Raw genomic sequence first — 114,256 nt, 5'->3', positions numbered from 1 at the left:
GGTTCCCCGGCGAGACCGATGCCGAGTTCGAGAAGACCATGAAGCTGATCGAAGACGTGGGCTTCGACCAGAGCTTCTCCTTCATCTATTCGCGCCGCCCGGGCACCCCCGCCGCCGATCTGGAAGACACCACCACCGATGCTGAGAAGCACGCGCGCCTCTCGCGCCTGCAGGCCCGGATCAACGAGCAGGCCGCGGCCATCTCCGAAAAGATGGTCGGTACCGTGCAGACCGTGCTGGTGGAAGGCCCCTCCAAGCGCAACCCGAACGAGCTGACCGGCAAGAGCGAGAACATGCGTTCGGTCAACTTCCCGGGGCACCCGCGCCTGGTTGGCCAGTTCGTCGATGTGGTCATCACCGAGGCCTACAGCAATTCGCTGCGCGCGCGGATGGTGACGGCGTAACGGAGTGCAGGCCGATTGAGGGGATGCCGGCCGTTGGTCGGCCTTCGCTAATCCAGCCGCTTGCGGAAGCGCAGGATCGCCAGGGTCATCATCACCGCGATGAAGGCCAGCAGTGCCAGCACCTCCGGCCACAGCTCCCACCAGCGCGCGCCGCGCAGCATGATGCCGCGGATCAACCGCAGGAAATGGGTCAGCGGCAGTACCTCCGCCAGCCACTGCACCGGCCGCGGCATGCCGGCGAAGGGGAACATGAAGCCGGACAGCAGGATCGAGGGCAGGAACACGAACATCGTCATCTGCATCGCCTGGAACTGGGATTGCGCCTTGGTCGAGATCAGCAGGCCCAGGGCCAGATTGGCGGTGATCAACAGCATCGTGGCCAGATACACATCCATGACGCTGCCGCGCACCGGCACGTCGAACAGCCACAAGCCCAGCAACAGCACCAGGCTGGTCTGCAGCAGGCCGATCGCCGCATAGGGCAGCACCTTGCCGACCATCAGCTCGCTGCGGGTCAATGGCGTGGCGATCAGCAGTTCCATGTTGCCGCGCTCGCGTTCGCGCACGATCGCCACGGCGGTGAACATCACCATGGTCATGGTCAGGATGATGCCGATCAATCCGGGCACGATGTTGATCGCCGAACGCCGCTGTGGGTTGTAGAACGCGACGACGCTGATCTGGCCGGCGGCACTCACGGCGCCCGCGCGCAGTGGTCGATCGTTGCGGACCGGCGTGCTGTCCAGCGGCACCTGCGCCAACTGCATGGCAGCGCTTTGGACGACGGTATCACTGCCGTCGACCAGCACCTGTACCGCCTCGCGCCCCTCGAAGCGGCGCCGTTCGAAGTCTGCCGGAATCACGACCCCGATGCTGATCTGGCCACGGCGCAGCGACTCCATCAACTGCGCCGGCGTATCCACGCGCCGTGTGGGCGTAATCACGCCGGTGGCGACCATGTCCATGACCAGCGCGCGCGAGGCCGCGGTATCGGCCTGGTCGGCGATGCCTGTATCGAGGTGGCGCAGATTGAGGTTGATCGCGTAGCCGAACAGCACCAGCTGCATGACCGGGATCCCCACGATCATGGCCAGGGTGATGCGGTCGCGGCGCATCTGGCGCAGCTCCTTGAGCACGATCGCCCACAGCCGGCGCAGGTTCATGGCGCGGGTCCGGCCACCGGCTCACGCCTGCGCGTGGCAGACACGAACACATCTTCGAGATTCGATGGCGCGGCGGCGACCTCCGCTGACTGCCCACCAGCCCGCAGCACCTCCTGCAGCCGCTCGGGGCCATCGCCATCGTGGGCCAGCAGCACCCGCAGTGTGTTGCCGATCTGGGCCACGCTCAGCACGCCGGGCGCGGCGGCCAGCAGCCGCTGAGCCTTGCGTGGCTGCGCGGCATGCACCTCCAGCGTTCGCCCTCGCAGTGCCTCGGTCAGTTCGCTCGGGCTGCCATCGGCGACCAGCACGCCCTGGTCGAGGATGGCCAGCCGGTGGCAGCGCTCGGCCTCGTCCATGTAATGGGTGGAGACCAGCAGCGTGGTGCCGGCGTCCGCCAGATCGAACAATTTCTCCCAGAAGTCGCGGCGCGATTCCGGATCGACCGCGCTGGTCGGCTCATCCAGGAAAAGCAGTTCGGGCTTCTGGATCACCGCACCGGCAAGCGCCAAGCGCTGCTTCTGCCCACCGCTCAGCGTCCCGGCCAGTTGCTTCTGGCGGTCCTGGAAACGATAGCCCTCCACAAGCTCATCGATCCGCTGCCGCGCCGCGGCGCGCGGGATGTCCTGCACGGCCGCGAGGAATTCCAGGTTCTCGCGCACCGTCAGGTCATCGAACAAGGAGAAGCGCTGGGTCATGTAGCCGATCCGGCAGCGGAGCGCTTCAGCCTGTTCGGGGATGCGCAGGCCGAGCACGTCGATCTCGCCTTCGCTCGGCGTCAGCAGTCCACACAGCATGCGGATGGTCGTGGATTTGCCCGAGCCGTTGGGGCCAAGGAAGCCGTAGACGTTCGCGCGCGGCACGCTGAGGTCAACATGGTCGACAGCGGTCAGCGCACCGAAACGCTTGGTGAGCCCGCGCGCGCGGATCGCCAGTGCATTGCCGCCCTCGCCCGGGGGCGCATTTGGCGACGCCGGTGCCACCTTGTCGCTCAAAACGCAACCTGCACCGGCACGCCGGCCGGCAACTGCGCCAACGCCGCTGCATCGTTGTCGGCAGTGAGCTCGATCTCGGCCAGCCAGCTCAGCCGCGCTGCATCCGCGCCGCTGAGCGCGTAGTACGGGGTGAAGACCGGGTCGCTGCGGATGCTTCGCACGCGCCCGGCGAGTGTCTGCGCGCGACCCTGCAATGCAATCGTGGCGGCCTGCCCCACCCGGACCCGCACCCGCAGCGGTTCGGGCAGATATACCCGTGCGTACGGCCGGTTGCCGACCAGCAGCACCGCCAGCGGCGCGCCTACCGGGGCCTGGTCGCCCAACCGGTAGGGCAGCGCATCCACCCGGCCCGCCCGCGGAGCCAACAGATCCAGCTTGCGCAGCGTCTCGGCCTGGGCCTGCGCCGCCTGCAGGGCCGACTCGCCCTGCGCGATCTCCTCCACCCGGGTGCCATGCTCGAGAGCCAGCAACGCCTGTTCGGAGGCGCGTACCACCCCCTGGGCGTTGCCTGCTGCTGCGCGCGCGCGATCAACATCGGCAGCGGCCACCAGCTGCTGCCGACCCAGTGGCTGCAGCCGCCGGTAGTACGCGGCGGCATCCTCGGCCTGTGCGCGCACCGCCGCAAGGTTCGCACGCGCCTGTGCGATGTCTTCCTCGCGCGGTCCCTGCCGCAGTTCGTCCAAGGCCTGCCCGGCCCGCGTCGCATCGGCCTGGAGCGCCTGCAGTTGGGCAACCGTGCGGGTGGGTTCGAGTTGCAGCAGCGACATGCCCGCCTGCACCTGCTGGCCCTCCCGCACATGCACCGCCACGATGGTTTCCGCCGCCGGCGCGGGCACGGTGATGCGATCCCATTCAAGCGTGCCCAGCGCCACTGCGTCGGTCTGGCCGCAACCAGGCAGCAGCAGCCATACCCAGCACACCCACCATGAGCGGGACGCGGATACCGATGCAGGCATGGGACCGACCTCCGCGGGGAGCACGTGGAACGACGCGATCCTCACCTTGCGCACCCTGCCGTGAAGAACAGGTCACGCCGCAGCGCACCTGCTGGTCAGGAAATGATCAGCTGTTCGAAGCCGTTGCGCGCGTTGGGGCGAAGCGGTTTATCCACACCTTTCCCGCGCGACCACCCACAGGCGCTGTGGATGACCCCGGTAGCGACGTGCCGAACAGTGATGCTTTTTTGATCACGCCATCGAACCCATTGCCGCACTAGGGCTGGCCGCGGCTATCCACAGCTTGCTGCACCGGCACTGCACAGGCGGTGTGGAAAAGTAGCGGCGGCCGGGCGCCCGCGCTACCCTGTTCTCCCTTTCCCAGCTTGCGGCCCGGTCGGCTGGACCGGCGGCCGCCGGACGCAATGACCGCACTCGCACAACGCGACTTCACCCTCACCCCGGAAGACAACGAGCGCCTGGCCAACATGGCCGGCCCGTTCGACGAACATCTCCGCCAGGTGGAACTCAAACTCGGCGTGGAAATCGCCAACCGTGGGCACGTGTTCCGCGTGACCGGCCCCAAGGCCGTCGTCGCCGATGCGCAGGCGCTGATCGAAGCGCTGTACGCCGAAGCCGGCGACGTGGTGTTCGACAGCCATGCCATCCACCTGCGCCTGAACCAGGCCAACGTGGAGCATGTGGTCGAGCGCGCCTACGAGGCGCAGGAGGTGGCGATCAAGGTCAAGCGCGGCACCGTGCGCGGCCGCGGCGCCAACCAGGCGCGCTACCTGCACCAGATCACCACCCACGACATCAACTTCGGCATCGGCCCGGCCGGTACCGGCAAGACCTTCCTCGCCGTGGCCAGTGCGGTGGAAGCGCTCAACGAAGCGCGCGTGCAGCGCCTGATCCTGGTCCGCCCGGCGGTGGAGGCCGGCGAGAAGCTCGGCTTCCTGCCCGGCGATCTGAGCCAGAAGGTCGACCCGTACCTGCGCCCGCTGTACGACGCGCTGTATGAAATGCTTGGCGTGGAAAAGGTGATCAAGCTGCTCGAGAAGAACGTCATCGAGATCGCACCGTTGGCCTACATGCGTGGGCGCACGCTCAACGATGCATACGTGATCCTGGATGAAGCGCAGAACACCACGGTCGAGCAGATGAAGATGTTCCTGACCCGCCTGGGCTTCGGCTCCACTGCGGTGGTCACCGGCGACCTCACCCAGACCGACCTGCCCAAGCATGTCAAATCCGGCCTGCGCGACGCGATCGACGTGCTGCGCGATGTCGAGGGCGTGAGCTTCACCTTCTTCGAAGCCCGCGACGTGGTCCGTCATCCACTGGTGGCACGCATCGTCAGCGCTTACGATCGCCGTGATCTGCAGCAGGTCCAACCCGGAGCGAACCCATGACCCGCGGTCCCGTACGCCTGGACGTCGCCATCAGCTACGCCCTGCCCCGCGCCGGGCTGCCATCGGCCGTGAGCTTCCGCAAGTGGGTCGCCGCCGCCCTGAAGGGCCGTATCCGCGAGGCCGATCTGGCGATCCGCCTGGTCGATGCCAAGGAGGGCCAGGCCCTGAACCGCCATTACCGCGGCAAGGACTACGCGACCAACGTGCTCAGCTTCCCGGCCGAACTGCCCGAGGGCCTGCCCAAGGGCGTGAAGTTCCCGTTGCTGGGCGATCTGGTGATCTGCGCCCCGGTGGTCGCCCGCGAAGCGGACGAACAGGGCAAGGCCCTCAATGCCCACTACGCCCACCTCACCGTGCACGGCGTGCTGCACCTGCTCGGCTGGGACCATGAGGACGAGAAGGAAGCCGATGCCATGGAACAGCTCGAGCGCGACATCCTGGCCGAGCTCGGCATCGCCGACCCCTACGCTGGCGAGCGCTGAGCAGCCTTCCGCCCGCCCGTGATCGCTCTGCCATACAAGGATGTATGCCGCCATGCCGATGCCTGATCGCCGCTCCATCCTCGGCCCGGTCCTGCTCGCAGTGGCGCTGGCCGGGCTGCTGTACTCGCTCATCGGTGCGCCCGGCCTTCCCGCGTTGACCCCGGCCGGCCGCGATCCCGTCGCGCTGCGCTGGGGCCTGCTGGCCCTGTCGGCGGTCATCGCCCTGCTGTCGCTGGCGCCCGCCCGCAGCTGGTGGGCGGCGCGAAGGCAGCGCTCGCCGCTGGCCGCGCGCTGGAGCGGCTGGCTTGCCGGTCTGTCGGCGGCGGTATTCGTCGGCGGCACCCTGGTCTGTCTGGTTGCAGGTCTGATCCTGCCCCACGTGCTGGCCGGCCCGGGTGGCGCGACCCTGGGCTTCACCGGCTTGACCGTGGTGGGCTGGTCGGGCCTGGCGGCCGCACTGGCGGCGCCAATGGGCTGGCGGACGCTGTATCGCTGGTTCCGCCGGGATGGCGCCCACCCCGCGCAGTCATCGACCTTCCGCGCCCGTCCGGTCCAGGTCGCCGTGCTGTTCGTGCTGGCCGCGGCCTTCGCGCTGGTGTTCGGGCATGGGCTGATCGTGATCACCGCGGGTGGCCCGCAGCTGGTCCACCTGGGCGCGACGGCGCTGGTGCTGTGCGCGGCCGGTATCGCGGTGGTCACCTGCACCGCCACCGTGCGCTGGCTGCTGCGCCGTCGTTGACGGCCTGCACGGCAGGCCAGCCCCCGCTATGATCGACGCCGCGTCCGTGCGCTGCACGCCTTGGTTGATGGACCTGTTCCGATGATCCCGTTGCGACTTGCCTGCCTGGGCCTGCTGGCCGTGCTTTGCCCCCCGGCCTTCGCCGAGGTGCCACCGCTGGACCTGCCCGCCCTGATCGAATGCCGCCAGAGCGTTGGCGATTACGACGCGGTCGCCCCGATCGTGGCCGACCCGCTCAAGGCGGTCGCCCAAGGCCTGCAGCCACTGCCGCAGACCAACCAGTTCATGGCTGAATTCCGCCTTGCCACCCCGATCATGGTGTTCGGCGAACGTGCCGAGTACATCACGGTCGCGGGGGCGAGCATCATGGCCATCCTGGACCTGGCCGATCCGCGCCCGCTGGCCAAGCGGCTGGCCCTGGAAGACGGCGTGGACACCCCTGAAAAGTTCATGGCCGGCCGCGAGCTGGTCAGCCGCGACGTCACCGACCCGCGTACCGGCGAGGCCTTGATCGAATCGGTGATCCTGAGCCTGTCCACGGTCAAGTCCCACCCCGGCAAGACCCTGGCCGGCTGCACCTACAGCCTGGACCTGCCGCCGGAGGAGGAAACCCCGCCCCCGGGACCCGTCCCGGCTCCCTCGCCGAGCGTGAATCCCGCCCCGGCAGGGCGCTGACAGGCCCGCGCATCCTGATAGACTAAATCCAACGCCCGGCACGCCGGGTGCCTTTTTTCCAGAGATGTCTGAAGACGACAGTAGTAGCTCCGCGCAGGAGCACAATGAAAAGAAGCGCAGCTGGCTCGAACGCCTGACCTCTGCCTTCTCCGGCGAACCCCACACCCGCGACGAGCTGGTGGCGGTACTGCACACCGCGCACGAAGACGGCCTCATCGCCGCCGATACGCTGCGGATGATGGAAGGCGCGATCGCGGTGGCCGAGCTCACCGTGGGCGACGTGATGATCTCGCGCTCGCAGATGGTCTCCCTGCCGGTCGAAGCCCCCTTCCTTGAGCTGATGAAGCAGGTGGTCGAATCCGGCCATTCGCGCTTCCCGGTGCATGGCGACAACAAGGACGACATCCTCGGCATCCTGTTGGCCAAGGACCTGCTGCGCGGCGTGGTCGCCGACAACGGGCCGGCCAACATCCGCGAGCTGCTGCGCCCGGCGGTGCTGATTCCCGAAGCCAAGAAACTCAACGTGCTGCTCAAGGAATTCCGGCTGTCCCGCAACCACATGGCCATCGTGGTGGATGAGTACGGCGGTGTCGCCGGGCTGGTCACCATCGAGGACGTGCTGGAGCAGATCGTCGGCGAGATCGACGACGAGCACGACGAGGCCGAGGACCACACCTCGCAGATCGCGATCCAGGCCGACGGCCAGTACGTGGTCGACGCGTTGACCGCGATCGAGGATTTCAACGAGCGCTTCGGTGCCAGCTTCCCCGACGATGACTACGACACCATCGGTGGCCTGGTCACCGAAGCGATCGGGCACCTGCCGGAAACCGGTGACGAGCTCACCCTGGACCGTTTCGTGTTCCGGGTCGCGCGTGCCGATGCCCGCCGCGTGCAGGCGTTCCACGTGACCGTGCTGCCGCCCGACACCCACAACGAGGATTGACCCACGCCATGCGGCTCCCTTTGAATCGGTGGTCGCTGTGCCGCCTGTTGTTCGTGTTGTCGCTGCTTGCGATGGCCAGCCTGCCCTTCGGGGCACTGGCCGCGCAGGCTGCCGCGCCCGCCACGGCCGCCCCGGCCCCCACCAACGAGGCGCCGCGCATCGGCGTGGTCACCATGCAGCCGGGCGAGATCTTCTTCGAGCGCTTCGGGCATGACGCGCTGGTCGTGGTCGATCCGGTCACCGGCGAGGCGACCTCGTACAACTTCGGCTACTTCGACCCTGGCGAGTCCGACTTCATCGGCAACTTCGTCCGCGGCGACATGATGTACTACCTGGTCGCGCTGCCGCTGGGCCAGGATCTTTCCTATTACCAGGAGAGCGGTCGCGGCGCGAGCGTGCAGTGGCTGGACCTGACCCCCGTGCAGGCACGTACATTGGCAGCATCGCTGGCCGAGCGCGCCAAACCCGAAAACGCGCGCTACCACTACGATTACTACACCGCCAACTGCGCCATCATGGTCCGCGATGCGATCGATGGCGCCCTCGGCGGCGGGCTGCATTCGCAGCTGTCCGGTCGCTCGCGCGGCAACACCTACCGCAGTGAATCGGTGCGCCTGGCCTCGCCCTCGCTGTGGATGTGGCTGGGCTTCGATATCGGCCTGGGCCCGTTCGCCGACCAGCCGTTGTCGCGCTGGCAGGAAGCGTTCGTGCCGATGCGCCTGGCCGATGCGCTGCGCCAGGTCCGCAACAGCGAAGGTCGCCCGCTGGTACAGGCCGAACAGGAACTGCTGCCGCACCGGATCGCGCCGGAACCGACCGAGTCGCCGCGCCGCTGGTGGCCGTGGCTGCTGTGCGGTCTGATCGCCGCCGCAGGGGTGGCCGCACTGCGCCGCCGGCGTCGTCTGCTCGGGGGTCTTGCCTTGCCGTTCTGGCTGTTCTGCGGGATCGGTGGCGTGCTGCTGACCTATCTGTGGGGCTTCAGCGCGCACCAGGCCGCCTGGGCCAACCGCAACCTGCTGCAGCTCTCGCCGCTGTGCCTGCTGCTCGTTCCCGCTGCGATCACCCTGTTGCGCGGCCGCGCGCCGCGCGCAGGGTTCCGCATCGCGCTGTGGGCCGTCGCCGGCATGTCGCTGCTCGGGCTGGTGCTGCATTGGCTCACGCTGCAGGCGCAGTACAACCTGCAGTGGATCGTGCTGTTGCTGCCGATCCACGTGGCGCTGGCGTGGGCGCTGGGCCGCCGTGACCTGCCCGTCACGGGCCGCTGACGCACGATGCCCGCCATGGATACCGTCACACCCGATAACCCCGCCTGCGTCATCAACTGCGTTCATTACGATGACCAGGGCAAGCGCCACGACATCAGCCTGGATGCCATCAGCGACGTGATCGCCAGCGACAACGGCTTCGTCTGGGTCGGCCTGTACGAACCCGACGACAGCGTGCTGCTGAAACTGCAGGAAGAATTCGGCCTGCACTCGCTGGCCATCGAGGATGCCCGCAACGCGCATCAGCGGCCCAAGGTCGAGGCCTACGGCACTTCGCTGTTCGTGGTGGTGACCACCGCGCAGATGGTGGACGAGCGGATCCGCTACGGCGAGACGCATGCCTTCCTCGGGCCCCGCTTCCTGGTCACGGTGCGCCACGGCGCGTCGCTGTCCTATGCCGCCCCGCGCGCCCGCGTGGAACGCGAGCCGGAGCTGCTGCGCACCATGGGGCCCTCGTACTGTCTGTACGCGGTGCTGGATTTCGTGGTCGACAATTACCTGCCGATCACCCAGCGCTACCGTGACACGCTGGAACTGCTGGAGAAGGACATCTTCTCCGACAACTACAAGCGCCAGACGGTGGTGCGCCTGTACGAGCTCAAGCGCGAGCTCAACAAGATGCGCATGGCCGTCGCACCGCTGCAGGACATGCTCTCGCAGATCAAGCGCTACCAGGGTGAGCTGGTGCCGGACGAAGTGAAGCTGTACCTACGCGACGTGCACGACCACGCGGTGCGGATCAGCGATGTGATCGATACCCTGCGCGAAATGCTGGGCACCGCCCTGAGTGTGAACCTGTCGCTGGTGACCCTGGCCCAGGGCGAGACGGTCAAGCGCCTGGGTGCCTGGGCCGCGCTGCTGGCTGCCCCGACCTTGATCACCAGCTGGTACGGCATGAACTTCACGAACATGCCCGAGCTGGACAAGCCGTGGGCCTATCCGGCGATGATCATCGGCGTGGGTGCGGTGTGCGTGGGCCTGTACCGGTTGTTCAAGCGCGCACGCTGGCTGTAGGTAGCGACCGTTGGTCGCTACGGCGGCGACGGTGGAGCGCCATGGCCGCGACGAGGAATCCCTACGGTGTCGAGCCGACCAACGGTCGGCTCCACACCCTGCGCGGCATCAGGCGACGTAAACGGTCTTGATGTTCATGAACTCATGGATGCCATGCTCTGCGAGTTCGCGGCCGAAGCCGGAGCGCTTGCTGCCGCCGAAGGGGAGGCGCACGTCGCTCTTGACGATGGCGTTGACGAAGGCAGCGCCACATTCCAGCTGTTGGGCGATGGCTTCGCCACGGGCCGCATCGGCGGTCCACACGCTGCCGCCCAGGCCGAAGGTGGTGTCATTGGCCACGCGCAGTGCTTCGGCGTCATCGCTGACCCGCAGGATCGCGGCGGCCGGGCCGAACAGTTCTTCGTCATATGCCGGCATGCCGGCGCTCACGTTGTCCAGGATGGTCGCCGGATAGCCGGCATGCGTACCGGCCACCGGCTCGCCGCCCAGCAGCAGCTTGGCGCCCTTGGCGATGCTGTCCTGCACCTGCTTGTGCAGTTCGTCGCGCAGGTCCGCTCGCGCCATCGGGGCCAGCGTGGTCTTCTCGTCCTGCGGATCACCGTAGACGCGCTTGCCTGCAGCGGCGACGAACTTCTCCACGAACGCATCGGCGATCGCATCGACCACGATGAAACGCTTGGCCGCGATGCAGGTCTGGCCGCTGTTGTCGAAGCGTGATTTCACCGCGGCGGCCACCGTCTTCTCCAGGTCTGCATCCTCCAACACCACGAAGGCATCACTGCCACCCAGTTCCATCACGCACTTCTTGAGCTGGTCGCCGGCATTGGCCGCGATGGACCGCCCTGCCCGCTCGCTGCCGGTCAGTGTCACCGCCTTGACCCGCTTGTCGCGCAGCACTTCGGCGGCCTGGTCGTTGTCGATGTGCAGCACGTCGAACACGCCCTCGGGCAGGCCGCCATCACGGCACACCGTCAGGATCAGGTCGGCGCATTGCGGCACGTTGCTGGCGTGCTTGAGCAGGGCCACGTTGCCGGCCATGAACGCAGGCGCGAGGAAGCGGAACACCTGCCAGATCGGGAAGTTCCACGGCATCACCGCGAATACGCAGCCGATCGGCTCATAGCGCACATAGCTGCGCTGGGCTTCGGTATCGATCAGCTGCGGCTTGAGGTAGTCCGCGGCGTGGTCGGCGTAGAATTCACAGGCCTCGGCGCATTTCTCGATCTCACCCAGCGCCTCCAGCTTGAGCTTGCCCATCTCGGTGGTCATCGCGTGCTGGATGTCGCCCTTGCGCTGGCGCAACTGGGCGGCGATGGCGCGCAGGATCGCCCCGCGCTCCTGCAGCGAACGCGCCGCCCACGCCGGGAATGCCGCGGCAGCCGCAGCCAGGCGCTGCTCGACCTCCCTGGCGGTGAGCAGTTCATGTCGATACGTGACCTGGCCGGTCGCGGGATTGATGATGTCAGCGGTCATCGCGGGTCTCCGAAAGTCAGACCCGCATTGTGCGCCCAGCCCCGTGAGCCGGATGTTGCCGGATCAGGGTGAACGCCGCGACACAGCGTCGCAGCAGCGCCCTGCCCCGGCACCGTTCAGCTGGGGTCCTGCAGCGCCATCTGCATGTCACGCTGGCGACGCTTCTCGGTGCGTGCAGTGATGTACCAGCCGATCACCGCCGCGATCGACACCGCCAGCACCATCAAGGTAGCCAGCGCGTTGATCTCCGGCTTGATGCCCATCCGCACCGAGGAGAACACCTTCATCGGCAGCGTGGTGGAGTTGGGGCCGGCCACGAAGCTGGCAATCACCACGTCATCGAGCGAGAGCGTGAAGGCCAGCAGCCAGCCGGCCACCAGCGCCGGGGCGATGATCGGCAGGGTGATCTGGAAGAATACCTTGAGCCGGCTCGCGCCGAGATCCATCGCGGCCTCCTCCAGCGAGCGGTCCAGCTCCTGCAGGCGCGAAGACACCACCACCGTCACGAAGGACAGGGTGAAGGTGACATGCGCGATCCAGATGCTGGTGACGCCACGGCTGGGGAAGCCGGGAATCCCGCCCATCGCCACCAGCAGGGTCATCAGCGAGAAGCCCAGGATCACTTCCGGCATCACCAGCGGTGCGGTGATCAACGCGCCGAACAGGGTCTTGCCCGGGAAGCGGCGCATGCGGGTCATCACCATCGCCGCCATGGTGCCGAGCACGGTGGCCGCGCAGGCGGTCCAGAACGCGACCTTGAGGCTGATCCACAGCGCGTCCAGGATCTGCCGGTTGTTGAACAGCTCACCGTACCAGCGCGTGGAGAAGCCCGACCACACCGTGGCCAGCTTGGAGGCGTTGAACGAGTACACCATCAACAACAGGATCGGCAGGTACAGGAAGGCGAAGCCCAGCCCGAGCAGGCTCCAGCCCAGCCAGCGGTTGCTGCGCACCATGCTCATGCCAGCTTTCCTTCCAGCTCGCGCTGCTGCATGCGGTTGAACAACAGGATCGGCACCAGCAGCAGGGCCAGCATCACGATCGCCACCGCCGAGGCGGTCGGCCAGTCGCGGTTGTTGAAGAACTCGCCCCACAGCACGCGGCCGATCATCAGCGTGTCCGGCCCGCCCAGCATTTCCGGAATCACGAACTCACCCACGGCAGGAATCATCACCAGCATGCAGCCGGCGATGATGCCGGTGCGCGACAGCGGCAGCGTGATCCGCAGGAACGCCTGCCACGGCTTGGCACCAAGATCGTAGGCGGCCTCGAGCAGCCGGTTGTCCAGCTTGACCAGGTTGGCGTACAGCGGCAGCACCATGAACGGCAGGTAGCAGTACACGATGCCGATGTAGGCTGCGGTCGGGGTATACAGGATCTGCAACGGCGCGTCGATCACGCCGATCTTGAGCAGCAGCTGGTTGAGCAGCCCGTTGCGGTCGAGGATGCCGATCCAGGCATACACGCGGATCAGGAACGAGGTCCACGAAGGCAGCACCACCAACATCATCGCCACGTTGCGCGCGGCCGGGCTCATCCGCGAGATCACGTAGGCCATCGGGTACCCGATCAGCAGCGTGAGCAGGGTCGAGATGACCGCGATCTTGATCGAGCTCAGGTAGGCCAGCAGGTACTGGTTGTCCTTGATCAGGGCCGCGTAGCTGCCCAGGTTGAGCTTGAGCGAGAACGCGCCGTCCACGTACTCCAGCAGCCAGGTATACGGCGGCGAGCCGACCTGGGTGCGCGCGAAGGAGATCATCAGGATGATCACGAACGGCACCGCGAAAAACAGCAGCAGCCACAGGTAGGGCGCGGCGATCACGCCGGCGCGCGTACCCGGGAGCCAGCGCTTCCAGCCGGTCGCGGTCATGAGGTCAGCACCACGCCGTCGTTGTCGCGCCAGTGCACCCAGACGGTGTCGCCCCAGGTCAGGCCGTCGCTGGCCCAGCGCTGCGAGTTGGCGAAGTTGGACAGCACCTTGGCCCCGCTCGGCAGGCGCACATGGAACACCGAGTGGCTGCCGAAGTACGCGATTTCCTCGATCACGCCCTGCGCCTTGTTGGTGTCACCGGCCGGTTCGTCCTTGCCGATCATCACCTTCTCCGGGCGCAGCGCGAAGGCCACCGGCTGGCCCTCGTAGCCGGTGATGCCGTGGGCGACGTAGATCGGCGCGGGGAACAGCGGCGTGCGCACGGTGACGTACTCGGGAAGGTCTTCATCCAGCACGCCGTCGAACAGGTTCACCGAGCCGATGAACTCGGCCACGAAGCGGTTGGCCGGCTGCTCGTAGATTTCATCCGGCTTGCCGACCTGCTGGATCCAGCCGGCGTCCATCACCGCGATCCGGGTAGCCATGGTCATGGCTTCTTCCTGATCGTGGGTGACCATCACGCAGGTCACCCCGGTGGTCTCGATGATGTTGACCAGCTCCAGCTGCATCTGCGAGCGCAGCTTCTTGTCCAGCGCGCCCATCGGCTCATCCAGCAACAGCAGCTTCGGCCCCTTGGCCAGCGACCGTGCCAGCGCCACGCGCTGCTGCTGGCCGCCGGACAGCTGATGGGGCTTGCGCTTGGCCAGCTTGCCCAGCTGCACCAGTTCCAGCATCTCGCCGACCCGGCGGTTGATCGCATCACGCGCCATGCCGTCCTGCTTCAGGCCGAAGGCGATGTTCTGCTCCACCGTCATGTGCGGGAACAGCGCGTAGGACTGGAACATCATGTTGATCGGGCGCTGGTACGGCGGCAGCGCGTTGATGCGCTGGCCGTCCAGGTCGATGGTGCCCTGGGTGGGGGTCTCGAAGCCGCCCAGGCAGCGCAGCAGGGTCGACTTGCCGCTGCCCGAGCCACCCAGCAGCGCGAAGATCTCGCCCTTGCGCACGTCCAGGGTGACGTCATCGAGCGCGACGAAGCCGTCGAACTCCTTGCGCAGCGCGCGGATGGACAGGTAACCCGGTTCCAGGACCGGGAGGACCGCGCCTTCCGGCTTGGCTTCAAATGGCATGGGGAGCGGCTCCAGGAGCGGCGGCAGGACGGGGGGAGCATCCCATTTTACCGGTGGTGGCGGCGTCATGTCCTACCCCCTGAAACGACGACGCCGGCCCGGGGCCGGCGTCGTGGGGGCGGTCAGCGCCCGGTTTTCACCTCGGTCCACAAGCGGGTGTAGAGCTTGTCCACTTCCGGCGTGTTGATCGAGTAGGTGAACATCTTCGCCGCGACATCGGCCGGCGGGTAGATGGTCGGGTCGGTGCGGATCGATTCGTCCACCAGCGGCGTGGCCGCGGTCACCGGGTTGGCGTAATGGATGAAGTTGGTGTTGGCCGCGGCGACCTTGGGCTCCAGCAGGTAGTTGATGAAGGCGTAGGCCGCCTCCGGGTGCTTGGCATCCTTGGGAATGGCCAGCATGTCGAACCACTGCGGACCACCTTCGCGCGGGATCGAGTAGGCCACGGTCACGCCGTTGGCGGCTTCGGCCGCCCGGTCGCGGGCCTGGATGATGTCACCGGACCAGCCCACCACCAGGCAGGTGCCGCCGTTGGCCAGCGAACCCACGTACTGCGAGGAATGGAAGTTCTGCACGTACGGCCGGATGCTCTTGAGCAACGCGGCGGCCTTCTCCAGCGTGGCCGGGTCCTGGCTGTGCGGATCTTCACCCAGGTAGTGCAGCGCGATCGGGATCATGTCCGACGGCGTATCCAGGATGGTGATCCCGCAGTCCTTCATCTTGGCGATGTTTTCGGGCTTGAAGATCAGGTCCCAGCTGTTGGCGATGTCGGTGCTGCCACCGAAGCGCTGCTTGAGCAGTTCCACGTTGTAGCCGATGCCGGTGGTGCCGATCATGTACGGCACGCCGTACTCGTTGCCCGGGTCCTGCTGGGCGATGCGCTTCATCACCTCCGGGTCGAGGTTGACCAGGTTCGGGATCTTGCTCTTGTCCAGGGGCAGGAACACGCCGGCCTTGATCTGACGGCCGAAGAAGTTCAGCGTCGGCACGACCACGTCGTACCCGCTGTTGCCGGCCAGCAGCTTGGTTTCCACCATCTCATCGCTGTCGAACACGTCATAGGTCACCTTGGTGCCGGTGGCCTTCTCGAAGTTCGGGAGGGTGTCTTCAGCGATGTAATCGCTGTAGTTGTAGACGTTCAGCACCTTGGCGTCGTCCTGCTTGCCACCGCCGCCACAGGCGGTCAGCACGGAAACGGCAATGCCGAGGGTGAGGATTCGCAGCTTCATCGGACTCTCCACAGGTCAGGTGCGAGTTGAGGGGACCGGCCGGACCGGCGCAACGGGTGCCAGCCTACCGGGCATGCCCCAATTTTCCCAGCACATGGCCCTCACGGCCATGCCGGATGTGGTGCCTCGAGTCAGACGTTGAGCAGCAGGAACTCGCGCTCCCAGGAGCTGATCACCCGGAAGAAGGTCTCGTATTCCTTGCGCTTGACCGACACATAGGCACGGCAGAAGCGCTCGCCCAGCATCTCGCGCAGCTCGGGGCAGCTTTCCAGCCCATCCAGCGCTTCGCCCAGCGAGCGTGGCAGGTCGTAACCCAGCTCCTTGGCGCTGCCGCTGATCGGGGCGGTCGGCGAGCCCTGCTCGCGGATGCCCAGCAGCCCGGCGGCCAGGGTCGCGGCGATGGCCAGGTAAGGGTTGGCGTCCGAACCGGCGAAGCGGCTTTCCACCCGCATGTTCTCCGGCGTATCCAGCGGCACCCGCAGCCCGCAGGTGCGGTTGTCGAAGCCCCAGTGTACGTTGCTCGGGGAGACCTCGCCGAACATCAGCCGGCGGTAGGAATTCACGTTCGGCGCGAAGAACGCCATGGCCGCCGGCACGTACTTCTGCAGGCCGGCCAGGTAATGGCCGAACAGCGGACTGAAATCCTCACCGCCGTGCTCACCGCTGAACACATTGCTGCCATCGCTGATCCGCAGCAGGCTCTGGTGGATGTGCATCGCACTGCCCGGCTCGTTCTCCATCGGCTTGGCCAGGAAGGTGGCATAGATGCCGTGGCGCATCGCCGACTCGCGCATGGTGCGCTTGAACAGGAACACCTGGTCGGCCAGGTCCATCGCATTGGCGTGGGTGAAGTTGACCTCCAGCTGCGCGGCACCGGATTCGTGGATGAGCGTGTCCACGTCCAGCTTCATCGCGTCGCAGTAGTCGTACATCAGATCGAGGATCGGATCGAACTCGTTGACCGCGTCGATCGAGTAGGACTGGCGCGCCGTCTCCGGGCGCCCGGAACGGCCGGCCGGCGGCAATAGTGGGAAATCCGGGTCGGTGTTTTTCTGGACCAGGAAGAACTCCAGCTCCGGGGCCACCACCGGGCGCAGGCCGAGTTCGGCATAGGCGTTGAGCACACGCCGCAGCACGTTGCGTGGGGCCAGTTCGTGCGGCTCGCCGGTCTTGGTGAAACAGTCGTGGATGACCTGCGCGGTGGGATCGGTCGCCCACGGCACCATGCGGACGGTGTCGGCATCCGGGCGCAGGATCATGTCCGAGTCCGAGGGCGAGGTCAGTTCGTAGTAGTCGTCCGGGAATTCGCCGGTGACGGTGGTGGCGAAGATGCCCTCCGGCAGGCGCGTGCCGTAATCGTGCGAGAACTTGTCGGCCGGAATGATCTTGCCGCGCGCGTTGCCGGTGATGTCCGGCACCAGGCACTCCACCTCGGTGATGCGCCGATCCTTGAGCCAGCGCAGCAGCGTGCTCTCCTGCGGAACAGGCTTGGGGGCGGCGGCTTTGCGCGAACGCGTTCGGGTGGTCATGACCGGTCTGCTGTTTGAGAGTTGCGGCGACAAGCATCGCCGAACGCGTGGAAAATACTGTGATAGAACCGATTGTCGGCTACCCGCCACTCCGGATGCCACTGCACCCCGAGCACGAAACGGTGCGCGGTGCTGCGTGCGGCTTCGATCAGCCCATCCTCGGCGATGGCCTCGATCCGCAGCCCGTCAGCCAAGCGATCGATGCCCTGCCCATGCACCGAATTGACCCTTGCCGAGGGCGCGCCGGCCCAGCCGGCCAGCCAACCGCCCTCGGACAGCTGCACTGCATGTGCGGGGCCATACTGCACCTCGACCGGCGCCTGCGGGTCTTCGCGATGATCGCCCAGGCCCGGCACCTCATGCACGCGCGGATGCAGACTGCCGCCAAGGGCGACGTTCAATTCCTGGAAACCGCGACAGATCGCCAGCACCGGCAGGTCGCGAACAAGCGCTTCGTGCAGCAGCGACAGCGCCGTCGCATCACGCGCCGGATCATGCCGGTTGCCCGGCCAGCTCGGCGGCCCGGCATACAGATGCGGCTCGATATTGCTCACCGCACCGGTCAGCAGCAGGCCCTGCAGCCGGTCCAGCCAATGCGCGGCCGGCAACGGCGGTTGCAGGCTGGGCAACAGCACCGGGGTGACACCGGCCGCGTCGACCAGCGCGCGGACGTACTTTTCACCCGCCGCGGCGAAGCGGTGATGGCCCAGCGTGGTGCTGTCGGTGGGCAGGCCGACCCAAGGGGGCGAGACCATGCGTCATGCTCGGATGACCTGCAGCCACGTTACCCCTGCGCGCGGACCCTGCGCAACACGCGGCCACGCTGGTGCGGCGCGATCCGTCACATGCCGGCGGCAAGGGCTGCGACAGACTGCCTGCTGTTCCGCGCGCCGGTTGCTGTCATCCTTTGTCCATGAGCGTTGAAGTGTCCATCACCCGCCGGTGCCCGGCATGACCACTGCCGGCGAGGCGCACGCGCCCAGCTGGTACGCCGACAGCGTGCCTGCCGCGCCACTGCGCGAACCACTGGCCGGTGATCTGGACGCCGATGTCTGCGTGCTCGGCGCCGGTTATACCGGGCTGTCCGCCGCGCTTACCCTCGCTGAACGTGGGTACCGCGTGGTGCTGCTGGAGGCGCACCGCGTCGGCTGGGGGGCGTCCGGGCGCAACGGCGGCCAGGCCATCGTCGGCTACGGCTGCGAAGTGGACACGCTCGAGCACCTCGTCGGCGCCGAGGACGCGCGGGCGCTGTTCGAGTTCTCGCGCGACGGCATGCGCCTGCTGCGTGATCGCATCAGCCGCCATCGGATCGACTGCGACTGGCGCGACGGCCACGCCAGCGTGCCGATCAAACCGCGCCAGGAACGCATGCTGCGCGCGGGGCTGATCGATCTGGCCCAGCGCTACGACTACCCGCTGCAATGGTGGGACCGGACCCAGCTGCGCGGTCAACTGGACAGCCCGCGTTATCGCGGTGCCATGTTCGATCCCCATAGCGGGCACCTGCATCCCCTGGCCTACGCGCAGGGCCTGGCCCGTGCCGCGGAGGCGGCCGGGGCGGTGATCCACGAGCAGTCGCCGGTCCTGCAGCTGATCCGCGGGGCCCGGCCGCAACTGCGTACCGCGCACGGCACGGTCAGCGCCGACCACGTGGTGATCGCCGGCAACGCCTGGCTCGAAGGCATCGCACCGGAGCTGGAATCGCGGATCATGCCGGTCGGCACCTACATCGGCGCCAGTGCTGTCCTTGGGCAGGCGCGGGCGCAGGCACTGATCCACAACGACATGGCGGTGGCCGATGTCAGTTGGGCGCTGGACTATTTCCGGCTGAGCCGCGACCACCGCCTGCTGTTCGGCGGCCAGGCCAGCTACTCCGCGCTGCCCCCGCCCGGCCTGCGCGGGGTGATGACCCGGCGCATGCGTGCGGTGTTCCCGCAACTGGCCGACGTGGAGCTGGAGTACGTCTGGGGCGGCTATGTCGACATCACCCGCAACCGGGCACCGCACTGGGGCCGGCTGACCCCGAATGTCTATTTCGCGCAGGGCTTCTCGGGCCATGGCGTGGCCGCGGCGGGACTGGCCGGCCAGGTGCTGGCCGAGGCGATCGCCGGGCAGGCGGAGCGGTTGGACGTATTCGAGCGCATTCCGCACCGGCCCTTCCCCGGCGGTCGCATGCTGCGGACCCCGCTGCTGGTCGCGGCGATGTCCTGGTACAAGCTGCGGGATGCGTTGTGGTGAGGGCTGGCGACGGCCGAGCCCGCTAAAGTTGCGCGTGAAACCGCCGCTATCTGTCCCGACCCACTCGGAATCGAGCGTACGCCTCATGCCGGCACTGTTGCAGGGCGCTGTCCTCAGCGACCCCGGTGATGCCCTGCCCCAGCGGATCCTGCTGGTGGAGAACTCGCGGACGTTCACCAGCATGCTGCGCGAGGCGATCGAACAGCGCCTGGAGCTGCCGGTGTCGGTGGCCACCAGCCTGGCCGACGCGGGGCGGTTGCTCGATGAAGAACGGGGCTGGTTCCTGGTCCTGACCGGGTTGGTGCTGGCCGACGGCGACCGCGACACCGTGGTCGACTACTTCCTGTCACGCGGATTGCCCACGGTGGTGGTCAGCGGCGTCTACGACGAAGATCTGCGCAAGCGCGTACTGCAGCAGCAGATCATCGATTACGTGCTGAAGAACACGCCGGGCAGCATCGATTACCTGGTGTGGCTGGTGCAGCGGCTCGAGCGCAACCGGCGCATCGCCGCGCTGGTGGTGGATGATTCGATGTCGGCACGGATGTACGCCGCCTCGCTGCTGCGCATGTACGGGCACGATGTGTACGAGGCCGCCGACGGTGCCGAAGGACTCAAGGCGATCGAGGCGCATCCGGCGATCCGGCTGGCCGTGGTCGACCAGGAGATGCCGGGCATGGAGGGGGTGGAGTTCACCCGCCGCCTGCGCACGATGCGTTCGCGCGACAAACTGGCCGTGATCGGTATTTCCGGCAACACCGACCCCTCGTTGATCCCGCGCTTCCTGAAGAACGGTGCCAACGACTTCCTGCGCAAGCCGTTCTCGCGCGAGGAATTCTTCTGCCGCGTGTCGCAGAACGTGGACCAGCTGGAGCTGATCGGCACCCTGCAGGACCTGGCCACCCGCGATTTCCTGACCGGCCTGCCGAATCGCCGCTGCTTCCTGGAACAGAGCCAGCGCCAGCTGCCGCAGCTGCATCTGGATGGCGAACAGGTGGCGGTGGCGATGATCGACATCGATCACTTCAAGCACATCAACGATACCCACGGCCACGAAGCCGGCGACGATGCGCTGCGCGCGGTGGCCGCCGCGGTCGCCCAGCATGCGCGCCAGGAAGATCTGATCGCGCGCTTCGGTGGCGAGGAATTCTGCCTGCTGGTACCCGGCATGGATGAAGAGCAGGCCGTGCACTATTTCGACGAACTGCGCCAAGCCATCGCGGCGCTGGAGGTCGACCTGGGCCACACCACCCTGCGCATGACGGTCAGCATCGGACTGTGCTGCCTGCGACCACAGCGCGATTCACTGCACCGGCTGATCTCCGAAGCCGATCGGCAGCTGTACCTGGCCAAGGCCGGGGGCCGCAACCGCGTCCACTGCGCCACCGTGGCCACCGGCGCGCGCCAGCGCGAGCCTGCCCTGGTGCCTTGATCGAGATCAACGCGGCGGCCGCCGTGACTGCCTAGAGTCGCCCCCAGTTGAACAGCGCGGGGAACGCACCATGGCACTTCTGGTCTGGCAGGACGATCTGAACATCGGCATCGATGTCATCGATCACCAGCACATGCGCATCGTGGAGATGCTCAACCACCTGCACGTCGCCCAGAAGAGCCTGGAGCGGCTGGCCGTGGCCGAGGTCATCGACGAACTGGTGGACTACACGATGTCCCACTTCGCCTTCGAAGAAGAGCTCATGGAGGAAGCCGGCTATCCATTCTGCGCGGCGCACAAGCGTGTGCATGAAATCTTCGGCAAGCGTGTGGGCGAGTACCGGCTGCGTTTCCAGGCCGGCGAGGATGTCACCGAAGAGCTGCGCACGATGCTGTCGCGCTGGCTGTTCAACCACATCCGGGGGGATGACAAGGCCTATGCGCCGCAGGTCAAGCAGCACCTCAACCAGTTCGCCCGCGAGCACCAGCAAGGCAGCTGGCTGGGCCGCACGCTCAAGCGTTTCTTCCGCTGATCAGCGCCCCCGCCGGCCCATCGCCAGCAGTGCCACGATGGTGATCAGGGCGGTCACGCACAGGTAGTAGCCAACTGCGACCAGGCCGTAGCGCTCGGCCAGCCAGGTGGCCACGTAGGGCGCCGGTGCCGCACCGAGGATGCCGGCCAGGTTGAACGAGAGCGAGGCACCGGTATAGCGCACCTGGACCGGATAGATCTCGGCCAGGAAGGTGCCGCAGGGGCCGTAGGTCAGGCCCATCAGGAACAGGCCCAGCGCCAGGAAGCCGAGCACCAGCCACGGGCTGCCGGCCTGGAACAGCGGCGCGAACACCACGCCGAAGGCGAGGATCAGGCCACTGGCCACGATCATGGTGCGGCGCGGGCCCCAACGGTCGCCATACCGCGCGGAGATCGGGATGCCCGCGGCGAAGAACAGGATGCCGACCATCTGCAGCAGCAGGAACTGCTCGCGCGAGTAGCCCAGCACGGTGGTGCCATGGCCGAGGGTGAACACCGTCATCAGATAGAACAGCACGAAGGTGGCGAACGCCCCCAGGGTGCCCAGCACCAGTGTCACCGGGTGGTCGCGCAGCACGCTCCACATCGGCAGCTTGACCCGCTCGTTGCGGTCCAGCGCGGCCTGGAACTGCGGGGTTTCGTGGATGTTCAAGCGCACCCACAGGCCGATGCCGACCAGCAGCGAACTGGCCAGGAACGGCACGCGCCAGCCCCACTGCAGGAAATCGGCCTCGCTCATCGCGCGGCCCAGCAACAGGAAGATGCCCGCCGAGAGCAGGAAACCCAACGGGGCCCCCAGCTGGGGGAACATGCCGTACCAGGCGCGCTTGCCGGGCGGTGCATTCTCGGTGGCCAGCAGCACGGCGCCGCCCCACTCCCCGCCCAGCCCCAGGCCCTGGCCGAAGCGGCACAGCGCCAGCAGCGCCGGTGCCACCAGCCCGATGCTGGCATGGGTAGGCAACAGGCCGATCGCCACCGTGGAAATACCCATCGTCAGCAAGGCCGCCACCAGCGTCGCCTTGCGCCCGATGCGGTCGCCGTAATGGCCGAACACCGCCGAGCCGACCGGCCGGGCGATGAAGGCGACCGCGAAGGTCGCCAGCGACTGCAGCATCGCCGCGCCATCGCTGCTCTCCGGGAAGAACAGGTGCGGGAACACCAGCACCGCCGCCGTGGCGTAGATGTAGAAATCGAAGAACTCGATGGTGGTGCCGATCAGGCTCGCCAGCAGGACGCGGCGGGGGGAGTTCACGACGGGAGCGACAACGGGTGTGGACATCGGGTACGCAGAAAAGGGGCAGCTGCCGGATTCTGCCACGGCCTTCCCGCGCCTGCCGGGATGGTTGCAGACGAGACTGTCAGCCTGTGACCCGGTACGCGACGCGCGTGTCGGGCAGGAACTTCCTCCCGGCCCCAGGGTCTGATTGCCGTCAACCCGCCAGGATGGTTCCGGATGTCAGGCTCAAGGAAGAGTACCGCCCGCTCGCGCTGGACCCAGCCGACCGCCATCGCCGTGGTGATCGCCGTGCATGGGCTGATGCTGGGGGTGCTGCTGCGTTCACCCGCCCCGGGCAATACCGGCGAGGAGGCACGTCTGCAGGTGTACTGGCTGCCGCGCCCGTTGCCGGCCCCGGCTCCTCCCCCCTCGAGTGCGCCGACGCCCCCGGCACTGCCGGTCTCCGGCTCGCGGCGCCTGCCTGCGCCCCTCGTGGTGGTGCCGGTCGCCACGGCGGACGCCGCACCTGATCGGCCGGACGTGAGCGCCCCGCTCGACCTCAGCGTGCCATCGTCGTTGATCGGCAGCGGCATCGAAGCCGGCTCGCTGGCACCACGCATCCTGGGCGCCCGCGACGTGCACGCGGCCTTCCAGCCCAAACCCAAGCGCTTCCGCATGAAGGCCGGCATGACCCCGGAGCAGATCGTGCAGGGCATCTTTCAGTTGATCGGCGCCTGGCCACCGGGCTACATGGTGGACCAGTGCCGCCTGACCCGGCAGCAGATCGACTACCTGCGCAACGCCGTGGATGAGATGGATCGCGACCTGCTGCGCGAGTCCCTGATCCGCCACAGCCAGGACTGCTGAACGTCGTCAGCCGCCCAGGTGGATCCAGGTCGCCTTGAGTTCGGTGTACTTGTCGAAGGCATGCAGGGATTTGTCGCGGCCGATGCCGGACTGCTTGTAGCCACCGAACGGGGCGGTCATGTCGCCGCCGTCCCACTGGTTGACCCACACACTGCCGGCACGCAGCCCGCGTGCCACCCGGTGCGCGCGGCCCAGGTCGCGCGTCCAGACGCCCGCGGCCAGCCCGTAGATCGAATCATTGGCCATGCGCAGGGCGTCCGCCTCGTGATCGAAGGTCAGCACCGACAGCACCGGCCCGAAGATTTCCTCGCGGGCGATCGTGTGCTGCGGATCAACCTCATCGAACACGGTCGGCTCGACATAGCTGCCCCCCGGTACCACCTGCAACCGCTTGCCACCCAGCAGCAGGCGCGCGCCATCGGCCTCGCCGTGCGCCACGTAGTCCAGCACGCGCCCGGCATGCGCGTCGTCGACCAGCGCCCCCATCGCCGCGTCCGGCTCGAACGGGTGCTGGGGCTGCATGTGCCGCCCATGCGCCAGCACCCGCGCCACGAAGGCGTCCTTGATCGAGCGCTGGACCAGCAACCGCGAGCCGGCGGTGCACACCTCGCCCTGGTTGTAGAAGATGGCGGTGGCAGCGGCCTGCGCAGCCTTGTCCAGATCCGGCGCATCGGCGAACACCAGGTTCGGGCTCTTGCCACCGCACTCGAGCCAGGTGCGCTTGAGATTCGATCTGCCCGCGCATTGCAGCAGCCGGCGACCGACGGCCGTCGATCCGGTGAACGCCAGCGCGTCCACGTCCATGTGCAGCGCCAGCGGTTCGCCGGTGCGCTCGCCATGGCCCGGCACCACGTTGAACACGCCGTCGGGCACACCGGCTTCGGCCACCAGCGCGGCCAGCCGGATCGCGCTCAGCGGCGAGCGTTCGGACGGCTTGAGCACCACCGAATTGCCCGCCGCCAGGGCCGGGGCGATCTTCCACGACGCCATCAGCAGCGGGAAATTCCACGGCACGATCACCGCCACCACACCCACCGGCTCGCGGGTGATCAGGCCCAGCGTATCCAGCGCGGTGGGGGCGACCTCGCCGTACACCTTGTCCACTGCTTCTGCGGTCCAGCGCAGGCAACGCAATACACCCGCCAGATCGCCTTCGCGCGCATCGCGCACCGGCTTGCCCATGTCCAGGGTTTCCAGCAACGCGAGCTCATCGGCGTGCTGCTCGACCAGATCGGCCAACCGCAACAGCACCTGCTTGCGGTGTGACGGCGCGGCCCGTGACCAGTCGCCCGCATCGAAACTGCGCCGCGCCGCTGCGACCGCGCGGTCGACATCGGTCGTGTCGGCGTCGGCCACCTGCACCAGCACACGGCCATCGATCGGACTGATGCAGTCGTAGCGCGCGCCACTGGCCGCGTCGACGTAGCGCCCATCGATGAAGGCCTGCCCCTGGAAGGTCAATGCATCGGCCTGGCGTTGCCAGTCGTCACGGGTGCGTGCAGCAGTCATCGGCGGCGTCCTCGTTCACTGATCCGGGTAAGGCGGTTATACCCGCGGCCGTCACGGGAAGACGTGATGCGGGTGCGATAAAGTCGTGACCATCGCGCCCCTGCGGAGTGCCTCATGCCTCGTCCCGAATCGTCGTTGTCGACCCTGGCCGGCCAGGCCCCGCCGGCGCTGGACGCGTACTGGATGCCGTTCACCGCCAACCGGCAGTTCAAGGCCGCCCCGCGCCTGCTGGTGCGCGCCGAGGGCATGTACTACCACGACGTTGACGACCGCCCGATCCTGGATGGCGCGGCCGGGCTGTGGTGCTGCAATGCGGGCCATGCGCGGCCGCGGATCGTGCAGGCGATCCAGCAGCAGGCTTCCACGCTGGATTTCGCGCCACCGTTCCAGATGGGTTCGCCCCTGCCGTTCGTGCTGGCCCAGCGCCTGGCCGCGCTGGCACCGGCGGGGTTGAACCATGCATTCTTCACCAACTCCGGCTCCGAGGCCGTCGACACCGCGATGAAGATCGTGCTGGCCTACCATCGTCTGCGCGGCGAAGGCCAACGCACCCGCTTCATCGGCCGCGAAAAGGCCTATCACGGGGTCGGCTTCGGCGGCATGTCGATCGGCGGCCTGCCCAACAACCGCAAGACGTTTGGTCCGTTGTTGGCTGGCAGCGATTTCCTGCGCCATACGCTGGATCTGGAGCGCAATGCCTTCAGCCCCGGGCTGCCCCGCCATGGCGCCGAACTGGCCGAGGACCTGGAGCGGTTGATCGCGCTGCACGACGCCTCCACCATCGCCGCGGTGTTCGTCGAGCCGATCGCCGGCTCGGCCGGGGTCATCCTGCCCGCGCCGGGCTACCTGCAGCGACTGCGCGAGATCTGTGACCAGCACGGCATCCTGCTGGTGTTCGACGAGGTGATCACCGGTTTCGGGCGGGTCGGCAATGCCTTCGCCGCACAGCGCTTCGGCGTGACCCCGGACCTGCTGACCCTGGCCAAGGGCCTGACCAACGGCGCGGTACCGATGGGCGCGGTGCTGGCCAGCGATACGATCCACGGCGCCTTCATGCAGGGCCCGCCGGCGGCGATCGAGTTCTTCCACGGCTATACCTATTCCGGCCACCCGTTGGCCTGTGCAGCCGCCTTGGCCGCCCTGGATACCTACGCCGAGGAGCACCTGTTCGAGCGCGCCCTCGAGCTGGGCGACTACTGGCAGGAACGACTGCACAGCCTGCGTGGGCTGCCGCATGTGGTGGACATCCGCACCTTCGGGCTGATCGGTGCGATCGAGCTGTTGCCCCGCAAGGACGCACCCGGCGCCCGCGGCTACGAGGTGTTCAAGCGCTGCTTCCGCGACGGCCAGCTGTTGGTGCGCTGTACCGGCGATGTGATCGCGCTGTCCCCCCCGTTGATCCTGGAACGCAGCCACATCGACCGGATCGTGGAGGTGCTGGGCGAGATGATCCGCGCCACCGGCTGAGCCTGAATCCACCGGCGACGACGGCGACCGCCGCGATCCTTACAATGGGTGGTCACGTTTCGCTCGCGTACCGGATTGCATGGACATTGTCGTCAAAGAAGAACTGAAGGCCTACATCGACCCGCTGACCGCGGACGAGCACGACGCCCTGGAGCGCAGCATCCTCGCCGAAGGCTGCCGCGATGCGCTGGTGCTGTGGGGCGAGGTGCTGGTCGATGGCCACAACCGCTACGGCATCTGCCAGAAGCACGGGCTGCCGTTCCAGACGATCCAGAACACGCGGTTCCAGTCGATGGAGGACGTCCATCTGTGGATGATCGAGCAGCACCTGGGCCGTCGCAGCGTCTCCGACTTCCAGCGTGGCGTGCTGGCGCTGCGCAAGCGCGACATCCTGGCCGAGCGCCACCGCGCCGAGCAGGCCCAGCTGCAGAAGGAAAGCGACGGCGAGCTCAGTGGACCGGCCGATGCCGCTGACGAAGACAGCCCGCCGTGGGCGGCCGCGCCGAAGGTCAGCCGCGCGGACATGGCCCGCGAAGCACGCCTGAGCAGCAGCCAGGTGACGATGATCGAGCGCATCCACAAGCAGGCCGCGCCGGAGCTGGTGGAAGCGGTCAAGACCGGGGTGATCTCGATCAGTGCCGCGGCCGCCGTGGCCGATCTGCCCGCGGAAGAACAGCGCGCCGCGGCCGCCGCCGGCAAGGACGAGCTGAAGCAGGCCGCCAAGCGCGTGCGCGAGTCCAAGCGCAAGCCGCGCAAGCCCGCCCGGGACGTGCTGCACAGTGCCGATGGCGACGCCGAGGTCGATCCCAGCCGCGCGGCCGAGATCGCCGAGGCGCTGAACGCGCTGGGGGAAGGCCCCGCCGAGCTGCGCCAGCGCGTGATCGCGCTGACCCTGGAGAACGACACCCTGCGCCAGCAGTTGGCAGCGCTGCGCAGGCAGGTGCAGGACAGCGAGCTGGCCGACGCCTGATCGCTGTCCTGTGGTCTACCGTTTGCTCATGCGAGGGTGGGTAGACTCCCGCGATGGATTCAGTGACTTCCCCTCCCGACCCGCGCCGCGCCCAGCTGCGCCGGCTCAAGCTGATCGCGCTGGCCATGCTGGTGGCGATGCTGGCTGGCTTCGCAGTCAGCCACTGGCACGGCGAACGCGGCATCTGGGCCTGGGTCTCGGCCTTCTGCGAGGCGGCCGCGGTCGGCGCGCTGGCCGACTGGTTTGCGGTGGTCGCCCTGTTCCGGCGGCCGCTTGGCCTGCCGATCCCGCATACCGCCATCATCCCGCGCAGCAAGGACCGAATCGCCGACAGCCTGGCGCTGTTCGTCCGCGATCAGTTCCTGGAACCGCAGGCGCTGCTGGCCCGGCTGCAGGTGTTCGATCCGGCCAGCCGCCTGGGCAGCTGGCTGGCCGAACCGGCACGGGCCCGCATGCTGGCCGACATGGCACGTGGCTGGGCCCTGCAGGCGCTCGACTTCCTTGATGAGGCGGCCGTCCGGCGCAGCATCCAGGGGTTTGTGATCCAGCAGTTGCGCCAGTGGAACGCGGCCGCCACCGCCGGGGAACTGCTCGGCCTGCTCACGGCCGACAACCGCCACCAGCGCGTGCTGGATGAAGGCCTGACCCGCATCAGCGAGTGGCTGGGCAACGAAAAGGTCAAGGACCGCGCGTCCACGCTGATCGTGGGTTACATCCAGCGTGAGTGGCCCAAGCTGGCCAGCACGGTCAACTGGGTCAAGCCGATCGATGAGATCGGTGACACCCTCGCCGAGCGCCTGGCACACGCGGTGCTGGAAGAACTGCAGCAGATCCTGGCCCAGCCCGAACATCCGCTGCGGCGCGATTACGAAACCTGGCTGAGCGACTACATCCAGCGGCTGCGCGAAGATCCGGCCCTGGCCGAGAAGGTCGAGCAGCTCAAGCAGCAGGTGATCGATCACCCTGCCGTGCAGGAGTACGTGCAGGGCCTGTGGGCGCGGATCCATGCCAGCCTGCGTGCCGACCTGGCCAGTGAGGAGTCCGCGCTGGCCGGCCATCTGCGCCGCAGCCTGGCCTCGGTGGGTGAGGCGCTGCAGGCCGACCCGTCGCTGCGCGAGGCGCTCAACCAGCACCTGATGGACGGCGCGGAGCGCCTGACCACGCGCCTGCGCAGCGGCGTGACCGAGCATATCGCGCAGACCGTCAAAGGCTGGGACGAACGCCATCTGGTGGAACAGCTGGAGCTGAGCGTCGGCCGCGACCTGCAGTTCATCCGCTTCAACGGCACCCTGGTGGGCGGCCTGATCGGCGTGATCCTGCACGCACTGACGGTGTGGTTCCACTGGTAACGCGCTGACCGCTGACGCCGCCCGGCAACGCTGGCGGGAAGATCGCCAGCGTCGTGGGGTTGCTCAGCTGGCGACCGCCCGCACCGCCGCCACCAAGGCGTCCATCTGCGCCGGTGTGCTGAAGATGCCCGGTGTCACGCGCAGGCAGGCGCCTGAGGCCAGCCCTTCGCGTGGCACCACGAACACCCCCGATTGCTTCACCATCCGCTGCGAAGTCGCCGTGTTGTCACGCATCGTGGTCTGCCCGCGCAGCCGGAACGAGGTGATCGCACTGGACAGCCGCGGGTCGGGTGAACCCAGCAACTGGATGCGCTCGTCGCCGCGCAACGCATCCATCCACTGGCTGCGCAGACGCAGCAACCGCGCACGCTTGTTGGCGACACCGATGCGCTCGTGCAGGTCCAGCGCGACCGGCAGCGCCATGTACGCCGCGAAGTTGACCGTGCCGGTGTGCACGCGGGTGCGGATGTCGTCATGGTCCTGCTCGCCCATGTACGGATCCAGATCGCGGACCCGGCCGCGGCGGACATACACCGCCCCGATGCCGACCGGCGCACCGATCCACTTGTGCAGGTTGATGCCGATGAAATCCACGCCCAGCGCGCGCAGCGGCGTGTCTACCTGGCCGATGCCGTGGGCGGCGTCGAGCACCACCTCCACCCCCGCCGCCCGGGCCAGCGCGGCGATCTCGGCCACCGGCAGCAGCATGCCGTTGCGGTGGTTGACGTGGGTCAGCAGCAGCAGGCGCACGCGCGGGTTGGCGGCCAGCGCGCGGCGGTAGGTCTCCACGATGCTGTCATGGTCGAACGGCTCGGGCAGCGTGATCGCCACCGGCTGCACACCGCGCCGCGCCTGCAGCCACTGCATCGCGCTGATCATGCTGTCGTAGTCGGTGTCGGCGTACATCACCGCATCGCCCGGCGACAGACCGCGGTAGCCGCCGATCAGCACCTGCATCGCCTCGGTGGCGCCACGGGTGAGCACGATCTCGTCGGTCTCCACCCCCAGCACCTGTGCCAGGCGCACGCGGGCCTGTTCGAACAGCGGTGGAAACGCCAGCCGCCCGAACCAGGCGTTGCCGGCGTTCACCGCGGCGGTGGCCTGCTGGTAGGCCTGCAGCACCGGGCGCGCCATCGCGCCCCAGTAACCGTTGTCCAGCATCACGACCTCGTCGGTGAGGTCGTACAGCGCGCGGACCTGCTCCCACCAGTGTTCATCGCCGGCGAGCTCGGCCGGCGTGCGCGTGCCCACCGCCGGCAGCGCCATCGGCTCAGTGTCCATGGCGGTCGCGGCGGACAGCACCGTGGCGAGTGGCAAGGCCAGCGCGCCACGCAGCAGATGTCGTCGTTGCCGGTCCATCAGTAACGGATCCGGTATTCGGCGTAGAGGTTGCGGCCGTCGGTGTCATACGGCGCATTCCGCGAGTAGATCAGGCCACGGCTGGCCTGGAAGCTGGCCTCGTCCGGGTAGCGGTTGAACAGATTGTCCGCGCCGATCCGCAGCGTCTGCTGCTCGGTGACGTTCCAGCTCACCGCCAGATCGACGAAGCTCATCGCCCCGAAGCGCTGGAAGATATCGCCCGTGGCATTGCCCGAAGAGTCTGTCCATGCCCCGTAGTATCGCAGCTTGCCGAGCACGCTGAAGCGGCCCCACGCATAGGTGCTGCTGAGCGTGGCCTTCTGCCGCGGCAGGCGCTCTTCGAAGATGCGGCGCTGGCTTTCATTGGTAGCCACGCCAGTGGCACCGCTGTCCACCTGGGTCTGGTTGTAGTTGTAGCCCAGCGTGGTGCTCAAGCGGCCCGCGCCGAGTGCGGTGGTATGGCTGGCGACCACGTCGACCCCGCGCGTGGTGGTGTCGAAATCGTTGGTGTAGAAGCTCACCGAGGTATACGCCAGCGGATTGGGCACGCCGGCCGGCACCGCGAACGAGGCCGACTGGCTGAAGCGATCGGTCACCTTGATGTCGTACAGGTCGACGGAGCCGGAGAAGCCCAGGTCGTTCTTCCAGGTCAGCCCGAGCGAGGCGGTGCGCGATTGCTCCGGCTTGAGCGGCTTGGCGCCGAGCTGGATCGCCAGCGGATCGCTGGGCGACAGGCGGCCGGTGGTGAAGACCTGCAAGGTCACGGTATCCAGGCCCTGCTGCGTGCTCTGCGTGTAGAGCTGGCCGGGCGTGGGCGCGCGGAAACCGGTGGAGACCGAACCACGCACGGCCAGGTCCGGGGTGAACTCGAAGCGGCTGGAGAGCTTGCCGTCCACGCTTTCACCGAAGGCCGAGAAATGCTCGTAGCGGGTCGCCGCGCCGCCGGTCCAGCGTGCGGTCAACGGCGCTTCGACATCGATGTACGCCGCGCGACTGCGCTGGCTCCAGCGCCCGGCATTGGCCGCGCTGAAACCCGGGGCACCGTTGGCACCGCCGGCCAGGCCGGTCACCGCCCCGGGACCGATCGCATACGACGCCGGATCACCGGCATCCACGCCGTAGGTTTCCTCGCGCGTCTCCGCGCCGAAGGCGATGTTGATCGGCGCGGCCAGCGCGCTGACCGGCAACGAGTAGACGATATCCGCGTTGAGGTTCTTCTCTTCCTGCGAGAGGCGGCCAAGGTAGAAGGAGGTGGGGCTGTCCGGGCCGAGCGAGGCATTGATCGAGTTGCCCAGCGTGTAGTCGATGCGGTTGCGCCCGTAGGAGCCGCTCACATCCCAGCGCCAGCGCTCGCCCCAGTAACCGCGCAGACCGAGCACGCCCTGCAGATCGTCCTGCTCGCTGCCGTACTTCGGGCTGAACCCGGTCGGGTACAGGCTGCGTGCGTCCCAACCGGGGAACACGCGGCTGCGGTTGTAGACCGAGGCGGTGCCATCGGGATTGCGCCAGTTGAAATCGCTGACGCCTTCGCTATGGCCGTACAGACCGAAGCCGTAGAGGTCGACGCTGTCGTTCAAGGCCAGGTTGAGATTGAAGCCAAAATGGCGGTTTTCCAGGTCCGGCTGGCCCCAGCGCTGTACCGGATCGGGCACGACCAGATCCGGGTGGGCGTTCTGGAAGGCGATCGCATCGGCACGCTGGCGGCTGCGCGAGGTCGCATCGGATTTGTCCCAATCGGCGAACAGCGACAGGCTGCCCTTGTCGCCCAGCGCGAAGCCGTGGCGGCCACCGATCTTGCGGCCCAGGCCATCGCCCTCGCTGTACTCGGAGACGCCCAGCGACACCTCGCCGCCAACGCGGTCGTCCAGAATGATGTTGATGACACCGGCGATCGCGTCCGAGCCGTACTGCGCGGACGCGCCGTCGCGCAGCACTTCGATGCGCTGGATCGCATGCACCGGAATCTGGGCCAGGTCCGGCCCCTGTGCGCCGCGCGCGCCCAGCAGCGCCGAGCGGTGGAAGCGGCGACCATTGACCAGCACCAGGGTCTGGTCCGGCGAGAGGCCGCGCAGCGTGGCCGGCCGCACGAACACCAGGCCGTCGTTCATCGGCATGCGCTGGACCACGAACGAGGGAACCAGCTGCGCCAGGACATCGTTGAGGTCGGACGACTCGATCGCCTGGATTTCCTCCTGCGAGAAAACGTCCACCGGCGCCAGCGTGTCGAACTGCGTGCGGTTGCTGCCGCGCGTGCCGGTGACGATCATCGTGTCCAGGGTGGCGGGGGCCGCGGCATTCCCTGCCGGGGCGGCCTCGGCGCGCGCATCGGCGGCCAGGGCGAAGGTAAGGACGGACGACACCGCTACAGCCAGCACACAACGATTCACTGACGACTCCGCGAACGAACAGGTGGGGGATGGACGTGACGGTCGTCACGGCATGCTCACAGTCTGTTGACGCGATGTTGCCCCGCAGTGACACGCAGGCGACTGTCGCCGCACTGCACCTCACCTGCGTCAGCGCAGGGTATGGGCAGGTTCCAGCCCTCGGTCATAGCGCTTGTCTAACGAAATGATAATGACTATCATTCACTGATCGACTGTACGCCCAGCCAACCGGCGCCCGAAGGCCTCCCGCCTTCCCCCGCGCAACGCCCCGTGTACACCTCCTGCTGCGCTGCCCTGCCTGCCCTGCTGCCTTCGGCAGCGCCGCTGTGCGTGGCGCGCTGACGTTCTCCCACACTGGAAGTGTTGCCATGCCCTGTTCGTCTGCTTCACCGTTGTCCCGGCCGTCGTTGTTGGCAATCGCCCTCGTTGCTGCCCTCGCCGGACCGGCGCTGCCGGCATTCGCCGCGGCCGAACCTGGCGATGCGACCACGCTGGACACGATCAAGGTGACCGCTGACGGCGAGATCCCCAATGCCTACACGGTCAAGCAGGCCAGCACCGCTACCAAGTTGAACCTGTCGCTGCGCCACACCCCGCAGTCGGTCACCGTGCTGACCCGCCAGCGCCTGGATGACATGGGCCTGTACGCGCTGTCCGACGTCATGGGCCAGGTCACCGGCGTGCATGTGTCGGTCACCGATTCGGAGCGCATCAACTACATCTCGCGTGGCTACAGCATCACCAATTTCCAGATCGACGGGATGCTCAACACGTTTGGTGGCTCGCTCAAGACCAACACCGACAGCGCGATCTACGAGCGCATCGAAGTGGTCCGCGGTGCGACCGGCCTGACCACCGGCGCCGGTGATCCGTCGGGCACCATCAACATGGTCCGCAAGCGCCCGACCCAGGCGATGGCCATGAGCGCCGGGCTGACCCTGGGCCGCTGGGGCAACCAGCGCCTGGAAGCGGACATCGGCGGCCCGATCGCGCTGGACGGCCGCGTGCGTGCGCGCTTCGTCGCCGCCAAACAGCAGAGCGATTCGTTCCGGGATGTGTACCGTCTGGACAAGGACGTGTTCTACGGCATCGTGCAGGCCGACCTGACCGACAGCACCCTGTTCGAAGTCGGCTATGACTACCAGTCGCCGGAGACCAAGGGCGTCACCTGGGGCGTGGTGCCGTACTGGGGTGCGGACGGCAAGCCGGCCAATCTGCCGCGCTCGACCAACCTGTCGGCGCGCTGGAGCAGCTGGCCGATCGTGGAGAAGACCACCTTCGTGCGCCTGGAGCAGCAGCTCGGCAACGGCTGGTCGCTGAAGGCCAGCGCGACCCAGGCCAAGCGCAACACCGATGGCGACGTCTGGTATGGCGCCCAGGGCTATCCGGCGCCCGATGGTACCGGTGTGCGCGCCTATCTCTCGCATTTCGCCGAACGCAGCGAAATGAACGTGTTCGATCTCAACGCCAGTGGTCCGTTCCAGCTGTTCGGCCGTGAGCATGAACTGGTGTTCGGCGTCGGCCAGTCCGTCCGCAAGGGCGAATCGCCGGCCTCGGTGTTCACGCAGCCGCCGGGCTACGACGTCGTACCGGACTGGCGCCACTGGACCGGGGATGTCGCCCCGTTGCCGCTCAGCCGGCATGACTGGCTGGCCTCGGAGAACGAGCTGACGCAGAAGGCCGCCTACGTGGCCGCCCGCCTGCAGCTGGCCGATCCGTTGCTGGCCGTGCTCGGCGCGCGCTACGGCAGCTGGGAAACCCGCAGCTGGCGCTACACCCACGATGCGGCCGGCAACCGCACCGGCACCACCCGCGGCGGCTACAAGCCGGACGATTCGCTGACCCCTTACGTCGGCCTGGTCTACGATTTCAGCAGGCAGTTCAGCGCCTACGCCAGCTACACCGACATCTTCCAGCCGCAGGACTACCGCGACAGGAACAACGACTACCTGGAGCCGGTGGTCGGCGACATGTGGGAGGCCGGCCTGAAGGGTGAATTCTTCGGTGGACGCCTGAACACCTCCGCCGCGGTGTTCAAAGGCGAGAAGGACAATGTCGCCGAGCTCGACGATTCGGTGCCGGCCGCCTCGCTGCCCGATGGCAGCAGCGCCTACCGGTCCACCGGCAAGGGCAACAAGGTCAGGGGCTGGGAACTGGAAGCCCAGGGCAGCCTGACCGCGAACTGGAACCTGTCGGCCGGTTTCGCGCACACCACCATCCGCAACCAGGCCGGCGTGGCGCAGAACACCACCAACCCGGTGGACACGTTCCGCCTCAACACCAGCTGGCGCCCGAGCGGTGAGTGGAACCGCCTGTCGCTGGGCGGCGGCGTGACCTGGCAGAGCCGCATCTACCGCACCAGCACCAAGCCGCGCGCGGATTACGCGACCAGCGGCCGCACCGAATCGGCGTTCATCACCCAGGATGCGTTCTACCTGGTCAATGTGTTCGCCGGCTACCGCTTCAACGACACCTTCTCCGCGCAGCTCAACGTCAACAACCTGCTCGACAAGAAGTACTTCAGCAACGTCGGTTTCTACAACGGCGTGTACTGGGGCGAACCGCGCAACGTGATGTTGAACCTGCGCTGGACGCTCTGACACCGGCTCCAAGGGACCACTGCGACGCGCAGTGAACACGGCCACGGATGGCCACTATTCTTCCTCACCGGCTGCGGCCGGTGATGCCCGTTTCCCCGATCGATCAGCAGGTTTCCGTGGACAGCACGCCGAACGCCAGCGCCAGGTTCAACCGTCCTGGTTCTTTCTTCACCCGCCCCTGGCTGGGTGTGTTGTCACGCTCGCTCGCCGCGATCTTCGGCGGCTACGCGCTGGCCGCGACCTGCTCGATGTTCTTCGCGGTCGCGCTGCCGATCGCGCGCGGGCAAGCCGTGCTGACCGGCATGCTGGTGGCGATCGTGCTGTGCGCCTGCGCGGCCCTGTGGGCGTTCGCTACCCGCACCGCGCTGCGCGCCTGGGTGGGCATCCTGATTCCCACCGTGCTGTTCTGGGTGGGCACCCGCCTGTTGCAGGGGGCCGCATGAAGAACGGATTCCGCCAATCGATGGCGTGGCTGCACACCTGGACCGGCCTGCTGGTCGGCTGGCTGCTGCTGCTGATCTTCATGGCCGGCACCGCCAGCTATTACCGCGAGGAAATCAGTCGCTGGATGCGCCCGGAGCTGCCGCGCAGCAGCGTAAGTGCCGACGTCGCCGCGGAGCGCGCCCTGGCCTTCCTGCAGCACAAGGCGCCGCAGGCCGAGAGCTGGAACGTGACCCTGCCCGACCCGCGCAACCCGGCGATGCGCATGTTCTGGCGCAATCCCGAATCGATGGTCAAGCCGCCGGTGGAAGGCGAGCGCCGCCGGCGCGGGGGTGGCCGCTTCGGCGATGCCACCGTCGATCCCAACACCGGCGAGGAGATCGCCGCGCGCGAAACCCGCGGGGGCGACTTCTTCTACCGCCTGCATTTCGACCTGCACTACATCCCGGTGTTGTGGGCGCGCTACCTGGTCGGCTTCTGCGCGATGTTCATGCTGGTGGCGATCATCACCGGGGTGATCACCCACAAGAAGATCTTCAAGGACTTCTTCACCTTCCGCCCGGAGAAGGGCCTGCGTTCGTGGCTGGATTTCCACAACGTCAGCGCGGTGATGGCGCTGCCATACCACGCGATGATCACCTACACCGGCATCGTCACCCTGATGTTCATGTATCTGCCCTGGGGCGTGAGCGTGGCGTATCCCAAGGATGAGGAAGCATTCTTCAGCGAGGCGTTCGCGCGTCTGGCCGAGATCGAGACCCCGGCCGAGGGACGCGCCACGCCGCTGCCGATCCAGCAGTTGCTGGACAGCGCCCGCGCCGAATGGAAGGGTGCGGACGTGGCCGGCTTCACCCTGTACCACCCGGGCGCGGCCAATGCGATCGTGGACATCACCCAGCGCGATGGAAAGCGCCTGTCGGTGGATACCCCGTCGCTGCGCTTCAACGCCGTCACCGGGCAGCTGCTCGAGGCCAGTCCGGCCTCGGGCGGTGCGACCCAGACCCGCGGCGTGATGTACGGGCTGCACCTGGCGCGCTTCGCCGACTGGGGGCTGCGTGCGCTGTTCTTCCTGTCCGGCCTGATCGGCTGCCTGATGGTCGCCAGCGGCGTGGTGCTGTGGGCGGTCAAGGAACGACCCAAGCACGCCAAGTCCGGGAAGACCGGCTTCGGCCTGCGCCTCGTCGACGCGCTCAACATCGGGGCGGTGGCCGGCCTGCCGATCGCCTTCGCCACCTACTTCCTGGCCAACCGGCTGCTGCCGGTGCAGATGGCCGAGCGCTCCGCGGCCGAGGTCAATGCGTTCTTCTATGCCTGGGGCGCGGCCTTGCTGGCCGGCTTCCTCTGGCCCAAGCGGATGATGTGGACCTGGCAGCTGTACCTGGGGGGCGTGCTGTTCGCCCTGATTCCGGTGGTCAACGCATTCACCACGCAGGCGCATCTGGGCGTCACCCTGCGCACCGGTGACTGGGTGCTGGCCGGGTTCGATCTGACCATGCTCGCCTTCGGCGCGATGTTGGCCTACTGCGGCCATCGCATGCAGCGCTGGCAGCCACCGTTGAGCGCCGCCGAGAAGAAGCGCCGCCAGCAAGCGGCCGCGGCGGAGGCTACGGCATGATGCTGCTGGCGATCACGCTGACTTTTTCGGCATTCACGGCGCTGTCGCTGGCCATGGACAAGCACCAGCTGGACCTGCACGGCAAAGCCGGCGCCAGCGCATCGCGCATGCGGGTGTGGCGCTGGTCGGGCTGGACGCTGTTGACCGTCGCATTCGCGTTGTGCGTGCTGGACCACGGCTGGGCGATCGGTCCGGTGCTGTGGCTGGGCGCGTTGACGATCAGCGGGCTGCTGATCGCGTTCGGGCTGTACCCGTATCGCCCGCGCTGGATCGCGCCGCTGGCATGGGCGTTGCCGGTGGTGGGGCTGGCGGTGGCGCTCGTCGCGCGCTGAGGTGCGCAGCCGCATCGCGAGCGCCAGTCAGGGCACCAGCGAAAACATGTGCGCGGCGGCGGGACGACCGTCGATGACCAGGCGGTTGCGTGCGACGCCCTCGCGAAGCGCACCGGACTTCACCGCCACCCGTTCGCTGGCAAGGTTGCCCACCGCCACCACGACCTCCACCCGCTGCAGGCCCAGCGCTCCGAACGCCTGGGAAGCCAGCGCCCGGACGACGCGGGGCGCCACGCCCTGGCCACGGCACGACTGCCGCACCCAGTAGCCCAGGTTGCAGAACCGCGGATCGCTCTGGATCCGGTTGAGCCCTGCGCCGCCGACGAAGGCGGCCGTGTCACGGTCGAATACCCCGTACTCGCAGGCCGTGCCATCCACCCAGCCGTCGCGGCAGGCCTGGAACCACTGCAACGCCTGCTGGACGCTGTAATCAACGGCGCTCCACGGCATCCAGCGCTGCATGCGCTCGGCCGATTCGCGCACCGCCGCCGCGAACGGGACGGCGTCGGCATCCTCGAACGGACGCAGCAGCAGTCCGTCGACGGTCAGCGGGCTGTCGTCCATGCCGGCCGCCCTCGGTCAGGCGCCGTAGCGGCGCAGTTCCCACGCGCGGTGGATGCGCGGGTTGCGTTCGAAGTCCGCCCCGATGGTCTCGGGCGAAATCTCCTTGCACTCCGCGAATTCCTTGATCGCTTCGTCGTCCAGCTTGAAGCGGCGGAAGTTGTTGGAGAAGTACAGCACCCCTTCCGGGCTCAGGCGGGCCACGGCCGCGCGCAGCAGGCGCACGTGTTCGCGCTGGATGTCGAAATCATCGGCACGGGCGGAGTTGGAGAAGGTCGGTGGATCGCAGAAGATCACGTCGAAGCGGTGACGCTCGGCTTCCAGCCACGCCAGCGCATCGGCCTGGATCAGCTGGTGCTGGCTGCCGCCCTTGCCGTTCAAGGCGAGGTTGTCGGCACACCATTGCAGATAGGTACCGGACAGATCCACGCTGGTGGTGGTCGCGGCACCGGCCACGGCGGCCTGCACCGAGGCGACGCCGGTGTAGCAGAACAGGTTGAGGAAACGCTTGCCCTGCGCTTCCTGCGCCATGTGCCAGCGCAGCGGGCGATGGTCCAGGAACAGGCCGGTGTCCAGGTAATCGAACAGGTTCACGCGCAGCAGGGCATCGTTCTCGCGCACCAGCACGAACTCGCCACGCTGCTCGAACCGACCGTACTTGCTGCCGCCCTTGCCACGTTCGCGCGACTTCAGCGCGACCTGCTCGGCCGGCACCTGGAACACTTCGCGCGCGGCCGAGAGCAGCTCGTTGCGGCGGCGACGCACATCGACATCCGGAATCGTCGCCGGCGCCGCGTATTCCTGCACGTGCAGGAAGGTGCGACGCGCACCGCCGTCTTCTTCGTAGACGTCGATGGCGGCCGCGTACTCGGGCAGATCGGCGTCGTAGACGCGGTAGCAGGTGATGCTCTCACGCGTCCGCCATGTCTTGAACTTCTTGATGTTCTTGCGCAGGCGGTTGGCCACCATCTGCGCGCCTTCGCTGAGCTCGCGCGGCTGGCCGGCGTTCTCGCGCTGCGGCACGGCGATCGGGTCGCAGACGATCAGGGCGCACTCGATCGCGCCGTTGAACAACTGGTACTTCTTGTTGGCGCGCAGGCCAGTGGCGAAGGCCAGGTCGGCACTGCCGCACAACAGGCTGGCACGCCACTGCGGCACCGCGCGCTTGAGCGCGTCGCCGAGGCGGCGGTACAGCAGGGCGTCGGCGGCCAGGCGCTCATCGTAGGGCGGATTGCAGACCACGCAGCCGGTTTCCTGCGGCGGCACCTGCATATCGGCGACGTCGCGCACGCCGAACCAGATCGCGTGCGAGACACCGGCGGTCTCGGCGTTTTCCTTGGCCGCACGGATCGCATGCGGGTCGATATCGCTGCCGTGGATGACCTGCTTGAGCGCACCGCGGCCGGCTTCCTCGCGCGTACGCGCTTCGGCCATCAGGGTGTTCCAGCTGTCGCGGTCGAAGCCCAGCCAGCGGCTCGGCGGGATGCTGCCGTGGCGCTGCAGGCCCGGGGCCACGTCGGCGGCCATCAGCGCGCCTTCGATCAGCAGCGTGCCGCTGCCGCACATCGGGTCCAGCAGGCCACCGCCTTCGCTGTGGATCTTCGGCCAGTTGGCGCGCAGCAGCACGGCGGCGGCCAGGTTTTCCTTCAGCGGCGCCTCGTTCTGCGCCATGCGCCAGCCACGGCGGTGCATCGGGCCACCGCCGAGATCGATCGAGATGGTCGCGCGGCCCTTGCGCAGCGACAGATTGATGCGCACGTCCGGGAACTCCACGTTCACCGACGGCCGCTCCAGGCCCTGTGCGCGCAGGCTGTCGACCACGCCATCCTTGACCCGCTGCGCGGCGAAGCGCGCGTGGGTGATCTCGGTACCGGACACATGCGCGTCCACCGACAGGGTCAACTCAGGGCTGATGTGCCGCTCCCACGCCATCGCCGACACGCCCTGGTAGAGCGAGCCTTCATCCGGGCACTCGAACTCGGCCAGTGGCCACAGCACCCGGCTGGCCAGGCGCGACCACAGCACCACGCGCTGTGCCTGCGCCAGCTCGCCCTCGGCGTTGACGCCGGAAATGGTGGCGGTGGCCTTGTCCAGGCCGAGCGCCAACAGTTCGTCGGCGAGCAGATACTCCAGGCCCTTGGCGCAGGAAACAAAGAATTTCACGGAATCGGTATCGCAGGTCAGCGGAGAGGGGGTGCCCACGGGCACGGCAAGCAGCCGGACGCGGAGGTCCGGGGGCCATTGTACGTGAGGTGGGCGGGAACGCCCCGGCTTACAGCGAGGCCAGCAATTCCTCGAAGGCCCGGCTCGAGGCCTCCACGTGGTCGGTCAGGCGGTGCCCGTCGTCCACCATCAGCAGGCGCGCCGAGCGGGCCTGGGCCCAGGCGATGACCTCGGCGGGCGGGATCAGTTCGTCGCGCCAGGCATGCACCACGCTGGTCGGCACGCGCGCAGCGTCCAGCGCCGGCATCGGCCCCAACCGGGTCGGCGGCACCATCAGGAACAGCCCGCGGACCGGCACCTGCAGCGAGGCGATGGCCGAAATGTACGCGCCCAGGCTGGAGCCGGCCAGGACCACCGGGCCCTGGGCGGCGCGGGTGCTGGCCAGGGTGATCAGACGCTGCAGGCGGGCACGCACGTCGCCCAGGCTGCTGACCTCGCGCTGGGCATCCAGATCGGTGTAGTCCGGGCGCTCGTGGGTCCAGCCCAGGCGTTCGGCCACGTCGGCCAGGGCGGTCACCTTGATGGCGTCCGGGCCGCTTTCAAAGCCATGGGAGAGGATGCAGTGGCCGCGGCTCATGCACACACCGCGCGGGAATCGATAGGAGCGTTCATGCCCAAATGCTAGCATCGCCGCATGCCCGACCGCGCCCCGCCCGCCATCGATGCACAGCCCCTGCCCTACCAGGACAGGCTGCTGCCGCGCGCGCACGCCGACATCGATCTGGTGGTCATCCACTGCACCGAGCTGCCGGACCTGGCGATGGCGCGCGCGTACGGCGAGCGTGTGCTGTATGAGAGCGGCACCGGCAACAGCGGGCACTACTACATCGACCGCGACGGGCGCATCGTCCAGTACGTGTCACTGGACCGCGTCGCGCACCAGGTCAGTGGCTTCAATCCGCGCTCGATCGGCATCGAACTGGTCAACACCGGCCGTTATCCGCACTGGTGGGATTCCCGGCACCAGGCGATGGACGAGCCTTACCCCGATGCGCAGATCGCGGCACTGATCGATCTGCTCCAGCACCTGTGCGGAACGCTGCCGGCGCTGGCGCATATCGCCGGGCATGAGTGGCTGGATACCCGCGAAGAGATCGCCAGTGATGATCCGGAGCGGCGCGTGCCGCGCAAGCGCGACCCGGGTCCGTTGTTCCCGTGGCCACGCGTGCTGGCGGCGGTGCCGTTGCAGGAACTGCGTGGGTGAGCGGATGTGCCGATGATCAGCCGGTTGCCACAGGCCGCGACGGGTCGCTGACCCAACCGCTCCACGAATCGGCATAGATCCGCGCGCCTTCCAGCCCGGCCGATTCCATGGCCAGCAGCAGATGGCAGGCGGTCACCCCGGAGCCGCACATCAACACGGCCTGGTCCGGCGCGTGCGTGCCCAGCAGCGGCTGCAGCGCCGCGCGCAGCTCCGCCGCCGGTCGCAGTCGCCCCTCATGCACGTTCAACGCGAACGGACGGTTTACCGCACCGGGCACGTGGCCGGCGACCGGATCCAACGGCTCCACTTCGCCACGGAAGCGTTCGCCGGCCCGCGCATCGATCAACCAGCCCGGGGCGTGCTTGAGACGCGCCTGCACCTCCTCGACCGAGGCGATCTGGCGGCGGTCGAAGTGACCGGGGTATGGCGGCAGCGCGGTGACCCGCGGCAGGTCGGCGGTGACCGGCAGACCCGCCGCCTGCCAGGCCGCGAAACCACCGTCGAGAACGCGCACCTGCGCATGCCCGATCAGCCGCAGCAGCCACCACATGCGTGCGGCGGCCATGCTGCCATCGCCGGCGTCGTAGACCACGACCCGGGTATCCGGGCCGATGCCCCACTCGCCCAGGCGTGCGGCGAACGCATCGCTATCCGGCAGCGGGTGACGGCCGTGGCCGGTGCGGCGGAGATCGGACAGGTCGCGGTTGAGATCGGCGTACAGCGCGCCAGGCAGATGGCCCCGTGCATACAGTTGCGCACCGGACTGCGGATCGGCCAACGAGAAGCGCGCATCCACGACCTGCAGGGCGGGGGCGGCACTGGCGGTCGCCCGTGCATCCATGAGGCGCGTCGCGCCCTCCTCGAGTGCGCGTGCGAGGGTGGCGACATCGATCAGCGGCGTGGTCATGGGGTCTGCTCCAGGCGGCGACGCAGGTTATAGAGAATGGCGGCGGTCGCGCCCCAGATCCGTTGCCCGGGCCAGCCGTATTCGAGCACGTGGCGGATGCGCCCACGGTGGTCGATCTCGACATGGTGCAGGTTCGCCGGATCCATCAGGTAGGACAGGGGCACTTCGAAGACTTCGGCGACCTCGCCCGGTTCCGGCACGGCCACGAACGCGGGATCGATCACGGCCACGACCGGCATGACCCGGTAACCGGTAATCGTCACGAACGGATCCAGATACCCGAGCACCTGCACCTGATCGTGTTTGAGCGCGATTTCCTCGTCGCTTTCGCGGATCGCAGCAGCCACGGCATCGCGGTCCTCCGGCTCCATGCGTCCGCCGGGGAAACCGACCTGGCCACCGTGATGGCGCAGCGTGTCGGTACGCCGGGTCAGCAGCACCTGGGCGCCGCCCTCGCGCGGAATGATGCCGGCCAGCACGGCCGCTTCGACCGGGGGACCGGGCGGAAGAAGATCGATCAGTTCGCTGCGGTTCCAGCCATCACCGGGCGGCGGCTGGTCCAGCGGATGCAGCGCGCGCAGCAGGCGCTCGTGTTCGGCCAGCGAGCCGCGCAGCGATTGTCGCAGTTGTTCGCGCAGGGGCAGCGTGTGCTGCATGACGTGATGCTGTTCGGGTCGGCTCATGGTTCGCCAGCGGGTGATTTCATCCACGGTGCGCAGGCAGCCCGCGCAGACACCGGCGCGATCCAGCGCGCAGATTCCGATGCAGGGAGTGGGCACGGCATGCGGGGACTCTTCCATCGATTGCACCGGTCAACAGTAACGCGATTGCACGGAAACAAAAAACGCGCCGGTGTTGCCACCGGCGCGTTCTTGATGTTGCAGGACTTACTTGACGCTGACGAGCTTGATTTCGAACTGCACCGCAACGTTCGGCGGGAACGGCGTGCGCGGATCGGCACCATAGGCCTGATCCGGCGGCAGCGTCACTTCCCACTTGGAGCCGGCCGGCATCTGCAGCAGCGCTTCACGCATGGCCTTCATCTCGACTTCGCTGACCTTGATGCCCGGGATCTGCTGGGCCGGACGCGCTTCGGCCGGGCGGGTGCCGAACGGGTACGGACCGGCCACTTCGAGCTGCACGGTGCTGGCCTGGGTCGGTTTGGCGCCCTTGCCCGCTTCGATCACGCGGTACTGCACGCCGCTCGGCAGCGACTGCACGCCGGTCTTGGCCTTGTTCTGCGCCAGGAACTGATCGCTCTTGGTCTTGTTCTCGGCGGCAGCCTTGTCGTACTCGGCCTTGGCGGCCTGTGCACGACCCTGCTCGCGCTTCTGGAAGGCTTCGACGGCGGGCTTCAACTGCTCGGCCGTGATCGACGGCTGCTTCTTGGCGTAGGCATCCTGCAGGCCCTTCACCACCGAGTTGATGTCCAGCTGCTCGCCACGCGCGGTGAGCTCAGCCAGGTTGTTGCCGTAGTCGTAACCGAAGTAATAGCTCAGCTTGCCCTTTTCGGACGAGGTGTCCTGGGCGAAGGCATTGCCCGTCAGGGCCAGGGCCGCGACGGCGACCGCGATAGAACGCAACTTCATCAAACTTTTCTCCAGGGGTGGTAACTCAGGACGCGTTGGGCCGCCCTGAGGCGACGGGTTAGGATAGCCGCCGCAACGTTGAACCGCCACTAACGACGCAGGCTCTGACCTGACTTCGTTTCAAGAGTTCAACATCACTTTTTTTTAACGTTTTCAGGAGTCCTGCCGTGGCCGACGCCCTTATCGCGATTATGGACGATGGTGCCGTGCGCACCGTGACGGTCAACCGCCCGGACAAGCTCAACGCCCTCGACCGGGCAACCCTGGAAGACCTTGATACGGCGTTCTCCGAGGCCGCCGCCGACCCGGCCGTGCGGGTGGTGGTGCTGACCGGCGCAGGCCCCAAAGCCTTCGTGGCCGGTGCCGACATCGCCGAAATGAACGGCCTGAGCGCGGTTCAGGGTCGTGATTTCTCGCTGCTCGGCCAGGGGCTGATGCGCCGCATCGAGCGCATGCCCAAGCCGGTGATCGGCAAGATCAACGGTTTTGCGCTGGGCGGCGGCTTGGAACTGGCCATGGCCTGCCATCTGAGGGTGGCCGCCGAAACGGCCAGGGTCGGCCAGCCGGAGGTCAACCTGGGGCTGATTCCCGGCTTCGGCGGCAGCCAGCGGCTGCTGCGCCTGTGTGGCCGCGCCGCCGCGCTGGAACTGTGCCTGCTCGGTGCGCCGATCACCGCCGCCCGTGCGGCGCAGCTGGGCATCGTCAACGAGGTGGTCCCGGCCGCGGAACTGGATAGCCGCGTCCAGGCGCTGGCAATGCAACTGGCCGCTGCCGCGCCCCTGGCGCTGCGCGGCATCCTGGATGCGATCCACATCGGCGGCGAGTGCCCGCTGGGCGAAGGCCTGGAATACGAGAGCGCGCAGTTCGGCCTGATGTTCGCCACCGAGGACATGCGCGAAGGCACCAGCGCATTCCTCGCACGCCGTCCGCCGGTGTTCCAGAACCGCTGAGCCATGCCGCCTTCCTCCTCCCCGTCGCCGGCCCGCCTGCTGGCGCTCGTGCTCGATGACCAATGGGACGCCGCGCTGGCGGCCGGGCTGATGGACTACGTGCCGCAGCCCGGCGACGGACAGCTGCTGGCCGACCACCCCGATCTGCCACAGCGCCTGCTGCACGCGCAGCAGCAGCTGCAACGCGCCTGGGCCGCACGCGAGCGCTACCGCCAGCGCCAGCAGCGGCTCGCGCGCCGCGCCGCCGAACGCGATGCGCGCCGCGCGCCGCCGCCCACGCCCGAGATACAGAAACCCGCCCTGCCCTCGGCCGCCGCCGCGATCCTCGCGCGTGCCAAGGCGAAAGCGGCCGGGCGCACTTCCTGATGGCCACGATGAAGAAGACCGCTGCACGCACCACGCGCATGCCCAAGGCCGACGTGATCGAAATGTTCACGCGGCTGCGCGAGCTCAACCCGCATCCCAGGACCGAACTGGAGTACACCTCGCCGTTCGAACTGCTGGTGGCGGTGACGCTGTCCGCGCAGGCCACCGACGTAGGCGTCAACAAGGCCACGCGCAAGCTGTTTCCGGTCGCGAACACGCCGCAGGCGATCCTGGCCCTCGGCGAGGACGGCTTGAAGAAGTACATCGCCACCATCGGCCTCTACAACGCCAAGGCAAAGAACGTGATCGCCGCCTGCGCGATGCTGGTCACCCAGCACGGCGGAGACGTGCCGCGCGATCGTGCCGCACTCGAAGCGCTGCCGGGCGTCGGCCGCAAGACCGCCAACGTGGTGCTCAACACGGCGTTCGGCGAACCGGTGATGGCCGTCGATACGCACATCTTCCGCGTCTCCAATCGGACCGGGCTGGCACCGGGCAAGGACGTCCGCGCGGTGGAGGACCTGCTGGTCAAGGTGATTCCCGCCGAGTTCCTGCTGGATGCACATCACTGGCTGATCCTGCATGGGCGTTACGTGTGCAAGGCACGCAAGCCGGACTGCCCGCAATGCGTCATCCGGGATCTGTGCCGCTTCAGGGAAAAGACCGCCGCCTGAACGGGGCGGACTGCCATATGGACGCAATCCGGCGGTCATCTCCGCCGGGCATCAATAGCAGCCCCTGACGCCGCTTGGGATACGGGCGATGACGGTTTGTCTGAAACTGTCACATTTACGCAATCTTCACTAATTAGCCTGCGCAGCATCTTCCCACCTGCCTGCAAGGCTCCTTCCATGAAACTGCATCGCCAACTCCTTACTGCGGCCGTGGCGGCTGCGCTGTTCGTTCCGGCCGCTCACGCTGAAGTGGCCATCGATGTGATCGGCGGTTCGGAAATCACGTTCGAGGGCCTGGTTCAGGCTGACGGCAACTGGTTCGACAACGATGTGACCGACCTCAATGGCGGTGATGGCGGCAACGGCAAGAACAGTGAATTCGAGCTGCGCCGGGCGGAGCTGGTGCTCAAGGGCAAGGGCCCGGGCAACGTGGAATGGGTGGTGGGCTACGACGCCAAGGCCGACAAGTTCCTGGACACCAACCTGAAGTACAAGCTGGCCGGCAACGCCAACCACTTCGTGCAGTTCGGCCAGTTCAAGCAGCCCAACAGCCTGGAAGAACTGTCCAGCACCAAGAACAACGACTTCATCTCCAAGGCCGCGGTCACCAACACCTACGCCGTGGCCCGCCGCCTCGGTGGCGCCTACAGCATCGGCGACAACAACTGGTCGGTCACCGCCAGCGCCTTCGGCCGCGAGCTGACCCGCAACCTGGCCCACGGCAGCGGCTACGGCGCGCGTGGTACCTGGGCCCCGATCAATGACAAGGGCCAGGTCCTGCACTTCGGCCTGAGCTATGTCGACTACGACACCGACGCGGACACCCTGCGCGTGCGTGCCCGTCCGAACGCCGACCTGGCCACCGCGCGCCTGGTCGACAGCGGCAACCTGGTCGACACCGACCGCGTCAGCACGATCGGCGCCGAAGCGATGTACATCGGCGGCCCGTTCAAGGCCCAGGCCGAGTACTACAGCAGCAAGGCCAAGCGCTACTCGCACGACAACTACACCAGCGACGGCTACTACGTCAGCGGCCTGTGGAACATCAGCGGCGAGACCTGGGGCTACAAGGGCGGCACCCCGACCACCGGCCTGCCGGACGAGCCGGGTCGCGGCATGTGGCAGCTGGGTGCGCGCTATGACCACATGGATCTCAACGATGGCAACATGACCGCCAACCCCGTCGCCGGTCGCCCGCCGATCGTCGATGGCGTGCTCGGCGGCAAGATGGACATCTGGACCGTTGGCGTGAACTACTACTGGCGCTCCAACACCAAGTTCGCGCTGAACTACGTGATGGTGGACAGCAAGAAGTACAACGCCACCAGCCGCACGTTCGTCAACGACGATCCGAACATCCTGGAAGCGCGCCTGCAGTTCTTCTGGTAAGGCCTGCAACACGCGTGTGACACGAAAGGCGCAGCGTCGGCTGCGCCTTTTTTTCGTCTGTCGGTCACCGGTTCCCGGCCTGGTGCGCCGTCGGCCGCCGCTGCTTTCGGGCGATGCCCCGCGGCCACGCCCGATCGACGTCGACATCCCTGTCACACGCCAGTCATGTGACAGACGCGGCGGTGTCATCGAACCGTTATGGAATGAGCACCGGGCGGGACACCCCGCACCTTCATCCACCCCAGGAGCCACCCCGTGATCCACGCCTTCAAATCGCGCGCCGCCGTTGTCGTCCTCGCCGCGTCGTCCGTGTTCGCCGCCAACGCCGCCGATGTGACCGGCGCGGGCGCTTCGTTCATCTACCCGGTCATGTCCAAGTGGTCGGCCGACTACAGCACCGCGACCGGCAAGAAGGTCAACTACCAGTCCATCGGTTCCGGTGGTGGTATCGCCCAGATCAAGGCAGCGACCGTTGATTTCGGCTCCTCCGATGCCCCGCTGAAGCCGGAAGAGCTGGCAGCGGCCGGCCTGGCCCAGTTCCCGTCGGTGATCGGCGGCGTGGTCCCGGTGATCAACGTGGCCGGCATCGCGCCGGGCGCACTGAAGCTGGATGGCCCGACCCTGGGCAACATCTTCCTCGGCAAGATCAAGACCTGGAACGACCCGGCGATCGCCGCGCTGAACCCGGGCGTCAAACTGCCCGACGGCAAGATCACCGTCGTGCACCGCTCGGACGGTTCGGGCACCACCTTCAACTTCGTCAACTACCTCTCCAAGGTCAACCCGGAGTGGAAGACCAAGGTCGGTGAAGGCACCTCGGTCCAGTGGCCGGTCGGCATCGGCGGCAAGGGCAACGAAGGCGTTGCCGCCTACGTGAAGCAGATCAAGGGCGGCATCGGCTACGTCGAACTGTCCTATGCGCTGCAGAACAAGATGTCCTACGCCGCGATGAAGAACGCCTCGGGCAAGATCGTGCTGCCGAGCGACACCTCCTTCGCCGCCGCTGCCGCCAGCGCCGACTGGGCCAGCGCGAAGGACTTCTACCTGGTCATGACCAACGCCCCGGGCACCGATGCGTGGCCGATCACCGCCACCAACTTCATCCTGGTCCGCAAGCAGCCCAAGAACGTCGCCAACGCCAAGGCCACCCAGGAGTTCTTCCGCTGGATCTACAAGAGCGGCGACGCCCAGGCCAAGCAGCTCGATTACGTCCCGCTGCCGGATACCCTGGTGAAGCAGATCGAGACCTACTGGTCGCAGAACCTGAAGTATTGAGGAAGCCCCCCGACGGGGTGACCTACCGGTAGGTACCGACCGTTGGTCGGCACGCGTCGCCCCCGACGCAACCAACCGGACAGTGCAATGGCGCCGGAGGGACCTCTCTCCCCCTTCCGGCGCCATCGGGCGCGGACCGCAAGGTTCCGCGCCTTTTTGTTGCCTGCCTCCGAAAGGTCGACCCTTGTGCCGCAAGGCTTTGCGTGCGCTCGGTCACGGCGTCATCAAGCTGTAACAAAAACATCATTTCATAGTCGCGTCGCCGAAAAGACCGGCCCTTATCCCGCTATGGAGTGACGCATGAAACTGCACACGGCCAGCATCGCCGCCCTTTCCCTGGCCATCGCGCTGGGTCTTTCCGCCTGCAAGCCGGGCGCTGAAGGCCAGGCCGCCGCGCCGGCCACCGACGCGCCCGCCGCCGCCCCGGCCGCTGGCGACCGCCTGACCGCCGAGATCTCCGGCGCCGGTGCGTCCTTCATCTTCCCGCTGGTGTCCAAGTGGTCGGCCGACTACAACGCTGCCACCGGCGCCAAGATCAATTACCAGTCGATTGGTTCCGGTGGCGGCATCGCCCAGATCAAGGCCGGTACCGTTGATTTCGGTTCTTCCGACAAGCCGCTGAGCAGCGAAGAGCTGGCCCAGGCCGGCCTGGGCCAGTTCCCGTCGGCGATCGGCGGCGTGGTGCCGGTGGTCAACATCGAGGGCCTGGAAGCCGGCAAGCTGCGCCTGAGCGGCGCGCTGCTGGCCGATATCTTCCTGGGCAAGGTCAAGACCTGGAACGACCCGGCGATCGTCGCCGCCAACCCGGGCGTCAAGCTGCCGGACGGCAAGATCACCCTGGTCCACCGTTCGGATGGTTCGGGCACCACCTTCAACTTCTCCAACTACCTGTCCAAGGTCAGCCCGGACTGGAAGAGCAAGGTCGGCGAAGGCACCTCGGTGCAGTGGCCGGACGGCGTGGGTGGCAAGGGCAACGAGGGCGTGGCCTCGTACGTGAAGCAGATCAAGGGCTCGATCGGTTACGTCGAACTGGCCTACGCGCTGCAGAACGGCATGCCGTACGCATCGATGCAGAACGCCGCCGGCAACTGGGTGCAGCCGAGCGCGGAGACCTTCGCCGCGGCAGCCGCCAGCGCCGATTGGGCCAGCGCCAAGGACTTCAACCTGGTCATCACCAATGCCCCGGGCGACCAGGCATGGCCGATCACCGCCACCAACTTCATGCTGATGCACAAGCAGCCCAAGGATGCCCAGCGCAGCAAGGACACCCTGGCCTTCTTCAAGTGGGCCTTCGAGAAGGGCCAGGCCCAGGCCAACGAACTGCACTACGTGCCGCTGCCGGCCGAACTGGTCACCCAGATCGAAGCGTACTGGACCAGCGAGTTCAAGTAAGCCAGACAGCGGGCCTGCCCAGCGCAGGCCCGCTTTCCTCGCCGCACCACCCTGCCGAACCACCATCGGGCCCCCGCCTCAGCCATGAATGCCATCGCCCAGCCTGTCCCCGCACCGTCCATCCGCGACCTGCGTGATGCCCGCAACGACACACTGTTCCGCTGGGTCCTGATCGCCACCGTCATCCTGGTGCTGGTCGCCCTGGCCTGCGCCGCACTCTCCATGCTGTGGGGCGGCCGCCATGCCCTGCAGGAGCAGGGCCTGAGCTTCTTCTACTCGTCCGAATGGAATCCGGTCGAGAACAAATTCGGTGCGCTCGCACCGATCTACGGCACCCTCGTCACCGCCCTGATCGCGATGGTCATCGCCGTCCCGGTGAGCTTCGGTATCGCCTTCTTCCTGACCGAGGTCGCCCCGCGCTGGCTGCGTGGCCCGGTCGGTACCGCCATCGAACTGCTGGCCGGTATCCCGTCGATCATCTACGGCATGTGGGGTCTGTTCGTCCTCGTCCCGGTGATGACCGAGTACGTCACCCCGTTCCTCAACGATCACCTGGGCACGCTGCCGATCATCGGCCCCCTGTTCCAGGGCCCGCCGCTGGGCATCGGCGTGCTGACCGCCGGGTTCGTGCTGGCGATCATGGTGATCCCCTTCATCTCCTCGGTGATGCGCGAAGTGTTCCTGACCGTGCCGACCCGCCTGAAGGAATCGGCCTATGCGCTGGGCTCCACCAAATGGGAAGTGAGCTGGGACATCGTGCTGCCCTATACCCGCTCGGCGGTGATCGGCGGCATCTTCCTTGGCCTGGGCCGCGCCCTGGGTGAAACCATGGCGGTGGCCTTCGTGATCGGCAACAGCGTGCGCCTGTCGCCCTCGCTGCTCGAGCCGGGCACCACGATCGCCGCCCTGATCGCCAACGACTTCGGCGAAGCCACCGAGACCTACCGCTCGGCGCTGCTGCTGCTCGGCTTCGTGCTGTTCATCGTGACCTTCGTGGTGCTGGCGATCGCCCGCCTGATGCTGATGCGCCTGGCCCGCAAGGAGGGCAACTGATGTCCACCGCCAACGCCCAACCGCTGTACCTGCGCCGCCGCATCGTCAACGTGGTCGCGCTGCTGATGTCCTGCCTGACCGCGCTGTTCGGCCTGTTCTTCCTCGGCTGGATCCTGTGGACGCTGGCCTCCAAGGGCCTGGCCGGGATCAACCTGGACCTGTTCACCAAGATGACACCGCCGCCGATGCAGGAAGGCGGCCTGGCCAATGCGTTCTTCGGCAGCGCCGTGATGTGCGGCCTGGCGATCGCGATCGGCACCCCGCTCGGCGTGCTCGCCGGCACCTGGCTGGCCGAGTACGGCAACTTCCGCAAGGCCGGCACCGTGGTCCGTTTCGTCAACGACATCCTGCTCTCGGCGCCGTCGATCGTGCTGGGCCTGTTCGTCTACACCCTGTACGTGATGCAGACCGGTGGCCAGTTCTCGGCCTTCGCCGGTGCGCTCTCGCTGGCCTTCATCGTGCTGCCGGTGGTGGTGCGGACCACCGATGAAATGCTGCGCCTGGTGCCCTCGCAGATGCGTGAAGCGGCGCTGTCGCTAGGCATCCCGCAGTGGAAGGTGACGGTGCAGGTGCTGTACCGCAGCGCCGCCGCCGGCATCGTGACCGGCATCCTGCTGGCGCTGGCCCGCATCTCGGGTGAGACCGCGCCGCTGCTGTTCACCGCCTTCGGCAACCAGTACTGGAACAGCAACGTGTTCCAGCCGATGGCCTCGGTGCCGGTGGTGATGAACCAGTTCGCCGGCAGCCCGTATGAATCCTGGCAGGTGCTGGCCTGGGCCGGCGCGCTGGTGCTGACCGTGTTCGTGCTGCTGGTCAGCCTTTCCGCGCGCGGCATCCTGCTGCGCAACCGTATCTCCCATGACTGACCTTTCCACGGACATCGCCATGAACGATCTCTCCAACGCCGTGCCGATGCAGCGCATCGTGGTCCCGGCCTCGCATGAAAACCTGCAGACCCCGGCGCCGATCAAGCTGGCCGCACGCGGGCTGGATTTCTACTACGACAAGTTCCATGCGCTGAAGGGCATCGACCTGGAGATTCCGGAAAAGCGCGTCACCGCGCTGATCGGCCCCTCCGGCTGCGGCAAGTCGACCCTGCTGCGCATCTTCAATCGCATCTATGCGCTGTACCCCAAGCTGGAAGCGCGCGGTGAGGTGTTGCTGGACGGGGAGAACATCCTCTCGCCGAAGTACCCGATGAACCGCCTGCGCAGCAAGGTCGGCATGGTGTTCCAGAAGCCGGTGCCGTTCCCGATGACCATCTTCGAGAACGTGGCCTATGGCATCCGCCATCACGAGAAGCTGTCCAAGTCGGAAATGACCGACCGCGTCGAACAGGCCCTGCGCCAGGGCGCGCTGTGGGACGAGGTGAAGGACAAGCTCAACCAGAGCGCGCTGGGCCTGTCCGGTGGCCAGCAGCAGCGCCTGTGCATCGCGCGCGCCGTGGCCCTGCGCCCGGACGTGCTGCTGCTCGACGAGCCGACCTCGGCGCTGGACCCGATCTCCACCAGCCGCATCGAGCAGCTGGTCGAAGAGCTCAAGCACGATTACACGATCGTGATCGTGACCCACAACATGCAGCAGGCCGCGCGCGTGTCCGACTACACCGCCTTCATGTACCTGGGCGACCTGATCGAACACGACCGCACCGAAGTGATTTTCTCGCAGCCCAACAAGCAGCAGACCGAGGATTACATCACCGGTCGTTTCGGTTGATCGGTGCTGTCCCCTCACCCAATGTCCCAGCCAGGCATGGCCTGGCGCTACCCGGATTGCAGACCATGAATCTTCCCAACGACCACATCGTCAAGAGCTACGACGAAGAACAGCAGCGCCTGATGGCCGAGATCGTGCGCATGGGCGAGATGGCCGTCGCCCAGCTGGAGGCGTCCATGGACGTCATCGAGAAGCGTGATGAGAACGCCGCCCAGCGCATCATCGCCAACGATGAAGCCATCGACGCGCTCGAACAGCACATCAGCCACGACGTCATGCGCCTGGCGCTGCGCGGGCCGATGGCGCGCGACCTGCGCGAGATCCTGGCCGGCCTGCGCATTCCGGCCGACATCGAACGCATCGGCGATTACGCCGCCAACGTGGCCAAGCGCTCGATCGCCCTGAGCAAGGTGCCGCCGCTGCCGCAGATCCAGGGCCTGCGTGCGCTGGGCCGGCTGGCGGCCCAGCAGGTACGCCGTGCGATCGAAGCCTACCGCGACAACGACGCCGCCGCGGCGCTGGAACTGCGCGACGACGACGCGCGCCTGGATGCGCAGTACACCGCGCTGTTCCGCGAGCTGCTGACCTACATGATGGAAGACCCGCGCAACATCACGCCCTGCACCCACCTGCTGTTCATGGCCAAGAACCTGGAGCGCGTGGGCGACCATGCCACCAACATCGCCGAGAACGTGTGGTTCCTGGTGCATGGCGAGCAGGCGCTGCCGCCGCGCGAGAAGCGCGACGAGACCAGCAGTACCGATCACGTCTGAGCGCTTTGCCTCAAAAACGGAAAGCAAACGCCGCTGCCTTCGGGTGGCGGTTTTTTTTGGCCGGAGCGTCCGGGCGCTCCGGGAATGACGCGCTACACTTCACGAAACGTTGAATCCTGTGTGAGGATTCGATGAGCCCGGCCGGTCCACCATGGCCGCACCTGCTGCCCCCACGCAGCCATCCCGGGCCCCGGCCCATTTCCAAGGAGATCCACCCGATGAGCACACCCACCCGTTCGCTCTCCCTATTGGCGGCCACTGCGCTGGCCGCCGGCCTGGGCGTCACCGCCTCGGCCTCCGCGTTGAGCATGACCGACCTGGCCCAGGGCTACCTGGTCGCGGGCCAGGCGGCGACCAAGGTAGCTGAAGGCAAGTGTGGCGAAGGCAAATGCGGTGCGCATGGCGACAAGGCGGCCGCCGGCGCCAAGACCGCCGAAGGCAAGTGTGGGGAAGGCAAGTGCGGAGCCGACAAGGGCAAGGCCGCCGACCCCAAGGCGAAGACCGCTGGCGACAAGAAGACAGCGGAAGGCAAGTGCGGCGAAGGCAAGTGCGGTGCCAAGCACTGACCTCCTCACCCAGGGCCTGGACCGGTCGCCGCTGCCTGCGGCGGCGACCGGACTTGGCTTGCGCCGTGCCCTGCTGCAGGACCTGCGGAATGCGCCGGCAGGCGATGTCGACTTCCTGGAATGCGCGCCGGAAAATTGGATCGGTGTCGGCGGACCGGCCGGCGAAGCACTTGCCGAACTGGCCACGCGCCATCCGCTCACCTGCCACGGCTTGTCGCTCTCGCTGGGCAGCACCGCGCCGCTGGACACCGCCCTGCTCGGACAGGTAGGACGCTTCCTGGACCGGCACTCGGTGCCGCTCTACAGCGAGCACCTGAGCTACTGCAGTGATGACGGCCACCTCTACGACCTCCTGCCGATTCCCTTCACCGAGGAAGCGGTGCGCCACACCGCAGCGCGCATCGCCCGCGTACAGGATCTGCTCGGCCGTCGCATCGCGGTGGAAAACGTCTCCTATTACCTCGCCCCGGAACCGGCCATGGACGAACTGGCCTTCACCACGGCGGTGCTCGCCGAAGCCGATTGCGATCTGTTGCTGGACGTCAACAACGTCTACGTCAACGCCTGCAACCACGGCTACGATGCCGATGCCTTCATCGCCGGGCTGCCTGCCGCGCGCGTCGTCTGCCTGCATGTGGCCGGCCACCTCGACGAGGCCCCTGACCTGAAGATCGACACCCACGGCAGCGCAGTGATCGACCCGGTCTGGGATCTGCTTGCGCGTACCTACGCCCGCATCGGCGCGCGCCCGACCCTGCTGGAACGCGACTTCAATTTTCCGCCCTATGCCGAACTGCGCGGCGAACTGCAGACCATCCGCCGGCTGATGGCCGTCCATGCCGGAGGCCGGCATGACTGACGCCCCGGCCCGCCTGCACGCGCAGCAGCGCGCCTTCACCGCGCACCTGCGTGACCCTGCCCGGATCGCCGCACCCACGGGGTTGGACCCGCGCCGGCTGGGCATCTACCAGCGGTTGGTATTCAACAACGTGCTGGGGTTGCTCGGCAATGGCTTCCCGGTCTGCGTGCGCCTGCTCGGCGAGACGACGTGGGCCATGCTCATCCGGCGTTTTTTTGCCGGGCACCCGGCGCAGACGCCGTTGTTCACCGAACTGGCCGCCGAGTTCGTGCAGTGGCTGCAGCACCAGACCACGCTGCCGCATCCGGCACTGGCCGAACTGGCGCATTACGAATGGGTGGAAACCGCGCTGTACCAACTGGAGGCGCAGCCGCTCCCGCCCGCGCCCGGTCTGAACCCGATGCACGCGCCGCTGCAGCGTTCGCCGCTGGCCTGGCCACTGCTCTACCGCTGGCCGGTGCATCGGCTCGGTACCGATGATGCCCCCTCGCTGCCCGCCCCCGAACCCACCGGGTTGCTGGTCCGGCGAGATCCAGATGGCCAGGTCCGCTTCGCCGCGGTCAGCCCGATGGCCGCCGATCTGCTCGAGCAGATCGGCCAGCATCCCGGCAACACCGGCAGCACCTACCTGCAGCAGCTTGCGCAGGCGCACGGGATGGCGACCGATGCGCTGCTCCTGCCCGGCGCCGCCCTGCTGCGCCAATTCCACGACAGCGGCGTGATCGGGCCTGTCGCGCCCGTTTCCTGCCCCTCCACCAAGGAAGTACCTCCATGAAGTCACTGCATCTGGTCGCCCTGCGCGACCGGCTGGATCGTCTCGGCCCGTGGTTGGCCCCGCTCGGCCTGCGCCTGCTGATGGGCTGGGAATATTTCGAGTCCGGCCGCGAAAAACTGCGCGGCCAGAACTGGTTCGAAGACCTGCAGCAGGCCTTCCCGTTCCCGTTCGACCAGTTGCCGGCCGCGCTCAACTGGCAGCTGGCCACCTGGTTCGAACTGGTCGGCGCGGTGTGCCTGCTGCTCGGGCTGGGCACACGCCTGGCGGCCAGCAGCCTGCTGGTGCTGACCGTGGTCGCCACCGCCGCCGTGCACTGGCCGATGCACTGGAATGGGTTGGCCGAGCTGGCGATGGGCTATGTCATCACCGACCAGGGCTTTGGCAACTTCAAACTGCCGCTGCTGTTCATGGCCATGCTGCTGCCGCTGGCCCTGCAGGGTGCCGGCCCGTTGAGCCTGGATCAGGCGCTGCGCCGCGGCCGCGGGCGCACGCCGGCACTGGCCTGAGCGCGGGGGCGTACAGGTCGCTCTGCTAAACTGGGGCGATGACTGACGACCTCCCCCGCTCCGACGCGCCGGCTGCTGCCGACGCACTGCCCGCTGCCGCCCAGCGCTTGATGGCAACCCGCTTCCGCGGTTTCCTGCCGGTGGCGGTGGACGTGGAGACCGGTGGATTCGATTCTGATCGCCACGCGCTGCTGGAGATCGCCGCGGTGCCGATCGAAATGGACGAGAACGGCCTGCTCTATCCCGGACAGACCGCCAGCGCCCATGTGGTGCCGGCCGAAGGCCTGGAGATCGATCCCAAGTCGCTGGAGATCACCGGCATCATCCTGGATCACCCGTTCCGGCTGGCCAAGGTCGAGCGCGACGCGCTGGACCACATCTTCGCCCCGATCCGGGCGGCGATGAAGAAGTACGGCTGCCAGCGCGCGATCCTGGTCGGGCACAACGCCCACTTCGACCTGGGCTTCGTCAATGCGGCGGTCAACCGGACCGGCCACAAGCGCAACCCGTTCCACCCCTTCAGCGTGTTCGATACCGTGACCCTTGGCGGCATCGCCTATGGCCAGACCGTGCTGGCCCGCGCGTCCACTGCGGCCGGGCTGGGCTGGGATGCCGATGAGGCGCACAGCGCGGTGTACGACACCGAGCAGACCGCCAAGCTGTTCTGCAAGGTCGCCAACAGCTGGCCGCGCGCCTGAGTGGCATCAGCCGATGGCGGTCCGATCGCGTCCTTCACTCTTGGCCCGGTACAGCGCGCGGTCGGCGCGCTGGTAGAGCAGCATCGGGGTGCGGTCGGCGGCATCCAGTTCGACCAGGCCGGCGCTGAAGGTCACCGTCAGGCCCGCAATGCCCGCCCAGTCCGTATGGTCATGGAACAGCCCGCGCAGGCGCGCGCAGACCTGGGCGGCTTCATCCAGACGGGTGTCATTGAGCAGCAGCGCGAACTCTTCACCACCGGTACGCGCCGGCATGTCCGAATCGCGGCAGGCCGCTGCCAGCAGACGCGCCACTTCCACCAGCACCACGTCGCCCACCGAGTGGCTGTGGCGGTCGTTGACTTCCTTGAAGTGGTCGATGTCCAGCACCACCAGGCACAGGGGATGGTGGCTGCGCTGGGAGCGCGCGAAGTCGCGCGCCAGCGCTTCATCGAACGCACGCCGGTTGGGCAGCCCGGTCAGGGCGTCCTCGCGGGCCTGCCGCTCGAACGCCTCGGCCTGCACCGCCAGCCGGTCGGCCAGTTCGGTCTTTTCCAGGTTCAAGGCCTGCAGGTTCACCGTCTGCGTCTGCAGATCCAGCGTGGCTTCCTGCACCATCCGCGCCAGCCGCACGTTGCTGGCCTTGTAGCGGTTGATCAGATACCGGTACAGCGCCACCAGCCCGGTCAGCAACAGCAGCGCAGCGACCAACTGCACGCTGTGCCGCTGCCACAGGAACGGCTCCACCGTGAACGCCCAGACCGCCTCGCTGTCGCCCCAGGCACCGCCCGGATGCGCGGCGGACACGTGCAGCGTGTAATCGCCCGGCGGCAGGCCGATGAACTCCACGCTGCGCTGCTGGCCACGTTCGATCCAGCCCTTGTCCAGGCCATCCAGGCGGGTGCGGTAACGAATGCGCTCGGAAAGCAGATAGCTCAGGCCGACGTAGCTCACGCTCAGGCGGCGGCCACCAGGAATGGAATTGTGATCACTGCCCTGCCAATGCAGGGGCGCACCGTCGACCTGCACGTTCTCGATCACCGCCGGCGGCGCCAGCCGCTCACGGAAGCGCTGCAGGCGCAGCGGATCCACCGTACTCAGGCCACCGGCGGTCACCACCCAGAACGTGCCGTCCTGGCGCAGGATCGCCGACGGCCCCGAGCTGCCGTTGGCCTGTGAGTTGGCCATGCCGTCGATTTCGTTGTAGTGCTCGACCTCGACCCGTGCGGCGCGCCCGTCCGCCACGGCATTGAGCATCGCCATGTCGGTGCGCAGCACGCCGCGGTTGCTGCTGATCCAGACGTTGCCGACCCGGTCGGGCACCAGCTGGAACACCGTATCCACCGGCATGCCCTGCTCCAGGCCGACCCGCGCGAGCTTGCCGTCCTGGTAGCGGTACAGGCCGCGGTCGGTGCTGATCCACATCGCATCGCCGATCTGCTGGAAGCCGAACACACTGCGGCCGCCACCCAGCGGCTGCAGGTCGATGCTCTGCACGCGGTCGCGGCGCAGCACCCGGATGCCCTCGATGGTGCCGATCCACAGGGCGCCGTCGCCGTCATGCGCCAACGCAGTGATCAACCCGGTCGGCATCCCCGCGATCGGCGGCTGTTCGACCTTGCCGGCCTCGATGCGGATCACGCCTTTCTGGGTCCCGGCCCAGACCACCCCGTCACGATCGATGCTGATCGCGCGGATGTTGCCACCCGGCAGGCCTTCGGCACTGCCAAAATCGCGCAGGCGCTGGCCCTGGTCGTTGATCCGGAAAATGCCGTCGCCGAAGGTACCTACCCACAGCGTGCCCTCGCGATCCTGTGCCAGGCTCAACACCGACGGACTCTTGCCGACATTGTTGCGCAGCGGCACCGGGCTGAAGCGCCCCTGCGGGTCGCGCCGGTCCAGGCCGCTGGCGCTGCCGATCCAGAGCTGGCGTTGGCGGTCCTCGAACACGGTGCGCACATAGTCGCCACTGAGTCCGTCGCGCTCGGTGAAGCTGCTGAACAAGGTTTCGCGCAACCGGTACAGGCCGCCGTTGGCACCGACCCAGATACTGCCCTCGGCATCCTCGCGCAGGCTGACCACGCGCCCGCCAGGCAGCGACAGCCCGGCCGGCAACCGTTCCAGCCCGTGCCGCGACAAGCGCAGCAGGCCCTGGTTCTCGGTGCCCAGCCACAGGTCGCCGTGGCGGTCCTGCAGCATCGCGGTGATATGGGTCACGCCCGGCAGGCGGTGCAGCAGCAGCGGCACACCGTCCTGCATCCGGTAGATACGCTCGCCGGCCACCACCCACATCACCCCGTCGGGCGCGCGATATGGCCAGACCAGTCCGCGCCCCAGCCCCCAGTTGTCCGGCGCGCGGCGCAGCACGCCATCGGTGTCACGCACCACCAGCCCGTCGAGCGTGCCGACCCAGACCCGGTCCTGCGCATCGACGACCAGCTTGGTGAAGCTCATCGCCATCGGCACATCGGCCGGCGGCTTGCAGTACTCGAAGGTTCCGTCCGCACCGAGGCTGCCGATGCCATTGCCTTCGTAGAGCAACCACAGGCGTCCGTGGCTGTCCATCTGCATGGCCTGGATCAGCACCTGTGGCGTATCGGCGCGGTGTTCCCATACCTGCCAGCGACCGTCCGCGCCGCGCCGGGTCACATTGCCGCGCGAGTCACTGATCCACAGCCCGCCACTGCGATCCACGAACAGCGCGCCGACGCCGTTGTCACGCAGGCCGGGCGTGGTGCTGCGGTCGAAGACAGTGAAGTCCAGGCCGTTGTAGCGGACCAGGCCTTCCCAGGTGGCGAACCACAGATGCCCTTCGGGGGTCTGGGCGATGTCACGCAGGGAGTTGTGCGGCAACCCGTTGCGCGACGTCCATACATCGATCGCATAGTCACGCAGCGGCGGCGGCCCGTCCTGGGCCGAGAGCGACCAGGGAACCGCGCACAACAGCATCAGCCACAGCACGGCCGCCTGCAGCGTCGGCATGCCCGGGAACTTCAGTTGTGCCGGCCGCCACCGGTTCCTGCCCCCCCGATCGCTCATCCGTGTGGATCAGCCTTGGGCAGGCGCCGTGCGCATGGGGGGAACGGCCGTGCACCAGCGCGGGGGCTGGCAGAGTCGTACGCTCTCATGGGGGAGACGCTGCAAAGAGATGCCCATAGTAGGCAAATCCTGGCGTGTTGGGGGAGCCCGCGTCAGCTGCCGCGAGGTCCCGCGGCCGCCCGCGCAGGCGCGCTCCAGCGCACGATGGCCTCCAGCCCCCCCTGCGGATGGTTGCGCAGGTGCAGGCTGGCACCGTCCTTCTCGGCCAACGCGCGGGCGATGGTCAGCCCCAGCCCGGCCCCGCCGGTCTGGCGCGAGCGCGAGGTTTCCAGCCGTACGAACGGGTCGAATACGGCCTCCAGTTCGTCCTCGGCCAGGCCCGGGCCACTGTCGCGGATGCGGACCACCACATCGTCGCCGATCTGCTCCACCCGCACCCGCGCCGCCTGGCCGTACATGACCGCGTTGTCGACCAGGTTGGAAAACAGGCGGTGCATCGCCAGCGGGCGCAGCATCAGCACCGCACCGCTCGGCTGCGCGAACTGCACATCGGCACCGGCCTCGGCGGCATCCTCGACGATGCTCTCCAGCAGCGAATCCAGGTCCAGTGCGGCACGCTGCTCGGCGCTCTCGGCACTGCGGGCCAGCTCCAGGCCTTCGCGGATCAGTGCCTGCATCGCGCCGAGGTCGCCGATCAGGCGTTCGCGCAGGGCCTCGTCGCTGACGTTTTCCAACCGCAGGCGCAGGCGCGTCACCGGGGTCTGCAGGTCGTGGGTGATCGCGGCCAGCATCTGGGTACGCTCGCCCAGGTGACGCTGCAGGCGCTTCTGCATCGCGTTGAAGGCCTCCGCGGCGCGGCGGACTTCCAGCGGACCGGTGACCGGCATGGGCGCACCCTGCAGGTCGTCGCCGAGCGCGGCGGCGGCGGCGGCCAGACGTTGCAGCGGCGCACTGGCCATCCGCGCCACGATGTACGCCAGGATCGCGATCGCCACCACCAGCAGGGTCAGGAACAGCGGGTCCACGGCAAGCACGCCATTGTGTGCGACCGCCGGGGAATCCAGCGCCAGCCGCAACGGCGTGCCGTCGGTCAGCTGCAGGGTCACCACCCGGCACTTGGGTGGGATGAAGGCTGGATCGCGCTCGCGTGGCGGGTGCCGCATCTTGTCCTTGTCGCGCGGCGGCGGCAGCAGCTCCGGCAGCCGCGGCAGACAGGAGCGGAACGAGGTGAACGCCACCTGGCTGCTCGCCACCGGCCCGGGCCGGTCGTCCAGGATCTCCATCAACGCGGCATCGGGCCGGCCGATGCGCGCGCCCTCCGGGAGCTGCCGCACACTCGGCCCACCGCTGGTGAGCAGGCGCTGGCGCAGTTCCGGATTGCCATCGAGCAGGTTCACGAACCCCTGCAGGCGGTCGGCGATGCGGTTGAGGTTCTGCCGTTCGAATTCCTGCTGGCGCTTGGTGCTGGCCAGCATGGTCGCGCCGATCGCGGCCACGCTCATGCCCAGCAGCAGGATGACGAACAACCGCCCCACCATCGAGGAAAAGAAGCGGCGCACGCGGTTCATTCCAGGGTGACCGCCGCCGCGAGCACGTAGCCTTCGTTGCGTACGGTCTTGATCAGGCCATCGCTGCCGCCATCATCGGCGAGCTTGTTGCGCAGCCGGCTGACCTGCAGGTCGATCGCGCGGTCCTGTGACTCGTAATTGCGGCCGCTGCTCAACGAGACAAGCTGCTCGCGCGACAACACCTTGTTGGCGTGTCCGACGAAAACGCGCAGCAGGCGGAACTCGGCTCCGGACAGCACCACCACGCGACCATCCGGATCGACCAGGTGGCGATGTTCCAGATCGAACACCCAGCTGGAGAAACGCGCGCGGCGGATCGCCAGCGGCTCCAGGTTGGCCGGCAGGGCTTCGGTGCGGCGCAGTACGTTACGAATGCGCGCCAGCAGTTCGCGCGGTTCGAACGGCTTGGCCAGGTAATCGTCGGCGCCCATCTCCAGGCCCAGTACCCGGTCGATCGGCTCGCTGCGTGCGGTCAGCATGATCACCGGCGTGCTCGAGCGCGCGCGCAGATCGCGGCACAGGGTCAGGCCGTCTTCGCGCGGCAGATTGAGGTCGAGCACGATCAGGTCCACGTGCTCGCGCTCCAGCAGCTGGCGCATGCCCTGGCCATCGCTGGCGGTGCTGACCAGGTAACCGGCGCGGCCGAGCTGCTCGGCGAGCAGGTGGCGGATATCGTTGTCGTCATCGACGATCAGCAGTCTATGCATGCTGTTGGCAGTCTCCATGCGGCGATCATCCCCTGTCGGGAGCTGAACCGCATCTCCTGGTTTGCGTACGTCTGTTTCAAAGGGTGATGCGGATACACAACGAAATGCGTGGTGCGCCGCATCGATACATCTTGGTACACGGCGAGCATTGAGCCGACGGTGAACGATCTTCACAATGCTGACAACGCCGATGCACCGGCCTGCCGAGTTGACGATCATCGTGAAGCCCCGTTTGCCCAGAACCCGTCGTGCCCGCCTCCTGCTGCTGCTCGTGGCCCTCGTCCTGGTCGCTGCGATTGTGGCATGGATGCTGCGCAAGCCGGCCGCGCCCACCCTGGCCACCTCTCCGGTAAGCCGCGGCGACATTGAACAGACCGTGGAAGCCACCGGCGTGATCGACGCCTACAAGCTGGTCAGCGTGGGTGCGCAGGCCTCCGGCCAGATCAAATCGCTGAAGGTCCAGCTGGGCGATACCGTCAAGGAGGGCGACCTGATCGCCGAGATCGACGCGACCACCCAGCAGAACCAGGTCCTCAACGCGCAGGCCTCGCTCGACCAGGTCAAGGCACAGCGCGCGGTGCAGCAGGCCAGCCTGCGCGAAGCCGAGCTCGAGTTCGCGCGCCAGCAGCAGATGCTGGCTGCCGAGGCCACCTCGCGCGCCGAGTTCGACGCGGCCGACGCCCAGCTCAGGACCGCACGTGCCCAGATCCAGTCCTTCGATGCGCAGATCAAGGGCCGCGAGACCGAGCTCGGCACCGCCCGCGCCAACCTGGCCTACACCCGCATCACCGCACCGATGGACGGCACCGTGGTGGCGGTGGTCGCCGAAGAGGGCCGCACCGTCAACGCGAACCAGACCGCACCGACCATCGTGATGCTGGCCCGGCTGGACCTGGTCACGGTCAACGCCGAGGTCTCCGAAGCGGACGTGGTCAAGATCAAGGCCGGCATGCCGGTGTACTTCACCACGCTGGGTGAGCCGGACCGCAGATTCCACGCCACGCTGCGCCAGATCAATCCGGCGCCCTCCTCGATCGCCAACGACAGCTCGAGCAGCTCCAGTTCGTCCAGTTCCAGTTCCAGCACCGCGGTGTATTACAACGCGTTGTTCGACGTGGAAAACCCGGACGGCACGCTGCGCATCGACATGACCGCGCAGGTGTCGGTGATGCTCAAGCAGGCCAAGGACGTGCTGATCATCCCGGCAGTCGCGCTGGGCCCGAAGACCCGAGACGGGCAGTACATGGTGCGCGTGGCCGATGCCGATGGCATGCCGGCGCCGCGCAAGGTCAAGATCGGCATCAACAACGGCGCCAATGCCGAAGTGCTGTCCGGGCTGGCGGAGGGCGACAAGGTCATCGTCGGCGAAGGCGGCGGCCTGCAGGGCACCGGCGGCGGCAACCGTGGCGGCGGCGCGGTGCGGATCGGCGGCCCCGGCATGGGCGGGCCGCGCCGATGAGCAGCGCCTCGACGGTCACGCCGCTGCTTCGGCTGCGTGACCTGCGCCGCGAGTTCCCGGCGGGCGATGACACCATCGCGGTGCTGCGCGATGTCAACCTGGACATCGCCGCCGGCGAGATGGTGGCCATCGTCGGCCAGTCCGGTTCGGGCAAGTCCACGCTGATGAACATCCTGGGCTGCCTGGACCGCCCCACTCGCGGCAGCTACCAGGTCGCCGGCCGCGAAACCGGCCGCATGGAGCCGGACGAACTGGCCGAACTGCGCCGTGAGCATTTCGGCTTCATCTTCCAGCGCTATCACCTGCTCGGCGATCTGGACGCGCGCGCCAATGTCGCCGTGCCCGCCGTGTATGCCGGCAGCCCCGGCCCGGTGCGCACCGCGCGTGCCGAACAGCTGCTGCAGCGACTCGGCCTGGGCGACCGCATGAACCACAAGCCGGGCCAGCTTTCCGGTGGCCAGCAGCAGCGCGTGTCGATCGCACGGGCGCTGATGAACGGTGGCGAGGTGATCCTGGCCGATGAACCGACCGGGGCGCTCGATACGAAGTCCGGAGAGGAAGTCATGGGCATCCTCGGCGAACTGCATGCCGAGGGCCACACCATCATCATCGTGACCCACGACATGAGCGTGGCCGAACACGCCCAGCGCATCATCGAGATCCGCGATGGCGAGATCATCGCCGACCGCACCAATCCGAATGCACCCAGCTACCGTGCGCAGCGCCAGCCCACCGTCGCTGCGGGCAAAGGCCACAGCTGGCGGGCCGCGCGCGACCGCTTCACCGAAGCGTTCCGGATGGCGTTGCTGGCGATGAACGCCCACCGGCTGCGCACCTTCCTGACCATGCTCGGCATCATCATCGGCATCGCCTCGGTGGTCTCGGTGGTGGCGATGGGCAACGGCTCCCAGCAGCAGATCCTGCAGAACATCAGCGCACTGGGCACCAACACCATCGATGTGTATCCCGGCCGTGGCTTCGGCGACATGCGCTCGGCCCGGGTGCAGACCCTCAAGGCCAGCGACGCGGACGCGCTCGGCCGGCAGAGCTACATTGACAGTGCGACGCCCAGCGTGTCCTCCTCGGTGACCGCGCGTTACCGCAACCAGTCGGCCACCGCACAGGTCAACGGGGTGGGCGAGCAGTTCTTCCGGGTCAAGGGCTTGACCCTGCTGGCCGGCAGCTTCTTCGATACCGACGCGGTGCGCAGCCTCGCCCAGGTGGCGATCATCGATGAGAACACCCGCACCCAGTTCTTCCCGAATGGCGAAAACCCGGTCGGCCAGGTGATCCTGCTCGGCAACGTGCCGGTGCGCGTGGTCGGGGTGGCGCAGCGACAGAGCTTCGGTTTCGGCGGCAGCACGAGCTTGAGCGTATGGGTGCCGTACACCACGGTGATGTCCCGCATGCTGGGCCAGAGCCATGTCTCCAGCATCACCGTGCGCGTGGACGATGCCACCCCGATGGATGCCGCGCAGGCCGCGATTTCCAAGCTGCTGATCATGCGCCACGGCACCGAGGATTTCTTCCTCAGCAACAGCGCCGAGATCCGCCAGACCATCGAGCAGACCACCCGCACGATGACCCTGCTGATCAGTGCGATCGCCGCGATCGCGCTGCTGGTCGGCGGCATCGGCGTGATGAACATCATGCTGGTGTCGGTGACCGAACGCACCCGCGAGATCGGCGTGCGCATGGCCGTCGGCGCGCGGCAGAGCGACATCCGCCAGCAGTTCCTGATCGAGGCGGTGCTGGTCTGCCTGCTCGGCGGCCTGCTCGGCGTCGGCCTGTCACTGGTGGTCGGTTGGCTGTTCGGCAGGTTCGCGCCGGACTTCCAGATGCTGTTCTCGACCGCCTCCATCGTGGCGGCCTTTGCCTGCTCCAGCCTGATCGGCGTGGCGTTTGGTTTCCTGCCGGCCCGCAATGCCGCCCAACTTGATCCCGTGGAGGCGCTGGCGCGCGAATGAAGATTTCTCCTGCTCTGCTGCACTCGGTTCCGCTGCGCCCGCTGGCCCTTGCCTGCGTGACCGCGCTGGTGTTGTCCGGCTGCGTCAGCACCGGCCGCTATCAGGTCGATGCACCGACGGTCCCGGCCACCTATGGGCGTGGCGATGCCACCTTGAACACCCCCACCGAAGCGGTCACCGCACAGCCCCATGCCGCCGCCACGGATGTCCGCAGCGATGCCTGGTGGACCCAGTTCGGTGACCCCGGCCTGGATCGCGTGATCGATCGCGCCCTGGCCGCCAACACCGACCTGGCCTCGGCCGGGCTGGCCGTGCAGCGCGCGCGCCTGCAGGCCGGCCTCGCCGACAACGCGCTGTGGCCACAGCCCTCGGGCAGCGTCAGCAGCAGTGGCAACCGACCGATCGACCAGAGCGCGGACTGGAACCGCAGCAGCTCGGCGGGCGTGTCCCTGCAGTGGGAGATCGACCTGTGGGGCCGCCTGCGCGCCCAGCGCGACATCGCCCAGTGGGAAGCCCAGGCCAGCCAGGAAGACCTGCAGAACACGGCGCTGTTGGTGATCAGCGACGTGGCCACGCAGTACTGGACGCTGGCGTTCCTCAATCAGTCGATCACCGCCGGCCAGGCCAATCTGGACCGTCTGCAGCGCACTCGTGAGCTGGTCCAGGCCCGCTTCGATGCCGGTGCGGTCTCGCGGCTGGACGTGCGCCAGGCCGTGCAGAGCCTGGAGGCACAGCGCGCCGCGCAGAGTGCGCTGGAGCAGCAGCGTGTCGCCGCGCGCAACGCACTGAGCGTGCTGTTGGACGGCCAGCCACTGGCGGCGGCCGACGAACCGCAGCAGCTGGAGCGCGTGGGCAGCCCGGTGATCGCCGAAGGCCTGCCGGCCGACCTGCTCGGCCGCCGCCCGGACCTGCGCGCCGCCGAGTTGCGCCTGCGCAACAGTCTGAAGGCGATCAAGGTCACCGCGACGCAGTACTACCCCGCGCTGAGCCTCACCGGCAGCGTCGGCACCGGCGCCACCTCGCTGTCGGACGTGCTGAAGAATCCGGTGGCCACACTGGGCGCAGGGGTGTCGCTGCCGTTCCTCAATGTGCGCCAGGCGCAGTTGAATACCCGCCTGGCCGGCACCGATTACCAGATCGCTGCCAACGGCTTCCGCCGCACGCTGTACACCGCGCTGTCGGAAGTGGACAACGCCCTCTCGGCGCGCACGCAGTTCGCCACGCAGGTGGCGGCCTCGCAGGCGTCCTACGACGAAGCGGTGGAGATCGAGCGGATGTACGAGGTGCGCTACCGGGTCGGTGCCACCGACCTGCGCACCTGGCTGGAAGCGCAGCAGACCCGGCGTGATGCGGAGCTGTCGCTAGCGTCGGTGAGGCAGCGCCAGTTGATCAACGATGTCACGCTGTTCAAGGCATTGGGCGGCAGCGCGGGCTGACGGCGGGGGGTAGAGCCGACCGTTGGTCGGCTGCTCTACGCGGCAGGACGGCAGCCGACCAACGGTCGGCTCTACCCCCCGCGTGGGGATTACAGGCCGCGCTGGCGGACGGCTTCGAACAGGCTCACGCCGGTGGCGACGGAGACGTTCAGGCTCTCGATATCGCCCGGCATCGGAATCTTGACCAGGCCATCGCAGTTTTCGCGGGTCAGACGACGCAGACCGTCGGCTTCGCCGCCCAGCACCAGCGCCACGTTGCCCTTGAGGTCGATCGCGTACAGCGACTCGGTGGCTTCACCGGCCAGGCCGTAGATCCACACGCCCAGCTTCTGCAGGTCCTTCAGGCAGCGCGAAAGGTTGGTCACCTGCACCACCGGAATACGGTCGGCCGCACCGGCCGAGGTCTTGCGCACGGTCGCGTTGACCGAGGCCGACTTGTCCTTGGGAATGATCACCGCCGTGGCACCGGCGGCCGCCGCGCTGCGCAGGCAGGCGCCGAGATTATGTGGATCCTGGACTTCATCAAGGATCAGCAGCAGGGCCTTGCCCTCGGCCGCTTCGACCAGCCCTTCCAGCTCGTTCTCGCCCCAGGTCCGCGCGGCCTGGTAGCGCGCCGCCACGCCTTGGTGACGCACCGAACCGCCCACACCGTCCAGCGCCTGGGTGTTCACCTTGCGCACGTCGATGCCCTTGCGGCGTGCGTTTTCCTCGATCTCGGTCAGACGCGGGTTCTTCGCACCGGCCTCGATGAGGACCTCGCGGACGTTCTCGGCATCATTCTCGATCGAGGAGGCGACGGCGTTGACGCCGACGATCCACTGGCTTTGCTTGCTCATTGCGGGGGGCGGGACCGGTAAAGGGGTTGGTAATGGTAGAGCATCAAGGCCCACCCTGCCCTGCCGGGCGTTCACGGGGGGCGTTCACGGCCGGCCTTCAGCCCGGCGGCCAGTCCGTGGTGTCGTGGTCCGGATGCTGGTGGGAAACGATATGCAGCAGGAACTCCCCGGCCTCGGCATCTTCCTCGCTGCGCAGCGCGCTGAGTGCGCCCAGCCGGTCCACGAACGGCAGCTTGGCCTCGATCCCGTACTGGATCGTCGGCGGCAGGCGGGCGGGTTCGTCGAAAGCGCCAGCCGCGATCGCCACCCCATCCGGGGCTTCGTAGGTCAGCGGGGTACCACAGTCGGCGCAGAAGCCGCGCTGGACCATGTTGGAGGACTGGAAACGCCGGGGCTCACCGCGGGTCCAGCGGAACTCGCTGCCACGCACCGACACCAGGGGAGCGTAGTACGCGCCGAAGGCCTTCTGGCACATCCGGCAATGGCAGATCGAGCTGTGGGCCAACTCACCCACCACGTGGAAGCGGATCGCACCGCACTGGCAGCCGCCGCTGTATTCGGGGAGGGACGGCATGGGATCGCTCCGACGGGGTCCGTGGGAAACACCATGTCCACCCACGGGGGCGGGTGGACGGTGTGCCGACCGACGGTCGGCACTACCGCGTACCGGCCGTGGGCCGGTGCGCGTCGATCAATACTTCTGCTTCTGACGCTTGGCCGGCTGGCCGCGTCGCGGCAGCTCGGGCAGCGCATCGTCCTTCACTTCAACCAGGCGGAAGTCGATCTTGCGCTCTTCCATGCTGGCCTTGAGCACCAGGATCCGTACCCGGTCACCGAGACGGTAGATCTTGCCGCGGCGCTCGCCGTTGAGCGTCTTGCGCACCGCGTCGAACTGGTAATAGTCGTGCGGCAGCTGGGTCACGTGGACCAGGCCATTGACCTTGGATTCGTCCAGTTCCACGAACAGGCCGAAGCTGGTCACGCCACTGATCACGCCGTCGAACTGGCCACCGACGTGCTTTTCCATCCACGCGGCGCGGTAGCGCTCGTCGACTTCGCGCTCGGCTTCGTCGGCACGACGCGCACGCTCGGAGCACTGCAGGGCCAGTGCCGCCATCTCGCGCGGCGAGTAGGTGAACTTCTCCGGCGCCGCGCCGCTGAGCGCGTGCTTGATCGCACGGTGCACCAGCAGATCGGGGTAGCGGCGGATCGGCGAGGTGAAGTGCGCGTACGCATCCAGTGCCAGGCCGAAGTGGCCCAGATTGTCCGGCGAATACACCGCCAGGCTCTGGCTGCGCAGCAGCACCGACTCCAGCAGGGCCGCGTCCGGGCGGTCGCGCACCTTCTTGAGCAGCTTGGTGAAATCGGCCGGCTGCACCTTCGACCACGGCGGCAGGCTCAGCTTGAATTCCTTGAGGAACTCGAGCAGATCGGCGTACTTGGATTCCGGCGGGCGCTCATGGTCACGGAACGGCGCCGGTACGTGCTTGGCCAGCAGGTAGCGCGCAGCCTGCACGTTGGCCGCGATCATGCATTCTTCGATCAGCTTGTGCGCATCGTTGCGCACCATCATCCCGGCCTGGGTGACTTCGCCGGTGTTGTCCAGCACGAAGCGTACTTCAGAGGTTTCAAACTCGATCGCACCGCGGCGGGTACGGGCCTTGGCCAGCACGTGATACAGCTGGTACAGGCGATCGACCTGCGGCATCAGCGGACCGATCGCCTTGCGCGCGGCCGGGTCGTTCTCACCCACCGCTTCCCAGACCTGGTTGTAGGTCAGGCGCGCATGCGAGTTCATCACCGCTTCGTAGAAGCGCGAATGGATCACCTCGCCCTCGCGGTTCACCTGCATGTCGCAGACGAAGCACATCCGGTCGACCTTGGGCATCAGCGAGCAGATGCCGTTGGACAGCGTTTCCGGCAGCATCGGCACCACGAACCCCGGGAAGTAGACCGAGGTCGCGCGCTTCTGCGCTTCATCATCCAGCGGCGTACCGGGACGCACGTAGTTGGACACATCGGCGATCGCCACGACCAGGCGGAAACCCTCGGCATTGGGTTCGCAGTAGACCGCGTCGTCGAAATCCTTGGCATCCTCGCCATCGATGGTGACCAGCGGTGTGTTGCGCAGGTCTTCGCGGTGGCCGATCTGTTCCGGGGTGACCACCATCGGCACCGCGGTGGCTTCAGCCAGCACCTCGGCCGGGAACTCGAACGGCAGTTCGTGGCCGTGGATGGCGGTTTCCACCACCAGCGAAGCGGTCAGCTTGTCGCCGAGCACGGCGATGATGCGGCCGATCGGGGGACGGCGGGTGTCCGGCGCCTGGGTCAGCTCGCAGACCACCAGCTGACCATCGCGGGCATCGCCGGTCTGGTCGGGCGGGATCTGCACGTTGCGCTGCACGCGCTTGTCATCGGGCACCACGTAGTTGATGCCGAACTCGACGCTGAAACGGCCGATCAGGCGGCTCATGCCGCGCTCGAGCACACGCGAAATGCTCGCCTCGCGGCGACCACGACGATCGATGCCGGTCACGTTCACCAGCACGCGGTCGCCATGCAGCACCTTGCGCATTTCGAACGGCGGCAGGAACAGATCGTCGCCGCCTTCGACCGGGCGCAGGAAGCCGAACCCTTCCGGGTTGGCGATCACCACGCCGGTGATCAGGTTGACCGCCTGCAGCGGCGCGAAACCGCCACGGCGGTTCTGCACCAGCTGGCCATCACGGCACATCGCGCCCAGGCGCTTGCCCAGCGCATCGGCACGGTCCGGCTCGGTCAGGCCGAGGTGGATGGCGATCTCTTCGGCGGTCTGCGGGCCATCGCAGCGGTCGAGCAGCTGCAGGATCGCCTCGCGGCTGGCGATCGGCTGCGCATAACGTTCGGCCTCGCGGGCGGCGAAGGGATCCAGCTGGACCTCACCGTCCAGCGGGGTCGGATGCGGGCGGCGGCGGGTCGGGATCGGCCCCGCGTGAGCGGGCTTGGGGCCCCGCTTGTTGCCACGCGGCGGCTCGGGGGTGTTCAGGGATTCGGGCATCCAGGGTGGCAGCTTGCCGGCCTTCTTGGCGGCAGCGCGGGGCTTGCCCGACGGACCGGCTGCCTTCTTGGGCGCCGGGGACTTGGGGGCTTTCGCGCCCTGGGTCGGTTTCTTTGGTTTCATTGACCTCAATAGTAACCGCTGCGGGTGTGCAGAACCGGTCAGCGCCACGCCCGTGCAGGATTGTGAAGAAATTTCACAAAACCGTTGACAAGCCTCCCGGACATGCCCAGAATTCGCCCCCTGAGTCGCCCAGGTGGCGGAATTGGTAGACGCACTAGCTTCAGGTGCTAGCGGGGGCAACTTCGTGGAGGTTCGAGTCCTCTCCTGGGCACCATGACTCGGAAAATGATCAAACCCGCGCAAGCGGGTTTTTTCGTTTCTGCGCGTCATGCAACGCACGAATCGCGCGGCATGGATCGAGATGACGCTGCATCGCACTTCAAATGAAATTTTCTGCGAAATCCTGTTGACACAATTCCGGATCTCCCGCAGAATTCTCCTCCTGAGTCGCCCAGGTGGCGGAATTGGTAGACGCACTAGCTTCAGGTGCTAGCGGGGGCAACTCCGTGGAGGTTCGAGTCCTCTCCTGGGCACCATGACTCGGAAAATGATCAAACCCGCGCAAGCGGGTTTTTTCGTTTCCGGGCTCCGTCAATGCGCGGCCCGCCCGCCGTCAGCGCGCAACCGACGATGTCCGTGGCATCAATCGTACGGTGACGCGACGACCGGCAACTGACGAAAAAATTCCCACGCGATCCTGTTGACACAATCAGCGTTCTCCCGCAGAATTCTCCTCCTGAGTCGCCCAGGTGGCGGAATTGGTAGACGCACTAGCTTCAGGTGCTAGCGGGGGCAACTTCGTGGAGGTTCGAGTCCTCTCCTGGGCACCATGACTCGGAAAATGATCAAACCCGCGCAAGCGGGTTTTTTCGTTTCTGGCCGCCGCGCCCGGCACCGCACGGAACACATTCCACGCTGGCCAGGAACCACAAAAAAACCCCGCCTTTCAGCGGGGTTTTTCGTTTCACCGTATCAGGTCCTCAATGCCCACCGGCCGAGGCAGCACCCGCGCCTGCACCGAATGGCGGCTTGGCCAGCCACAGGAAGGCGATGATCGCCAGGAAGATCCAGCCCAACAGGAAGAAGATGTCGTTGAAGCCCATCTGCGACGCCTGGTGGTTGATCATGTTGTTGAGCGCGGCCGCACCATGCTGCAGGTCGCCCTGCCCCATCGCGGTCACCTGGTCCTGCATGCCCGGGGTATAGCCGGAGATGTGCTCGGTCAGATGCGCGTGGTGTTCCTGGGTCCGGCGTGCCCACAACCACGTGGTCAGCGAGGCGGCAAAGCTGCCGCCCAGCGTGCGCAGGAAGGTGGCCAGGCCGGAGCCTGCGGCGATCTCGCGACCGTCCAGATCCGACAGCAGGATCTGCAGCACCGGCATGAAGAACAGCGCCACGCCGATGCCCATGATCAGCTGGATGCCGGCCACGTGGCCGAAGTCCACCTGCAGGTTGAAACCCGAGCGCAGGAAGCTGGTGAAGGACAGGAAGATGAAGGCGATCGTGGCCAACATGCGCATGTCGAACCGCGAGGCGTACTTGCCCACGAACGGCGTCATGATCACCGGCAGCACGCCGATCGGCGCGGTCGCCAGACCGGCCCAGATCGCGGTGTAGCCCATGTCACGCTGCAACCACTGCGGAATCAACAAGGCCACGCTGAAGAACGCCGCGTAGGCCACCACCATCGCCAGCGTACCGGCGCGGAAGTTGCGGTGCCGGAACAGGCGCAGGTCGACGATGGGATCCTTGTCGGTCAGTTCCCAGATCAGGAACACCGCCAACGCCACCACCGACACACAGGCCAGCACGATGATCTTGGTCGAACTGAACCAGTCTTCGTCGTTGCCCAGGTCGAGCACCAGCTGCAGCGCGCCCACGCCGATCACCAGGGTGATCAGGCCGACGTAATCCATCTTCGGCTTTTCAACGTGTTCCGGGCGACCCTTGAGCTGGTTGCCCACCACCAGCGCGGCGAAAATGCCGAGCGGCACGTTGATCAGGAAGATCCATTCCCAACTGTAGTTGTCGGTGATCCAGCCCCCGAGGATCGGGCCGGCGATCGGCGCGACCACGGTGATCATTGCCAGCAACGCGAGCGCCTGCCCGCGTTTCTCACGCGGATACAGCGAGACCAGCAGGCTCTGGGTGATCGGGTACATCGGGCCGGCGACGAAGCCCTGGATCGCACGCGACACCACCAGCATGCCCATGCTCTGGGCCAGCCCGCACAGCAGCGAGGCCAGGGTGAAGGCCAGCGTGGCCCATACGAACAGCTTGGTCTCGCCGAAGCGGCGGCTGAGGTAACCGGTCAGCGGCAGCGCGATCGCGGTGCTGACCGCGAACGAGGTGATGACCCAGGTGGCCTGCTGCGAACTGGCGCCGAGGTTACCGGCGATGGTCGGCAACGAGACGTTGGCGATGGTGGTGTCCAGGACCTGCATGAACGAGGCCATCGCCAGCCCTGCGGTACACAGGGCGACGTTGGCCGGCCGGAAGGCCGTGCCTGGCGCCGCGGGGGCGCCCGGCGCGGCGGGAGCTTGTGCGGACATGGTGGCCTCAGCTCGCCTTGGCCTGCTGCGGCAGGTTGCTCTGGATGATCTGGTGGATCACGTCGTCGGCGCTGTGCAGCTGCTTGGCGTAGACGTCGGTATCGAACACCTGGCCCTTGGCGGTTTCGGTCGGCAGCACGGTGCCCTTCTGGTCACGCAGGCTCACTTCGGCCTTGATCGACAGACCGATGCGCAGCGGATGCTCGGCCAGCTGCTTGGCGTCGATGGCGATCCGCACCGGCACGCGCTGCACGATCTTGATCCAGTTGCCGCTGGCGTTCTGCGCCGGCAGCAGCGAGAACGCCGAACCGGTGCCCAGGCCGAGGCTGTCGATGCGGCCCTTGTACTTGACGTCGCCGCCGTACAGGTCCGAGCGCAGTTCCACTTCCTGGCCCAGGCGCATGTGGCGCAGCTGGGTTTCCTTGAAGTTCGCTTCCACCCACATCTGCTCGGTCGGCACCACGGCCATCAGCGCATTGCCCGGCTGCACGCGCTGGCCGACCTGCACCGAACGACGTGCCACGTAACCGGTGACCGGTGCGACGATGCCGGCGCGGGCATTGTTGAGGTACGCCTGGCGCAGCTGCGCGGCAGCGGCCTGCACGTCCGGCTGGGTGGCGATCACGGTGTCATCGACCAGCGCATTGCTGCGCTCGAAGGTTTCGCGCGAGCCAGCCACGGCTGCTTCGGCAGCGGCCAGTTCGGTGCGGGCATGCGCCAGTTCTTCGTTGGAGATCGCGCCGGTGCTGGCCAGATCCTTACGGCGGTTGAAGTCTTCGCGCACGCGCTTGAGCGTGACCTGGCGCGCGTTCAATTCGGCTTGGGCACCTTCCACGCTGCGGTACAGACCGCGCACCTGGCGGACCGTCTTGGCGAGGTTGGCTTCGGCCTGCTGCAGGGCGACTTCGGTATCGGCCGGATCCAGCTGGACCAGCAGCTGGCCGCGCTCGACGCGCATGCCGTCATCGGCATTGATCCCGACCACGGTGCCGCTGATCAGCGGGGTGATCTGGACCTGGTTGCCCTGCACGTAGGCATCGTCGGTTTCTTCGAACCAGCGGCCGAACATGAAGTACCACAGGGCCAGCGCGGCCAGCAGCAGCACCACGATGACCAGCAGGCCGCGCAGCAGCTTGCCGCGACGGGAGGGAGCTGCCTTCTCGGCAGCGGGAGCGGAGGTCTGACTCATGGGGATGACTCTCAGGAATGCGAGGATTCGGGGGTGGCGGCGACCGTGGCGGCATCGCTGGTCGGGGTGAAGCCACCGCCCAACGCCTGGCTCAGGCGAACCGAAACAAGGATCTGGCGCGACTGCAGATCGGCCAGCCGCTGCTGGGAGACCAGCAACTGCTCTTCGACACTGAGCACGTCCAGGTAGCTGCCGATGCCGGCGCGGTAGCGCTGCTCGGCCAGATCATGGGCGGCGCGCGCGGTGCTGACGGCTTGGGCCTGGGCACTGGCCTGGTCGGCCAGCGAACGCACCGCGTTGACCTGGTCGGCGACGTCACGCAGCGCGTTGACCACCGACTGGTTGTAATCGGCCACGGCCAGGTCGTACTGCGCGTCGGTCTTGCCCAGGTTGGCGCGCAGGCGGCCGCCGTCAAAGATCGGCAGGCTCAGCGCCGGGCCGAGGAAGGCGAACGTCGAGCCGCTCTTGAGCAGCTGGTCCACTTCACTGGAGACCACGCCGCCGAGCGCGGTCAGGTTGAGGCTGGGGTAGAACTCGGCCTTGGCCGCATGGATCTGGCGGTTGGCCGCTTCCACGCGCCAGCGCGCAGCGACAATGTCCGGGCGGCGGCCGAGCAGTTCACTGGGCAGCACGCCGGGCAGCTGCAGCGCCAGCGGGTTCAGCACCTGCGGGCGCTCGATCTGCAGGCCGCGGTCCGGGCCCTGCCCGACCAGCGCGGCGAGCGCGGTGCGCGCTTCGTCGATCTGCTGCTGCGCGGCCTGCTGCTGCTGCTGCGCGGCCGGAATGCGCGCTTCGGCCTGGCGGGTCTGCAGGTCGCTGTCGATACCGGCGGCCCGACGCTGGCGGGTCAGCGCCAGGGTCTTCTGCGAACGCGCCAGTTCTTCGCTGGCCACGTCATGCAGCTTCCACGCGTAGCCCAGCTGCGCGTAGGCCTCGGCGATGGCGGCGGAGAGGTTCAGGCGCGCGGCCTGGGCGTCCACTTCGGCAGCATGGCCGCTGTCCACGGCCGCTTCCCAGGCCGCGCGCTTGCCGCCCCACAGGTCGATGCCGTAGCTGAAGCTCAAGTAGGCCTGGCCACTGCCGGCATAGCTGCCACCCAGTTCGTCGCCGACCATCGATTCGGGCAGGCGCACGCCGGTGTAGCCACCGGAAGCGGACAGGCTGGGCAGGCGCGCGGCACGCGCGGTGCCGATCTGGGCACGGGCCTGGCGCAGCCGCGCATCGGCCGCGTCCAGGCCGGGATTGCGCTGCAGGCCTTCGGCGATCAGGGCGTCGAGCTGGGGGTCGCCCAGCGCGCGCCACCAGTCGGTGGCCGGCCAGCCGGGCTGGCTCAGGCCGTTGGCGGCCAGGGTGCGCTGGGTCTGCAGGCTGTCGGCGTCGAGCAGGCGGCCCTGCGGCTCCAGGCCACGGCTGCTGGCACACGCGGCCAGCGCAAGCGCCAACGCGGAGACCAGCACCGGCCGCAGCGGGCGCAGTGAATAAGAGCGTTCAAACATGGAAGTCATGGCGTTACCAGTGAGTCGCGTACACGGGTCATGAGGGAAAGCAGCTGCGCGCGTTCGTCCGGAGACAGATCACGCATGGCATCGTCGATGGTCTGGTCGCCCCGCTGTTTGAGGCGGGCCCACAACTGGCGGCCCGGCTCGGTCAGCACGATCTGCAGTGCCCGCCGATCCTGGGCATGCGGTTCGCGCCGGACGCAGTCCAGTGCTTCCAGCTTGTCCAGCAGGCGGGTCACCGCGCTCGGCACCTGGTCCAGGGCCTGGGCCAACTCGTTGGCGGTACACGGGGCACGCGCCGCGAGCACCTTCAGGCCGAGGTAGTGGGTGAAGCCAATGCCGAGGTTTTCCTCGGCCATCGACGTGTCTAGCTGACGGACCAGGCCATCGCGCACTTGGCGCAGCAGGAGTCCGAAGCTGGGAGGATTGGCATCAGGGCAGATCATGGGTGAGCATTCTCTTCCAAAAAATATATTTCTCAATAGAAATATTTAATTTGGAACCAAATGCTGTGTTGCAGCAATCAGAACAATGGGCAGGCGGCTACCTTAATGGCGCCCCGGACTGGCCGGGTATTACAATCTGGACAATGGATAACACTTTCAGGCCAGAGCTGGAGGCGGCCGCCACCCAGATGATCCGCAACCAGGTGCTGGACTGGTTCGAGCGCGATGACGGGTTGGGCGTGCTCGGCTTCCGCATCGAAAGCGCCCGCGGGCTGGACCGGGAGATCGACTGGCACCAGCACCGGCGTGCGCAGCTGATCTGCGTGGAAGCCGGGCTGCTCACCGTCCGCACCCGCCATGGCACCTGGTCGCTGCCGCCCGGCTGCGCCGGCTGGATGCCGCCGGGCGAGCCCCACACCGTCGACATCTGCGGGCCACTGCGCGGCTGGGGCGTGATCATCAGCGCGGCAATGGCCCATGACCTGCCCGATGCGCCCTGCGTGGTGGCCATTTCCGATCTGCTGCAGGCGCTGTCGCTGCGCGTCACCGAATGGGTGCCTGCAGCCGAGCCCAGCCTGCGCCAGCAGCACATGATCGAGGTGCTGCTGGACGAGATCCGCAACGCCCCGCGCCAGCGCATGCACCTGCCGATGCCGCAGGACCGCCGCCTGCTGCGCATCGCCTCGCAGCTGATCGCCAACCCGGCCGACGGCCGCAGCCTGGACCAGTGGGCGCAGTGGGCCGGGCTGTCGCCGCGTACACTGACCCGGCACTTCCGCGATGAAACCACGCTCAGCTTCGCGCAGTGGCGTCAACAGGCCCGGCTGGCCGAGGGGCTGCGCCGCCTGTCCGATGGCCAGAGCGTGTCGGATATCGCGCACGAACTGGGGTTCAGCAGCCCCAGCGCCTTCGTCACGGTGTTCCGCCGCCACTTCGGCAGCCCGCCCGGGCGCTACCTGGCGCGCAGCGGACACCCCCTGAACCCATCACGCGGCTTGGCATCCCCGGCCGCATCCGGATAATCGTCCGCCTGCGAGGGCGACAGCCGTCGCCGTCCCTTGCCACAGGTAACAATCCCGCATGACCGATCTTGCCCGCCCCGCGTTCCACGGCTTTGAACAGCTGCCCCTGCGCGAGTACGCCGAACGGGCGTACCTGGACTATTCGATGTACGTGGTGCTCGACCGCGCACTGCCGTTCATCGGCGACGGCCTCAAGCCGGTGCAGCGTCGCATCATCTATGCGATGAGCGAGCTGGGCCTGAATGCCGCCTCCAAGCCGAAGAAGTCCGCGCGTACCGTCGGTGACGTGATCGGTAAATACCATCCGCACGGCGACAGCGCGTGCTATGAAGCACTGGTGCTGATGGCCCAGCCGTTCTCGTACCGCTACCCGCTGATCGAAGGCCAGGGCAACTTCGGTTCGACCGACGATCCCAAGTCGTTCGCGGCGATGCGCTACACAGAGTCCAAGCTGACCCCGATCGCCGAAGTGCTGCTGGGCGAGATCAACCAGGGCACCACCGACTGGACCCCGAACTTCGACGGCACCCTGGAAGAGCCGACCTGGATGCCGGCGCGCCTGCCGCACCTGCTGCTCAACGGCACCACCGGCATCGCGGTGGGCATGGCCACCGACGTGCCGCCACACAACCTCAACGAGATCGTCAGCGCGCTGCTGCACCTGCTCGACGATCCGGACGCGACGGTCGCCGATCTGTGCGAGCACGTGAAGGGCCCGGACTACCCGAGCTTCGCGGAGATCATCACCCCGATCGCCGATCTGCGCACCATGTACGAGACCGGCTACGGCAGTGTGCGGGCGCGGTCCACCTTCCTGAAGGAGAACGGCAACATCGTGGTCAACGCGCTGCCGTTCCAGGTGTCGCCATCGAAGGTGATCGAGCAGATCGCCGCGCAGATGCGCGCCAAGAAGCTGCCGTGGCTGGAGGACATCCGCGATGAGTCCGACCACGCCAATCCAGTGCGCGTGGTGCTGGTGCCGCGCTCCAACCGCGTGGACGCCGAGCAGCTGATGGGCCATCTGTTCGCCACTACGGATCTGGAGCGCAGCTACCGGGTCAACCTCAATGTGATCGGCCTGGATGGCCGCCCGCAGGTCAAGAACCTCAAGACCCTGCTCAGCGAGTGGCTGCAGTTCCGCGGCACCACCGTCACCCGACGCCTCAACCACCGCCTGCAGAAGGTCGAGCGCCGCCTGCACATGTTGGAAGGCCTGCTGGTCGCCTTCCTCAACCTGGATGAAGTGATCCACATCATCCGCACCGAGGATGAGCCCAAGCCGGCACTGATCGCGCGCTTCGGGCTGAGCGAGGAGCAGACCGAGTACATCCTGGAAACCAAGCTGAAGCAGCTGGCGCGCCTGGAAGAGATGAAGATCCGTGGCGAGCAGGAGGAGCTGGCCAAGGAACGCGACAAGATCCTGGCCATCCTGGACAGCAAGGCCAAACTGAAGAAACTGATCCGCGATGAGCTGGTGGCCGACGCGAAGAAGTTCGGCGATGACCGTCGCTCGCCGCTGGTGCAGCGTGGCGCGGCGCAGGCCATCGACGAAACCGAGCTGGTGCCGAGCGAGCCGATGACGGTAGTGCTGTCGGAGAAGGGCTGGATCCGCGCGGCCAAGGGCCATGACATGGACCCGTCCACCCTGTCCTACCGCGATGGCGATGCGCTGCTGGGTTCGGTGCGTGCCCGCAGCACGCAGCAGGTGGCGTTCCTGGACAGCGAGGGCCGCGCTTACTCGACCCTGATCCACACCCTGCCCTCGGCGCGCGGCAATGGCGAACCGCTGACCGGTCGCTTCTCGCCGGCCCCGGGCAGCGCTTTCATGACCCTGGCCAGTGGCGAGAACAACACGCGCTTCGTGCTGGCCTCCACCCATGGCTATGGCTTCGTGACCCGCTTCGAGAACCTCACCGGCCGCAACAAGGCCGGCAAGGCGATGCTCAACCTGACCTCCGGCTCCAAGGTGCTGACTCCGGCCGTGGTCGCCAATCCGGACACGGACCGCATCGTAGCGGTCACCAGCTCGGGCAACCTGCTGGCGATCGCCGCCAGCGATCTGCCGGAACTGGACAAGGGCAAGGGCAACAAGATCATCGACATCCCCAAGGCCAAGCTCGCCACCGAACGTGTGGTCGCGGTGGTCTCGGTGGCGCCGGGCAACACGCTGCTGGTGCGCAGCGGCCAGCGCACGATGAACCTGTCGTTCAAGGATCTGGACACCTACCTGGGCACCCGCGCAACGCGTGGCCATCTGCTGCCGCGTGGCTGGCAGAAGGTCGAAGGGCTGGCGGTGGAGTAACGCCGCCAGCGTCGACGTAAATCGGAACGGCCGGGGAACCCCGGCCGTTTTTTTCGCCCACAGAAAAGGCCGGGTTTCCCCGGCCTTTCTGCTTGGTGCAACGTCGGCTGGCTGGCGGATGCTGGCTGGCGGATGCTGGCTGGCGGACGAGGGCTCGATGCGGCGTGCTGGCGAAGGCTGGCTGGCGCGCGGAACCCGATGCCGTACTCAGTGCGCAGCGGTGCCCTTCGCATCCATCTTGCTGGTCTGGTACAGCGCCAGCCCGATCCGCTTGATCAGGCCCAGCTGCTGCTCCAGCCACCAGGCGTGGTCTTCTTCGGTGTCCTTCAACTGCACCAGCAGCATGTCGCGGCTGACGTAGTCCTGATGCTGTTCGCACAACTTCATGCCGGCGGCCAGGTTGTCGCGGACGCTGTATTCGGTATCCAGGTCCTTCTGCAGCATCTCTTCCACGGTCACGCCGGGCTCGAACACATGCGGGCGCATGTCCGGATCGCCGCCCAGGAAGAGGATCCGCCGCAGCAGCGCATCGGCGTGCTGGGTCTCTTCTTCCATCTCGTGGTTGAGGCGCTCATAGAGCGCGAACAGGCCCTGGTCTTCGTAGCGGCGCGAGTGGATGAAGTACTGGTCGCGCGCGGCCAACTCGCCACGCAGCAGTTCCTTCAAGCAGGCGATGACGTCCGGGTTGCCTTTCATGGGGGGGGCTCCTGATGAATCAATGCACGCATGGTGCCCTATCTGAAAGCCCGATGATCTAATCGGAATCAGTTGCAGTTGCGCTTCGGTGGCCGTGCACGGGGCGTTCACAGCTCCCCTACAATCGACCCCTACCTACAAGGGGGTACGCAGGATGCGGCACTGGCTGAAGCGGTTGCTCTGGGGAGTGCTGATCCTGGCGCTGGCGGTGGTGTTCACGGCATGGTGGCTGCTGCGCGGCAGTCTCCCCACCCTGGAAGGCGAGCAGGCCATGGCCGGCCTGCAGGCGCCGGTGAGCATCACCCGTGATGCCTTGGGCGTGGTCTCCATCGACGCCGCAAGCCAGGCCGATGCGATGCGGGCGCTGGGTCTGGTGCATGCGCAGGAGCGCTATTTCGAGATGGACCTGATGCGCCGAGCCGCCGCTGGCGAGCTGGCCGAGCTGTTCGGCCCGGCGGCGATCGAGATGGACAAGCGCATGCGCGTGCACCGACTGCGGGCGCGCACCAAGGCCCACCTGGAGGTTGCCATGGGCAGCAGTGCCGGCGCCCTGCAGGTCTATGTGGAGGGCATCAACCAGGGCGTCGCTGAGCTTCGGGTACGTCCTTGGCCGTATCTGCTGCTGCGGCAGGCGCCGGCACCGTGGCGCGCCGAAGACAGCGTGCTGACCGGGCTGGCGATGTATGCCGACCTGCAGGACCCCACCAATCAGAACGAACTGGCGATGGCGCGGATCCGTGCGGTGTTGCCACCGGCGCTGTATGCCCTGCTCAGCCACGATGGCAGCGAATGGGACGCCCCCCTGTTTGGTGAAGCGCGCGGCAACGCCCGGTTACCGGAGGCCGCCGACCTCGATCTCCGGCGGGCCGGTCCGGCGCAGATCACCGGCGCCGTCACGGCCGGTCATCTGGACCCCGGCGTGCTGGGCAGCAACAACTTCGCCGTGGCCGGTGCACTGACCGCCGACGGTCGCGCCATCATCGCCGACGATATGCACCTGGGACTGCGCGCCCCCAATCTCTGGTTCCGGGTACGGCTGCGCTATCCCGATGCACAGGCTCCCGACGGCCGCGTCGATGTCAGTGGTTTCTCGCTGCCGGGCCTGCCGGCCATCGTGGTTGGCAGCAACGGACACGTGGCCTGGGGCTTCACCAACAGTTACATCGACACCGCCGATTTCCGCAGCGTACCCGCCAATGCGCCGGGCATCACCACGCATGAGGAGCGTATCCGCGTCGCCGGCCAGGCACCGGTGACGTTGCGCGTGCGCGAGACCGCCTGGGGTCCGCTGCTGCACACACGGCAGGATGGCAGTGGCGAGGCACTGCGCTGGACGGCGCAACTGCCCGGCGCGGTGCGTCTGGACTTCGCCGAGATGGCGCGCGCGGCGACGATTGACGAGGCATTCCAGGTGGCCGACCGCAGCGGAATTCCCGCGCAGAACCTGGTGATCGCCGACCGCAGTGGTCGCATCGCCTGGCGGTTGATCGGCACACGCCCTGACCGCGCTGCGGACTGCCCGCCGAACGGCAACACCGTCACCGCGCCTGCAAGCTGTGCGCCGTGGCCAATCCGCAGCGATGGCGCGCCCGCATTGATCGATCCCCCCACGCATCGGCTGTGGACCGCCAACGGCCGCGTGCTCGATGGGGACGCCCTGGCCATTGCCGGGAACGGTGGCTACGACCTGGGTGCACGCGGGCGGCAGATCCGCGATGGCCTGCTGGCGAAAGAGCGCTTCACCGAGGCGGACCTGCTGGCGATCCAGCTTGATGATCGTGCCGTGCTGCTGACGCGCTGGTGGCAACTGCTGCGCGAGGTCGTCACCGCCAGCGACGACCCCGCCCTGCAGCGGCTTGAGGTGGCGACCCGGCGATGGGACGGCCATGCGGCCGTGGATTCGGTCAGCTACCGGATTACCCGCGGTTTCCGCGGCATGCTGATCGACCGCGTCGGTGAAGGCCTGCTCGCCCCGGCGAAAGCACAGCTTGGGGAGGATTATCTGGAGCCACGGCTGGGGCAGTTCGAGGGCGTGTTGTGGCCGCTGGTGAGCGAACGGCCCGCGCATCTGCTACCGCCTCCCTATTCCAGCTGGGACGCGCTGCTGGTCGATACCGCCAAGGCGCTGGAAGCGGATCTGAGCAGTCAAGGGCCGCTGGACGCGCGTACGTGGGGCGAACGCAATACCGCCGCGATCTGTCACCCGGTCAGTCGCGCCCTGCCCGCCATTGCCCGGTCGTGGCTGTGCATGCCGGCCGACCGCCTGCCCGGCGACCGCGACATGCCCCGGGTGCAGGGCCCAGCGTTTGGCGCCTCGCAGCGCATGGTGGTCTCCCCCGGCCATGAAGCCGAGGAATGGATCCACATGCCCGGTGGACAGAGCGGGCACCCGCTGTCCCCATTCTGGGGCGCGGGGCACGAGGACTGGGTCAACGGCACGCCGACACCGTTCCTGCCCGGCACGACGGTGCATACCCTCAGGCTGGTGCCGACGCGGGAGTGACAGGGCGGTGGGGGGTGACGGAGCAGCCGACCAACGGTCGGCTCTACCGGGATGTGGCACCGCATGCCGCCAGCTTCACCGCCGGCAACGCTCGATCAGGCTCAACAACGGCCCGGTCATGGCCGTGGTCACCAGCGCCATGATCACCAGCACGGCGAACAGGCGGTCGCCAAGGAAGCCCAGTTCGTAGCCCAGGTTGAGCACGATCAGCTCCATCAGGCCACGGGTGTTCATCAGCGCACCCAGTCTCCACGCGTCATGGTTGTCCATGCCGGCACTGCGCGCTGCGCTCCAGGTGCCGATCAGCTTGCCCAGCGTGGCGACCACGATCACGATCAGGCACAGCACCAGGTCGCTGGCCAGCAGGGCGTCGGCGCGCATGCGCAGGCCGGTCATGGCGAAGAACAGCGGCAACAGCAGCGTGACCGCGAACGGCTCGACGCGCTCGGCGACGGTGTGCCGCAGCGTCGCGTTGCCGGACACGGCGACGCCGGCCGCGAAGGCGCCGAACAGCGCATGGATGCCCAGCATCTCGGTGACCAGCGCGCAGCCCAGCGCCATCAGCAACATGATCAGCAGCCAGCGTCCTTCCTGGCCCGGTGCGATCACCAGGCGCGAGAACCACGGGCGCACCATCCCCAGCATCAGTGCGACGAAGACGACCACGCAGGCCAGGTTGATCGTGGCCGGGACCCAGCCCTGCGACTGTGCGGCGGCCACGATCAGGGCCAGCAGGCACCACGCGGTGGCATCGCCGAGGGCGGCGCAGGCGATCGCGGTCTGGCCCAGCGGTGTGCCGGTCATGCCGCGGTCGGCAAGGATGCGCAGCAGCACCGGGAACGCAGTGATGCTCAATGAAATACCGACGAACAGCGCGAAGCCGGTGAAGCCCACACCGGGCGGTGCGTGCGCGCCATGCAGCCAGATCGCCAGCAGCACGCCGAGCACGAAGGGCACGGCGATGCCGGCGTGGCTCACGACGAAGGCGAATCGCCGCCGCCCGCGCAGCCCGCCAAGATCCAGTTCCGCCCCCGCCACCAGCAGGAACATCAGCACGCCAAGCTGGCTGAGCAGGCCGAGCGAGCCGAGCGAGGCGGCCGGGAACAGCGCGCCATGCACCTGGGGCAGCAGGGCCCCAAGCACCAGCGGCCCCATCATCAGACCGGCCGCCATTTCCCCGATCACCCCGGGTTGACCCAGCCGGCGGAACAGCCACCCCGCACCTTTGGCGACCAGCAGCAGCACCAGCAACTGCAGCAGGAACAGACCGAGCGGCGCATGCAGATGCGCGGCCCAGTCGGCCCCCAGCGAGGCGTCGGCACCGGCCACCTGTGCCGACACGGCCGGACCGGCAAACCGTGCCAGGCCCAGGCCGATCAACAGAGGCAGCGCCACCCAGCCCAGATAACGCCAGGCCAGCCCGCTGCGGCGCATGCCGGTGGTGTCAGAGTCCATGATCGATCCCCATCGATTGAAGGGGCGATTCTACGGGCTGCACGCGCTGCCACACCACCGCGATCGACGCGGCGGTGTGGCACCTCGATCAGGCCAGCGCCTGCTCGTGCACACCGGCGATGGCGCGGCCGGAGGGATCTGCCATCGCGGCGAAACTGGCATCCCAGGCGATGGCCGCCGGCGAGGAGCATGCGATCGACTTGCCGCCCGGCACCGTCTCCGCCGCCGCCTGGGTCGGGAAGTATTGTTCGAATACGTGGCGGTAGAAGTAGGCTTCCTTGGTCTGCGGCGGGTTGTGCACGAAGCGCTTGTCCGCCGCGGCCATCACCCGGTCGCTGACCTGGGCCTCGGCGTGTGCCTTGAGCCCATCGATCCAGCCGTAGCCGACACCGTCGCTGAACTGTTCCTTCTGGCGCCACAGGATCGAATCCGGCAGGTAGCCTTCGAACGCTTCGCGCAGCACCGCCTTCTCGATCCGGCGTGCGCCGGCGGGGCCCTGCCCGACCATCTTGTGCCTGGCATCGATGCGCATCGCCACATCGAGGAACTCGCGGTCCAGGAACGGCACGCGCGGCTCCACGCCCCACGCCATCATCGACTTGTTGGCGCGCAGGCAGTCGTAGTTGTTGAGCGCATCCAGCTTGCGCACCAGTTCTTCATGGAACTCACGCGCGTTGGGGGCTTTGTGGAAGTACAGGTAGCCACCGAAGATTTCGTCGCTGCCCTCGCCGGACAGCACCATCTTCACTCCCATCGCCTTGATCCGGCGGGCCAGCAGGAACATCGGGGTGGAGGCGCGGATCGTGGTGACGTCATAGGTTTCCACATGCCGGATCACCTCCGGCAACGCATCCAGGCCCTCTTCGAAGGTGTACTCGAAGCCGTGATGCACGGTGCCCAGTGCTTCGGCCGCGATCGCCGCGGCGGCCAGGTCGGGGGAGCCCTTCAGGCCGATCGCAAAGGAATGCAGGCGCGGCCACCACGCTTCGCTCTGATCGCCATCCTCGACGCGGTGGCGGGCGTAGCGTGCAGCCACCGCGGCCACCAGCGACGAATCCAGGCCGCCGGAGAGCAGCACGCCATAGGGCACATCGGTCATCAGCTGGCGGTGTACCGCACGCTCGAAGGCCTCGCGCAGTTCGACCCGGTCGGCCTCGACGCCTTCGACCGCGTCGTAGTCGCGCCACGGGCGCTCGTAGTAACGGGTCAGGGTGTCGGTGGCGCTGTCGTACCAGTGACCCGGCGGGAACTGCGCCGCATCGGCGCAGATGTCCACCAGCGACTTCAGCTCGGAGGCCACCACCAGCCGGCCATCCTTGTCGTGGCCCCAGTACAGCGGCACCACGCCGATCGGATCACGCGCGATCAGCACCCGCTTCCCGGCGCGGTCCCACAATGCGAAGGCGAAGATGCCGTTGAGGCGGTTAAGGAACGAGGCCGGGCTGTCTTCGCGGTACAGGGCGTTGATCACCTCGCAGTCCGAGCCGGTCTGGAAGGCGTACGGCTGGGCCAGCTCGGCCTTCAGTTCGCGGTGGTTGTAGATCTCGCCATTGACCGCCAGCGCCAGGCCGCCGTCTTCGGAGAGCAGCGGCTGCGAACCGCCGGCCGGGTCCACGATGGCCAGGCGCTCGTGGACCAGGATGGCGCCATCATCGACGTACACCCCGCTCCAGTCCGGGCCGCGATGGCGCTGGCGCTGCGAAAGGTCCAGCGCATGGCGGCGCAGCGCCGGGAGGTCGTCGCCGGCCTGCAGGCCGAAAATACCGAAGATCGAACACATGGGAACAGCTCCTGATGATGGGGGAATACACGTGTTGCAGGCATTCGACCGGCCACCCAGGCCCGGAAGGGGTAAACCCGGGCCACAAAAAAACCCGCATCGGTCGATGCGGGTTTTCTGGGGTCCGGGCGTGTTGCTTGTACTAGCCCTGGTCGCAGTCCCGCATCGGCCGCGCACGATTATTCGCGCGCAGATTATTGCGGTTGGTATTGCTGACAGCGGTGGCCGGGAACGAGGACATGGATCGACCGTAACCGGGTTTTGGCGGCGGCGCAACTGTTGCGATGGCAACCATGCCGACACCCGGGCCAACCCGGCGCGACGGCGCCGGGCGATAATCACCACCCTTCTGCAGTACCTGGCCGGCATGATCCCCCGCATCGGACGCATTGCTACACGCTTGGGCGGCATCGCCTTGGCCCTTTCCCTCATCGCCTGCAGCAGCGCCCCATCACGGACGCCGGCCAGCATCGTGCAGTCGATCGAAACCAAGGCAGCCGATGGCAGCTTCGAGGGTGCCTGGGACGCAGCCAAGACCTTCGAAACCTTCAACGACCCACGCGCGGTGACGTGGTACGAGCGTGCCGCCGCTGTCACCCCGTGGAGCTTCCACAACCCCCAGGCCGAAGAAGCCCTGGGCCGGATCTGGACCAACGGTGAGCTGCTGCATGGCACCGGCCCGAACATCGTGCAGGGCACCGCCCTGCGCGCCTCACCGCGAAAAGCCGAGCGGTGGTATCGCACTGCCGCGATGCACGGCAGTCCGATGGCCATGCTGATGCTGGCCAGGTTCCATCGCGAACGTGGCGACGCCGGCAGCGCACTGCGCTGGGACCTGCGCGCAACGATCTACTTCCACATGCCATCCGAATCCTCGCGGCTGCCACAGGCGATCGCGGCGCAGCCGGATGGCACCGTGCATCCGCTGGTCGCCGGGATCCAGCGACGTGCGCAGCGCGGCGATGCCGATGCCCAGGTGGATCTGGGCGCCATGTACGAACTCGGCATGGGCCTGCCGCGCGATGGCGTGGAAGCGCTGCGCTGGTACCGGCTGGCCGCCGACCAGGGCAATGTGTACGGGCAGTACTTCAGCGGCCTGCTGCTCGGCCGTGGCCGCGCCGGGGTAACGCGCGATCTGGACGCAGCCGCCGGCTGGTTCGCAAAGGCCCATGCGCAGAAGTTCTACCTGGCCGGCGAAACCTATTGGCGCGAGCGGATCAAAGCGCCGTTCTGGACCTTCGACTGACCCCGGATAGCCGACATCGCCGCCCCACCCGGTAGAGCCGACCAACGGTCGGCTCTACGTCGGATCGAACGGCGGCATGCGCGCCGGTGACGCTGTACACACTCCGCCGCGGCCTTCAAGACTGCCGCCTGCGCCGCCCATCACCCAGAATGGCCGCATGAGCACCGTCACTTTCCGCGATGAAATACTCACCCGCGCGCGCATGCAGGCCATCATCGCCGCGCATCCGCGCGCGGCCGCCTTCGAGAACTGCACGTTCGACCACGGCGACTTCTCGCGGTTGGACATGGATGGATTCCAGTTCAACCAGTGCTCGGTCAACGGTGCCTCCTGGCTGGCGGCCTCACTCGAAGAAAGCCAGTGGACGAAGTGCCGCGGCAGCCAGTGCGATTTCAGTTCTGCACTGCTCAGCGATGCGCGCTTCTCGCACTGTGATCTCAACAACAGTCATTGGCGCCGCGCGACACTGTCCTCGGTGCAGTTCCAGGACTGCAAGCTGACCGGCGCGCACCTGCAGGAAGTGACCGGCTGGGCGCTTGAATTCCGCGATTGCCTGCTGGTCAGCGCCGACCTGCGTGGGATGTCGTTCCGCAAGGCGCAGCTGGAGGGCATGGATTTCTCCGAGGCGGAGTTGTCCGGCTGCGATTTCCGCGATGCGGTGTGCAGCCTGCGCAATGCGCAGACCCGGCTGACGCGCTTCGAAGGTGCCGACCTGCGCGGCACCGACATCAGCGGGCTCAACGTGATGGATGCCAAGCTGTTCAAGAAAGCAGTGATTTCGCAGCGCCAGGCGGCGGCCGCGTTGGCGTCGTTCGGGTTGATCGTGGCGTAAGGGCGAACCGATCAACGGCCGGTTGCTACCGGACGCGTCGTTGCTACTGGACGCGGTCATTCCTGCCGGACGCGGTCGGTTCCTACCGGACACGGTAGGCGCCGACCGTTGGCCGGCGCAGCCTGCGCATCAGGGCAATAGGCGCTCGATCAAGCGCTGATACAACGCCGGCAGCTGTTCCAAATCGGCCACGCGCACGTTCTCGTCCACCTGGTGGATGCTCGCATTGACCGGCCCCACTTCGATGCATTGCGCACCCAGCGGCGCGATGAAGCGGGCATCGGAGGTGCCGCCGCCGGTGCTCTCTTCCGGCGGCGCACCGGCGAACTCGCCGAGCACCTCGCGGGCGATACGGCGAAGCGTGCCTTCCGGGGTGTAGAACGGCTCACCACTGCGATGCCACTTGAGCGTGTACTCCAGCGCGTGCCGGTCCAGCAGTGCGGCAATCTCCTGCTCCAGCGCCGGCGCATTCCAGTGCGGGTTGTAGCGGAGGTTGAACAGCACCTGCAGCTCGCCGGGGATCACATTGTTGGCCCCGGTCCCGGCATGGATGTTGGACACCTGCAGGCTGGTCGGCGGGAAGCTTTCGAAGCCGTCGTCCCAATGTCGCGCGGTGAGTTCGGCCAGGGCGGCGGCGGCCAGATGGATCGGATTGCGCGCCTTGTCCGGGTAGGCAACATGTCCCTGCACCCCCTTTACGGTGAGCGTTGCCGACAGGCTGCCACGACGACCGACGCGCAGCAGGTCGCCGAGCACCGCGGTGGACGACGGTTCGCCGGTGATGCACCAGTCGATGCCCTGCCCGCGCTCGCGGAAGATATCGGCCACCCGGCGCACGCCGTCGATGGCATCGCCTTCCTCGTCGCTGGTCAGCAGCACCGCCAGGGTGCCGGTGTGCTGCGGCTGGGCGGCGACGAACTGCTCGGCGGCGACCACGAACGCGGCGACGCTGCCCTTCATGTCGGCCGCGCCGCGCCCGTACAGCACCCCATCACGGATCTGCGGGTCGAACGGATCGCTGGTCCAGGCCGAGACCGGCCCGGTCGGCACCACGTCGGTATGCCCGAGCAGCACCAGCACCGGCGCACCTTGCCCGTGCGTGGCCCAGAGGTTGTCCACCTCGCCCAGGCGCAGGTGTTCGCACTGGAACCCCGCGCGCTCCAGCCGCGCGGCGAGCAGCGCCTGGCAGCCGGCGTCTTCGGGGGTGACCGACGCGCGCGCGATCAGGTCGCAGGTCAGGGCGACGACGTCGTTCACGCGCCCACTCCGAAGCGCTGCTTGAAGCCGTTGTCCGAGAAGCCCTGGGTCATCACGCCATCGGCGCTGACCACTACCGGGCGCTTGATCAACTGCGGGTACTCGCGCAGCAGCAGTTTCCACTCAGCATCCGAATCGGCCGCCTTGCGGTTCTCCGGCAGTTGCCGCCACGTGGTGGAGGACCTGTTGATCAAGGCGGGGAATCCACCGGCCTGGGCGGCCCAGTCGATCAGGGTCTCCGGCGTCGGTTTGTGCTCGCGGTAGTCGACGAAGGTGTACGGCACCTGGAAACGGTCCAGCCACTTGGTGGCCTTCTTGCAGGTGTCGCAGTTCTTCAATCCGTACAGAGTGGTGGTCATGGCAGCGGCGTACTCAGTCGGCCAGGCCGCGCAGCAGGTCGTTGACGCTGGTCTTGCTGCGGGTCTTGGCATCGACCTGCTTGACGATCACCGCGCAGTACAGCGAGTGCGAGCCATCCTTGGACGGCAGCTGGCCGGACACCACCACGCTGTACGGCGGCACCGAGCCGTAGCTGATTTCGCCGGTGGCGCGGTTGTAGACGCGGGTGCTCTGGCCGAGGAACACGCCCATGCCGATCACGCTGTGGTGGCCGACCACGAAGCCTTCCACCACTTCCGAACGCGCGCCGATGAAGCAATGGTCTTCGATGATGGTCGGGCTGGCCTGCAGCGGCTCGAGCACGCCGCCGATGCCGGCGCCGCCGGACAGATGGCAGTGCTTGCCAATCTGCGCGCACGAGCCGACCGTGGCCCAGGTATCGACCATGGTGCCCTCGCCGACGTAGGCGCCGATGTTGGTGAAGCTCGGCATCAGCACCACGTCCTTGCCGAAGTAGCTGCCGCGGCGCGCGATCGCGCCGGGCACCACGCGCACGCCGGCGCGGCGGAACTTGGCTTCATCGAAGCCGGCAAAGCGCGACTCGACCTTGTCCCAGAACGGCGCCGGGCGCGCATCCACCACGGCCATGTCGTTGACGCGGAAGTACAGCAGCACCGCCTTCTTCAGCCATTCGTTGACCTTCCAGCCGCCGTGGCCATCGGGCTCGGCGACGCGGAATTCGCCGGTTTCCAGGCCATCGATGACGCGGCCGACCAGCGGCTTGGTGGAGCCTTCGATCTCGTGCAGGGTCAGCGTCGCACGGCGCTCGAAGGCGCTTTCGATGCCGAACTTGAGTTCTTCCACGCCCGGCGTGGCCGGCTTGCGCAGCGACTTGCGCGCAATGGTGGCATCACGGCTGGCACTGCGCTTGGCCGCGCTCTCGGCCGGGGTGGCGGCGACCTTGCGTGCCGGTGCCTTTTTCACGGCGGCCTTCTTGACTGCCGGCGCCGCCTTGTTTGCCTTGGCAGCAGTCTTCTTCACCGCAGGTGCGGCAGCAGTGGTCTTGGCCGCCGGGGTCTTCGCGGCGGTCTTCTTGGCAGGCTTGGTGGCCATCAGTGGGGGTCTCCGGCTTTTCGATCAGGGTCCAGGCAGGTGAGCATGGCGTCTTCCAGCTGCTGCCTGGCGGATTCGGTAAGGGCGTGATCATGCTCATCGCTGATCACGAACATGTCTTCGGCGCGCTCACCGAACGTGGCGATGCGCGCATCATGCACGCGCAGCCGCTGATTGCGCAGCACGAACGCCACGTCGGCCAGCAGGCCGGGGCGGTCGGGCGCGACCAGGCTGAAACGGGTGCTGGTGGTATCGCCATCGGTGACATCGCGGAACTCGATGCGCGGGGCGAAACGGAAATGCCGCAGCTGGCGCGGAATGACCCGCCGCGAGGGGCGCAACCGGGTCAGGTCACCGGCCAGCGCTTCACGCAGGGCGGCTTCCAGGCGCAGCGCGTCGCCGTCGGCGAAGCTGTCGGCCGGGGTCACTTCGAACGTATCGAAGATGGTGTCCACCGGGCCGTCCAGCACGCGCGCGCGGTGGATGCCGTAGCCCTTGCGATCCAGCGTCATCACGATCGCGGCGAACAGGCCATCGCGGTCCGGTGAGTGCACGAACACCTCCAGCGCGTGGTCGTCCGGGGTGATCCGGCGCACCTTGACCAGGGTCTGGCCCTGCTTGACCGGCACCAGCGCGGCGGCCTGCCAGGCGAGCTGTTCGGGCCGCAGCCGGATGAAGCTCTCATCGGGCATCACCGTGAACTGGCGATCGATGGTGGCATCGTCGTAGCCGCGCTCGCGCACCAGCTGGCGCACCGATTCGCGGGCTTCGGCCACCCGCTCGGTGGCCGGCATCTGGTTTTCCAGGCCATCGCGCAGCGCGCGCCGGGCGGCGAAATACAGGTCGGCCAGCAGGCGGTCCTTCCAGGCATTCCACAGTTTGGGGCTGGTCCCGGCGATGTCGGCGCAGGTCAGCAGATAGAGATAGTCGAGCCGATCGCGGCTGGCCACCAGCGTGGCGAAGCGGTGGATCACGTCCGGATCGGAGATGTCCTGCTTCTGCGCGGTGATGGACATGCGCAGGTGCTGTTCGACCAGCCACGCCACCAGCTCGGTGTCGGAACTGCTCAGCGCCAGCGCCTGGCAGAACTCACGCGCGTCCACCGCTCCGAGTTCGGAGTGATCGCCGCCGCGGCCCTTGGCGATGTCATGGAACAGGCCGGCCAGCAGCAGCAGTTCCGGTTTGCGCAGGCGCGGCCAGACCTCATGCGCGATCGAGAAACGCTCGTCGGCGCGGCTGCTGGCGAACAGACCGATGTTCCGCAGCACCATCAGGGTGTGCTGGTCCACGGTGTAGACGTGGAACAGATCGAACTGCATGCGCCCGGAGACCTGCGCGAACGCAGGGATCCATTGACCGAGCACGCCCAGGCGCGCCATCCGCGCCAGCGTGTCGACCGCGCGTGGGCTGCGCAGCAGGGCCAGGAACTGCTCGCGGGCGGCGGGACTGGCATCGGTATACGCGGCCAGCTCCGGCAGCGCCTCGGCCAGCGCGCGGGCGGTCAGCGAATGCAGGCCGCGCACATCGGGGTTGTAGGCCCAGCTGGAGAACAAGGCGAACACCTGTTCGATGTCGCCCTCGGGCCAGGCCGGATCGTTGGCCGCCAGGTAGCCACGGCGCAGCGAGAAACCCACGCTGACCGGCTCGGGTACCGCCTCACCGTCGAACTGCTCCTCGAAGCGCTGCAGCAGGCGGTCGCTGATCCGCCGCACCACGGTGGCGCTGCGGTAGAAGCCCTGCATCATTTTTTCCACTGCCAGGCTTTCGATGTCGTCTTCGAAACCCAGGCGGGCGGCAAGTGTCTTCTGGTAATCGAAACGCAGGCGCTCTTCGGGCCGGTTGGCGACCAGATGCAGGCCGAAGCGCAGCCGGGCCAGGGCGCAGCGTTCGCGCTTGAGCGCCGCCGCTTCATCCGGGCCGAGATGACCCAGGCCCACCAGTGCTTCCAGATCGCGCACGCCGAAGGCGCGCAACGCCATCCAACCCAGTGTATTGAGATCGCGCAGGCCGCCGGGGCCGTCCTTGATGTCCGGTTCCAGATTGTCGGCGGTGTCACCGAAGCGCTGATGGCGGGCCAGCAGCTCTTCACGCTTGGCGAGGAAAAACTCGCGCGGCGGCCACAGGCCGTCCACGTTCACCGCGGCCTTCAAGGCCGCGCGCGCAGTGTCGTCGGCAACCACCGGGCGCGATTCGATCAGTGCGGTCAGCACGGTCTGGTCGGCGCTGGCCTGGGTGCACTCGGCCGGCGAACGCACCGCATGGCTCACGGGCAGGCCGCAATCCCACAGCAGCGCGAAAAAGCGCGCCAGCCCGGATTCGTGCCGCCGCTGCTGTTCGGGCGTACCCAGCACCAGCACGTCGATATCCGAGCGCGGGAACAACTCACCGCGCCCATATCCACCGACGGCAAACAAGGCCAGTCCAGACCCGGCCGGCAGGCGGCGGTGCCACGCCAACCGGATCAGGTGGTCGGCCGCACGGGCGCGCAACGCGAGCAGGCGCTCGATGTTGTCGCCCTGGTCGAAGCGGCGGTACAGCCGCGCGTCGGTCTGTTGCAGCGACTGGCGCGCCAGCGCCGCCCAGTCCGGGTCGGCGACGGATTCGGCCGGCGCGTCCAGCATCGGGCTCGCCGGCAGCATGCTCAGACCTGCGATTCGCCGGGCGAGAGAGTCAGCACATCGACGCCGGTCTCGGTGACCGCGACCATGTGCTCCCACTGCGCCGACAACTTGCGGTCCTTGGTGACCACGGTCCAGCCATCGGGCAGCACCTTGTTGTAACGGGTGCCCTCGTTGATCATCGGCTCGATGGTGAAGGTCATGCCGGGCTGCAGCACCAGGCCCTGGCCTGGACGACCGTAATGCACCACCTGCGGCTCGTCGTGGTAGACCTTGCCGATGCCATGGCCGCAGTACTCGCGCACCACGCTGAAGCGCTCGGACTCGGCATAGCTCTGGATCGCATGCCCGATGTCGCCCAGGGTCGCGCCCGGCTTGACCGCGCGGATGCCACGCCACATGGCTTCGTAGGTCGCATCGACCAGCCGCTTGGCCATGACCGACGGCGTGCCCACGTAGTACATGCGGCTGGTATCGCCGTGCCAGCCGTCCTTGATCACGGTGACATCGATGTTGACGATGTCGCCGTCCTTGAGGACCTTGGCTTCACTGGGGATGCCGTGGCAGATCACGTTGTTGACCGACGTGCAGACCGTCTTCGGGAAGCCGCGGTAGCCGACATTGGCCGGCGTGGCCTTCTGCACGTTGATGATGTGGTCGTGGCAGATGCGGTCCAGCTCTTCGGTCGTCACGCCCGGCTTGACGTGCGGGGTGACGATGTCGAGCACTTCGCTGGCCAGACGACCGGCGATGCGCATCAGTTCGATTTCCTCGGGGGTTTTCAGATTCACGCTCATGGCGCCCATTATCGCCGATCCGGGGCCAATCTGAACGGGATCGGGTGGAACGCTGACAGCCGCGGTTTGGGCGGCCGGGCCGGTCACGTCCATGAATGACTGCGATGTACGTCACGGAACACAGGGATTGTGCCGAAAACGGCCATCGAATCTGCCAAATCTCACGACCTCCCTACAACGCCAAACCTATAACCGGATCAAGACCGTTCCATCGTCCCACCCGTCCGGCAGCATCGTGTTGTTCAGCAAGGACCCGCGTCCAAGGAGCATGCCCATGCGATTTCTCCGTCCTGCCCTGTTGAGCCTGGCCATTGCCAGCCTCGCTGCGCCCGCCCTGGCGGCCGATACCACGACCTTCAACGTCAAGATCATCATCACCAAGGCCTGCACGATCACCGCGGCGGCCGCCACCGACGTCGACTTCGGCTCGGCCCTCTCCACGGCCACTACCCCGTCCAACGCGCAGGGCACCATCACCGCGCAATGCTCGGCGCTGACCCCTTACACGATCGCCTTGAACGCCGGGTCCAACGCCGGCACCGCCAACGACGTGACCACCCGGCGCATGAAGAACACCAACGCCGCTGTTACCACCAACAATTTCGTGGGCTACCAGCTCTACCAGGATGCCGGCCACGCCAACGTCTGGGGTGCCACCACCGGCACCAACACGGTGGCCGGGATCGGCACTGGCCTGGCCGTGCCCTACACGGTGTACGGCCAGATCGCCAACCCGAGCGTCAACAACGCCGCGACGGGTAATTACCAGGATACGGTCACCGCTACCATTTCCTACTGAGGGCAGCCCATGCCAATGACCGCACGGGCCCGCCTCTGGCGGCGCCTGGGACTGGCCTGCGCCTTGTCTGCCCTGTCCATCGGCACCGTCCCGGCCGCCAGCCTGCAGGTGGCACCGACCGGACTGCAGCTGGGGCCCCGACAGAACGCCGACGCGCTGTGGATCAGCAACAGCGGCACCGCACCGGTGCAGGTGCAGGTGCGGGTCTACCGATGGAGCCAGCACGGCGGCCAGGACCAGCTGACCCCGACCGACGACCTGCAGGTCAGCCCGCCGATGCAGTCCCTTGCCGCTGGTCAACAGCAGCTGGTGCGGGTGGTGCGCAGCGACCCGCAGGCCCCGGCACGACAGCTGGCCTACCGGGTGATCGTCGACGAACTGCCGACGCTGGATCCGAACCGGACCGGCATGCAGTTCGTGCTGCGCTACTCGCTGCCGGTGTTCGTACAACCCGTCGAGGCTGCCTCCGCCAAGCTGCGGGCACGGCAGATCACCCTGGATGATGGCCGCCCGGCACTGGAAGTAAGCAACGACGGCGGCGCGTACGCGCAGTTGGCCGACCTCGCCATCGGCACTCCGGAGCGCCCGCAGACCGTGCATCCGGGCCTGCTCGGCTACGTCCTTGGCGGCCAGACCATGCGCTGGCCGCTGGAGCTTTCGGCAACCCGCCTGGCGGGAGCCACCTTCATGGCCAGGATCAATGGTGAGTCGGCCCAGACGCCACTGCCCGTCGCGCCACCGGCTCGCTGAGGCCTGCGCGCGGATGCTGCTCAGCGCCAGCCTGCTGCCTTGGACGATGCACGCGGCGGAAATCGGCCTGGAGGCTTCGGGCGCGTCGGGCGACGCCGTGCTGCCGGCACCGACCCCGTTGACCGCGCCGCAGACCCTGTACCTGGACGTGACCCTCAATCGGGCGCCGCGTGGCCTGCTCCCCTTCACCCAGGAACTGGGGCGCCTGTTCGCCGCGCCGGCCACGCTGCGCCAGCTCGGCTTCCCCGCGCAGGGCGACGCGCCGGTGCCACTGGATCGCCTGGCCGGCGTGGTGCTGCGCTATGACGCCTCCCTGCAGACTCTGGCACTGGACGCGCCACTGGACCAGCTCGCACTGCCGACCACCCGGCTCGAGCGTGCCCAGGAAACCACGCCGCATGCCTCCGCCTCCCCCGGAGCACTCCTCAACTACGACGTTTACGGCAGTCACAGCGAGGCCGGCGGCAACCTGGCACTCACCAGCGAACTGCGGCTGTTCGGGCTCGGCAATGGCGTGCTGGAGAACAGCACCGTACAGCGCACCTACGAGGTTCCCCGACAAGGCTGGCGGACCGACAGCGTGCGCCTGGACACCCATTGGCAACTGGATTTCCCCGACGCCGCACTGACCCTGACCGTCGGCGATTTCTACAGCGGCTTCGTCGACTGGAGCCGGCCGGTGCGGATGGGCGGCATCCAGATCGGACGCAACTATGGCCTGCAGCCGTATCGCCTGCTGACCCCCACCCCGACCTTCCTCGGCGAAGCCGTGGTGCCTTCCAACGTCGAGCTGTATGTCGACGGATTACGCCAGTACAACGGCCAGGTGCCGGTTGGACCGTTCCAGTTGGCCGCACAGCCGGGCATCAACGGCACCGGCAATGCCCAGGTGGTGATCACCGATGCATTCGGCCGCATGCAGACACTGGACTTCGCGTTCTACGGCACCCAGCAGTTGCTGGCGCAGGGCCTGTCGGACTGGTCACTGGGCGTGGGACGCATGCGCCGGGACTATGGCATCCGCTCGTTCGCGTACGAGGCGCAGACCGTGGGAAGTGGCACCTGGCGTTACGGCGTCAGCGACCGGTTCACCGCCGAACTGCATGCCGAAGGCGGGGGCGGCGTGCGCAATGCAGGCGCTGGCGGCTGGTGGCTGCTGGGCGGCGCCGGGGTGTTCAATGCCGCCTACGTCCACAGCCGCCAGGATGGCCGCAACGGCGGCCAATACGGGCTGGGATACAGCTGGAACAACCGCCGCTTCAATGTCAACCTGTCCAGCCGACGCACCCACGGCGACTATCGTGACCTCGGTGCGTTGCAGGACAGCCCGACCCCGCAGATCAGCGAACAGGCCACGCTGGGCGTGAACCTGGACGCGGCCGGGGCGATCAGTGCCAGCTACCTGCGCCTGCGCTACCGCGATGGTGAGGACAACCGCTACGCCAGCCTGTTCTGGTCGGCCAACGTCGGACGCCGCTGGTCCACCTACCTGTCGGTCAACCAGAACCTGGACGAGAGCAACGATCGCAGCCTCTACCTGTCGCTGTCGGCCGCGCTGGGGCGCAATCGCCAGGCCAGCCTGTCCACCCAGCGCAACGGCGAGAGCACCACCTATGTGGCCGACCTGTCCCAGCCGGTGCCCGGCGACGGCAGCCAGGGCGGGGTCGGTTGGCGCGTGCAGGCGCGCGGCGGCGACGATGGCGGCGGCGGCCTGGGTGAAGTGGGCTGGCTCAACCGGGTCGGACGCTACGCACTGGGGTATTCGCGCCAGGGCGATACCGATTACGGCTATGCCAGCGCCAGCGGCAGCCTGGTCTGGATGGGGGGGCACGTGTTCGCCGCACGCGAAGTGCCCGATGCATTCGCCGTGGTCTCCACCGGCAGGTTCGCCGGGGTACCGGTACGGCTGGAAAACCGCCTGATCGGCAGCACCGACCACAACGGCCTGCTGCTGGTGACGCCGTTGCTGTCCTGGCAGCGCAACCGGCTCTCGATCGACACCCTGGACCTGCCGGCAGACATCCGCGCCGCCGAGGTCGACCGCTGGGTCACGCCGCGCCAGAGCGCCGGTATAGGCGTGGATTTCGGCCTGCGCCACACCCACCCCCTCACCCTTGTACTGCACGATGACAGCGGCCAGCCGCTGGCCCCCGGCAGCGTCGTGCATCTGGCCGGGACGCGCACGGCGATCGTCGGCTACGACGGCCAGACCTACCTGGAGGACGTGACCCTGCCGCTCACCCTGCGGATCGACACCGCGCGCGGCCCCTGCACGGTGGCACTGGAGCCCCCCAGCCGCAGCGAGCCGCACCCGCGTCGACTGGGGCCGGTCCGCTGCATCGCCGGGCCATCACCGTGATCCGCGCGCTCGCCCTGCTGCTGGTGGCCGTGCTCGCCCTGTTCGGCAGCGGCGCCGCGCATGCCGACACCAACTGCGTGGTCACCACGCCGGTCACCCTCGCGTTCGGAACCATCACCAACGGGTCTGCCAGCGTCACCAATACCACCACCACCTTTACCATCAGCTGCAGCACGGCCGCCTTGAGCCTGCTGGCGACCGCGTCGGTGCGCGCCTGCCTGGGCATCGGCAACGGCAGCGGCGGCAGCGCCATCCAGCCCACGCGCAGCCTGCGCAACGCCACGACCGACACCATGGCGTTCCAGCTGTATACCAATTCCACCCGCAGCACGATCTGGGGGCTTGCCCCAGGCAGCAACCCGGGCGCGCAGGTGATCGACCTCAACTACAGCGTGCCGTTGGTGACCGGCGGCAGCGGCACGGTCACCGTCACCCTCTATGGCCAGGTTCCGGCCGGGCAGACGCTCTCGGCAGGAAGCTTCAGCAGCAGCTTCGCCGCGGCGGACACCACGGTCCGTTTCGCCTACAACGAAGTACTGCTCGGTACCGCCTCCCCACCGCCCGCCTGCACGACCCCGGCCGGCGGCGGCGCGACCGGCAACAAGACCGTTGCCTCCGGCTTCCCGTTCACGGTCACCGCCAATGTGCTGCCGCAATGCAGTACGTACGTCACCACCGATATGGACTTCGGCAGCAATGCCGGCGCCATTACCGGAAACATCGACCGCACCTCGACCATCGGCCTGACCTGCATCAACCGCACCGCGTACACCATCGGCCTGGACAACGGCCAGCACGTGCTCGGAACGACCACCCGGCGCATGCAGCACGCCACCAATCCGAGCTACTTCATTGCCTACGAGCTGTACCGCGACAGTGGCCGCAGCCAGCGCTGGGGCAACACCATCGGGGTGGATACCGTTCCCGGCACCGGCACCGGCGGCACCCAGACGCTGACCGTCTACGGGCGGGCGCCGCCCACCTCCGGCAGCCTGCCGGCCCAGGGCAGCTACAACGATGTGATCACGGTGAACATCACCTACTGATCCCGCGGCGCCCTCAAGACCGGCGGCCGCCTGGCCGATAATGGGCAGGCCCCTTTACCTGCGATGTTCGATGATCCTGAGACGGCTCCCCCCCGCCCCGGCCTGCCTGCTCCTGCTCGCGGGATTCACCGCGTTGCCCGCCACCGCGCAGCCGCAGGGCGGCCTGCGCATCCAGTTCCGCATCGTGGCCGACTGCACGGCCCCGGAACTGCGCGGGGCGCGGCCGGACTGCCCGATGCCGCACCAGCGCACCGATGCTCCCACGCCGGTGCCCACGCAGGTGGAGGCATTGACCCCGGCAGAACTGCTCCGCGGCGACCGGCTTGACCGGGCCACGGTGACCTACTGATGCGCGGGCTTGCCGCACTTGCCCTGGCCCTGGCCCTGCCGATGGCCGATGCGAGGGCGCTGCAGCTTTCCAGCACCGGCGTGCTGCTGCCCGCCGGGCAGGCCGACGCCGATCTGTGGCTGGACAACCCCGATCCGGTGCGGTGGTCCGGCCAGGCCCGGCTGTATCGCTGGGAACAGGAAGACAACGACGAGCGCCTGCAGCCGGCCCAGGACGTGGCGCTGAGCCCGTCCGTACTGGACATCGGCCCCGGCCAGCGGCAGCGCCTGCGCGTGGTCCGGCTCGGTGCCGCCCCCGCACAGGTCCAACAGGCCTATCGGCTGGTGATCAGCCCGGATCCGGCGCTGCCGGCGGCGACGGCCCCGCGCTACTCGTTGCCGGTGTTCCTGGACCCGCTTCAAGCACCCGCGATGGCACCGGCACTGCAGGCACGGCTCCAGCCGGGCCTGGACGCGCGCGTGCAGCTTTACAATGGTGGCGCGCGCCACGCCCACGTGGCCGACCTGGTTTTCGTCGACCGCACTGGGGCCCGCCAGGTGGTGATCGAGGGCCTTGCCGGCTATGTGCTGCCCGGCCGGACGCGGACCTGGGCGCTTCCGTTCCGCCCCGATCAATATGTTGGCGGCCACGTCCAGGCCCGCCTGGACCACGCAGCAGAGGCCGCCCTGCCCTCCCTGGCGCCCGAGATTGCGGCGCCGGCACAAGCCGGGCTATAATCGACCGGATCTCCTGCCTCATCGAAGCAGGGACCACGTCAACACCGGACGTCACCGGTGAATCCACACCTGCCGCCCATATCCGTGCCGGGGTGCTCCGCAAGGAGTTCGGTCACGGAAGCGACAGGGAAGCCAAACCCCGGAACCACCCGCCTCGCGGCGGACCGCCCAACTATTACCCGTGGCGGCCGGTTCCCTATCAGGAGTTACTGCAATGCCCCAGGTCACCATGCGTCAGATGCTGGAAGCCGGCGTCCATTTCGGCCACCAGACCCGTTACTGGAACCCCAAGATGGGCCAGTACATCTTCGGCGCCCGCGGCAAGATCCACATCATCAACCTGGAAAAGACCGTTCCGCTCTTCAATGACGCGATGAACTTCATTTCCAGCGTTGCGCAGAAGCGCGGCACCATCCTCTTCCTGGGCACCAAGCGCAGCGCGCGCGAGTCGATCCGTGAAGAAGCCGAGCGTTGCGGCATGCCCTTCATGAACCAGCGTTGGCTGGGCGGCACCCTGACCAACTTCCGTACCGTGAAGCAGTCGGTTGCCCGCCTGAAGGAACTGGAAGCCGGTGAGACCGACGGCAGCTTCGACAAGCTGGTCAAGCACGAAGTGCTGGGCCTGCGTCGCGAGCGCGACAAGCTGGAAGCCTCGCTGGGCGGAATCAAGGACATGAACCGTCTGCCCGACGCGATCTTCGTCATCGATATCGGCCACGAAGACATCGCCATCAAGGAAGCCAAGAAGCTCGGCATCCCGGTGATCGCTGTGGTCGATACCAACTACAACCCGGAACTGGTCGATTACGCGATCCCGGGCAACGACGACGCCATCCGCGCTGTGCAGCTGTACGCCCGCGCCGCTGCCGACGCCGTGCTGGAAGGCAAGGCTGCTGCTCCGCACGCCGCCACCGTCCGTGAAGAAGAGTTCGCCGACGCTGCCGCCACCGAAGAAGCCAAGCCGGCCCGCCGCGCGCCGGCCAAGAAGGCTGCTGCCGCTCCGGCCGCCGACGCTCCGGCTGCTGGCGAAGCCCAGGCCTGATCCAGGCCCGCGGTGGGCGCAGCGCGCCCACCGCTCCTGTCCGCTGCCGATGGCGCGACGACAGGACACTGTCACACGGGCCGGCCACCATGCCGGCCCAACCCCTTTCTTTCGTGAGGAAATCCCGTGGAAATCACTGCTTCCCTGGTCAAGGAACTGCGCGAGCGCACTGGCGCCGGCATGATGGAGTGCAAGAAGGCACTCGTCGAAAACGGCGGCAACATCGACGCCTCGGCCGAATGGCTGCGCAAGTCCGGCCTGGCCAAGGCCGACAAGAAGGCTGACCGCGTGGCTGCCGAAGGCATCATCGTGGCGGCCCAGGACGGCGGCAAGGCCGTGCTGGTCGAAGTCAACTCGGAAACCGACTTCGTCGCCAAGGACAGCAACTTCCTGGACTTCACCAAGGCTGTTGCTGCCACCGCGCTGAGCTCGGGCGCTGCCGACATCGACACCCTGAAGGCCGCCAAGCTGCCGTCCGGCGAGACGATCGAAGAAGCCCGCGCCGCCGTCATCGCCAAGGTTGGCGAGAAGGTCGACGTGCGTCGCATCGTGCGCCTGGAATCGACCAACAACGTCGCTGCCTACGTGCACGGCGGCCGCATCGGCGTGCTGGTCGAACTGGCCGGTGGCAACGAAGAGCTGGCCCGTGGCCTGGCCATGCACGTGGCTGCCATGAACCCGCCGCACAACAAGGCCGCCGATGTGCCGGCCGAGTTCGTTGCCAAGGAAAAGGAAATCGAACTGGCCAAGATGTCCGACAAGGACAAGTCCAAGCCGGCCGATATCCTGGAAAAGATCATCAGCGGCAAGATCGCCAAGATCGTCAACGAAGTGACCCTGTACGGCCAGCCGTACGTGCTGGACACCAACCAGTCGGTCGAGCAGGTCCTGAAGGCCGCCGGTGCCGACGTGGTCGGCTTCCAGCGCCTGGCGGTCGGCGAAGGCATCGAGAAGGTGGTGGAAGACTACGCCGCCGAAGTGATGAAGCAGGCCGGCCTGGCCTGATCTTCACCGCTCGAATGTGTTACGAAAGAAGCCGCGGACTCCGCGGCTTCTTTTTTTTGTCCGTTGGCTTTGCTTTGTGTGCCGGATCAGGGCAATACTCCCAAACCGATCTGCCGCGTCAACGCAAGAAATCAAGGACGAAACTGTGATGCACCTCAGGTATTCTTGCCCCAACATATTGAAAACCCCGCCATGCCTCCCGAGCTGACAGCCGCCCTGGCGCTCTGCCGCAACCTGCCCTCCCCGCCCGGTATTGCCTTGCGCATCATCGAACTGGCGCAGGATCCGGAAGCGGACATCACCACCGCCGCCGACATCATCGCCATCGACATGGCGTTGAGTGCCCGCATGCTGCGCATCGCCAATTCGCCGCTGTATGCGAGCCGCCGCCGGATCGAGAATCTCGGCCAGGCACTGACGATGCTCGGCCTGAATGCCACGGTCAGCCTCGCCCTCGGCTTCACCGTGACCCAGAACCTGACCGCGGCCGGCGACGGCCAGGACCTGCGCGAGCGCGCGTGGCGCCGCAGCATCCTCAGCGCGCTGGCCGCCAGCCTGCTTGGGCAGGCCCGCGGCCTGCGCAAAGCCGAAGAGTTGATGCTGGCCGGCCTGCTGCAGGACATCGGCGTACTCGCGCTGGCGCAGGCGCAACCGGACACCTACCTGCCGCTGCTGCGCCAGGCCACCGACAACGACGCGCTGGTCGCGCTGGAGCGCGAACACCTGCAGTGCAGCCACGCCGACGTCGGCGCGTGGGTCGCCGAGGAATGGGGCCTGCCGCGCTACCTGGTGGACAGCATCGCGCACAGCGAATCGCCCGCCACCGGCGATGACAACTTCCAGAACTGCGTCGCCCTGTCCGGCGCCGTGGCCGATATCTGGCTCGGCAGCGATGCCGATGCCGCACGCGAGCACGCCCTGCAGCAGGTGCACGACACGCTCGGCCTGGACAGCGCCCAGTTCGACCAGGTGCTGGCCCGTATCGGTGAATCGCTGCCGGACATCAGCACGCTGTTCGAGACCCCGCTGTTCTCGCCCTCGCGCGTGCAGCAGCTGATCGACCATGCCCAGGAGCTGGCCACCCTGCGCAACCTGCGCGAGATGCAGGATGCTGCCCTGGCCCGCCAGCGGGCGGATGAGTTCGAAGCGCGCGCCAACCGGCTGGCCGAACAGGCCCACCGCGATGCGCTGACCGGCGTGCTCAACCGGCGCCAGCTGGAAGCCGTGCTCGAGCAGGAGTTCCTGCGCGCCACCCGGCACGGCTGGCCACTCTCGGTTGCCTTCATCGATCTGGACGACTTCAAGAAGATCAACGACGCCCATGGCCACCTGATGGGTGACCAGGTGCTGCGCATGTTCGCCAGCAAGCTGCAGGAGCAACTGCGCAACAGCGATACCGTGGCCCGTTTCGGCGGCGAGGAGTTCATCGCACTGCTGCCCAACACCACCGAACCGGTCGCACTGGAAGTGGTACGCCGGGTGCTGGCGAGCATCGTCAACACGCCGATGGCCGAGGTCGCCAGCGGCCCGCTGTTCGTGACCTTCTCGGCCGGCGTGGCCACCCAGGGGGGCTACGAGCGTTTCGCCGATGTCCAGGACCTGCTCAAGGCGGCCGACGACGTGCTGTACCGCTCCAAGAACCTGGGCCGCAACCGGGTCATCGCGCGCTCGCCGAGCACCGCGCCGGCCTGACCCCGATCCCGCGCGCGGGGCCGCCATCACGGCCCCCGCGACACCTCCATACGCCGCAGTGCAGCAAATTTATGCTGCCCGATGGCCCGGCTTCCAGTAGAATCCGGGCGTTTTCCACGCACCCAGAGATCGCCATGTCAAAGCTCGCCTATCGCCGCATCCTGTTGAAAGTTTCCGGGGAGGCGCTGATGGGAGACGAGGACTACGGCATCGACCCCAAGGTGATCCACCGCCTCGCCCGTGAGGTGATGGAAGCCCAGGCCGCCGGTGCCGAAGTGGCGCTGGTAATCGGCGGTGGCAACATCTTCCGCGGTGCCGGCCTGGCCGCAGGCGGCATGGACCGGGTCACCGGTGACCAGATGGGCATGCTCGCCACCGTGATCAACGCACTGGCCATGCAGGACGCGCTGGAAAAGCTGGGCGCCAAGGCCCGGGTGATGAGCGCCATCAAGATCAATGACGTCTGCGAGGATTACATCCGCCGCCGCGCCATCCGCCACCTGGAAAAGGGCCGCCTGGTGATCTTCGCCGCCGGCGTCGGCAGCCCGTTCTTCACCACCGATTCCGGCGCCGCCCTGCGCGCGATCGAGATCGGCGCGGACCTGCTGCTGAAGGCCACCAAGGTCGATGGCGTGTACGACAAGGATCCGAACAAGTACAGCGACGCGGTCCGCTTCGACAGCCTGACCTACGACGAGGTGATCCGCCGCGGCCTGGAAGTGATGGATACCGCCGCCTTCGCGCTGGCCCGCGACAGCGACCTGCCGCTGCGCGTGTTCGACATGGGCCAGCCGGGCGAGCTGCTCAAGATCCTGCACGGCGACAACATCGGCACCCTGGTCCAGGGCCGCGACAACGCCTGAGCCTGAGCGGCGCCCCACGCCGGGCGCCCTGAACGGCCCGGAAAGGGTCGGTATTCGCCTATAATCGCCCGATTCCCAGTGACATCCAGGATTCGGGCGATGCTCAACGAAATCAAGCAGGACGCGCAGACGCGCATGGCAAAGAGCATCGATGCTCTGAAGCACACCCTCACCTCCATCCGCACCGGCCGTGCTTCCCCGGCCCTGCTGGACCGCATCACCGTCAAGGCCTACGGCACCGACACCCCGCTGAACCAGGTCGCCTCGATCAGCGTTTCCGAAGGCCACTCGCTGGTCATCACGCTGTTCGACAAGGGCATGATCAAGGACGTCGAGAAGGCGATCTACGCCTCCGACCTCGGCCTGACCCCGAACGTGGCCGGCACCGTCATCCGCCTGAACCTGCCGCCGCCGACCGAAGAGCGCCGCAAGGAGCTGGGCAAGCAGGTGCAGAAGGAAGGCGAAGGCGCCAAGATCGCGATCCGCAACATCCGCCAGGACGCCAACAAGGCGATCGCCAACCTGATCAAGGACAAGGCGATCAGCGAAGACGACAAGAAGCGCGGCGAAGATGACATCCAGAAGCTGACCGACAAGTCCATCAAGGACGTCGACAGCGTGGTCGCCGAGAAAGAAAAGGAACTGATGGCGGTCTGAGCCCCATGTCCCAGGCCCCGACCAGCGGCTCTGCCGCGCCCATGCCGCGCCACGTCGCCATCATCATGGATGGCAACGGGCGTTGGGCACAGAAGCGTCGTCGCCCGCGCGTGATCGGCCATCGTGCCGGCGCGCGCGCGGTCAACCGCACCATCGATTTCTGCCTCGACCACGGCATCGCCGCGTTGACCCTGTTCGCCTTCTCCAGTGAGAACTGGGGCCGGCCGACCGATGAAGTCGACGCACTGATGAAGCTGTTCCTCAATGCACTTGACCGCGAAGTGGACGAGCTGCATCGGCGTGGCGTGCGCGTGCGTTTCATCGGCGAGCGCGAGCGCTTCGGCGCCGGGCTGGTCAGCCGCATGCAGCTGGCCGAACAGCGCACCGCCGACAACCGTGCGATGACCCTGAACATCGCCGCCAGCTACGGCGGCCGCCAGGACATCGCCCGTGCCGCGCGCGAACTGGCCGCCGAGGTCGCGGCCGGGCGCCTGCTGCCCGAGCAGATCGACGAAGCGATGCTGAGCAGCCGCGTGGCCCTGGCCGACCTGCCGCCGCCGGACCTGTTCATCCGCACCGGCGGCGACACCCGCATCAGCAATTTCCTGCTCTGGCAGCTGGCGTATACCGAACTGTGGTTCACCGATGTGCTGTGGCCCGAGTTCGACGCCACCGTCCTGCAGCAGGCGATCGACGCCTATGCCTCGCGTGAACGCCGTTTCGGCCTGACCAGCGCCCAGATCGCCGCCTTGGCCACCGAGACCTCTTCCCCATGACCAAGACCCGAGTCATCGCCGCGCTGATCATGGCGCCGGTCGCCATCCTCGCCATCCTGATGCTGCCGACCCAATGGCTGGCCGCCGCGGCGGCCGCCGTGTTCCTGATCGGCCTGTGGGAATGGCTGAAGCTCGCCGACGTCGAAGACACCCTCGCCCGCACCGTGCTGCTGGTGCTGAACCTGGTGCTGATGGTGCTGATCGTGTGGGCCGATGCCGGCTCGCTGGTGCTGTACCAGATCGCCGCGCTGATCGGCATCGGCTGGTGGCTGCTGGCGCTGCTCTGGCTGCGTTTCTTCAACTTCGGCGCCAGTCCCAGCAGCCCGGCACGGGCGCTCAAGCTGCTGGCCGGGACCCTGGCGATCGTGCCCGCCTGGGCGTCGCTGGTCCTGATCCACGCCAGCAGCGATAACGGCCACCTGTGGCTGTTGACCGCGCTGGCCGTGGTCTGGGCCGCCGATTCGGGCGCCTATTTCGCCGGCCGCACTTTCGGCCGCACCAAGCTCGCCCCGCGGATCAGCCCCAACAAGACCTGGGAAGGGCTCGGCGGCGGCATGATCGCGGGCCTGATCGTGGCCTTGGGCTTCGGCTGGCTGGCCGGCATCGACAGCGCCCATCTGGTCGGCCTGGTCATCACCGCCGTGGTCACCGTGTTCGCCTCGGTGCTGGGGGATCTGTACGAAAGCCTGATCAAGCGCCACGCCGGCGCCAAGGACTCCGGCCACATCATCCCGGGCCATGGCGGCGTGCTCGATCGCATCGACGGCGTACTCGCCGCCCTGCCGGTGTTCGCACTCGGCAAGGAAATCTTCGGGTTCTAACCATGGCCAGCGCTTCCGCCCCCCGCCAGGTCGCCGTGTTCGGCGCCACCGGTTCGATCGGCGCATCCGCGCTGGACGTGATCGCACGCCATCCGGACCGGTACCAGGTCAGCGTGCTCGCCGCCGGCCGCCAGGTCGATGCGCTGGTCGCCCTGTGCGCCGCACACCGCCCGGCCCATGCGGTGATCGCCGACGAATCGCTGTATGCCGCCCTGCGTGACGGCCTGCGGCACGCAGGGCTGGCCACCCGGGCCCATGCCGGTGCCGCGGCGCTGGACCAGCTGGCCGCCAGCGATGTCTGCGACACCCTCGTCGCGGCGATCGTCGGTGCCGCCGGCCTGTCCTCGACCCTGGCCGCCGCGGCGGCGGGCAAGCGCATTCTGCTGGCCAACAAGGAATCGCTGGTGCTGGCCGGCGAGCTGCTGATGCGCCAGGCCGCTGCCGCCGGCGCCGAGATCATCCCGATCGACAGCGAACACAGCGCGATCTTCCAGTGCCTGCGTTCGCGCGATGCCAGTCTGGACGGCGCCGGCGTGCGCCGGATCATCCTCACCGCCTCCGGGGGCCCGTTCCGCGGCCGCAGCCGCGAACAGCTGGCCCAGGTCACCCCGGCCCAGGCCGTGGCACACCCGAAGTGGTCGATGGGACCGAAGATATCTGTAGATTCGGCGACGTTGATGAACAAAGGGCTGGAAGTCATCGAAGCCCACCACCTGTTCAGCGTGCCGGGCGAGCGCATCGATGTGCTGGTCCACCCGCAGAGCCTGGTGCATTCGCTGGTCGAATTCGTCGACGGCTCGACCCTGGCCCAGATGGGCCTGCCGGACATGCGCACCACCCTGGCCGTCGGCCTGGGCTGGCCGCAGCGGATCGAATCCGGGGTTGGCGGGCTGGACCTGCTGACCCAGGGCCGGCTGGATTTCGAAGCCCCGGACACCGACGCCTTCCCCTGCCTGAAGCTTGCCTGGCAGGCCATGGCCGCCGGCGGCACCGCGCCGGCGATCCTCAATGCCGCCAACGAAGTCGCGGTTTCAGCGTTTCTTCAGGGGCGGGCAGCTTTCCTTGCCATTCCAGCGCTGGTCGCTAACGCTCTGTCAACACTGTCGAGCGAGTCCGCCGATACACTGGAGGGCCTGCTGACCGCCGATCAGCGCGCCCGCCAGATCACCCAAGCCGCCATCGACCACGCCTGAATGCCCCACACGCCCCTTTACAGTGCTGATCACCATGGGTGATTTCATCGGATCCGTCTGGTGGATGATCGTCAGCCTTGGCCTGCTGGTGACGTTCCACGAATTCGGTCATTACTGGGTCGCCCGCCGTTGCGGGATCAAGGTGCTGCGCTTCTCTGTCGGGTTCGGCAAGCCGCTGTGGTCGCGCCGCAACCGTGCGGGCACTGAATTCGCGATCGCCGCCATTCCGCTGGGTGGCTACGTGAAGATGCTGGACGAGCGCGAGGTCGAGGTACACCCCGCCGAGCGTGGCCAGGCCTTCAACCACAAGACCGTGTGGCAGCGGATCGCGGTGGTCGCCGCGGGTCCGGCGGCCAATCTGATCCTGTGCATCGCCCTGCTGTGGGCGATGTTCGTGATCGGCAAACAGGATTACTCGGCCACCATCGGCCGCACCACCGGCATGGCCCTGAGCGCTGGCCTGCAGGCCGGCGACCGGGTGGTCAAGGTCGATGGCCGCAGCGTGGCCACCGCCGGCGAAGCCAGCATGGCGCTGACCACCGCAGCGATGGACCGCCAGGATGCCAAGGTCGAGGTCCTCGACGGCCTGGACCAGGCCCGGACCCGCACCCTGCCGCTGTCGCAGTTGCCCGCTGGCTTCGATGAACGCCGGGTTCCGCAGCTGACCGGGCTGAGCTGGCAGTTCTGGCTGCAGCCGGCGCTGGTCGACAAGGTCCTGCCCGACGCCGCCGCCCAGGGCGTGTTGCTGCCGGGCGACCTGATCGTGGCCGTGGACGGCCAGCGCATCGAAGGTGCGGACCAGGTCCCGGCGCAGATCGCCGCGCTGGGCCAGCGCGGCGGCCCCGGCATGATCGACGTCCTGCGCGGCGGCGAGCGGCTGGCGCTGGAGATCACCCCCCGCCAGGGCGTGGACGGCCGTGGCCAGCCGACCTGGCAGATCGGCATCGGCTTCCCCGAGACCCATGCGCCGGCCTATGACGCTGAACTCAAGTTCGGGCCGTTTGCGGCAGTTCCGGTGGCGCTGCGGGAAACCGCCCGGATGGCAGGCGATTCGCTGGGGATGATGCGCCGCATCGTCACCGGCAATGCCTCACTGCAGAACATCTCCGGCCCGGTCACCATCGCCCGGGTCGCCAATGTCTCGGCCAAGCGTGGGCTGGACTGGTTCCTGTATTTCCTGGCCCTGCTGTCGCTGAGCCTGTGCATCATCAACCTGTTGCCCATCCCCATCTTGGACGGCGGGCACCTGCTGTATTACCTTATCGAGTTGGTCAAGGGCAGCCCGCTGAGCGAGCGCGCCATGGCTGCCGGGCAGTACGTGGGCCTGGCGCTGCTGGCCGGGCTGATGGGATTGGCGTTCTACAACGACATCCTCGGCCTGGTCCCGCGATGAACTTTTTTCCTTTTGTCGTCGTCTTATGCGCCGGCATCCCGCAATGTTGAAATCGACTCCAACCGGACGTGACATGACGCGACTCCCCAATCGCCGCCTGCTGGCCCTCGCACTCGTTGCCGGTTTCGGCGCGCCCGCCCTGGCGCAGGCAGCCGAGCCCTTCACCGTCAGCGACATCCGCGTGGATGGTCTGCAGCGCATCACCTCCGGTACCGTGTTCACCTACCTGCCGGTGGAACGTGGCGACACCCTCACCGACAACAAGGTCGGTGAGACCATCCGTGCGCTGTACAAGACCGGCTTCTTCGAAGACGTGCAGCTGGACCGACAGGGCGACATCCTGGTGGTCACGGTCAAGGAACGCCCGGCGATCAACAAGCTGACCGTCACCGGCAACAAGGACATCAAGAGCGACCAGCTGCTCAAGGGCCTGAGCGACATCGGCCTGACCGAGGGCGGCACCTTCGACCGCCTGAGCCTGGACCGCGTGACCCAGGAACTGCGCCGCCAGTACAACGACCGTGGCAAGTACAACGTGGACATCACCCCGACGGTGAGCCCGCTGGACCGCAACCGCGTGGACATCGCCATCGCGATCAAGGAAGGCAAGGCCGCCAAGATCCAGCACGTGAACCTGGTCGGCACCGAGAAGTTCCCGGCCAAGGACATCCTGGAGACCTGGGAATCCAAGGAGCACAACTGGGCCTCGTGGTACCGCCGCGATGACCAGTACTCCAAGGAAAAGCTGTCCGGCGACCTGGAAAAGCTCAACGGCTGGTACCTGGACCGCGGCTACGTGGACTTCAGCATCGACTCCACGCAGGTCTCGATCAGTCCCGACAAGCGCGACATGTTCATCACCGCCGGCGTGACCGAGGGTGAGCAGTACAAGATCTCCGAGATCAAGGTCACCGGCGACACCATCCTCCCGCAGGAAGATGTCGAGCGCATGGTGATCCAGAAGTCCGGCGACACGTTCTCGCGTGCGCTGCTGGAGTTCAGTTCGGACCAGATCACCAACTCGCTGTCCAACATCGGCTACGCCTTCGCCAAGGTGAACCCGATCCCGACCAGCAACCGTGCCGACCGCACGGTGGCCATCAACATGCAGGTCGTTCCCGGCCCGCGCGTGTCGGTGCGCCGCATCACCTTCAAGGGCAACACCCGCACCTCCGACGAAGTGCTGCGTCGTGAAATGCGCCAGTTCGAGAACAGCTGGTACTCGCAGGCCGCGATCGACCGCTCCAAGATCCGCCTGCAGCGCCTGGGCTACTTCGAATCGGTCGACGTGGAAACGCCGCCGGTCACCGGCAGCAACGACCAGGTCGACGTGGTCTACAACGTCAAGGAAACCACGTCGGGCAGCTTCGTGTTCGGCCTGGGCTATTCGCAGTCCTACGGCATGACCACCTCGGTGCAGCTGTCGCAGAACAACTTCCTCGGCGGCGGCAACCGCGTGTCGGTCGAAGCCTCGCGCAGCAGCTACCTGCAGCGCTACGGCTTCAGCTACACCAACCCGTACTTCACCGATGACGGCGTCTCGCTGGGCTACAACCTGTCCTGGCGCGAACTGGATTACTCCGACTTCAACACCGCGCAGTACAACAGCACCAACGGTGCCGCGCAGGTGGTGTTCGGCGTGCCGATCACCGAGAACGACACCGTCTCGCTGATGGTGGGCATCGACAGCAACCAGATCACCACCTACCAGGGCTCGACCCCGCAGGCGATCATCGATTACATCGACGCCATCGGCCAGCGCACGTTCCACTCGTGGCGCACCGAACTGGGCTGGGCGCGCGACACCCGCAACGACTACTTCATGCCGACCCGCGGTACCTACCAGCGCGTCGGCCTGGAAACCACGCTGCCGGGCTCGACCGTCGAGTACTACAAGCTGAACTACCAGTTCTCCAAGTACTGGCCGATCATCCCGCAGCTGGTCATCAACACCCGCGCCGAAGTCGGCTACGGCGACAGCTACGGCAATGACACCACCCGCGTGATCACCAACCCGGATGGCAGCACCCGCGTGGTGACCGCCTCGGGCCTGCCGTTCTACGAGAACTTCTACGCCGGTGGTACCAACTCGGTGCGCGGCTTCGAGGACAACACCCTCGGCCCGCGTTCGGAGCCGACCCTGAGCTACAACCGCGGCCAGCCGCTGGGTGGCTCGCTGAAGACCGTCGGTTCGGTCGAAGCCTACTTCCCGCGCCTGTTCGACAGCCCCTCGGCCCGCATCTCGGCCTTCGTGGACTTCGGCAACGTGTACACCGGCGTGGACAACTTCAAGGCCAACGAACTGCGCGTCTCCACCGGTGTGGCCCTGCTGTGGCGCGCGCCGGTCGGCCCGATCTCGATCAGCTACGCCTTCCCGCTCAAGAAGGAAGACGGCGACGAGGTCGAGCGTCTGCAATTCACCTTTGGCGGTCAGTTCTGACCGCCTAAGGTGAATTGCCCAAGGTTTGCGCAGCAAACCTTGGGGCCCAACGGTTCCTCCTATCCCCCGCGCCGTCGGCGCGGCCCCCTTAACAGAAGGGGGCCTCTCCACCAGACGCGGTACGCATTCGCCGGGCTTTGCCCGGCGTTTTCGTTTTTGGGTTGAGGCCGATCCTCGATCGGCGCCGGTTCGGGTAGGTGCCGAACGTTGGTCGGTACGAACGTCCCGGCATCAACGGGAGGCAGGCAGCACCACTTCCCGCGCTCGCAAGACACTGTCAGGGTCCGTGGCGGGTAGCCCGATCCAGGACCGTTGGGCCGCATGGATGCGGCCCACGAGCCCCCATGGATGGGTTTACGGCGCGTCCAGGATCGGGCTGCCCGCCACGACCCCGCGCGATGGCAACCAAGGCGCCGCGCCGCAACAAACCGACCAACACACCCCAAAAGCCCCGCCCCGCATGACCGTTTCGGCAGCACACGGTAAACTCCCCCGGTGAACACTCCTACCTATACCGCCCAGCAACTCGCCGAGCAGTTTGGCCTGCAGGTCCATGGTGATGGCAGCACCGCCATCCATGGCGTGGCTACGCTCGCCCATGCCGGCCCCGGCCAGCTCACCTTCCTGGCCAACCCGCGCTACCGCGCGCAGCTGGCCGACAGCCAGGCCGCGATCGTCGTGCTGCGCGCCGAGGATGCCGAGGCCGCGCCGGGCGCCGCCCTGGTCGCCAAGGACCCATACACCACCTTCGCCAAGATCGCCGCGCTGTTCGACATCGCACCGCCGCGCGCACCCGGCATCCATCCCAGCGCCTGCATCGATCCGGACGCCCAGGTCGCCGCCAGCGCCCACATCGGCCCGTTCGTCACCATCGGCGCCCGCAGCGTGGTCGGTGAGAACTGCATCGTCGGCCCCGGCAGCGTCATCGGTGAAGACTGCATCCTGGAGACCGGCTGCGAACTGATCGCCCGCGTGACCCTGGTCACCCGCGTGAAGCTCGGCAAGCGCGTGCGCATCCATCCCGGCGCCGTGCTCGGTGCCGACGGCTTCGGCCTGGCCATGGATGCCGGCCACTGGATCAAGGTGCCCCAGCTCGGCGGCGTGCGCATCGGCGACGACTGCGAGATCGGCGCCAACACCTGCGTCGACCGCGGCGCGCTGGAAGACACCGTGCTCGAGAACGACGTGCGCCTGGACAACCTCGTCCAGATCGCCCACAACGTCCAGATCGGCGCCCACTCGGCCATCGCCGGCTGCACCGGCATCGCCGGCAGCGCCAAGATCGGCCGCTACTGCCTGCTGGGCGGCGCCGTCGGCGTCGTCGGTCACCTCGAAATCTGCGACAAGGTCGTCATCACCGGCAAATCGGTGGTGCGCAACTCCATCCATGAGCCGGGCGAGTACTCCTCCGGCACCCCACTGACCGACAACCGCACGTGGCGTAAGAATGCCGCGCGCTTCAAGCAGCTCGATGCGCTCGCCCGGCGCATCCTGTCTGTGAGCAAGGAGAAGGAATGAGCAACAACCAGAATCTGCCGGACATCAACCAGATC

At 67.4% G+C, this 114,256-nt stretch carries 99 protein-coding genes and 3 tRNA genes (2 of these 102 only partly in view); 64 read left to right on the top strand and 38 right to left on the bottom strand.

Annotated features, from left to right (window positions below; genetic code table 11):
- Positions 1–404 carry the final stretch of a tRNA (N6-isopentenyl adenosine(37)-C2)-methylthiotransferase MiaB gene (gene miaB, locus AC07WC_RS09930; RefSeq protein WP_495209849.1) on the top strand. Its footprint begins 1,057 nt before the window's first position, so the window shows 404 of its 1,461 coding nt (coding positions 1,058–1,461); its start codon lies off the left edge, out of view; the stop codon is at positions 402–404.
- A 47-nt stretch (positions 405–451) separates the two neighbouring features.
- Here the strand turns inward: miaB and AC07WC_RS09925 are convergent, their stop codons facing one another.
- The 3 genes from AC07WC_RS09925 to AC07WC_RS09915 all read right to left on the bottom strand — a co-directional run bounded on the left by AC07WC_RS09925 (position 452) and on the right by AC07WC_RS09915 (position 3,515).
- A complete protein-coding gene (locus tag AC07WC_RS09925) occupies positions 452–1,567 on the bottom strand; it encodes an ABC transporter permease (protein WP_495209848.1) in 1,116 nt (371 codons plus the stop codon).
- A complete protein-coding gene (locus AC07WC_RS09920; protein ID WP_495209944.1) occupies positions 1,564–2,493 on the bottom strand; it encodes an ABC transporter ATP-binding protein in 930 nt (309 codons plus the stop codon). The genes AC07WC_RS09925 and AC07WC_RS09920 overlap by 4 nt, the downstream gene beginning before the upstream one ends.
- A gap of 62 nt (positions 2,494–2,555) precedes the next feature.
- Positions 2,556–3,515, bottom strand: coding sequence for an HlyD family secretion protein (locus tag AC07WC_RS09915; RefSeq protein ID WP_495209847.1), 960 nt, complete (start codon positions 3,513–3,515; stop codon positions 2,556–2,558).
- A gap of 404 nt (positions 3,516–3,919) precedes the next feature.
- Between AC07WC_RS09915 and AC07WC_RS09910 the strand changes: the two genes are divergently transcribed.
- The 7 genes from AC07WC_RS09910 to AC07WC_RS09880 all read left to right on the top strand — a co-directional run bounded on the left by AC07WC_RS09910 (position 3,920) and on the right by AC07WC_RS09880 (position 10,027).
- Positions 3,920–4,906: a PhoH family protein gene (locus AC07WC_RS09910; RefSeq protein ID WP_495209846.1), complete on the top strand. Its 987-nt coding sequence runs from the start codon at positions 3,920–3,922 to the stop codon at positions 4,904–4,906.
- On the top strand, positions 4,903–5,388 hold the full coding sequence (gene ybeY / locus AC07WC_RS09905) for an rRNA maturation RNase YbeY (protein ID WP_495209845.1): 486 nt from the start codon (positions 4,903–4,905) through the stop codon (positions 5,386–5,388). The genes AC07WC_RS09910 and ybeY overlap by 4 nt, the downstream gene beginning before the upstream one ends.
- 52 nt (positions 5,389–5,440) lie before the next feature.
- Positions 5,441–6,127, top strand: coding sequence for a hypothetical protein (locus AC07WC_RS09900; RefSeq protein ID WP_495209844.1), 687 nt, complete (start codon positions 5,441–5,443; stop codon positions 6,125–6,127).
- 81 nt (positions 6,128–6,208) lie between these two features.
- A complete protein-coding gene (locus AC07WC_RS09895) occupies positions 6,209–6,802 on the top strand; it encodes a hypothetical protein (RefSeq protein WP_495209843.1) in 594 nt (197 codons plus the stop codon).
- Positions 6,803–6,866: 64 nt separating this feature from the next.
- The gene (locus tag AC07WC_RS09890; protein WP_495209842.1) at positions 6,867–7,748 is read left to right on the top strand and encodes a CorC family transporter; all 882 of its coding nucleotides are present in this window, start codon (positions 6,867–6,869) and stop codon (positions 7,746–7,748) included.
- A gap of 8 nt (positions 7,749–7,756) precedes the next feature.
- Entirely contained in the window at positions 7,757–9,013 is a 1,257-nt protein-coding gene (locus AC07WC_RS09885) for a lipoprotein N-acyltransferase Lnb domain-containing protein (RefSeq protein ID WP_495209841.1), read from the top strand.
- Between the two features lie 15 nt (positions 9,014–9,028).
- Positions 9,029–10,027: a magnesium and cobalt transport protein CorA gene (locus AC07WC_RS09880; protein WP_495209840.1), complete on the top strand. Its 999-nt coding sequence runs from the start codon at positions 9,029–9,031 to the stop codon at positions 10,025–10,027.
- 108 nt (positions 10,028–10,135) lie between these two features.
- Here AC07WC_RS09880 and AC07WC_RS09875 read toward each other — a convergent pair whose 3' ends face one another.
- The 7 genes from AC07WC_RS09875 to AC07WC_RS09845 form a co-directional block, all read right to left on the bottom strand.
- Complete coding sequence (locus tag AC07WC_RS09875) at positions 10,136–11,500, bottom strand: NAD-dependent succinate-semialdehyde dehydrogenase (protein WP_495209839.1); 1,365 nt, start codon at positions 11,498–11,500, stop codon at positions 10,136–10,138.
- A 116-nt stretch (positions 11,501–11,616) separates the two neighbouring features.
- On the bottom strand, positions 11,617–12,462 hold the full coding sequence (locus tag AC07WC_RS09870) for an ABC transporter permease subunit (protein ID WP_481496817.1): 846 nt from the start codon (positions 12,460–12,462) through the stop codon (positions 11,617–11,619).
- Positions 12,459–13,370, bottom strand: a complete 912-nt coding sequence (locus AC07WC_RS09865; protein ID WP_495209838.1) for an ABC transporter permease subunit — start codon at positions 13,368–13,370, stop codon at positions 12,459–12,461. Before AC07WC_RS09865 ends, AC07WC_RS09870 begins: the two co-directional genes overlap by 4 nt.
- On the bottom strand, positions 13,367–14,500 hold the full coding sequence (locus AC07WC_RS09860) for an ABC transporter ATP-binding protein (RefSeq protein ID WP_070426989.1): 1,134 nt from the start codon (positions 14,498–14,500) through the stop codon (positions 13,367–13,369). The genes AC07WC_RS09865 and AC07WC_RS09860 overlap by 4 nt, the downstream gene beginning before the upstream one ends.
- 122 nt (positions 14,501–14,622) lie before the next feature.
- Complete coding sequence (locus tag AC07WC_RS09855) at positions 14,623–15,729, bottom strand: polyamine ABC transporter substrate-binding protein (RefSeq protein WP_495209837.1); 1,107 nt, start codon at positions 15,727–15,729, stop codon at positions 14,623–14,625.
- Between the two features lie 131 nt (positions 15,730–15,860).
- Positions 15,861–17,258 (bottom strand): glutamine synthetase family protein, encoded by a 1,398-nt coding sequence (locus AC07WC_RS09850; RefSeq protein ID WP_495209836.1) that lies wholly within the window; start codon positions 17,256–17,258, stop codon positions 15,861–15,863.
- Complete coding sequence (locus AC07WC_RS09845; RefSeq protein WP_495209835.1) at positions 17,255–18,013, bottom strand: gamma-glutamyl-gamma-aminobutyrate hydrolase family protein; 759 nt, start codon at positions 18,011–18,013, stop codon at positions 17,255–17,257. The genes AC07WC_RS09850 and AC07WC_RS09845 overlap by 4 nt, the downstream gene beginning before the upstream one ends.
- Positions 18,014–18,209: 196 nt before the next feature.
- Here AC07WC_RS09845 and AC07WC_RS09840 point away from each other — a divergent pair, with 196 nt between their 5' ends.
- The 3 genes from AC07WC_RS09840 (at position 18,210) to AC07WC_RS09830 (ending at position 21,460) form a co-directional block, all read left to right on the top strand.
- On the top strand, positions 18,210–19,496 hold the full coding sequence (locus AC07WC_RS09840) for an NAD(P)/FAD-dependent oxidoreductase (RefSeq protein ID WP_495209834.1): 1,287 nt from the start codon (positions 18,210–18,212) through the stop codon (positions 19,494–19,496).
- An 85-nt stretch (positions 19,497–19,581) separates the two neighbouring features.
- Complete coding sequence (locus AC07WC_RS09835; RefSeq protein ID WP_495209833.1) at positions 19,582–20,928, top strand: diguanylate cyclase; 1,347 nt, start codon at positions 19,582–19,584, stop codon at positions 20,926–20,928.
- 70 nt (positions 20,929–20,998) lie between these two features.
- Positions 20,999–21,460 carry a bacteriohemerythrin gene (locus AC07WC_RS09830; RefSeq protein ID WP_495209832.1) on the top strand — a complete coding sequence of 154 codons (462 nt, stop codon included), beginning with the start codon at positions 20,999–21,001 and terminating at the stop codon, positions 21,458–21,460.
- Here the strand turns inward: AC07WC_RS09830 and AC07WC_RS09825 are convergent, their stop codons facing one another.
- Entirely contained in the window at positions 21,461–22,738 is a 1,278-nt protein-coding gene (locus AC07WC_RS09825; protein ID WP_495209831.1) for an MFS transporter, read from the bottom strand.
- Between the two features lie 174 nt (positions 22,739–22,912).
- Between AC07WC_RS09825 and AC07WC_RS09820 the strand changes: the two genes are divergently transcribed.
- On the top strand, positions 22,913–23,542 hold the full coding sequence (locus AC07WC_RS09820; RefSeq protein ID WP_495209830.1) for a hypothetical protein: 630 nt from the start codon (positions 22,913–22,915) through the stop codon (positions 23,540–23,542).
- Between the two features lie 6 nt (positions 23,543–23,548).
- Here AC07WC_RS09820 and AC07WC_RS09815 read toward each other — a convergent pair whose 3' ends face one another.
- Positions 23,549–25,051 carry an aldehyde dehydrogenase gene (locus AC07WC_RS09815; RefSeq protein WP_495209829.1) on the bottom strand — a complete coding sequence of 501 codons (1,503 nt, stop codon included), beginning with the start codon at positions 25,049–25,051 and terminating at the stop codon, positions 23,549–23,551.
- Positions 25,052–25,165: 114 nt separating this feature from the next.
- Here AC07WC_RS09815 and aptA point away from each other — a divergent pair, with 114 nt between their 5' ends.
- From aptA to AC07WC_RS09800, 3 genes are all read left to right on the top strand, one after another.
- Complete coding sequence (gene aptA / locus AC07WC_RS09810; RefSeq protein WP_495209828.1) at positions 25,166–26,518, top strand: omega-aminotransferase AptA; 1,353 nt, start codon at positions 25,166–25,168, stop codon at positions 26,516–26,518.
- Between the two features lie 79 nt (positions 26,519–26,597).
- A complete protein-coding gene (locus AC07WC_RS09805) occupies positions 26,598–27,488 on the top strand; it encodes a ParB N-terminal domain-containing protein (RefSeq protein WP_495209827.1) in 891 nt (296 codons plus the stop codon).
- 62 nt (positions 27,489–27,550) lie between these two features.
- A complete protein-coding gene (locus tag AC07WC_RS09800) occupies positions 27,551–28,837 on the top strand; it encodes a DUF445 domain-containing protein (RefSeq protein ID WP_495209826.1) in 1,287 nt (428 codons plus the stop codon).
- A gap of 63 nt (positions 28,838–28,900) precedes the next feature.
- On the opposite strand, the gene AC07WC_RS09795 is transcribed toward AC07WC_RS09800, so the two are convergent.
- Both AC07WC_RS09795 and AC07WC_RS09790 read right to left on the bottom strand, forming a co-directional pair.
- A complete protein-coding gene (locus tag AC07WC_RS09795; RefSeq protein ID WP_495209825.1) occupies positions 28,901–30,196 on the bottom strand; it encodes an aminotransferase class V-fold PLP-dependent enzyme in 1,296 nt (431 codons plus the stop codon).
- Positions 30,196–32,556 (bottom strand): TonB-dependent receptor plug domain-containing protein, encoded by a 2,361-nt coding sequence (locus AC07WC_RS09790; protein WP_495209824.1) that lies wholly within the window; start codon positions 32,554–32,556, stop codon positions 30,196–30,198. The genes AC07WC_RS09795 and AC07WC_RS09790 overlap by 1 nt, the downstream gene beginning before the upstream one ends.
- Positions 32,557–32,951: 395 nt before the next feature.
- Between AC07WC_RS09790 and AC07WC_RS09785 the strand changes: the two genes are divergently transcribed.
- The 4 genes from AC07WC_RS09785 to AC07WC_RS09770 all read left to right on the top strand — a co-directional run bounded on the left by AC07WC_RS09785 (position 32,952) and on the right by AC07WC_RS09770 (position 37,571).
- Positions 32,952–35,183 carry a TonB-dependent siderophore receptor gene (locus AC07WC_RS09785; RefSeq protein ID WP_495209823.1) on the top strand — a complete coding sequence of 744 codons (2,232 nt, stop codon included), beginning with the start codon at positions 32,952–32,954 and terminating at the stop codon, positions 35,181–35,183.
- A gap of 116 nt (positions 35,184–35,299) precedes the next feature.
- Complete coding sequence (locus tag AC07WC_RS09780) at positions 35,300–35,626, top strand: DUF3649 domain-containing protein (protein WP_495209943.1); 327 nt, start codon at positions 35,300–35,302, stop codon at positions 35,624–35,626.
- A complete protein-coding gene (locus AC07WC_RS09775) occupies positions 35,623–37,239 on the top strand; it encodes a PepSY-associated TM helix domain-containing protein (RefSeq protein WP_495209822.1) in 1,617 nt (538 codons plus the stop codon). The genes AC07WC_RS09780 and AC07WC_RS09775 overlap by 4 nt, the downstream gene beginning before the upstream one ends.
- Positions 37,236–37,571, top strand: coding sequence for a DUF3325 domain-containing protein (locus AC07WC_RS09770; protein ID WP_495209821.1), 336 nt, complete (start codon positions 37,236–37,238; stop codon positions 37,569–37,571). Before AC07WC_RS09775 ends, AC07WC_RS09770 begins: the two co-directional genes overlap by 4 nt.
- Before the next feature lie 27 nt (positions 37,572–37,598).
- On the opposite strand, the gene AC07WC_RS09765 is transcribed toward AC07WC_RS09770, so the two are convergent.
- The 3 genes from AC07WC_RS09765 to AC07WC_RS09755 form a co-directional block, all read right to left on the bottom strand.
- Positions 37,599–38,135, bottom strand: coding sequence for a GNAT family N-acetyltransferase (locus tag AC07WC_RS09765; RefSeq protein WP_495209820.1), 537 nt, complete (start codon positions 38,133–38,135; stop codon positions 37,599–37,601).
- Positions 38,136–38,150: 15 nt separating this feature from the next.
- The gene (gene rlmKL, locus AC07WC_RS09760) at positions 38,151–40,295 is read right to left on the bottom strand and encodes a bifunctional 23S rRNA (guanine(2069)-N(7))-methyltransferase RlmK/23S rRNA (guanine(2445)-N(2))-methyltransferase RlmL (RefSeq protein ID WP_495209819.1); all 2,145 of its coding nucleotides are present in this window, start codon (positions 40,293–40,295) and stop codon (positions 38,151–38,153) included.
- A 109-nt stretch (positions 40,296–40,404) separates the two neighbouring features.
- The gene (locus AC07WC_RS09755; protein WP_495209818.1) at positions 40,405–40,932 is read right to left on the bottom strand and encodes a hypothetical protein; all 528 of its coding nucleotides are present in this window, start codon (positions 40,930–40,932) and stop codon (positions 40,405–40,407) included.
- A gap of 57 nt (positions 40,933–40,989) precedes the next feature.
- On the opposite strand from AC07WC_RS09755, the gene AC07WC_RS09750 reads away from it, so the two are divergent.
- Complete coding sequence (locus AC07WC_RS09750; RefSeq protein ID WP_495209817.1) at positions 40,990–41,559, top strand: N-acetylmuramoyl-L-alanine amidase; 570 nt, start codon at positions 40,990–40,992, stop codon at positions 41,557–41,559.
- A gap of 16 nt (positions 41,560–41,575) precedes the next feature.
- On the opposite strand, the gene AC07WC_RS09745 is transcribed toward AC07WC_RS09750, so the two are convergent.
- The 3 genes from AC07WC_RS09745 to AC07WC_RS09735 form a co-directional block, all read right to left on the bottom strand.
- On the bottom strand, positions 41,576–42,466 hold the full coding sequence (locus AC07WC_RS09745) for a sulfurtransferase (RefSeq protein ID WP_495209816.1): 891 nt from the start codon (positions 42,464–42,466) through the stop codon (positions 41,576–41,578).
- Positions 42,463–43,266, bottom strand: coding sequence for a CoA pyrophosphatase (locus AC07WC_RS09740; RefSeq protein WP_495209815.1), 804 nt, complete (start codon positions 43,264–43,266; stop codon positions 42,463–42,465). Before AC07WC_RS09740 ends, AC07WC_RS09745 begins: the two co-directional genes overlap by 4 nt.
- Positions 43,267–43,353: 87 nt before the next feature.
- On the bottom strand, positions 43,354–44,055 hold the full coding sequence (locus AC07WC_RS09735) for an FKBP-type peptidyl-prolyl cis-trans isomerase (RefSeq protein WP_088433054.1): 702 nt from the start codon (positions 44,053–44,055) through the stop codon (positions 43,354–43,356).
- A 191-nt stretch (positions 44,056–44,246) separates the two neighbouring features.
- Here AC07WC_RS09735 and AC07WC_RS09730 point away from each other — a divergent pair, with 191 nt between their 5' ends.
- From AC07WC_RS09730 to rnt, 15 genes are all read left to right on the top strand, one after another.
- Positions 44,247–45,005: an enoyl-CoA hydratase/isomerase family protein gene (locus AC07WC_RS09730; protein WP_495209942.1), complete on the top strand. Its 759-nt coding sequence runs from the start codon at positions 44,247–44,249 to the stop codon at positions 45,003–45,005.
- A 3-nt stretch (positions 45,006–45,008) separates the two neighbouring features.
- On the top strand, positions 45,009–45,371 hold the full coding sequence (locus AC07WC_RS09725; RefSeq protein ID WP_495209814.1) for a hypothetical protein: 363 nt from the start codon (positions 45,009–45,011) through the stop codon (positions 45,369–45,371).
- Positions 45,371–46,045 (top strand): endonuclease III, encoded by a 675-nt coding sequence (nth, locus tag AC07WC_RS09720; protein ID WP_495209813.1) that lies wholly within the window; start codon positions 45,371–45,373, stop codon positions 46,043–46,045. Before AC07WC_RS09725 ends, nth begins: the two co-directional genes overlap by 1 nt.
- A gap of 177 nt (positions 46,046–46,222) precedes the next feature.
- Positions 46,223–47,434: an OprO/OprP family phosphate-selective porin gene (locus tag AC07WC_RS09715; protein ID WP_495209812.1), complete on the top strand. Its 1,212-nt coding sequence runs from the start codon at positions 46,223–46,225 to the stop codon at positions 47,432–47,434.
- Between the two features lie 255 nt (positions 47,435–47,689).
- Entirely contained in the window at positions 47,690–48,709 is a 1,020-nt protein-coding gene (gene pstS, locus AC07WC_RS09710) for a phosphate ABC transporter substrate-binding protein PstS (RefSeq protein WP_495209811.1), read from the top strand.
- A gap of 300 nt (positions 48,710–49,009) precedes the next feature.
- A complete protein-coding gene (pstS, locus tag AC07WC_RS09705; protein ID WP_495209810.1) occupies positions 49,010–50,101 on the top strand; it encodes a phosphate ABC transporter substrate-binding protein PstS in 1,092 nt (363 codons plus the stop codon).
- An 84-nt stretch (positions 50,102–50,185) separates the two neighbouring features.
- Positions 50,186–51,154, top strand: a complete 969-nt coding sequence (gene pstC / locus AC07WC_RS09700; RefSeq protein ID WP_495209809.1) for a phosphate ABC transporter permease subunit PstC — start codon at positions 50,186–50,188, stop codon at positions 51,152–51,154.
- Positions 51,154–52,020, top strand: coding sequence for a phosphate ABC transporter permease PstA (gene pstA / locus AC07WC_RS09695; RefSeq protein ID WP_019185893.1), 867 nt, complete (start codon positions 51,154–51,156; stop codon positions 52,018–52,020). The genes pstC and pstA overlap by 1 nt, the downstream gene beginning before the upstream one ends.
- 19 nt (positions 52,021–52,039) lie before the next feature.
- A complete protein-coding gene (gene pstB, locus AC07WC_RS09690) occupies positions 52,040–52,870 on the top strand; it encodes a phosphate ABC transporter ATP-binding protein PstB (RefSeq protein ID WP_019185894.1) in 831 nt (276 codons plus the stop codon).
- Positions 52,871–52,935: 65 nt separating this feature from the next.
- Positions 52,936–53,643 (top strand): phosphate signaling complex protein PhoU, encoded by a 708-nt coding sequence (gene phoU / locus AC07WC_RS09685; RefSeq protein ID WP_495209808.1) that lies wholly within the window; start codon positions 52,936–52,938, stop codon positions 53,641–53,643.
- A gap of 218 nt (positions 53,644–53,861) precedes the next feature.
- Positions 53,862–54,209, top strand: a complete 348-nt coding sequence (locus tag AC07WC_RS09680; protein WP_495209807.1) for an HvfA family oxazolone/thioamide-modified RiPP metallophore — start codon at positions 53,862–53,864, stop codon at positions 54,207–54,209.
- Positions 54,196–55,068: an HvfB family MNIO-type RiPP peptide maturase gene (locus tag AC07WC_RS09675; protein ID WP_495209806.1), complete on the top strand. Its 873-nt coding sequence runs from the start codon at positions 54,196–54,198 to the stop codon at positions 55,066–55,068. Before AC07WC_RS09680 ends, AC07WC_RS09675 begins: the two co-directional genes overlap by 14 nt.
- Entirely contained in the window at positions 55,061–55,843 is a 783-nt protein-coding gene (locus tag AC07WC_RS09670) for an HvfC family RiPP maturation protein (RefSeq protein ID WP_495209805.1), read from the top strand. The genes AC07WC_RS09675 and AC07WC_RS09670 overlap by 8 nt, the downstream gene beginning before the upstream one ends.
- Positions 55,840–56,349 (top strand): HvfX family Cu-binding RiPP maturation protein, encoded by a 510-nt coding sequence (locus tag AC07WC_RS09665; protein ID WP_495209804.1) that lies wholly within the window; start codon positions 55,840–55,842, stop codon positions 56,347–56,349. The genes AC07WC_RS09670 and AC07WC_RS09665 overlap by 4 nt, the downstream gene beginning before the upstream one ends.
- 110 nt (positions 56,350–56,459) lie before the next feature.
- Positions 56,460–57,047: a ribonuclease T gene (gene rnt, locus AC07WC_RS09660; RefSeq protein ID WP_495209941.1), complete on the top strand. Its 588-nt coding sequence runs from the start codon at positions 56,460–56,462 to the stop codon at positions 57,045–57,047.
- Positions 57,048–57,053: 6 nt separating this feature from the next.
- On the opposite strand, the gene AC07WC_RS09655 is transcribed toward rnt, so the two are convergent.
- The 3 genes from AC07WC_RS09655 to AC07WC_RS09645 form a co-directional block, all read right to left on the bottom strand.
- Positions 57,054–60,026 (bottom strand): two-component regulator propeller domain-containing protein, encoded by a 2,973-nt coding sequence (locus AC07WC_RS09655; protein ID WP_495209803.1) that lies wholly within the window; start codon positions 60,024–60,026, stop codon positions 57,054–57,056.
- 209 nt (positions 60,027–60,235) lie between these two features.
- The gene (locus AC07WC_RS09650) at positions 60,236–61,651 is read right to left on the bottom strand and encodes an ATP-binding protein (RefSeq protein ID WP_495209802.1); all 1,416 of its coding nucleotides are present in this window, start codon (positions 61,649–61,651) and stop codon (positions 60,236–60,238) included.
- Positions 61,648–62,376, bottom strand: a complete 729-nt coding sequence (locus AC07WC_RS09645) for a response regulator (RefSeq protein ID WP_495209801.1) — start codon at positions 62,374–62,376, stop codon at positions 61,648–61,650. The genes AC07WC_RS09650 and AC07WC_RS09645 overlap by 4 nt, the downstream gene beginning before the upstream one ends.
- Positions 62,377–62,548: 172 nt before the next feature.
- Here AC07WC_RS09645 and AC07WC_RS09640 point away from each other — a divergent pair, with 172 nt between their 5' ends.
- Genes AC07WC_RS09640 through AC07WC_RS09630 form a run of 3 tightly spaced genes read left to right on the top strand, consistent with a single transcriptional unit; the run spans position 62,549 to position 67,220 of the window.
- A complete protein-coding gene (locus tag AC07WC_RS09640) occupies positions 62,549–63,817 on the top strand; it encodes an efflux RND transporter periplasmic adaptor subunit (protein ID WP_495209940.1) in 1,269 nt (422 codons plus the stop codon).
- Entirely contained in the window at positions 63,814–65,784 is a 1,971-nt protein-coding gene (locus tag AC07WC_RS09635) for a MacB family efflux pump subunit (RefSeq protein WP_495209800.1), read from the top strand. The genes AC07WC_RS09640 and AC07WC_RS09635 overlap by 4 nt, the downstream gene beginning before the upstream one ends.
- A complete protein-coding gene (locus tag AC07WC_RS09630) occupies positions 65,781–67,220 on the top strand; it encodes an efflux transporter outer membrane subunit (RefSeq protein WP_495209799.1) in 1,440 nt (479 codons plus the stop codon). Before AC07WC_RS09635 ends, AC07WC_RS09630 begins: the two co-directional genes overlap by 4 nt.
- An 89-nt stretch (positions 67,221–67,309) precedes the next feature.
- On the opposite strand, the gene rlmB is transcribed toward AC07WC_RS09630, so the two are convergent.
- The 3 genes from rlmB to rnr form a co-directional block, all read right to left on the bottom strand.
- Positions 67,310–68,056, bottom strand: coding sequence for a 23S rRNA (guanosine(2251)-2'-O)-methyltransferase RlmB (gene rlmB / locus AC07WC_RS09625; protein WP_019184367.1), 747 nt, complete (start codon positions 68,054–68,056; stop codon positions 67,310–67,312).
- A 97-nt stretch (positions 68,057–68,153) separates the two neighbouring features.
- Positions 68,154–68,630 carry a GFA family protein gene (locus AC07WC_RS09620; RefSeq protein ID WP_495209798.1) on the bottom strand — a complete coding sequence of 159 codons (477 nt, stop codon included), beginning with the start codon at positions 68,628–68,630 and terminating at the stop codon, positions 68,154–68,156.
- Positions 68,631–68,747: 117 nt separating this feature from the next.
- Positions 68,748–71,216, bottom strand: a complete 2,469-nt coding sequence (rnr, locus tag AC07WC_RS09615) for a ribonuclease R (RefSeq protein ID WP_495209797.1) — start codon at positions 71,214–71,216, stop codon at positions 68,748–68,750.
- Between the two features lie 127 nt (positions 71,217–71,343).
- Between rnr and AC07WC_RS09610 the strand changes: the two genes are divergently transcribed.
- The 3 genes from AC07WC_RS09610 (at position 71,344) to AC07WC_RS09600 (ending at position 71,986) form a co-directional block, all read left to right on the top strand.
- Positions 71,344–71,430 (top strand) — tRNA-Leu (locus AC07WC_RS09610).
- Between the two features lie 175 nt (positions 71,431–71,605).
- Positions 71,606–71,692, top strand: a tRNA-Leu gene (locus tag AC07WC_RS09605).
- Between the two features lie 207 nt (positions 71,693–71,899).
- Positions 71,900–71,986 (top strand) — tRNA-Leu (locus AC07WC_RS09600).
- A gap of 150 nt (positions 71,987–72,136) precedes the next feature.
- Here the strand turns inward: AC07WC_RS09600 and AC07WC_RS09595 are convergent.
- From AC07WC_RS09595 to AC07WC_RS09580, 4 genes are read right to left on the bottom strand one after another with little or no spacing between them, the layout of a single operon-like run.
- Positions 72,137–73,708 carry a DHA2 family efflux MFS transporter permease subunit gene (locus tag AC07WC_RS09595; RefSeq protein ID WP_293980395.1) on the bottom strand — a complete coding sequence of 524 codons (1,572 nt, stop codon included), beginning with the start codon at positions 73,706–73,708 and terminating at the stop codon, positions 72,137–72,139.
- A 7-nt stretch (positions 73,709–73,715) separates the two neighbouring features.
- Entirely contained in the window at positions 73,716–74,897 is a 1,182-nt protein-coding gene (gene emrA / locus AC07WC_RS09590) for a multidrug efflux MFS transporter periplasmic adaptor subunit EmrA (protein ID WP_495209796.1), read from the bottom strand.
- Between the two features lie 11 nt (positions 74,898–74,908).
- A complete protein-coding gene (locus AC07WC_RS09585) occupies positions 74,909–76,393 on the bottom strand; it encodes an efflux transporter outer membrane subunit (RefSeq protein WP_495209795.1) in 1,485 nt (494 codons plus the stop codon).
- Positions 76,394–76,398: 5 nt separating this feature from the next.
- The gene (locus AC07WC_RS09580) at positions 76,399–76,842 is read right to left on the bottom strand and encodes a MarR family winged helix-turn-helix transcriptional regulator (protein ID WP_495209794.1); all 444 of its coding nucleotides are present in this window, start codon (positions 76,840–76,842) and stop codon (positions 76,399–76,401) included.
- Between the two features lie 143 nt (positions 76,843–76,985).
- Between AC07WC_RS09580 and AC07WC_RS09575 the strand changes: the two genes are divergently transcribed.
- Positions 76,986–77,864 carry an AraC family transcriptional regulator gene (locus AC07WC_RS09575; protein WP_495209793.1) on the top strand — a complete coding sequence of 293 codons (879 nt, stop codon included), beginning with the start codon at positions 76,986–76,988 and terminating at the stop codon, positions 77,862–77,864.
- 58 nt (positions 77,865–77,922) lie between these two features.
- Entirely contained in the window at positions 77,923–80,166 is a 2,244-nt protein-coding gene (gene parC / locus AC07WC_RS09570; RefSeq protein WP_495209792.1) for a DNA topoisomerase IV subunit A, read from the top strand.
- 207 nt (positions 80,167–80,373) lie between these two features.
- Here the strand turns inward: parC and bfr are convergent, their stop codons facing one another.
- A complete protein-coding gene (gene bfr / locus AC07WC_RS09565; RefSeq protein WP_019184377.1) occupies positions 80,374–80,862 on the bottom strand; it encodes a bacterioferritin in 489 nt (162 codons plus the stop codon).
- Positions 80,863–81,016: 154 nt separating this feature from the next.
- Between bfr and AC07WC_RS09560 the strand changes: the two genes are divergently transcribed.
- Positions 81,017–83,365, top strand: coding sequence for a penicillin acylase family protein (locus tag AC07WC_RS09560; protein WP_495209791.1), 2,349 nt, complete (start codon positions 81,017–81,019; stop codon positions 83,363–83,365).
- Positions 83,366–83,440: 75 nt separating this feature from the next.
- On the opposite strand, the gene AC07WC_RS09555 is transcribed toward AC07WC_RS09560, so the two are convergent.
- Positions 83,441–84,820 carry a cation:proton antiporter gene (locus tag AC07WC_RS09555; RefSeq protein ID WP_495209790.1) on the bottom strand — a complete coding sequence of 460 codons (1,380 nt, stop codon included), beginning with the start codon at positions 84,818–84,820 and terminating at the stop codon, positions 83,441–83,443.
- An 88-nt stretch (positions 84,821–84,908) separates the two neighbouring features.
- Complete coding sequence (gene asnB / locus AC07WC_RS09550) at positions 84,909–86,600, bottom strand: asparagine synthase B (protein WP_495209789.1); 1,692 nt, start codon at positions 86,598–86,600, stop codon at positions 84,909–84,911.
- Between the two features lie 367 nt (positions 86,601–86,967).
- Here asnB and AC07WC_RS09545 point away from each other — a divergent pair, with 367 nt between their 5' ends.
- Both AC07WC_RS09545 and AC07WC_RS09540 read left to right on the top strand, forming a co-directional pair.
- Complete coding sequence (locus AC07WC_RS09545; RefSeq protein ID WP_495209788.1) at positions 86,968–87,846, top strand: tetratricopeptide repeat protein; 879 nt, start codon at positions 86,968–86,970, stop codon at positions 87,844–87,846.
- 157 nt (positions 87,847–88,003) lie between these two features.
- Positions 88,004–88,678: a pentapeptide repeat-containing protein gene (locus AC07WC_RS09540; protein ID WP_495209787.1), complete on the top strand. Its 675-nt coding sequence runs from the start codon at positions 88,004–88,006 to the stop codon at positions 88,676–88,678.
- 129 nt (positions 88,679–88,807) lie between these two features.
- Here the strand turns inward: AC07WC_RS09540 and dapE are convergent, their stop codons facing one another.
- The 5 genes from dapE to map are packed head-to-tail and all read right to left on the bottom strand — an operon-like array spanning position 88,808 to position 94,802.
- The gene (dapE, locus tag AC07WC_RS09535) at positions 88,808–89,935 is read right to left on the bottom strand and encodes a succinyl-diaminopimelate desuccinylase (RefSeq protein ID WP_495209786.1); all 1,128 of its coding nucleotides are present in this window, start codon (positions 89,933–89,935) and stop codon (positions 88,808–88,810) included.
- Entirely contained in the window at positions 89,932–90,294 is a 363-nt protein-coding gene (locus AC07WC_RS09530; protein WP_495209785.1) for an arsenate reductase, read from the bottom strand. The genes dapE and AC07WC_RS09530 overlap by 4 nt, the downstream gene beginning before the upstream one ends.
- A 13-nt stretch (positions 90,295–90,307) precedes the next feature.
- Entirely contained in the window at positions 90,308–91,387 is a 1,080-nt protein-coding gene (gene dapD, locus AC07WC_RS09525; RefSeq protein WP_495209784.1) for a 2,3,4,5-tetrahydropyridine-2,6-dicarboxylate N-succinyltransferase, read from the bottom strand.
- Complete coding sequence (locus tag AC07WC_RS09520; protein WP_495209939.1) at positions 91,387–94,008, bottom strand: [protein-PII] uridylyltransferase; 2,622 nt, start codon at positions 94,006–94,008, stop codon at positions 91,387–91,389. Before AC07WC_RS09520 ends, dapD begins: the two co-directional genes overlap by 1 nt.
- Before the next feature lie 20 nt (positions 94,009–94,028).
- Positions 94,029–94,802, bottom strand: a complete 774-nt coding sequence (map, locus tag AC07WC_RS09515; RefSeq protein ID WP_026069972.1) for a type I methionyl aminopeptidase — start codon at positions 94,800–94,802, stop codon at positions 94,029–94,031.
- 274 nt (positions 94,803–95,076) lie between these two features.
- On the opposite strand from map, the gene AC07WC_RS09510 reads away from it, so the two are divergent.
- From AC07WC_RS09510 to fabZ, 18 genes are all read left to right on the top strand, one after another.
- On the top strand, positions 95,077–95,601 hold the full coding sequence (locus AC07WC_RS09510) for a Csu type fimbrial protein (RefSeq protein WP_495209783.1): 525 nt from the start codon (positions 95,077–95,079) through the stop codon (positions 95,599–95,601).
- A gap of 9 nt (positions 95,602–95,610) precedes the next feature.
- A complete protein-coding gene (locus AC07WC_RS09505) occupies positions 95,611–96,351 on the top strand; it encodes a fimbrial biogenesis chaperone (RefSeq protein ID WP_495209782.1) in 741 nt (246 codons plus the stop codon).
- A gap of 13 nt (positions 96,352–96,364) precedes the next feature.
- Complete coding sequence (locus AC07WC_RS09500; protein ID WP_495209938.1) at positions 96,365–98,710, top strand: fimbria/pilus outer membrane usher protein; 2,346 nt, start codon at positions 96,365–96,367, stop codon at positions 98,708–98,710.
- Positions 98,710–99,756 carry a Csu type fimbrial protein gene (locus AC07WC_RS09495; protein ID WP_495209937.1) on the top strand — a complete coding sequence of 349 codons (1,047 nt, stop codon included), beginning with the start codon at positions 98,710–98,712 and terminating at the stop codon, positions 99,754–99,756. The genes AC07WC_RS09500 and AC07WC_RS09495 overlap by 1 nt, the downstream gene beginning before the upstream one ends.
- A 133-nt stretch (positions 99,757–99,889) precedes the next feature.
- A complete protein-coding gene (locus AC07WC_RS09490; RefSeq protein WP_495209781.1) occupies positions 99,890–100,105 on the top strand; it encodes a hypothetical protein in 216 nt (71 codons plus the stop codon).
- Positions 100,105–100,821 (top strand): fimbrial biogenesis chaperone, encoded by a 717-nt coding sequence (locus AC07WC_RS09485; RefSeq protein ID WP_495209780.1) that lies wholly within the window; start codon positions 100,105–100,107, stop codon positions 100,819–100,821. Before AC07WC_RS09490 ends, AC07WC_RS09485 begins: the two co-directional genes overlap by 1 nt.
- Positions 100,822–101,035: 214 nt before the next feature.
- Positions 101,036–101,863 (top strand): 30S ribosomal protein S2, encoded by an 828-nt coding sequence (gene rpsB, locus AC07WC_RS09480; protein ID WP_088433311.1) that lies wholly within the window; start codon positions 101,036–101,038, stop codon positions 101,861–101,863.
- Positions 101,864–101,989: 126 nt separating this feature from the next.
- On the top strand, positions 101,990–102,868 hold the full coding sequence (tsf, locus tag AC07WC_RS09475) for a translation elongation factor Ts (RefSeq protein WP_088433310.1): 879 nt from the start codon (positions 101,990–101,992) through the stop codon (positions 102,866–102,868).
- Positions 102,869–103,060: 192 nt separating this feature from the next.
- Complete coding sequence (locus AC07WC_RS09470) at positions 103,061–104,560, top strand: GGDEF domain-containing protein (RefSeq protein WP_495209779.1); 1,500 nt, start codon at positions 103,061–103,063, stop codon at positions 104,558–104,560.
- A 134-nt stretch (positions 104,561–104,694) separates the two neighbouring features.
- Entirely contained in the window at positions 104,695–105,423 is a 729-nt protein-coding gene (gene pyrH, locus AC07WC_RS09465) for a UMP kinase (protein WP_019184398.1), read from the top strand.
- A gap of 99 nt (positions 105,424–105,522) precedes the next feature.
- Complete coding sequence (gene frr / locus AC07WC_RS09460) at positions 105,523–106,080, top strand: ribosome recycling factor (protein WP_046272044.1); 558 nt, start codon at positions 105,523–105,525, stop codon at positions 106,078–106,080.
- Between the two features lie 41 nt (positions 106,081–106,121).
- Positions 106,122–106,856 carry a polyprenyl diphosphate synthase gene (uppS, locus tag AC07WC_RS09455; RefSeq protein WP_495209936.1) on the top strand — a complete coding sequence of 245 codons (735 nt, stop codon included), beginning with the start codon at positions 106,122–106,124 and terminating at the stop codon, positions 106,854–106,856.
- Positions 106,853–107,677, top strand: a complete 825-nt coding sequence (locus AC07WC_RS09450) for a phosphatidate cytidylyltransferase (protein WP_495209778.1) — start codon at positions 106,853–106,855, stop codon at positions 107,675–107,677. The genes uppS and AC07WC_RS09450 overlap by 4 nt, the downstream gene beginning before the upstream one ends.
- A gap of 2 nt (positions 107,678–107,679) precedes the next feature.
- Positions 107,680–108,870: a 1-deoxy-D-xylulose-5-phosphate reductoisomerase gene (locus AC07WC_RS09445; protein WP_495209777.1), complete on the top strand. Its 1,191-nt coding sequence runs from the start codon at positions 107,680–107,682 to the stop codon at positions 108,868–108,870.
- Positions 108,871–108,904: 34 nt separating this feature from the next.
- Entirely contained in the window at positions 108,905–110,263 is a 1,359-nt protein-coding gene (gene rseP, locus AC07WC_RS09440; protein WP_495209776.1) for an RIP metalloprotease RseP, read from the top strand.
- A gap of 73 nt (positions 110,264–110,336) precedes the next feature.
- A complete protein-coding gene (bamA, locus tag AC07WC_RS09435) occupies positions 110,337–112,703 on the top strand; it encodes an outer membrane protein assembly factor BamA (protein ID WP_495209775.1) in 2,367 nt (788 codons plus the stop codon).
- A gap of 495 nt (positions 112,704–113,198) precedes the next feature.
- The gene (gene lpxD / locus AC07WC_RS09430) at positions 113,199–114,221 is read left to right on the top strand and encodes a UDP-3-O-(3-hydroxymyristoyl)glucosamine N-acyltransferase (RefSeq protein WP_495209774.1); all 1,023 of its coding nucleotides are present in this window, start codon (positions 113,199–113,201) and stop codon (positions 114,219–114,221) included.
- Positions 114,218–114,256 carry the 5' end (the start) of a 3-hydroxyacyl-ACP dehydratase FabZ gene (gene fabZ / locus AC07WC_RS09425; RefSeq protein ID WP_019184406.1) on the top strand. The gene runs 417 nt beyond the window's last position, so 39 of the gene's 456 nt are visible here — the first part of the coding sequence; it begins with the start codon at positions 114,218–114,220; its stop codon lies beyond the right edge, outside the window. The genes lpxD and fabZ overlap by 4 nt, the downstream gene beginning before the upstream one ends.

This window comes from Stenotrophomonas sp. GW821-FHT01H02A (assembly GCF_059422145.1).
Note: the sequence above shows the minus strand (reverse complement) of the source record. Positions and strands in the feature narration are given on the sequence as shown.

Excerpts from the sequence above, each read along its gene's own strand:
- AC07WC_RS09815 (WP_495209829.1), bottom strand. The coding sequence starts at position 25,051 with ATGACTGCTGCACGCACCCGTGACGACTGGCAACGCCAGGCCGATGCA.
- AC07WC_RS09665 (WP_495209804.1), top strand. The coding sequence starts at position 55,840 with ATGAAGTCACTGCATCTGGTCGCCCTGCGCGACCGGCTGGATCGTCTC.
- parC (WP_495209792.1), top strand. The coding sequence starts at position 77,923 with ATGACCGATCTTGCCCGCCCCGCGTTCCACGGCTTTGAACAGCTGCCC.
- AC07WC_RS09585 (WP_495209795.1), bottom strand. The coding sequence starts at position 76,393 with ATGTTTGAACGCTCTTATTCACTGCGCCCGCTGCGGCCGGTGCTGGTC.
- AC07WC_RS09620 (WP_495209798.1), bottom strand. The coding sequence starts at position 68,630 with ATGCCGTCCCTCCCCGAATACAGCGGCGGCTGCCAGTGCGGTGCGATC.
- AC07WC_RS09910 (WP_495209846.1), top strand. The coding sequence starts at position 3,920 with ATGACCGCACTCGCACAACGCGACTTCACCCTCACCCCGGAAGACAAC.
- AC07WC_RS09745 (WP_495209816.1), bottom strand. The coding sequence starts at position 42,466 with ATGACCACGCCGCTGATCGATGTCGCCACCCTCGCACGCGCACTCGAG.
- pstC (WP_495209809.1), top strand. The coding sequence starts at position 50,186 with ATGAATGCCATCGCCCAGCCTGTCCCCGCACCGTCCATCCGCGACCTG.
- AC07WC_RS09820 (WP_495209830.1), top strand. The coding sequence starts at position 22,913 with ATGTCAGGCTCAAGGAAGAGTACCGCCCGCTCGCGCTGGACCCAGCCG.
- pstB (WP_019185894.1), top strand. The coding sequence starts at position 52,040 with ATGAACGATCTCTCCAACGCCGTGCCGATGCAGCGCATCGTGGTCCCG.
- pyrH (WP_019184398.1), top strand. The coding sequence starts at position 104,695 with ATGTCAAAGCTCGCCTATCGCCGCATCCTGTTGAAAGTTTCCGGGGAG.
- AC07WC_RS09595 (WP_293980395.1), bottom strand. The coding sequence starts at position 73,708 with ATGTCCGCACAAGCTCCCGCCGCGCCGGGCGCCCCCGCGGCGCCAGGC.
- AC07WC_RS09505 (WP_495209782.1), top strand. The coding sequence starts at position 95,611 with ATGCCAATGACCGCACGGGCCCGCCTCTGGCGGCGCCTGGGACTGGCC.
- rseP (WP_495209776.1), top strand. The coding sequence starts at position 108,905 with ATGGGTGATTTCATCGGATCCGTCTGGTGGATGATCGTCAGCCTTGGC.
- AC07WC_RS09890 (WP_495209842.1), top strand. The coding sequence starts at position 6,867 with ATGTCTGAAGACGACAGTAGTAGCTCCGCGCAGGAGCACAATGAAAAG.
- AC07WC_RS09680 (WP_495209807.1), top strand. The coding sequence starts at position 53,862 with ATGAGCACACCCACCCGTTCGCTCTCCCTATTGGCGGCCACTGCGCTG.
- AC07WC_RS09740 (WP_495209815.1), bottom strand. The coding sequence starts at position 43,266 with ATGGAAGAGTCCCCGCATGCCGTGCCCACTCCCTGCATCGGAATCTGC.
- AC07WC_RS09795 (WP_495209825.1), bottom strand. The coding sequence starts at position 30,196 with ATGGACCGGCAACGACGACATCTGCTGCGTGGCGCGCTGGCCTTGCCA.
- AC07WC_RS09825 (WP_495209831.1), bottom strand. The coding sequence starts at position 22,738 with ATGTCCACACCCGTTGTCGCTCCCGTCGTGAACTCCCCCCGCCGCGTC.
- rnt (WP_495209941.1), top strand. The coding sequence starts at position 56,460 with ATGGCAACCCGCTTCCGCGGTTTCCTGCCGGTGGCGGTGGACGTGGAG.
- AC07WC_RS09860 (WP_070426989.1), bottom strand. The coding sequence starts at position 14,500 with ATGCCATTTGAAGCCAAGCCGGAAGGCGCGGTCCTCCCGGTCCTGGAA.
- nth (WP_495209813.1), top strand. The coding sequence starts at position 45,371 with ATGGCCACGATGAAGAAGACCGCTGCACGCACCACGCGCATGCCCAAG.
- AC07WC_RS09835 (WP_495209833.1), top strand. The coding sequence starts at position 19,582 with ATGCCGGCACTGTTGCAGGGCGCTGTCCTCAGCGACCCCGGTGATGCC.
- AC07WC_RS09865 (WP_495209838.1), bottom strand. The coding sequence starts at position 13,370 with ATGACCGCGACCGGCTGGAAGCGCTGGCTCCCGGGTACGCGCGCCGGC.
- AC07WC_RS09765 (WP_495209820.1), bottom strand. The coding sequence starts at position 38,135 with ATGGACGACAGCCCGCTGACCGTCGACGGACTGCTGCTGCGTCCGTTC.
- pstA (WP_019185893.1), top strand. The coding sequence starts at position 51,154 with ATGTCCACCGCCAACGCCCAACCGCTGTACCTGCGCCGCCGCATCGTC.
- AC07WC_RS09715 (WP_495209812.1), top strand. The coding sequence starts at position 46,223 with ATGAAACTGCATCGCCAACTCCTTACTGCGGCCGTGGCGGCTGCGCTG.
- AC07WC_RS09875 (WP_495209839.1), bottom strand. The coding sequence starts at position 11,500 with ATGACCGCTGACATCATCAATCCCGCGACCGGCCAGGTCACGTATCGA.
- bfr (WP_019184377.1), bottom strand. The coding sequence starts at position 80,862 with ATGAAAGGCAACCCGGACGTCATCGCCTGCTTGAAGGAACTGCTGCGT.
- AC07WC_RS09880 (WP_495209840.1), top strand. The coding sequence starts at position 9,029 with ATGGATACCGTCACACCCGATAACCCCGCCTGCGTCATCAACTGCGTT.
- AC07WC_RS09530 (WP_495209785.1), bottom strand. The coding sequence starts at position 90,294 with ATGACCACCACTCTGTACGGATTGAAGAACTGCGACACCTGCAAGAAG.
- AC07WC_RS09850 (WP_495209836.1), bottom strand. The coding sequence starts at position 17,258 with ATGACCACCCGAACGCGTTCGCGCAAAGCCGCCGCCCCCAAGCCTGTT.
- AC07WC_RS09770 (WP_495209821.1), top strand. The coding sequence starts at position 37,236 with ATGATGCTGCTGGCGATCACGCTGACTTTTTCGGCATTCACGGCGCTG.
- aptA (WP_495209828.1), top strand. The coding sequence starts at position 25,166 with ATGCCTCGTCCCGAATCGTCGTTGTCGACCCTGGCCGGCCAGGCCCCG.
- phoU (WP_495209808.1), top strand. The coding sequence starts at position 52,936 with ATGAATCTTCCCAACGACCACATCGTCAAGAGCTACGACGAAGAACAG.
- dapD (WP_495209784.1), bottom strand. The coding sequence starts at position 91,387 with ATGGCCACCAAGCCTGCCAAGAAGACCGCCGCGAAGACCCCGGCGGCC.
- AC07WC_RS09540 (WP_495209787.1), top strand. The coding sequence starts at position 88,004 with ATGAGCACCGTCACTTTCCGCGATGAAATACTCACCCGCGCGCGCATG.
- bamA (WP_495209775.1), top strand. The coding sequence starts at position 110,337 with ATGACGCGACTCCCCAATCGCCGCCTGCTGGCCCTCGCACTCGTTGCC.
- map (WP_026069972.1), bottom strand. The coding sequence starts at position 94,802 with ATGAGCGTGAATCTGAAAACCCCCGAGGAAATCGAACTGATGCGCATC.
- rpsB (WP_088433311.1), top strand. The coding sequence starts at position 101,036 with ATGCCCCAGGTCACCATGCGTCAGATGCTGGAAGCCGGCGTCCATTTC.
- AC07WC_RS09925 (WP_495209848.1), bottom strand. The coding sequence starts at position 1,567 with ATGAACCTGCGCCGGCTGTGGGCGATCGTGCTCAAGGAGCTGCGCCAG.
- AC07WC_RS09580 (WP_495209794.1), bottom strand. The coding sequence starts at position 76,842 with ATGATCTGCCCTGATGCCAATCCTCCCAGCTTCGGACTCCTGCTGCGC.
- AC07WC_RS09885 (WP_495209841.1), top strand. The coding sequence starts at position 7,757 with ATGCGGCTCCCTTTGAATCGGTGGTCGCTGTGCCGCCTGTTGTTCGTG.
- AC07WC_RS09485 (WP_495209780.1), top strand. The coding sequence starts at position 100,105 with ATGCGCGGGCTTGCCGCACTTGCCCTGGCCCTGGCCCTGCCGATGGCC.
- AC07WC_RS09725 (WP_495209814.1), top strand. The coding sequence starts at position 45,009 with ATGCCGCCTTCCTCCTCCCCGTCGCCGGCCCGCCTGCTGGCGCTCGTG.
- AC07WC_RS09805 (WP_495209827.1), top strand. The coding sequence starts at position 26,598 with ATGGACATTGTCGTCAAAGAAGAACTGAAGGCCTACATCGACCCGCTG.
- AC07WC_RS09635 (WP_495209800.1), top strand. The coding sequence starts at position 63,814 with ATGAGCAGCGCCTCGACGGTCACGCCGCTGCTTCGGCTGCGTGACCTG.
- AC07WC_RS09520 (WP_495209939.1), bottom strand. The coding sequence starts at position 94,008 with ATGCTGGACGCGCCGGCCGAATCCGTCGCCGACCCGGACTGGGCGGCG.
- pstS (WP_495209810.1), top strand. The coding sequence starts at position 49,010 with ATGAAACTGCACACGGCCAGCATCGCCGCCCTTTCCCTGGCCATCGCG.
- AC07WC_RS09445 (WP_495209777.1), top strand. The coding sequence starts at position 107,680 with ATGGCCAGCGCTTCCGCCCCCCGCCAGGTCGCCGTGTTCGGCGCCACC.
- emrA (WP_495209796.1), bottom strand. The coding sequence starts at position 74,897 with ATGAGTCAGACCTCCGCTCCCGCTGCCGAGAAGGCAGCTCCCTCCCGT.
- AC07WC_RS09450 (WP_495209778.1), top strand. The coding sequence starts at position 106,853 with ATGACCAAGACCCGAGTCATCGCCGCGCTGATCATGGCGCCGGTCGCC.
- AC07WC_RS09870 (WP_481496817.1), bottom strand. The coding sequence starts at position 12,462 with ATGAGCATGGTGCGCAGCAACCGCTGGCTGGGCTGGAGCCTGCTCGGG.
- AC07WC_RS09670 (WP_495209805.1), top strand. The coding sequence starts at position 55,061 with ATGACTGACGCCCCGGCCCGCCTGCACGCGCAGCAGCGCGCCTTCACC.
- AC07WC_RS09645 (WP_495209801.1), bottom strand. The coding sequence starts at position 62,376 with ATGGAGACTGCCAACAGCATGCATAGACTGCTGATCGTCGATGACGAC.
- AC07WC_RS09750 (WP_495209817.1), top strand. The coding sequence starts at position 40,990 with ATGCCCGACCGCGCCCCGCCCGCCATCGATGCACAGCCCCTGCCCTAC.
- AC07WC_RS09655 (WP_495209803.1), bottom strand. The coding sequence starts at position 60,026 with ATGCCGACGCTGCAGGCGGCCGTGCTGTGGCTGATGCTGTTGTGCGCG.
- AC07WC_RS09785 (WP_495209823.1), top strand. The coding sequence starts at position 32,952 with ATGCCCTGTTCGTCTGCTTCACCGTTGTCCCGGCCGTCGTTGTTGGCA.
- AC07WC_RS09735 (WP_088433054.1), bottom strand. The coding sequence starts at position 44,055 with ATGAAGTTGCGTTCTATCGCGGTCGCCGTCGCGGCCCTGGCCCTGACG.
- AC07WC_RS09650 (WP_495209802.1), bottom strand. The coding sequence starts at position 61,651 with ATGAACCGCGTGCGCCGCTTCTTTTCCTCGATGGTGGGGCGGTTGTTC.
- AC07WC_RS09915 (WP_495209847.1), bottom strand. The coding sequence starts at position 3,515 with ATGCCTGCATCGGTATCCGCGTCCCGCTCATGGTGGGTGTGCTGGGTA.
- AC07WC_RS09470 (WP_495209779.1), top strand. The coding sequence starts at position 103,061 with ATGCCTCCCGAGCTGACAGCCGCCCTGGCGCTCTGCCGCAACCTGCCC.
- uppS (WP_495209936.1), top strand. The coding sequence starts at position 106,122 with ATGCCGCGCCACGTCGCCATCATCATGGATGGCAACGGGCGTTGGGCA.
- AC07WC_RS09555 (WP_495209790.1), bottom strand. The coding sequence starts at position 84,820 with ATGGACTCTGACACCACCGGCATGCGCCGCAGCGGGCTGGCCTGGCGT.
- asnB (WP_495209789.1), bottom strand. The coding sequence starts at position 86,600 with ATGTGTTCGATCTTCGGTATTTTCGGCCTGCAGGCCGGCGACGACCTC.
- AC07WC_RS09730 (WP_495209942.1), top strand. The coding sequence starts at position 44,247 with ATGGACGATGGTGCCGTGCGCACCGTGACGGTCAACCGCCCGGACAAG.
- AC07WC_RS09895 (WP_495209843.1), top strand. The coding sequence starts at position 6,209 with ATGATCCCGTTGCGACTTGCCTGCCTGGGCCTGCTGGCCGTGCTTTGC.
- rnr (WP_495209797.1), bottom strand. The coding sequence starts at position 71,216 with ATGAAACCAAAGAAACCGACCCAGGGCGCGAAAGCCCCCAAGTCCCCG.
- AC07WC_RS09575 (WP_495209793.1), top strand. The coding sequence starts at position 76,986 with ATGGATAACACTTTCAGGCCAGAGCTGGAGGCGGCCGCCACCCAGATG.
- AC07WC_RS09545 (WP_495209788.1), top strand. The coding sequence starts at position 86,968 with ATGATCCCCCGCATCGGACGCATTGCTACACGCTTGGGCGGCATCGCC.
- AC07WC_RS09630 (WP_495209799.1), top strand. The coding sequence starts at position 65,781 with ATGAAGATTTCTCCTGCTCTGCTGCACTCGGTTCCGCTGCGCCCGCTG.
- AC07WC_RS09840 (WP_495209834.1), top strand. The coding sequence starts at position 18,210 with ATGACCACTGCCGGCGAGGCGCACGCGCCCAGCTGGTACGCCGACAGC.
- AC07WC_RS09900 (WP_495209844.1), top strand. The coding sequence starts at position 5,441 with ATGCCGATGCCTGATCGCCGCTCCATCCTCGGCCCGGTCCTGCTCGCA.
- ybeY (WP_495209845.1), top strand. The coding sequence starts at position 4,903 with ATGACCCGCGGTCCCGTACGCCTGGACGTCGCCATCAGCTACGCCCTG.
- AC07WC_RS09845 (WP_495209835.1), bottom strand. The coding sequence starts at position 18,013 with ATGGTCTCGCCCCCTTGGGTCGGCCTGCCCACCGACAGCACCACGCTG.
- AC07WC_RS09855 (WP_495209837.1), bottom strand. The coding sequence starts at position 15,729 with ATGAAGCTGCGAATCCTCACCCTCGGCATTGCCGTTTCCGTGCTGACC.
- rlmB (WP_019184367.1), bottom strand. The coding sequence starts at position 68,056 with ATGAGCAAGCAAAGCCAGTGGATCGTCGGCGTCAACGCCGTCGCCTCC.
- AC07WC_RS09640 (WP_495209940.1), top strand. The coding sequence starts at position 62,549 with ATGCACCGGCCTGCCGAGTTGACGATCATCGTGAAGCCCCGTTTGCCC.
- AC07WC_RS09755 (WP_495209818.1), bottom strand. The coding sequence starts at position 40,932 with ATGAGCCGCGGCCACTGCATCCTCTCCCATGGCTTTGAAAGCGGCCCG.
- AC07WC_RS09560 (WP_495209791.1), top strand. The coding sequence starts at position 81,017 with ATGCGGCACTGGCTGAAGCGGTTGCTCTGGGGAGTGCTGATCCTGGCG.
- AC07WC_RS09500 (WP_495209938.1), top strand. The coding sequence starts at position 96,365 with ATGCTGCTCAGCGCCAGCCTGCTGCCTTGGACGATGCACGCGGCGGAA.
- AC07WC_RS09775 (WP_495209822.1), top strand. The coding sequence starts at position 35,623 with ATGAAGAACGGATTCCGCCAATCGATGGCGTGGCTGCACACCTGGACC.
- frr (WP_046272044.1), top strand. The coding sequence starts at position 105,523 with ATGCTCAACGAAATCAAGCAGGACGCGCAGACGCGCATGGCAAAGAGC.
- AC07WC_RS09510 (WP_495209783.1), top strand. The coding sequence starts at position 95,077 with ATGCGATTTCTCCGTCCTGCCCTGTTGAGCCTGGCCATTGCCAGCCTC.
- AC07WC_RS09830 (WP_495209832.1), top strand. The coding sequence starts at position 20,999 with ATGGCACTTCTGGTCTGGCAGGACGATCTGAACATCGGCATCGATGTC.